83 protein-coding genes and 1 tRNA gene (1 of these 84 cut by a window edge) are annotated in these 109,864 nt (G+C 69.9%); 47 read left to right on the forward strand and 37 right to left on the reverse strand.

What is annotated here, in order from left to right; all coding sequences use genetic code 11:
* Together D7X30_RS16530 and D7X30_RS16535 are read left to right on the forward strand one after the other, a co-directional pair.
* Window positions 1-600, forward strand: partial view of a hypothetical protein gene (locus D7X30_RS16530; protein WP_120563901.1) — the 3' portion only. Its footprint begins 57 nt before the window's first position; the window shows 600 of its 657 coding nt (coding positions 58-657); its start codon lies off the left edge, out of view; the stop codon is at window positions 598-600.
* Window positions 601-661: 61 nt separating this feature from the next.
* A complete protein-coding gene (locus D7X30_RS16535; RefSeq protein WP_233591601.1) occupies window positions 662-1,111 on the forward strand; it encodes a hypothetical protein in 450 nt (149 codons plus the stop codon).
* A gap of 261 nt (window positions 1,112-1,372) precedes the next feature.
* On the opposite strand, the gene D7X30_RS42930 is transcribed toward D7X30_RS16535, so the two are convergent.
* The gene (locus D7X30_RS42930; RefSeq protein ID WP_233591603.1) at window positions 1,373-1,534 is read right to left on the reverse strand and encodes a hypothetical protein; all 162 of its coding nucleotides are present in this window, start codon (window positions 1,532-1,534) and stop codon (window positions 1,373-1,375) included.
* Window positions 1,535-1,978: 444 nt separating this feature from the next.
* Here D7X30_RS42930 and D7X30_RS16540 point away from each other — a divergent pair, with 444 nt between their 5' ends.
* From D7X30_RS16540 to D7X30_RS16565, 5 genes are all read left to right on the forward strand, one after another.
* The gene (locus tag D7X30_RS16540) at window positions 1,979-3,754 is read left to right on the forward strand and encodes a HEAT repeat domain-containing protein (RefSeq protein ID WP_120563902.1); all 1,776 of its coding nucleotides are present in this window, start codon (window positions 1,979-1,981) and stop codon (window positions 3,752-3,754) included.
* Between the two features lie 17 nt (window positions 3,755-3,771).
* Window positions 3,772-4,971: a hypothetical protein gene (locus tag D7X30_RS16545; RefSeq protein WP_120563903.1), complete on the forward strand. Its 1,200-nt coding sequence runs from the start codon at window positions 3,772-3,774 to the stop codon at window positions 4,969-4,971.
* On the forward strand, window positions 4,968-6,512 hold the full coding sequence (locus D7X30_RS16550) for a hypothetical protein (RefSeq protein WP_120563904.1): 1,545 nt from the start codon (window positions 4,968-4,970) through the stop codon (window positions 6,510-6,512). The genes D7X30_RS16545 and D7X30_RS16550 overlap by 4 nt, the downstream gene beginning before the upstream one ends.
* A 104-nt stretch (window positions 6,513-6,616) precedes the next feature.
* Window positions 6,617-9,358 (forward strand): hypothetical protein, encoded by a 2,742-nt coding sequence (locus D7X30_RS16555; RefSeq protein ID WP_158619282.1) that lies wholly within the window; start codon window positions 6,617-6,619, stop codon window positions 9,356-9,358.
* A 554-nt stretch (window positions 9,359-9,912) separates the two neighbouring features.
* Entirely contained in the window at window positions 9,913-14,277 is a 4,365-nt protein-coding gene (locus tag D7X30_RS16565; RefSeq protein ID WP_120563907.1) for a carboxypeptidase regulatory-like domain-containing protein, read from the forward strand.
* Window positions 14,278-14,422: 145 nt separating this feature from the next.
* Here the strand turns inward: D7X30_RS16565 and D7X30_RS16570 are convergent, their stop codons facing one another.
* Entirely contained in the window at window positions 14,423-15,223 is an 801-nt protein-coding gene (locus D7X30_RS16570) for a hypothetical protein (protein ID WP_158619283.1), read from the reverse strand.
* Between the two features lie 149 nt (window positions 15,224-15,372).
* Between D7X30_RS16570 and D7X30_RS16575 the strand changes: the two genes are divergently transcribed.
* Window positions 15,373-15,918: an ester cyclase gene (locus tag D7X30_RS16575; RefSeq protein WP_120563909.1), complete on the forward strand. Its 546-nt coding sequence runs from the start codon at window positions 15,373-15,375 to the stop codon at window positions 15,916-15,918.
* A 73-nt stretch (window positions 15,919-15,991) separates the two neighbouring features.
* On the opposite strand, the gene D7X30_RS16580 is transcribed toward D7X30_RS16575, so the two are convergent.
* The 4 genes from D7X30_RS16580 to D7X30_RS42935 all read right to left on the reverse strand — a co-directional run bounded on the left by D7X30_RS16580 (window position 15,992) and on the right by D7X30_RS42935 (window position 21,445).
* Complete coding sequence (locus D7X30_RS16580) at window positions 15,992-17,392, reverse strand: hypothetical protein (RefSeq protein WP_120563910.1); 1,401 nt, start codon at window positions 17,390-17,392, stop codon at window positions 15,992-15,994.
* A gap of 110 nt (window positions 17,393-17,502) precedes the next feature.
* The gene (locus tag D7X30_RS16585) at window positions 17,503-19,086 is read right to left on the reverse strand and encodes an amidohydrolase family protein (protein WP_120563911.1); all 1,584 of its coding nucleotides are present in this window, start codon (window positions 19,084-19,086) and stop codon (window positions 17,503-17,505) included.
* Between the two features lie 158 nt (window positions 19,087-19,244).
* Window positions 19,245-19,664 (reverse strand): VOC family protein, encoded by a 420-nt coding sequence (locus D7X30_RS16590; RefSeq protein ID WP_120563912.1) that lies wholly within the window; start codon window positions 19,662-19,664, stop codon window positions 19,245-19,247.
* 173 nt (window positions 19,665-19,837) lie between these two features.
* Window positions 19,838-21,445, reverse strand: coding sequence for an MSCRAMM family adhesin SdrC (locus D7X30_RS42935; RefSeq protein WP_233591604.1), 1,608 nt, complete (start codon window positions 21,443-21,445; stop codon window positions 19,838-19,840).
* 297 nt (window positions 21,446-21,742) lie between these two features.
* Here D7X30_RS42935 and D7X30_RS16600 point away from each other — a divergent pair, with 297 nt between their 5' ends.
* The gene (locus D7X30_RS16600) at window positions 21,743-22,171 is read left to right on the forward strand and encodes a tellurite resistance TerB family protein (RefSeq protein ID WP_120563913.1); all 429 of its coding nucleotides are present in this window, start codon (window positions 21,743-21,745) and stop codon (window positions 22,169-22,171) included.
* A 357-nt stretch (window positions 22,172-22,528) separates the two neighbouring features.
* On the opposite strand, the gene D7X30_RS16605 is transcribed toward D7X30_RS16600, so the two are convergent.
* Window positions 22,529-22,798, reverse strand: a complete 270-nt coding sequence (locus D7X30_RS16605; protein WP_120563914.1) for a hypothetical protein — start codon at window positions 22,796-22,798, stop codon at window positions 22,529-22,531.
* 527 nt (window positions 22,799-23,325) lie between these two features.
* On the opposite strand from D7X30_RS16605, the gene D7X30_RS16610 reads away from it, so the two are divergent.
* From D7X30_RS16610 to D7X30_RS16630, 3 genes are all read left to right on the forward strand, one after another.
* The gene (locus tag D7X30_RS16610) at window positions 23,326-24,558 is read left to right on the forward strand and encodes a hypothetical protein (RefSeq protein ID WP_120563915.1); all 1,233 of its coding nucleotides are present in this window, start codon (window positions 23,326-23,328) and stop codon (window positions 24,556-24,558) included.
* 198 nt (window positions 24,559-24,756) lie between these two features.
* Window positions 24,757-26,652 carry a hypothetical protein gene (locus D7X30_RS41970; protein WP_158619284.1) on the forward strand — a complete coding sequence of 632 codons (1,896 nt, stop codon included), beginning with the start codon at window positions 24,757-24,759 and terminating at the stop codon, window positions 26,650-26,652.
* A 197-nt stretch (window positions 26,653-26,849) separates the two neighbouring features.
* Window positions 26,850-27,242, forward strand: a complete 393-nt coding sequence (locus tag D7X30_RS16630) for a RidA family protein (protein WP_120563918.1) — start codon at window positions 26,850-26,852, stop codon at window positions 27,240-27,242.
* A gap of 28 nt (window positions 27,243-27,270) precedes the next feature.
* Here D7X30_RS16630 and D7X30_RS16635 read toward each other — a convergent pair whose 3' ends face one another.
* The 5 genes from D7X30_RS16635 to D7X30_RS16655 all read right to left on the reverse strand — a co-directional run bounded on the left by D7X30_RS16635 (window position 27,271) and on the right by D7X30_RS16655 (window position 37,717).
* The gene (locus D7X30_RS16635; protein ID WP_120563919.1) at window positions 27,271-30,141 is read right to left on the reverse strand and encodes a kelch repeat-containing protein; all 2,871 of its coding nucleotides are present in this window, start codon (window positions 30,139-30,141) and stop codon (window positions 27,271-27,273) included.
* An 87-nt stretch (window positions 30,142-30,228) separates the two neighbouring features.
* Window positions 30,229-31,443, reverse strand: a complete 1,215-nt coding sequence (locus D7X30_RS16640; RefSeq protein ID WP_120563920.1) for a methyltransferase — start codon at window positions 31,441-31,443, stop codon at window positions 30,229-30,231.
* Between the two features lie 152 nt (window positions 31,444-31,595).
* On the reverse strand, window positions 31,596-32,207 hold the full coding sequence (locus tag D7X30_RS16645) for a hypothetical protein (protein WP_120563921.1): 612 nt from the start codon (window positions 32,205-32,207) through the stop codon (window positions 31,596-31,598).
* Window positions 32,208-32,213: 6 nt separating this feature from the next.
* Window positions 32,214-36,293, reverse strand: a complete 4,080-nt coding sequence (locus D7X30_RS16650) for a DUF3857 domain-containing protein (RefSeq protein WP_120563922.1) — start codon at window positions 36,291-36,293, stop codon at window positions 32,214-32,216.
* A 422-nt stretch (window positions 36,294-36,715) separates the two neighbouring features.
* On the reverse strand, window positions 36,716-37,717 hold the full coding sequence (locus D7X30_RS16655; protein ID WP_120563923.1) for a VCBS repeat-containing protein: 1,002 nt from the start codon (window positions 37,715-37,717) through the stop codon (window positions 36,716-36,718).
* A gap of 361 nt (window positions 37,718-38,078) precedes the next feature.
* Here D7X30_RS16655 and D7X30_RS16660 point away from each other — a divergent pair, with 361 nt between their 5' ends.
* The gene (locus D7X30_RS16660) at window positions 38,079-38,309 is read left to right on the forward strand and encodes a nuclear transport factor 2 family protein (protein WP_199724356.1); all 231 of its coding nucleotides are present in this window, start codon (window positions 38,079-38,081) and stop codon (window positions 38,307-38,309) included.
* A gap of 198 nt (window positions 38,310-38,507) precedes the next feature.
* Window positions 38,508-39,680 carry a hypothetical protein gene (locus D7X30_RS16665; RefSeq protein WP_120563924.1) on the forward strand — a complete coding sequence of 391 codons (1,173 nt, stop codon included), beginning with the start codon at window positions 38,508-38,510 and terminating at the stop codon, window positions 39,678-39,680.
* 44 nt (window positions 39,681-39,724) lie between these two features.
* Here D7X30_RS16665 and D7X30_RS16670 read toward each other — a convergent pair whose 3' ends face one another.
* The 8 genes from D7X30_RS16670 to rpsU form a co-directional block, all read right to left on the reverse strand.
* Entirely contained in the window at window positions 39,725-40,711 is a 987-nt protein-coding gene (locus D7X30_RS16670; protein ID WP_147443224.1) for a M12 family metallopeptidase, read from the reverse strand.
* A gap of 54 nt (window positions 40,712-40,765) precedes the next feature.
* On the reverse strand, window positions 40,766-40,969 hold the full coding sequence (locus tag D7X30_RS16675) for a hypothetical protein (RefSeq protein WP_120563926.1): 204 nt from the start codon (window positions 40,967-40,969) through the stop codon (window positions 40,766-40,768).
* A 156-nt stretch (window positions 40,970-41,125) separates the two neighbouring features.
* Window positions 41,126-41,198: transfer RNA gene (locus tag D7X30_RS16680), tRNA-Ile, on the reverse strand.
* Window positions 41,199-41,227: 29 nt separating this feature from the next.
* Entirely contained in the window at window positions 41,228-41,563 is a 336-nt protein-coding gene (locus tag D7X30_RS16685; protein WP_120563927.1) for an MGMT family protein, read from the reverse strand.
* Window positions 41,564-41,658: 95 nt separating this feature from the next.
* On the reverse strand, window positions 41,659-43,779 hold the full coding sequence (rpoD, locus tag D7X30_RS16690) for an RNA polymerase sigma factor RpoD (protein WP_120563928.1): 2,121 nt from the start codon (window positions 43,777-43,779) through the stop codon (window positions 41,659-41,661).
* 90 nt (window positions 43,780-43,869) lie between these two features.
* Entirely contained in the window at window positions 43,870-45,711 is a 1,842-nt protein-coding gene (gene dnaG / locus D7X30_RS16695; protein ID WP_120563929.1) for a DNA primase, read from the reverse strand.
* 338 nt (window positions 45,712-46,049) lie between these two features.
* A complete protein-coding gene (locus tag D7X30_RS16700) occupies window positions 46,050-46,508 on the reverse strand; it encodes a GatB/YqeY domain-containing protein (RefSeq protein ID WP_120563930.1) in 459 nt (152 codons plus the stop codon).
* Window positions 46,509-46,619: 111 nt separating this feature from the next.
* Complete coding sequence (rpsU, locus tag D7X30_RS16705) at window positions 46,620-46,814, reverse strand: 30S ribosomal protein S21 (RefSeq protein WP_014395136.1); 195 nt, start codon at window positions 46,812-46,814, stop codon at window positions 46,620-46,622.
* 135 nt (window positions 46,815-46,949) lie between these two features.
* On the opposite strand from rpsU, the gene D7X30_RS16710 reads away from it, so the two are divergent.
* Window positions 46,950-48,542, forward strand: coding sequence for a HEAT repeat domain-containing protein (locus D7X30_RS16710; RefSeq protein ID WP_199724358.1), 1,593 nt, complete (start codon window positions 46,950-46,952; stop codon window positions 48,540-48,542).
* 104 nt (window positions 48,543-48,646) lie between these two features.
* Here the strand turns inward: D7X30_RS16710 and D7X30_RS16715 are convergent, their stop codons facing one another.
* Together D7X30_RS16715 and D7X30_RS16720 are read right to left on the reverse strand one after the other, a co-directional pair.
* Window positions 48,647-49,558 (reverse strand): GGDEF domain-containing protein, encoded by a 912-nt coding sequence (locus D7X30_RS16715; protein WP_120529987.1) that lies wholly within the window; start codon window positions 49,556-49,558, stop codon window positions 48,647-48,649.
* 71 nt (window positions 49,559-49,629) lie between these two features.
* On the reverse strand, window positions 49,630-50,691 hold the full coding sequence (locus D7X30_RS16720) for an asparaginase (RefSeq protein WP_120563931.1): 1,062 nt from the start codon (window positions 50,689-50,691) through the stop codon (window positions 49,630-49,632).
* 103 nt (window positions 50,692-50,794) lie between these two features.
* Between D7X30_RS16720 and D7X30_RS16725 the strand changes: the two genes are divergently transcribed.
* Genes D7X30_RS16725 through truD form a run of 3 tightly spaced genes read left to right on the forward strand, consistent with a single transcriptional unit; the run spans window position 50,795 to window position 54,100 of the window.
* Window positions 50,795-51,754, forward strand: coding sequence for a thioredoxin domain-containing protein (locus D7X30_RS16725; protein ID WP_233591605.1), 960 nt, complete (start codon window positions 50,795-50,797; stop codon window positions 51,752-51,754).
* A gap of 7 nt (window positions 51,755-51,761) precedes the next feature.
* Window positions 51,762-53,081, forward strand: a complete 1,320-nt coding sequence (locus D7X30_RS16730) for a DUF4388 domain-containing protein (protein ID WP_120563933.1) — start codon at window positions 51,762-51,764, stop codon at window positions 53,079-53,081.
* Window positions 53,078-54,100, forward strand: a complete 1,023-nt coding sequence (truD, locus tag D7X30_RS16735; protein WP_120563934.1) for a tRNA pseudouridine(13) synthase TruD — start codon at window positions 53,078-53,080, stop codon at window positions 54,098-54,100. The genes D7X30_RS16730 and truD overlap by 4 nt, the downstream gene beginning before the upstream one ends.
* A 466-nt stretch (window positions 54,101-54,566) precedes the next feature.
* Here the strand turns inward: truD and D7X30_RS16740 are convergent, their stop codons facing one another.
* A complete protein-coding gene (locus tag D7X30_RS16740) occupies window positions 54,567-55,994 on the reverse strand; it encodes an OmpA family protein (RefSeq protein WP_120563935.1) in 1,428 nt (475 codons plus the stop codon).
* A 17-nt stretch (window positions 55,995-56,011) separates the two neighbouring features.
* The gene (locus tag D7X30_RS16745) at window positions 56,012-56,329 is read right to left on the reverse strand and encodes a DUF4398 domain-containing protein (protein WP_120563936.1); all 318 of its coding nucleotides are present in this window, start codon (window positions 56,327-56,329) and stop codon (window positions 56,012-56,014) included.
* Between the two features lie 159 nt (window positions 56,330-56,488).
* Between D7X30_RS16745 and D7X30_RS16750 the strand changes: the two genes are divergently transcribed.
* Window positions 56,489-57,472, forward strand: coding sequence for a HEAT repeat domain-containing protein (locus D7X30_RS16750; protein ID WP_233591606.1), 984 nt, complete (start codon window positions 56,489-56,491; stop codon window positions 57,470-57,472).
* Entirely contained in the window at window positions 57,469-58,452 is a 984-nt protein-coding gene (locus D7X30_RS16755) for an N-acetylmuramoyl-L-alanine amidase-like domain-containing protein (protein ID WP_120563938.1), read from the forward strand. Before D7X30_RS16750 ends, D7X30_RS16755 begins: the two co-directional genes overlap by 4 nt.
* A 13-nt stretch (window positions 58,453-58,465) precedes the next feature.
* Here the strand turns inward: D7X30_RS16755 and D7X30_RS16760 are convergent, their stop codons facing one another.
* Both D7X30_RS16760 and D7X30_RS16765 read right to left on the reverse strand, forming a co-directional pair.
* Window positions 58,466-58,930: a hypothetical protein gene (locus tag D7X30_RS16760; protein ID WP_120563939.1), complete on the reverse strand. Its 465-nt coding sequence runs from the start codon at window positions 58,928-58,930 to the stop codon at window positions 58,466-58,468.
* A gap of 77 nt (window positions 58,931-59,007) precedes the next feature.
* Window positions 59,008-59,370, reverse strand: coding sequence for a response regulator (locus D7X30_RS16765; protein ID WP_014395148.1), 363 nt, complete (start codon window positions 59,368-59,370; stop codon window positions 59,008-59,010).
* Between the two features lie 159 nt (window positions 59,371-59,529).
* Here D7X30_RS16765 and hpf point away from each other — a divergent pair, with 159 nt between their 5' ends.
* Window positions 59,530-59,892, forward strand: coding sequence for a ribosome hibernation-promoting factor, HPF/YfiA family (hpf, locus tag D7X30_RS16770; RefSeq protein WP_120563940.1), 363 nt, complete (start codon window positions 59,530-59,532; stop codon window positions 59,890-59,892).
* A gap of 156 nt (window positions 59,893-60,048) precedes the next feature.
* Entirely contained in the window at window positions 60,049-62,136 is a 2,088-nt protein-coding gene (locus D7X30_RS16775; RefSeq protein WP_120563941.1) for an MXAN_5187 family protein, read from the forward strand.
* A gap of 84 nt (window positions 62,137-62,220) precedes the next feature.
* Here the strand turns inward: D7X30_RS16775 and D7X30_RS16780 are convergent, their stop codons facing one another.
* The 5 genes from D7X30_RS16780 to D7X30_RS16800 all read right to left on the reverse strand — a co-directional run bounded on the left by D7X30_RS16780 (window position 62,221) and on the right by D7X30_RS16800 (window position 70,704).
* Window positions 62,221-63,870: an ATP-binding protein gene (locus D7X30_RS16780; protein ID WP_120563942.1), complete on the reverse strand. Its 1,650-nt coding sequence runs from the start codon at window positions 63,868-63,870 to the stop codon at window positions 62,221-62,223.
* 196 nt (window positions 63,871-64,066) lie between these two features.
* Window positions 64,067-65,431, reverse strand: coding sequence for an ABC transporter substrate-binding protein (locus D7X30_RS16785; RefSeq protein ID WP_120563943.1), 1,365 nt, complete (start codon window positions 65,429-65,431; stop codon window positions 64,067-64,069).
* Window positions 65,432-65,547: 116 nt separating this feature from the next.
* Entirely contained in the window at window positions 65,548-66,900 is a 1,353-nt protein-coding gene (locus tag D7X30_RS16790) for a VCBS repeat-containing protein (RefSeq protein ID WP_120563944.1), read from the reverse strand.
* Window positions 66,897-69,512, reverse strand: coding sequence for a penicillin-binding protein 1A (locus D7X30_RS16795; protein ID WP_233591607.1), 2,616 nt, complete (start codon window positions 69,510-69,512; stop codon window positions 66,897-66,899). The genes D7X30_RS16790 and D7X30_RS16795 overlap by 4 nt, the downstream gene beginning before the upstream one ends.
* A gap of 127 nt (window positions 69,513-69,639) precedes the next feature.
* Window positions 69,640-70,704 (reverse strand): lipopolysaccharide assembly protein LapB, encoded by a 1,065-nt coding sequence (locus D7X30_RS16800; protein WP_120563945.1) that lies wholly within the window; start codon window positions 70,702-70,704, stop codon window positions 69,640-69,642.
* Between the two features lie 131 nt (window positions 70,705-70,835).
* Here D7X30_RS16800 and xth point away from each other — a divergent pair, with 131 nt between their 5' ends.
* The 4 genes from xth to D7X30_RS16820 are packed head-to-tail and all read left to right on the forward strand — an operon-like array spanning window position 70,836 to window position 74,175.
* Window positions 70,836-71,606: an exodeoxyribonuclease III gene (gene xth / locus D7X30_RS16805; RefSeq protein WP_120563946.1), complete on the forward strand. Its 771-nt coding sequence runs from the start codon at window positions 70,836-70,838 to the stop codon at window positions 71,604-71,606.
* Window positions 71,607-71,620: 14 nt separating this feature from the next.
* Window positions 71,621-72,793: a threonine synthase gene (locus tag D7X30_RS16810; protein ID WP_120563947.1), complete on the forward strand. Its 1,173-nt coding sequence runs from the start codon at window positions 71,621-71,623 to the stop codon at window positions 72,791-72,793.
* Window positions 72,794-72,804: 11 nt separating this feature from the next.
* On the forward strand, window positions 72,805-73,449 hold the full coding sequence (locus D7X30_RS16815; protein WP_120563948.1) for a TIGR02269 family lipoprotein: 645 nt from the start codon (window positions 72,805-72,807) through the stop codon (window positions 73,447-73,449).
* A 30-nt stretch (window positions 73,450-73,479) separates the two neighbouring features.
* A complete protein-coding gene (locus D7X30_RS16820; RefSeq protein WP_233591630.1) occupies window positions 73,480-74,175 on the forward strand; it encodes a double-CXXCG motif protein in 696 nt (231 codons plus the stop codon).
* Between the two features lies 1 nt (window position 74,176).
* Here D7X30_RS16820 and D7X30_RS16825 read toward each other — a convergent pair whose 3' ends face one another.
* Window positions 74,177-76,567 (reverse strand): glycoside hydrolase family 31 protein, encoded by a 2,391-nt coding sequence (locus tag D7X30_RS16825; RefSeq protein WP_120564179.1) that lies wholly within the window; start codon window positions 76,565-76,567, stop codon window positions 74,177-74,179.
* 74 nt (window positions 76,568-76,641) lie between these two features.
* On the opposite strand from D7X30_RS16825, the gene D7X30_RS16830 reads away from it, so the two are divergent.
* The 7 genes from D7X30_RS16830 to D7X30_RS16860 all read left to right on the forward strand — a co-directional run bounded on the left by D7X30_RS16830 (window position 76,642) and on the right by D7X30_RS16860 (window position 84,029).
* Window positions 76,642-76,833: a hypothetical protein gene (locus D7X30_RS16830; RefSeq protein WP_233591609.1), complete on the forward strand. Its 192-nt coding sequence runs from the start codon at window positions 76,642-76,644 to the stop codon at window positions 76,831-76,833.
* Between the two features lie 94 nt (window positions 76,834-76,927).
* The gene (locus tag D7X30_RS16835; RefSeq protein ID WP_120563951.1) at window positions 76,928-77,407 is read left to right on the forward strand and encodes a hypothetical protein; all 480 of its coding nucleotides are present in this window, start codon (window positions 76,928-76,930) and stop codon (window positions 77,405-77,407) included.
* A gap of 135 nt (window positions 77,408-77,542) precedes the next feature.
* Window positions 77,543-79,186 carry a GMC family oxidoreductase gene (locus D7X30_RS16840; protein ID WP_120563952.1) on the forward strand — a complete coding sequence of 548 codons (1,644 nt, stop codon included), beginning with the start codon at window positions 77,543-77,545 and terminating at the stop codon, window positions 79,184-79,186.
* A 348-nt stretch (window positions 79,187-79,534) separates the two neighbouring features.
* Window positions 79,535-80,953 carry a sensor histidine kinase gene (locus tag D7X30_RS16845; RefSeq protein WP_233591610.1) on the forward strand — a complete coding sequence of 473 codons (1,419 nt, stop codon included), beginning with the start codon at window positions 79,535-79,537 and terminating at the stop codon, window positions 80,951-80,953.
* Window positions 80,954-81,054: 101 nt separating this feature from the next.
* Window positions 81,055-81,726, forward strand: coding sequence for a DUF2378 family protein (locus tag D7X30_RS16850; protein ID WP_120563953.1), 672 nt, complete (start codon window positions 81,055-81,057; stop codon window positions 81,724-81,726).
* 132 nt (window positions 81,727-81,858) lie between these two features.
* On the forward strand, window positions 81,859-83,298 hold the full coding sequence (gene dgt, locus D7X30_RS16855) for a dGTP triphosphohydrolase (protein WP_120563954.1): 1,440 nt from the start codon (window positions 81,859-81,861) through the stop codon (window positions 83,296-83,298).
* Window positions 83,299-83,354: 56 nt separating this feature from the next.
* Window positions 83,355-84,029 carry an SOS response-associated peptidase gene (locus D7X30_RS16860; protein ID WP_120563955.1) on the forward strand — a complete coding sequence of 225 codons (675 nt, stop codon included), beginning with the start codon at window positions 83,355-83,357 and terminating at the stop codon, window positions 84,027-84,029.
* A 10-nt stretch (window positions 84,030-84,039) separates the two neighbouring features.
* Here the strand turns inward: D7X30_RS16860 and D7X30_RS16865 are convergent, their stop codons facing one another.
* Complete coding sequence (locus tag D7X30_RS16865; RefSeq protein ID WP_233591612.1) at window positions 84,040-84,438, reverse strand: two-component system response regulator; 399 nt, start codon at window positions 84,436-84,438, stop codon at window positions 84,040-84,042.
* 201 nt (window positions 84,439-84,639) lie between these two features.
* Between D7X30_RS16865 and D7X30_RS16870 the strand changes: the two genes are divergently transcribed.
* Both D7X30_RS16870 and D7X30_RS16875 read left to right on the forward strand, forming a co-directional pair.
* Window positions 84,640-85,119, forward strand: coding sequence for a hypothetical protein (locus tag D7X30_RS16870; protein ID WP_120563956.1), 480 nt, complete (start codon window positions 84,640-84,642; stop codon window positions 85,117-85,119).
* A 117-nt stretch (window positions 85,120-85,236) separates the two neighbouring features.
* Window positions 85,237-87,966: a response regulator gene (locus D7X30_RS16875; RefSeq protein ID WP_120563957.1), complete on the forward strand. Its 2,730-nt coding sequence runs from the start codon at window positions 85,237-85,239 to the stop codon at window positions 87,964-87,966.
* Window positions 87,967-87,972: 6 nt separating this feature from the next.
* Here the strand turns inward: D7X30_RS16875 and D7X30_RS16880 are convergent, their stop codons facing one another.
* From D7X30_RS16880 to D7X30_RS16890, 4 genes are all read right to left on the reverse strand, one after another.
* Window positions 87,973-89,490: an Hsp70 family protein gene (locus D7X30_RS16880; protein ID WP_120563958.1), complete on the reverse strand. Its 1,518-nt coding sequence runs from the start codon at window positions 89,488-89,490 to the stop codon at window positions 87,973-87,975.
* 125 nt (window positions 89,491-89,615) lie between these two features.
* Entirely contained in the window at window positions 89,616-89,999 is a 384-nt protein-coding gene (locus D7X30_RS42315; RefSeq protein ID WP_199724360.1) for a GIY-YIG nuclease family protein, read from the reverse strand.
* Complete coding sequence (locus D7X30_RS42320; RefSeq protein WP_199724362.1) at window positions 89,986-90,558, reverse strand: hypothetical protein; 573 nt, start codon at window positions 90,556-90,558, stop codon at window positions 89,986-89,988. Before D7X30_RS42320 ends, D7X30_RS42315 begins: the two co-directional genes overlap by 14 nt.
* Window positions 90,559-90,741: 183 nt before the next feature.
* Window positions 90,742-92,202, reverse strand: coding sequence for a sigma-54 dependent transcriptional regulator (locus tag D7X30_RS16890; protein WP_120563959.1), 1,461 nt, complete (start codon window positions 92,200-92,202; stop codon window positions 90,742-90,744).
* 177 nt (window positions 92,203-92,379) lie between these two features.
* Between D7X30_RS16890 and D7X30_RS16895 the strand changes: the two genes are divergently transcribed.
* From D7X30_RS16895 to D7X30_RS16945, 12 genes are all read left to right on the forward strand, one after another.
* Window positions 92,380-93,129 (forward strand): OmpA family protein, encoded by a 750-nt coding sequence (locus D7X30_RS16895; RefSeq protein WP_120564182.1) that lies wholly within the window; start codon window positions 92,380-92,382, stop codon window positions 93,127-93,129.
* Window positions 93,130-93,152: 23 nt separating this feature from the next.
* Window positions 93,153-93,587, forward strand: coding sequence for a chemotaxis protein CheW (locus D7X30_RS16900; RefSeq protein WP_014395176.1), 435 nt, complete (start codon window positions 93,153-93,155; stop codon window positions 93,585-93,587).
* 4 nt (window positions 93,588-93,591) lie between these two features.
* On the forward strand, window positions 93,592-93,960 hold the full coding sequence (locus D7X30_RS16905) for a protein CrdC (RefSeq protein WP_120563960.1): 369 nt from the start codon (window positions 93,592-93,594) through the stop codon (window positions 93,958-93,960).
* Window positions 93,957-95,810, forward strand: a complete 1,854-nt coding sequence (locus tag D7X30_RS16910) for a methyl-accepting chemotaxis protein (protein WP_120563961.1) — start codon at window positions 93,957-93,959, stop codon at window positions 95,808-95,810. Before D7X30_RS16905 ends, D7X30_RS16910 begins: the two co-directional genes overlap by 4 nt.
* 1 nt (window position 95,811) lies before the next feature.
* Entirely contained in the window at window positions 95,812-97,623 is a 1,812-nt protein-coding gene (locus D7X30_RS16915; RefSeq protein WP_120563962.1) for a methyl-accepting chemotaxis protein, read from the forward strand.
* Entirely contained in the window at window positions 97,620-100,157 is a 2,538-nt protein-coding gene (locus tag D7X30_RS16920) for a response regulator (RefSeq protein ID WP_120563963.1), read from the forward strand. Before D7X30_RS16915 ends, D7X30_RS16920 begins: the two co-directional genes overlap by 4 nt.
* Before the next feature lie 81 nt (window positions 100,158-100,238).
* Entirely contained in the window at window positions 100,239-101,297 is a 1,059-nt protein-coding gene (gene cheB / locus D7X30_RS16925) for a chemotaxis-specific protein-glutamate methyltransferase CheB (RefSeq protein ID WP_120563964.1), read from the forward strand.
* An 11-nt stretch (window positions 101,298-101,308) separates the two neighbouring features.
* Window positions 101,309-102,565, forward strand: coding sequence for a protein-glutamate O-methyltransferase CheR (locus D7X30_RS16930; protein WP_120563965.1), 1,257 nt, complete (start codon window positions 101,309-101,311; stop codon window positions 102,563-102,565).
* A gap of 76 nt (window positions 102,566-102,641) precedes the next feature.
* The gene (locus D7X30_RS16935) at window positions 102,642-103,511 is read left to right on the forward strand and encodes a tetratricopeptide repeat protein (RefSeq protein ID WP_120563966.1); all 870 of its coding nucleotides are present in this window, start codon (window positions 102,642-102,644) and stop codon (window positions 103,509-103,511) included.
* Window positions 103,511-103,645: a hypothetical protein gene (locus D7X30_RS43425; RefSeq protein ID WP_255424203.1), complete on the forward strand. Its 135-nt coding sequence runs from the start codon at window positions 103,511-103,513 to the stop codon at window positions 103,643-103,645. The genes D7X30_RS16935 and D7X30_RS43425 overlap by 1 nt, the downstream gene beginning before the upstream one ends.
* Before the next feature lie 66 nt (window positions 103,646-103,711).
* Window positions 103,712-104,629: a 5'-nucleotidase gene (locus tag D7X30_RS16940; protein WP_199724364.1), complete on the forward strand. Its 918-nt coding sequence runs from the start codon at window positions 103,712-103,714 to the stop codon at window positions 104,627-104,629.
* 317 nt (window positions 104,630-104,946) lie between these two features.
* A partial coding sequence (locus D7X30_RS16945; protein WP_120563967.1) for a non-ribosomal peptide synthetase occupies window positions 104,947-109,864 on the forward strand: 4,918 nt, incomplete at its 3' end.

Below are 109,864 nucleotides of genomic sequence, written 5' to 3' on the forward strand. Positions count from 1 at the left end.
GCGGCGAGCGCTGGCTGTGCCACCACCAACATCGAGACCGCGCTCCAGCACCTGACGGCACACCTCAAGACGGCCGTGCCGGAAGCGTCGAAGGACGACTCGGTGGACAACTCCGCGATGTACTTCGCCGAAGAGGCCGTCGGGCAGACCTGGACGGTCCGCGACGTGCCCAACGGCTACGTGTCCACGGGGAATGATGCCGGCACGCGCTACGAGGCCGCCCTCTTCAAGAACCCGGAGGGCTACCACCTGGCGATCGTGGGCACCGGGGACTCGGTGATCAACACCGCGGTCTACCGGTGCGACAAGTCGGGCCTGACGCTGGAGAGGGAGGGCCTGGAGGTCCCCCTCGAGAAGGCCATCGAGCTCTATGCCAACGCGGGGCTCATCGCTCCCAAAGGCAAACCCGGACTGACCCGGAAGGACCTCAAGGATTGGGGAGGCTCCATCCTGGCCTACCACCTGCCCCGGAAGGGCCGGGTCATCCGCATCACGTCGTATGTGGATGAGCCCGCCTCCGCCTACGGCAAGGACCTGGGCACCCTCGAGTACGTCCAATCGAAGTTCCAGGTCGTCCCGCTCAAGACGAAGGCACGGTGAGTGGCTCTCCGAAGCCGACTGAACCTGGAAGAAGCGCGCCGTCGAGCACCTGGGGCCGCTCGTGAACTCGCAGAGAGAGGAGCTGTACCCCAGCGTGACGCGCGACGGGACGGTCTACTTCGCGAGCGGCACGTTCGAGACGGACTTCGAGATGTACCGCGTCCGTCGCCAGGGCAATCACTACACCGCGCCGGAGAACCTGGGCCCCGCGGTCAACTCCCCTGACTCGTGGGAATACAACCCGTGGGTGTCCCCGGATGGACGGGTGCTCGTCTTCGCCTCGCTCAACCGCCCCGGCGGCTACGGGCTGGGAGACCTGTACGTGAGATTCAACGTCGCGGGCACCTGGACGCCCGCCGCCAACCTGGGGCCCTCCGTGAACACGGAGAAGGACGAGTTCCACCCCACGCTGAGTCGTGACCTGAGCCAGCTCTACTTCGTGCGGCAGACGTGGGACCCGTTCGTGCCCTCGGACTTCTACCACCTGGACACGCGCTGCCTCTGGCGCTGACAGCGCGCGTCCCGCGCGTCGGCGCGTGGGACGTCAGCGCCAGCTGTTCGGCGCTGTCCACCATTCCGTCTGGGGGGTGAATCCGTTTTGCCCTTGTAAGACGTCAAAACAGGGCGCGGAGGATGCCCACGCAGTCGCCCGCGCAATTGCTCACGACCCCGCGAGGCGATCATCGAGAGCTTGATCGGCTGCCACTCAGGAATCGGCGGGAGCGCAGTCGCGGCGTTGCTCGCGATGAGCGCATGGTCGAACCGTATCTCCCTACATGAGAGGGCCGTTGTCCGGCCGCGAGGCGCGGTGCTCTGGCGCCTCCTCCACGAGGACGCCGCAGGACAGCAGCAGGCCCAGGCAGAGGAGGGGCCATGGCCTCCGCAGCCGCGTGGGGCCTCGCGACGCCATCCGGTGGCCGCTTTGCTCGTGCATGCCGGAGGGGATCGCACGCGGGATGCTGCCTTCCGGAGCCCCTGTCTCGCCCGCCCGCCTCTGGACGGTACTTCGCGCATGCGTGTTCCCATGGGCTGCGGGCTTCGTCCGGAGGTGACGCGCAGGGGCCCGCTTGCTGGGCAACTGCGAGGTAATGGACGGGAGCGCCAGTCGTCGCCACCTCCGTCTCCCAGTCCCACCTGCCGGGGTTGCTCCAGTACCAGGAATGCTCCAGCTTGAAAAACGGAGCCTCCACCCACGAGGGAATCCTGGGGGCAGGTAGCGGCCTCTCCGAGCCGTGCCCATCCGCCTGTCCCGCGGAGGCGCTCGTCGCGACTCCACCGGGTGAGCGGTACAGGGCGTCGGGCCCTCGATGAGGCACGACAAAGGATGTCGCGCGGCGCGAACCCCCGGGATGGGGACCATGGCGTCCGTGGAGGGGACATGGAGTCTCATCGCGAGGCAGCAAATCGGGTCGTCAAGACACTGGAGTTGGGCAGGGGCTTCGAGAAGTTCAAAGCCATCCATGCCGTGGAAGCGGCTCCTCCCGAAATGCGGGAGGAGCTTCGCCGGGACCTGCAATTACACCTCCGGAGCGAATTCAAGCCAGAGCCCCATGAGTCGCAGGAGAGGAGCGAGGCCCGGGGCTGGTTGCTCGCTGGGCTGGGCCGTGTAGTGGATCAGGACGATGAGTCAGCGGACGAGGTTCGCAGGCATCTGGATCCTTCCTTCGAATGCAACGAATGGGTCCGCTACTGGGCCCTTGAAGGGGTCTGGGTCTATAGCGTCAATGGGGGCAAGCCTGAGTTGGCGGAGTCAATGGCGAAGCAGGTTCGGAGTAATTCGCTGCCCGAGCAGGGGAACAGGCAGCACCCGCCCCTGGCCTACAGTCTTGCCACGGTCATGATGGAAGAACTGTCTCAGCGGAAGGTGCAACAGGCGCCAATGGCGGGTCCAACGGAGGACTCGCCGTACCTTGAGGAAATCAGTCAGCGTCTGGACGTGCGGTCGGGGGATGCGTCAGTGCAGCGGGTCGAGGCGATGGTTGGCGCGCTGCGCGTCATCCCGGTGAATGAGGACGTCGTCATCAAGAAACTGTGTCACCTCGTTCGCAACGACAACAAAGCGCCCGCTGCTACCTATGACGCCATCTGCGCCCTGGGCCAGGTGAACCCGGAAGGGTTTTGCGCCAAGGAAGCCATCGGAACCCTCCAGGATGCGGTCGAGCGGTACCGCCCCTGGGCGAAGCTTGATGCCAGGCGCCGTGAGGCCATCCACAGTCTGGGCAAGCTCGGGGCACTAAGCGCAGTGGAGACACTGCTTCCCGATCTAACGGACAAGGACCCCGCCATTGTTCAGGAGGCGGCCGTCGCGTTAAGGAACATCCTGGGCGTGCAGACCACCGTGTCGCGCATCCTGGAGGAGATGCTGAAGGCGAAGGCGCGCAACGCACTCCTTGAACCCCTGGCGCACCAGTATGCGAACGCGCTCCGGGCCATGGGGGAGCCCGAGGAGAACATCGAACAACAGGTGGTGCAGCGGCTCGAATCAGCCATGGCTGCGGACGTGGAGACCCAGGAGGTCTCACGGCTGTTGTTGATGGAGCTGGGGGGCTCCGAGGCCTATCAGACGCTCCGGGCGCTCGTGGGCGCCATGCAGGATTATCAGAATGTGCTTAGCAAGTCGGAGCAGGCGGTAAGCGCGCAGTTCGAGAAGTCGCTCAAGGAGGCGCGCATCGGCTTCTGGGCGACGCTGGGCATGGATCTCATTGTGTTCTTGTTCGGCGTCGTCCTCCTGGGGGGGACCGCGCTCCTGGCGATGCTCGGTGGACTCGATAAGGTGGGCGCCTGGGCAGGTGTTGCTTCGGGAGGCGTCGGGCTCCTCGGCATCCTCTACGGACTTTTCGTGACGAAGCCTCGAGAGCTGGTCAATCAGTCCGTGGACCACATGCTGCGGCTCAAGCTCATCTTCCTCGGCTACATGCACCAGCTCAGTCAGATCGTACAGCTCTTCACGCGGCGCGTGCTTCAGGACGAAACGATGAGCTCCCAGGACTTACAGCGCTTCTCGGAACTCGTGCGAGAGGCGAGGGCAGACGCCATCCAGAGCATCCGCGACCCCGCTGCGTGGGGCGAACAGCCAGCGGATGAACGGTCGGCACGTCACCCGGACCACTCGCATGCATTGCCAGATGGCCACCCTCAGCGGGGGAAAGGCTGATTGTTTGGGGAAATGCCATGACGATGAACGCGAAGACCGCCAAGGGGCATGCTCAACGCTCCGGCGCGAAGCATCTCAAACCGGAGTTCGCTCCTCGCCCTGAAGCCCAGGCCTACTCCTGGGGCGAATTGCTGGAGCCCATGAAGAAGGCAACGTGGGAACTCATCCGCTGGTTGGACTCTGCCTGTCATGCCACCGCAAGCACTGAGCAAGAGGGGCGGATCTCCACGAGCGTACTGCTTTCTGGAGACCGGGGCGCTGGGAAGACAACCGTCCTGTTGAGCGCTGCGGCCGCATGTCAGGGGCAGGGAGATTTCCTCAAGAGGGCCTCCTCTCGGGATGAAGCGCCGATCGCGGGCCGCGATGAAATCAAGCTCAAACTCGATGAAATCAGGCGGAAGACCTTGTGGCTGGAGACCCTGGATCTGGAGCCGCTCCCCAGGGAAACAAACCTGCTCGCCACGGTGTTGGTGCGCATCCGCTCCGCCGTGGAAGAGCGCTTGGGGCCCCGTGACCAGGGGCACGAGAGGCCTTTGTTGTCGTTGCTCGACGAGGACGGGCAGAATCCCTGGAACGAACTGGATCAGCTCATTCAGGACGCAGCCTTCATCTGGGAGGACCTGGCGAAACCGGATCGCCGCATGCAGGGACAGCAACAAATCAAGTCGGCCGAGATCTACACCACCTTCCGTACCCGCTTTACCCGGGTGATGGATGCCATCATCAAGGCGGTCTCCCAACGGGAGTTCGGCCGCTCCGACCACTCAGATGTATTCCTGGTGCTGCCCGTCGACAACGTGGACCGGAGCGTGGACCACGTCTCCTGGATGCTGATCGTGACCCAACTCGTCTCCAGCCGGTGGCTGTGGTTCGTGCTGGCGGCGAGCCGGTCGGACCTGCAGGCTCTGCTGGAGAGGGGCTATCAGAAGGAACTGGCCGGAGGGAACCGGGGCGAGGAGCAAGCCTCGCAGGGGCTGTACGATGCCCAGACCATTGCCCGACGGCAGGCAGCGTCGACGCTGCGGCGGGAGCTACCACCGCTGCAGCGCATCACATCGAGCCTGTCCTCCCCATGCACGCATGGGATTTCTCACCGCACACGGCCGTGGCCGGTTCGAAAAATGAGTCGCTGGGAAAGCTTCTGGAACGAATCCCGCTCCCAATTGAAAGGGAGGCGCCGAAAGACGCCGGATCGTCGAAAGACGACGGAGGCATGACCTGCCTCGCGGACCTCTTCAACCTCAAGCCGCGCATGTCCGCCCCGGTCCGGGCCGCATTGGCAGCCAAGGCGAAGCCGGACGGGGCAGCCCATCAAGCGAAACAGACGCCCACCGGCCCGGTGTTCACCCAGGCCGCAGAGCAGGCGCTCACCTTGCCCGCCCGCTCCCTCCTGGACCTCTGGCAATCCGCGCGGTGGGCCGCCAGTCAGGAATCAGACGGCCACGTCGGCGAGTCCGCCATTCACCTTGTCCGCGATGTGCTCCGCAATGTCACCAACGAGAGCGACCTGCCGTTCTGGGCCAGTGAAGTCATCCAATACAGTCTCATCCGCAAGAACATGCAGGACGAAACCATCCTCCGTCTGGATGATTGCCGTATCGAATTCGTCAGCATGGGAGGCACGGGGCTGCGTCTGGATTTGCCTCCCGCGCGTGCGGACGGGGCGGAAACATTCCGGAAGACTTCTATCCAGGTCCGGGCGTTCTACGAACTGCACCTTCGGCTCGTTCCGCAGTCCGGGAACGCCGCCGTTCCAGTGACCCTTCCCCCCACGGTCGCGGGCTGGTTCATGGTGCTGTACGACCTGCTGATGCTCAGCCCCGAGCCCCGCCTGGTCCTCAGCAGCGCGGATAAGCCGCTGACGACCAACTGTAGCTTGGTGCTGACATCACACCAGTCCGTGGAGGCGACGGCTCCACCATTGGAGGACGGGAAGACAGATACCCCTGTCAGCGAACTGCTCATGCCCGTCACATTCCAGTTAAAGTGGAGCATTCCTGAATGGGATTCCATATGCGACGTCGCCATCTTCGCGGCGCAGTGGGAGGCCCTCCGGTTCCGGCTGGAGAGAGCGTTCCTTCGCCAGCATCCGCGGCCGGCAGAAAGCAGTCAGGACTTCATGGCCGCCTGCGCGGAGGTGCTCCGGCTTGCCTGGGTCGACAATGTCTGCTCGGTGACGAGTACTTCGTATGGCCGGTGGGACTGTTCCAGCTACGCCCTGGACTACCTTGAGAGGATGGACGGGAAGGAGGATCCCAACGCGGTCCAGAATTTCTGCAGCAAGGCTCTCAAAAAACTCATTGAAAACATGGGGGACCTGTTCCGCTCCTTCGAGGAGCCAAGCTGGGCCAAGCAGAACAGTCCCCCGCTATCGGAGTTGTCGGACGATAAGCGCAGGTTGTGTCTCAGCAGATTCGATGCAACGCGACACTGGATGGAAGAGTTCCTCCCGCTCTTCCTCGGGCCTGACTTCGTGCCTCCGGGGCCCTTCTCCTCCCCTCTCAGTGACGAGAAACCTCCGACCACTCTGAGCGCGCTGCGGGAACTCTGGCGCGGCTCGGAGCCGTTGACCAACGCGCGTCGTCGGGAGTGCCTTCTGGACGCCTTGAAGGCCTCAAAGGCCTGGTCCGAGGTTGCGGCCATGAATGACAAGAAGGATTCGGACTGCTTCGCGTGGGCCGCCCGTTTCATCGGAGCGTGGACCCAGAATCTGCCCTGGCAACCGTGGCAACAGGGGCTCCGGGGCCCGGAATCATGACAGGGCTCCACGGTCGCTCCACCGGCTCACTTGCCCCGAAGCGCGTTCCCGAAGCCTTCATCCGGGCGGAGGTTGCCTGCTTTCCACTGACGGGGCGGTGTGCCTTGCAACACGCCCTCCTGGAACTGGATCCCCGCGTCGGCCATGGGGGAGGGGGGGCGACGCAAGCCCTGTGGCGTGAGTGCGAGCGGCTCCTGGTGCAAGAGGCGCAGGGCTGGTCCCTGGATCGCATCATCGCGGTACGGGACTTCTTCTGGTTTGGAAACAATCCGGGGACGGATCCGTCCGCCCGGGGGCCGCGTCCGCTCAAGATGCGGGAATACCTGCGGCACCTGGCGCACTCGCACCTGGAGGCCCGGTCCGGCAGCACCGAGGTCGTCCGAGCCAACGACTCCTCCGCCGTTGACGCCATCACCCACTACCGGTGGCTCACCTTCGCCATCCCCGAGGATCTGCTGCTCGCGGCCGTCGACGTGGACCCACCTCCAACACGGGTCGACATCGAGCCCCCACTCCTGGTGCAGCGCTTGATGGACGTGGGGGTGGCGGAGATCCACCAGCATGTGAGCGGGGGCATGGATTTCCCCATCATGTGGGCCTCGGTGCTGGCGGCCCTGGCCGACCCCTGCCTCCCCGCCCATGCGCTGGACAGTCCCTCACTCCCATTCCGGAGTGGGGTGCGGGAGCTGCGCTGGATGCTGGCGTGCGCCATCGCGCGCTGCGTGCTGTGCGAGTTCCTCGCGCTGGGGCACCGTCCGGGAGGCGAAGTCGCGCCGCTGCATCGCTTCCTGCACCGCTATGACGGAGCGCCCGCGTGGACTCCGTCCCGACGGCGGGTGCTCGCTCGGGCCCTCACCGCGCTCGGGTGGGCGCGTGAAGCAGACTTGCCGTCCTACAAGGATCTGCGCGAACTGTACGGTGACCTCCACCCGGAAGGCCTCCGCATCGCCAGCAGCCCCCCGGACTCCATGGCCGAGGTGTGGCGCACGTGCGACCCGATTGCCTGCCGACTGTCCCTGTCCGGTCCCAATGCAGGGGAGCGTTGGCTGGTCCATCAGGGGCTAAGCTACCTGGAGCTGCTCGAACGGAGCGCGGCCGGGGACGACCTCTTCCGGCGGCTGTTCTGGCAGGTCCTCCGGGTCCGCTGTATCTACTACCGCACCATCGTGCAGCGGCCGATGACCGCCGGACTCCAGTGGTTCATCCGGTTCTTCGGCCGGCTCGGGCTTCTGCGCAATCCGCTCCGCCGTGTCCGCCCGGAGGTGTCCTACCGGGTCGCGGGCGGCAACCAGGCGATTGCCGCGTTGGAGGTCCGGACCAGCTCCGGCGACACCCCCGTCGAGGTGGCCGAGGAACTCCAGTCGCTCATTCGCTCCTGGCGGCATGTCCTGGATGAGGCGGGCCGGCACGTCACCGGGTTGGGCGAGCCCGAGTTCGGTGTGGTCGTCCATCTCATCAAGAATCGTGATCCTGAGCGGTACTGGTCCCACGGCAGCCCTCCGGCGTTCGGTTGGAGGACCTACGCCCAGCCCCGGGGAGCCGAGCCGCCCCCGGGCCGGTACCTGCACTACTTCGCCGGGCAGGCCGCCAGTGCCCGTGCGCTCGCGCAGTTGCTACGGGCAGTGCCGCGCTCCCTGTGGCTGGTGCGCGGGCTGGACGTGGCCAACGACGAGCTGAGCGTCCCCACCTGGGCGCTGGTGCCGCTGTACCGCTTCGTGCAGCGGGAGGCCGCGCTGGCGGCGCAGACGCCGGCCTCCGGGGGCGCACCTCCCCTGCGGCTGACGGCGCATGTCGGTGAGGACTTCCGGCACCTCCAGGAGGGGCTGCGGCGCATCTTCGAGTGCATCCAGTACCTGCTGGACCGCACGGGCGGACGGCTGGGGCATGCGACGGCGTTGGGAGTGGAGCCTCGCGCCTGGGCGGAGTCCGTGGGCTCGGTGCTGATGCCAGCCGAGGAGCGGCTCTGGGACCTCGTGTTCGAGTGGCGCCTCTACACCGGCTTTCGCATTCCACCCGAGCTGCGAGCGGTGGCGCCCGCAGGCAGACCGGAGCGCGTGGAGAACGAGCTGCGCGCGTTGGTGGAAGAGATCTTCCGCCCGAAAGGCTTCACCCAGAGGGACTTCACGCCCCACCACCTGGCCGAGGCACACCACGTACTTCACCAGCTCCTCACACCGCCGCTCTCCTGGAGATCACCCGATGGGAGCTTCGACGCGTTCAACCGGGCGCTCGAGACGCTGGACCTCGGAAAGATCCGTGCCCCGGAGCAGGTGCTGAAGCTGCTGAAGGACCACCGGGAACGAATGGATGTCTTCCAGCGTGGACAGCGGCTGGTGGACATCACCCTGGACGAGTCCGAGGTGGCCGCGCTGTACGCCACGCAGGATGCCCTGCGGCGCGAGGTGGGACAACGCGGCATCGTGGTGGAGGTGAACCCTTCCAGCAACCTGCTCATTGGCGACCTGCTGGATCTGCGCAACCACCCCATCCTGCGCCTCTTTCCCCCGGAGCACCGGGCCGACGGTCCACCGCCCGTCCACATCGCGGTGGGCTCGGACGATCCCATCACCTTCAGCACGCACCTTGTGCGCGAGTACTCGCTGTTGCACGAGGCCGCGCTCACCGCGGGCTACCCGGACCGGGTGGTGCATGAATGGCTGGCCGCCATCCGCCAGACGAGCCTGGACGCTCGCTTCACCGTCGCGTGGCGCCCAGGCGCGTACGACATGGCTTGCGCGCTCGAGGAGGCCTTTGATGACTTCCTCCAGCAGCCCAGGGCCAAACGCCGCCGGACGGGGCACCACGCGACTGTCGGAGCAGGACGCGGTGGTTGGCATTCTCCATGACGTGATCCTTTGAAGACGCGGCCCCGGTGCGGACCGGGAGGCAGCCTCTTCTCGCCCGGGAAAATCCCCCTGGAGGAGCGCTCCGAGTACCGGCTCGCGCCCTCCACGCATGGACCGCGTCCGGCGCCAGGGCCATCACTCCACGGCCCCGGAGCACCCGCGCCCCGCGCTGGACACTCCTGCCTCTGGCGCTGACCGCGCGCTGGACCCGGGAGCGAAGGCTGCGGCAGGCATTGCCATGCGTGGAGCCGGATTCGTAGCGCATTCTGGGAAATCTGGAATGTCCTGAATGCCGATGAATCTCGGACGTCAGGGTGGGCCGGGCGTGCGGAGGCCGTCGCCGTCGTTGGTCAGGATTGCAACGGGGGCTTCGTTCGCAAGGGTTCCGCATTCCCCGGCAACACCCCGGGGAGTGCGGAATTGTTCGTCAGGCATCCCCGCCGCCGTGCCAATGCGCGATGTCGTGCGGCGTTTGCTCATGCGAATCACGACGTCGCCGTCAATCCAATAACTCCGGATGGCCCTGACTGTGGGGCTCCGAAGGAGGAGTTCGCATGAAAGTCTTCATTCGACACCCCAAGGGCTGGGGTGTGCTCGCGCTGGCCCTGGCCGTGCTCGCCTCGGTGCCGCTGCTCGCCGCGGCCCCTTCATCCTCCACGCCGCCAGCCGGGGCGTCAGCCCATGAGCCTCCTTCGGGCCAACGCAACGCTGTCTGGCTGGTGCTCCGGAGCAAGGCGGACCTGAGCGCGGCTTACGGCATCAAGGACTGGGCCGCCCGTGGACGCTTCGTCACCCAACAATTGCAGACCGTGGCCCAGAGCAGCCAGACGAACCTGCGCAACGAGCTGACCCGCCGCGGGTTGAAGTATCAGTCCGCCTGGATCATCAATGCCATCCGGGTGGACGCGGACGCCACCACCACCAAGGAGCTGTCCAATCATCCCGACGTCGAGCGGGTGGTGCGGGACGTGCGGTTCCAGATTCCCAAGCCCATCACCAGCCCCACGGTCCACCCCACCGTGATCGAGTGGAACATCGCCCGGGTCCGGGCTCCGGAGGTCTGGGCGTCCCTGGGGACCCGCGGCGAGGGCATCACCGTGGGCAGCATCGATACCGGCACCCAGTTCGACCACCCCGCGCTGGCCCGCCAGTACCGGGGACTTCAGCCGGACGGCAGCGTGGACCACAACTACAACTGGTTCGACCCGTCCCTGGTGTGCGGCAACCCGTCGCTGGTGCCTTGTGACAACGTGGGGCACGGCACGCACACCATGGGCACCATGGTGGGTGACGACGGCAACCCGGGGGAGAACCAGATTGGCGTGGCGCCGGGCGTCCGGTGGATGACCGCGAAGGGGTGTGAGGATCTGAGCTGCTCGTGGGGCGCCTTGCTGGCCGCCGGTCAGTGGATGCTGGCCCCCACGGACCTGGCGGGCAACAACCCGCGCCCGGAGCTGCGGCCCCAGGTCATCAACAACTCCTGGGGCGATGGGCCCACGGACCCGGTCTTCCAGCCCATCGTGCAGGCCTGGATCGCCGCCGGCATCTTCCCTGTCTTCGCCAATGGCAATGACGGCGAGTTGGGTTGCGGCACCTCCGGCATCCCGGGCGCCTATCCAGAGTCCTACAGCGTGGGCGCGTTCGACATCAATGACGCCATCGCGCCGTTCTCCGGCCGTGGGCCCTCGGCGTTTGGTGTCACCAAGCCAGACGTCGCGGCGCCGGGCGTGAACGTGCGCAGCAGCGTGCCAGGGGGAGGGTATGAGTCCTGGAGCGGCACCTCCATGGCCGCGCCCCACGCCGCGGCCACGGTCGCCCTGATGTGGTCGGCGGCTCCCTCGCTGATGGGGGACGTGGCCGCCACGCGCTCGCTGCTCGACGCGGCGGCGGTGGACCGGGAAGACCTCAGCTGCGGGGGGACGCCCGGCGACAACAACGTCTGGGGCGAAGGAATCCTGGATGCCTTCCGCGCCGTCGAGCTCTCTCCGCGTGGACCGACGGGGCTGCTCACGGGCGTCGTCACGGACGCGGCCACGGGCGCCGCGCTCCCTGGGGTCCGCATCGCCGTGACGGGGCCGAGCGAGAGGGCGACGATCACGGACGACGTGGGCAGCTACTCCTTCGTGCTCCCCGTGGGCACCTACACGGTGTCCGCCAACCTGTTCGGCTACGGGATGGTCACCGTGACCGGGGTCGTGGTGAGTGAGGGCGGCACCGTCACCCAGGACTTCTCCCTGGCCCAGGTGCCCTCGCACGTCGTCTCGGGCCGCGTCACGGACCCGGCGGGGACCCCGGTGCCTGGCGCCACGGTCACCGTGCTGGCAACGCCGCTGCTGCCCGTCACCACCGGCACGGACGGCCGCTACCGGTTCGACCAGGTGCCGGAGGGCACGTATGACATCCGCGTGGAGGCGGGAGGGTGCTTCGAGCCGCTGACGCGCACGCTGACCGTGGACGGCGATGAGACCCTGGACTTCATGCTGAGCGGCCGGTCGGACGCGTTCGGCTACTTCTGCCGTATCCAGGGCCCCAGCTACGTCGATGCCACCACGGTCGTCCCGCTGTCGGGGGACGACGCCTCCATCGAACTGCCGCTTCCGTTCCCGTTCATCTTCTATGGAGAGACGTACGAGCGCGTCTTCGTCTCGACCAATGGCGTGCTGAACTTCCTCGGGCACAACGCGTTCTACGTCAACACCCCGCTGCCGGACGTCGCGCTTCCCAACGCGGCCATCTACCCGTTCTGGGATGACCTCTACGTGGACTCGGAGGCCAGTGTCCGGACCCTCACGCGGGGGGTGGCGCCCGCCCGGCAGTTCGTCATCGAGTGGCGCAACGTCGCCTTCCTCTTGGACCAGACCTCGCGCGTGAGCTTCGAGGTCGTGCTCTCCGAGAACGGGGAGGTGCTCATGCAGTACCGGGACATTGGCGACAGCTCGCTGGAGCGGGGCGATTCGGCCACGGTGGGCATCGAGAATGCGTCCGGCACCGTCGCGCTCATGACGTCGTTCGACACGCCCGCCGTGAGCGCGGAGCGGGCCATCCTCTTCGACCTGCCGCCCAGCGGCATCGTCCAGGGCGTGGTGACGAATGCGAATGACGGGCTGCCCGTCGCTGACGCCACCGTGCGCGCCCTGGTGGGGGGCAGCGTCTTCCGGAGCACCACGACGAACGCGCAGGGCCGCTACCGCATGCAGCTGCCGCTCGGGACGTATGGGCTCGCGGTGTCCGCGCTCAATTACGAGACGGAGTCGGGCGGCGTCCGGCTGTCGGTGGATGACGAGGTCGTGAACCGCGACTGGACGTTGCGCACCGCCCGCGCCGTCGTCTCGCCCCCGGTGCTGGAGCTCATCGTGCCCCAGGGGCAGCGGCGGGTCCGCACGCTGACGCTGAGCAACACCGGCTCGGCTCCGCTGCGGTGGGAGCTGGCCGAGGCGGGGGGCCAGCAGATGCAGCCCACGCCACTGCACGCGAGGGTCCGCGATGCGAAGGCTGAACCGAACGGCTTCACCGCTCGGCGGATGATGGGCCTTTCGGCCACGCCCGGCTGGGCCGCGAGCCTGACCGGGGATGTGCTGGAGAGCTGGCCCGCAACGGGGCTCGATGTGCCCTGGGGTGTGGGCTACACGCAGAACGTCTGGATTTCGGATCCGCCCCAGCGCTTCAACCACGAGTTCACCGTGGAGGGCGCGGCCACGGGGCTGATCTGGGCGGCGCCCTGGTCGGGCGAGTGGCCCGCGGACATGGCCTATGACGCCGCCCGGGGGCTGATGTGCCAGCTGGCCGTGGGCGGGGACAATGGCATCCACTGCTGGAACCCGCTCACGGGTGAGGAAGTGGATTCCATCACGGGCCCGTTCGCGTGGACGGGCATCTCCCAGCGGGGTCTGGCCTACCGCCCGGATGATGACACCTTCTACGTGGGCGGCTGGAACGAGGGCATCATCTACCACGTCCAGGGCCTCTCCCATCCGGACCGGGGCGCGGTCATCGGTCAGTGCAGCCCCCCGGACAGCGCCATCTCCGGTCTTGCGTGGAACGGCTCGTTCGGCGTGCTCTGGGCAGCGACCAACAGCCCCACGGACACGATCTACGAGCTCAACCCCGCCACCTGCACCGTGCTGAACACGCTGGCGCACCCGAGCCCGGGCTTCAACGGCGGCGGTCTGGAGATGGACGCGCAGGGCAACCTGTGGATGGTGGCCCAGGGCACCCAGCAGGTGTACCTGATTGAGAGCGGCGTGCCGGCGTTCACGGACGTCCCCTGGCTTTCGGAGCGGCCCCGTCGGGGCACCCTGGCCCCCGGGCAGACCCAGGAGATCGCGGTCACGGTCGACACGACCGGGCTGGCGCCGGGCGTCTACCAGGCCACGGTGTACGTCCGGACCAACAGCGGGCGGCAGCCGCTGCTGCAGACCCGCATCAGCCTCATCGTCCCGGCCTACCAGCAGGCGGTGAACTCGGGCGGCGCCACGTTTGTCGACCACCTCGCGGACAGGTGGGCCGCGGACCAGCGCTACCGCCAGGGCGGTTGGGGGTTCCTGGAGCCTTCGGAGCGGGTCGCGACCACCCGCCCCATCGCCGGAACGGTGGACGACCCTCTCTACCAGCGGGGACGGCGGGGCTTCGTCGAGTATCGCTTCGACAACCTGCCCCCGGGCGTCTACCAACTGGAGCTGCGCTTCGCGGAGATCCAGGACCAGCAGCGCCTGCAGCGTGTCTACGACGTGGTGGCGGAGACCCAGCTGGTGCTACCCGCGCATGACATCGCCAACGAGGTGGGGCAGCTGACGGCGGATGATCACAGCTTCTTCCTCACCGTCACCGACGGCCAGCTCAACCTGCGGCTGGTCCCGCGTGAGGGCTTCGGAGTGCCGCTCATCAATGCCATCCGGGTGACGCAGCGCCCGGATCGCTAAGCACCTGATGGCTGGACCCGGGAGCCCGCCACCGACGGCGGACTCCCGGGCGCGCGGTCTGTGACCGGAATTGACACGCATGGAGCCGGATTCGTAGCGAATCCGGCTACACGTGAAGGTCCTGAGTCCTATCGCAGCTCAGACATCAGGGCGTGCGTGCCACCTTCTGGAGGGTGAAGCTTTGCAGCCCCACTCCCTGGAGGGACACTTCCCGGAGCGTGTGTGAGTTGGACTGGACGCCTTCGGGCCGGAAGGTGACCAGGTCCACCGCGACCGACAACGTGTGGTCGGGGAAGCGGACGGGCCGGGGGAACGGAAAGTCCAGGCCGGGCGTGCAGCCCTCACCGTTGGGGCCGGCGATGACGCCGTGGCCGCTGCCCCACTTCCCGGGGAAGGCCACCAGCCGGGAGAACTTCGCGTCATCCCCCGGGCCCGCCGGCCCACCGAAGCTCTCCGGGACGGGGGCCACGCCGAAGCGCTCGAAGGCCAGCTTCCCGTCGACGTAGCCGCGCACGGTGTAGGTGGAGGCCCCGTGGACAGACGGGTCCACGTAGATGGCGCCCTGGTCCTCCGCCTTCGAGCGGGCCACCACCACCCGCTCCAGCAGCTCCGACGTGCCGTCCGGCTGCGCCCCGATGTAGGTCAGCAACATCCGGCTGCTCCCATCCGGCTCCAGCGGGCTCAGCCAGGCATCCCAGCCGGTGGCGCCCTCCAGGTGGAGGCTCACTCCCGATGGCTTGCCGTCCGTGCTCTCCACGAGCAGCCCCTCGTTCGTGGCGGACAGCTTCGAGGCGTCCATCGGACAGCTCTCCACGCCGTCGAACCACGTGCAGCCCTTGCCCGTCGCATCCCTGGCGATGCCCGGCGTCGCGGCGAACAGCAGCCCGACGCCCAATCCGAGTCCGAGTGCGTTACGAATGAGTGAGCCGCGATTCTTCCAGCGCATGTCCATGGCGTTGCTCCGTGGGGAGGGGTTGGGGGGCCTGCGCCGGAAAGTGATTGCAGGGGCCGTGCCCGGCGACTTCATGACTTCCCGTGTCGTGGCGCGGCGGGCATTCTCCCCGCTCCGCAGCTCCCCCCACGAAAGAGACAGGCATGCTCACGGAGCAGGTCCGCAAGGCACGGCAGAAGCTGGTGTTGGCCCACTTCCACGACGAGGTGAAGCAGGACTGGGACGCCGTCCTGTCGACCTTCCCCCATCCGCATTACGAGCTCATCCCCACCCTGACGGTGCACGACGGGAACAGCGCGGTGCGCGACTACTACCGCGACACCCGCGTGGCCTTCCCGGACCAGCACCACGAAATCATCTCGCTGCGGCACAGCGATGACGCCGTCATCGTGGAGTTCTGGCTCATGGGCACCCACCTGGGGCCGCTTGGGCAGATTCCCGCCACGGGCAACAAGTTCCGGGTGCGCATGTCGGCGTACTTCATCTTCGACGCGGCGGAGACGCTGGTGTGCGAGCGCGTCTACTTCGACACGCTCAGCATCCTCAAACAGCTCGTTGGTGGGCTGGACATGAAGAACCCGAAGAACTGGCTGCTCGCCGCGCGGTGCCTCAAGGGCCTGCTGGCGATGTCCGGCGACAAGCCCGTGCCCATCCTCACCCAGACGACTCCGCCCGTCTTCAACGACTGACGCGGGCACGGCCGGAGCGCGGAGGTCCGCGCCCCGGTGCCCGTGAGGGAGGCCGGGCTTCTTGCCTGGGGGCCTACAGCCCCGTGCTCTTGAGCAGCACGTACGCGTTCTCGCTGGGGAAGTACCCGGGCGAGAAGATGTTCGCGTCCGTGACGAAGGCCCGGTCGCCCAGGATGGCCAGCTTTGGCCCGGTGGTGGAGCGGATGAACAGCGGCACCGCCAGCTGCGTCTCCGGCCAGCGCACCATGCCGTCCGTGCCGAAGGACGTGTCCAGGTCGCCATTGGGCAGCAGGCGGAAGAGCACGGGCTTCGCGTACACGTCCGCGAAGACGAGGATCTTCCCATCCGCCTGGATGCGCAGGCCGCTGACGTCCACCACGTCGAGCACGCCCGCGGGCGCGGTGAGCTCCCGCACGCCCGCGGGGCCGAAGGTGACGTCCGGCTTGCCGTCCGCCGTGTACGCCACGAGCTTGAGCACGCCGTGCGCTTCACCGCCGACCTTCACGTCCTGCCGTTCGCCCGCGAGCAGCAGACCGCCGTTGGGCCGCGCCACCAGGGCGTGGGACTGGCCGTCCTCGCTCTTCGCGATGCCGGAGGTCCCGAAGGTCATGTCCTGGCTGCCGCTGGAGGTGATGCGCACGGCCGCGAAGTGATCACCCCCGGCCAGGACGACGCTGGAGCCCTGGAGCACCATGCCCTGCACGGCTTCGGCATCCGTGTACGCGCCGCCAATCCAGCTGCCGGACGGGCTGCCCGCGGACTTGAAGGTCGTGTCGAGCGAGCCGTCCGCGTTGTAGCGGATCAGCGCGAAGTCCTCGTCCAGCCCGTCCGACTTGGTCAGGAAGCCGCCCACGTAGAAGCGGCCGTCCGCCAGGGGCAGGATGCTGCGGACAGTGCCCACGAAGTTGACCGAGTTCTCCTCGCCGAAGTGCAGGCGCGAGCGACCGTTCTTGTTGAAGCCCGTGTCCAGCTGGCCGTTGGGCTGGAGCTTCACCACCGCGAAGTCGCGCGAAGCCGTCTTGGTGCCGCCTCGGGCGAAGCCCGCGACCAGGATGCTGCCATCCGCGAGCACCGCCACCGTGTCCGCGCGGTCGTCCTGCTCCCGCTGGCCGGAGATGGGGCCCTTGGCGGGACCGTCGAAGTCGAGCACCACGGAGCCCTGCGTGCCGAACGACGTGTCCACCTCACCCGACGCGGTGTAGCGCCGCACGAGCAGGTCCACGCCCGTGGTGGCCAGGTTCGCCTCTGTGGAGCCCACCACGATGAGGCCGCCGTTGGACACCGCCAGCGCCCGGCCCTCCTCCGCGGGCAGCTTCGTTCCGGCATCCGGTGGCGTCCCCGCGTCCGGCTGCGTCCCTCCGTCCGGGGACGGGTTGTCGTCAGGGGCGCCGTCGTCGCCTCCGCAGGCCCCACCCAGGAGCAGGGCGCTCGCGGCCAGTGCCGCCCACGCGGCCTTCCGCACGCTGTGATTCATTCGAGATGTCCCTTCCGGTCTGTCCAGTGCCGCCGTTGCACCGGGGTTACGCCGTCAGGGACATTTATTCTCGGTGCCGGGGTGGGAGCCGACTCCACCCCGGATGTATTTCATGCGTAGTCCGACCTCAGCTGTTGTTTCAGCGTGTCATCCAGATTGAGCTGCGCGGACAGGAGTTCCCAGTAGTCCGGTCCGCCCACGGTGGGCGCGTCGAGCGTGATGCGTCCTGCCACCCGGTCCAGGTCGGTGACGAACCCGGAGGCCTGGGGGCCGGTGGCGAAGACGTCCTGCGGCTCATTGTCGAGCACGAGCTCGAAGGGCCTGGGGGCGCCGGGGCGCAGCTGTACGCGCTCCTCGCGATCCATCCGGTGGCGGAAGTCCGGCAGGTCCGCCATGGCCTCTTCGAGGAGGGTGCGCGCCGCTTCGAAGCCCACGTCGTTGAGGGGCGAGTCCTCCGTCCACAGGGAGAAGGCCTTCTCGACGCCGTCGACGGTCCAGGGCTCGGAGGGATGGCCCGGGTCGAAGGCGAGCGAGTCCATCAGCGCGCGGTCTCCGTAGCGGGCCACGCCATCCACGATGACGAGGCGCACCTGCTTCTCCGTGGCGGAGATCAACGCATCGTAGGGGTCGCCATCGGTGCCCGCGATGACCAGCAGGTCGGCGAGCGCGTCGGCTCGGAGCGTGCCCAACTGGGTCTGCCAGCCCGTGACCCGGGCTGCGTCCGCCGTCACCGAGCGCACCAGGGTCTTGGAGGACAGGGACACGCCCTGGCGCGCTGCTTCGTGGCGGGCGACCTTCAGCTCCTGGAGGAGGTTCTTGCTGCCGGTAGGGGACCAATCACAGCCCAGTGAGAACGTCACGCCCGCGCCGAGCAGGTCGGCGATGTGCAATGTCTGCCCATACAGCAGCAGGTTGCTGAAGGGGGACCACACGACCTTGGCGCCCATGGCGGCCATCCTGTCCAGGTCCGGGCGCTGCAATCCCAGACTGTGGATGCCAATCAGGGAAGGCTGGACGAGGTCATGGTCGGCCAGGTCGACGTAGCGGCGGTGGGCGTAGTCATCCACGCCTTCGCCCAGGTGGTAGAAGTACGCGGCGCGGGACTTCAGGGCTTCGCGGAAGGCTTCGATGTCCTCCGCGTCGTCATGCAGGTCCATCACGCGGGTGCTTCCCGCGGGCAGGTGGTCGTCGCGAGGTTCCTCGACGTTGCGCATGGCGCCCCGGAAGAGGGCCTCTCCGCCGGACACGCGGGTCCGGATGCCCTGGCCGGTGGTCGTGCCCGCAAGCAGCGCCTTGGCTTCGATGTAGCGGACGACGGCGCGGGCCGAAGGGGCGTGGCCGGCGAGCACGCGGATGGGCAGGGAGATGCGCGAGGCGTATTCCGCGTGGCGCGGCCACTGGGTGCGATTGAGGTAGCGCTTCGGCACCCGCCACAGCGTCAGCACGTCGTAGACGAAGTGGTTGTGCAGGTCGATGAGCCCTGGATAGAGCGTTCCCTGCGTGTCGATAACGGGCGCGCCCCGGAAGGCCTCGGGGAGGGGGCCGCCCGACGGCTCGACCGCGACGATGTGGTTGCCTCGGATGAGGACGCGCCCCCGTTCAATCACTTCATCCCGGGAGTTGAGCGTCACCACCCGGCCTTCCAGGATGTAGTGAGGGACGGCGTCGGTGGGCTCGGATGCTCCGGTGTTCATGGCTCGCCTCCCGTGGCGACAGGCTTGCCTTTGAAGATAGGGACGGGGCGGGGCAGGTGGGGGAGGGAGGGGCCAAGGGTGTCGCCCCGCGCCCGCTCCGGTGTGGCTCTTCCTCGGGTCGGAGTCCCCGCTGAGCCCTCGCGGGGAGGGGGCTGGAATCAGGTGCCTTCGTGGCCGCCGAGCGACGTGTCCCAGAAGTGCGCCTCGATTTTGTGGCCGTCCGGATCCCTCACGAAGCAGCCGTAGTAGGGCGGGCCATACAGGGGACGCGGGCCAGGGGCGCCGTCATCGATGGCTCCCGCCTTGAGGGCCGCCTGATGGAAGGCATCCACTGCCTGCTTCGACGTGGCGATGAAGCAGAAGTGCGTGCCATTGCCCACGGTCGCGGGCTTCCCGTCGATAGGGGCCTGGACCCAGAACTCCGGGAACTGGCGGCCGTAGGCTACCGCGTTCGGGAAGTCCAACACCCGCCGGCAGCCCAGCGGAGTGAGGACCGCGTCGTAGAAGGCCACGGCGCGCGCGAAGTCGTTCGTGCCAATGGAGACGTGGGACAGGATGCTCGGGTTCTCGTCACTCATGGCGGCAGGGATAGCACGCGCCACTGGAGCCGAACGTGACGCTCGCGCTCCAATCGCTGGAGCGCCGCGCGGTGTGCGTGGCCACGCGGCGCCTCCTGCGTCTCAAGGGCTGACCGGGGCTCCCCCGGCCTTCCAGAATCAGAGGGCCGGGGGAACGGGTGTCGGGACCGCGCTCAGTCGTCCTGGAGGCTGTTCATCGAGGGGCAGTAGGTCGCGTACCCGTGGCCCGAGACGGTGGCGCCGTTCTCGTAGGTGGCGTTCACGTCGAAAGCCACGAAGTGCTTCGCGGGAGGAGGCGTCCCGGCCTTGATGCAGCTGGGGCAGAGCGAGGCCGCCACGGGCGTGAAGGTGCGGCTCGTTTCGCTAGCGGCCCACTCCTGCATGAGCGCGCCATCGAAGTCGAACAAGTACGATATCGGTCCACCCGCCGTGGAGCCCGTCTGCGGGGTTGTGTCCACCGGTGCCGTCACCCATTCGAGAGTGGCGATCTGCGGCGGGAGTGGCGCTGTCAGAGACGGGCACTCATCCGTCTCGCCGTTGCTGAGCTCGAACACCAGCCGCCACGGGTCCGCGGCGGTCGTCGGCTCCACGTAGCCGAAGTAGGCGTGGTTCAGGGCCACCTGGTTCTCGTCCATCTGGGCCGTGACGGTGGTGTCCTGGCACGTGCCCTCGCAGGTGCCGAAGGGGTCGGTGCCTGCATCCGTGCTGGTGCCCGCGTCGGGCTCGGTGCCCGCGTCGGGAGTGGTGCCCGCGTCGGGAGTGGTGCCTGCGTCCGGTTCGGTGCCTGCGTCCGGTTCGTCGTTCTGGAGGCGGTCGAGCGAGGGGCAGTAGGTGGCGTACCCGTGGCCGGAGATGGCGCCGTTCTCGTAGGTGCCGTCCACATCGAAGGCCACGAAGTGCTTCGCGGGAGGCGTCCCGGCCTTGATGCAGCTGGGGCAGAGCGAGGCCGCCACGGGCGTGAAGATGAGGTTCGTGCTTTGAGCGGAAGGAGGCCAGGAGAGGAGCGCGCCATCGAAGTCGAGCAGCGTCGCGGTCGGTCCACCCTCCCCCGAGGAGCCCGTCTGCGGAGTCGTGTCCACCGGCACCTTCACCGAGTAGACGTTGACGAGCTGCGGAGGGGTGGGCGCAGTATCGGACGGGCACTCATCCGTCGATCTGTTGTTGATCTCGATCCACAGCGTCCACGGGTCCCCGGCATTCGTCGGCTCCGTGTAGCCGAAGTAGGCGCGGGGCAGGACGCGCTGGTTCCCGTCGATCTGAACCGTGACGGCGGTGTCCTGGCACGTGCCCTCGCAGGTGATGAAGGGGTCGGTGCCTGCATCCGTGGTGGTGCCCGCGTCGGAAGTGGTGCCTGCGTCCGGCTCAGTGCCTGCGTCAGGGGTGGTGCCCGCGTCCGGCTCAGTGCCCGCGTCGGGCTCCGTGCCTGCGTCCGGCTCGGTGCCTGCGTCGGGCTCCGTGCCTGCGTCCGGCTCGGTGCCTGCGTCGGGAGTGGTGCCCGCGTCCACTTCAGAGCCCGCATCGGCCTCGGTGCCCGCATCCACTTCGGTGCCCGCGTCCACTTCAGTGCCCGCATCCACTTCGGTGCCAGCGTCAGACTCGGTGCCCGCGTCCACTTCGGCGCCCGCGTCGAACTCGGTACCTGAGTCGGGCGGAGGGCCTGCGTCGGGTCTGGTGCCCGCATCCGACGGGGTATCGCCGTCATCAGAGCCACAAGCAGAAAGGGTAGGTACGACCGCGAGGGAGAAAATCAACAGGGAGAGAATCGGATGTCGCAGGGTCATGCCGCGGATTGTCACGGGTTCCGTGACGAGAAGCGAGCCGGCTTGTCCCTCCGCGTCATCGCCTCTTGGCGACAAGCCCGGATTGACCCCAACCCGCGATCATCGGTCTGGTGTGGGGGCCTGGGAGGAGCGGGAGGCCCTGCCGTGCGAGGACCCGAGTGCGCGCGGACGCAGGCATCCGGCTGAAACCGTTTTCGCTCCTCATGGGCCCCCACTATCCTGTGTGGCCGAGAAGCCCGGCATCGTGGCTGTCCGTGAGTTCCCGGCCAGTCGCGCGCTGTCTACCCAGGAGATGATATGTCGAGCGAGTACCCCCAGGAGCAGTTGCTGGCCTTCGTCCAGGCCATGGCCAACGTGGCGGCGAGCGACGGCCGTATCACCGAGGAGGAGCGCCAGCAGCTCGATGAGGTGGTGCTGAACATCGGCCTGTCGCCCCGCGACCCGCAGGTCGCCGCGCTCATCGAGGCGGAGTTCCAGAAGCCTGGCCGGCTCTCCGACATCGTCGGCAAGATTGAAATCCGCGAACTGCGCGCCTCCCTGCTGCGCATGCTCGTCGAAGTGGCCTGTGCCGACGGAGAGCTCGCCACCGAGGAGCGCGCGTCGGTGAAGGAGGCCGCCACAACCTTCGGTTACGACGCCGCGGTCGCCGACGAGCTCATCACCTGGACGCTCGACTCCATCAAGCTCGATCAGCGCGAGCGCGACATCATGTCGAAGCTGCTCTGACGAGCCGCCCGCATTTCCTGTTCCTGGCTCCGCCGGGAACAGGGAAGGCGGGGTGGGCAGAGGGGCCGCGGCGTCACTCCAGGAGCGCGGCTGGAGGTGATTCGTCGCGCCAACCCGAGTCGGAATATGCGCTCACGGAGTGGCTGCCGAAGAACCAGAGGCGCTCGGAGGTCGCGGCCATCCACGAGGTCCTCGACATGCCCGGGACGCTCAACGGCTCCAGCGATGGGGGGCTCCCGTAGACATCTCGAACACCGCACCCGACTCGGCGGACACGAAGCACCGCCCCCGCCACATCTCAACGCAACTGAAGGTCTCATCCGTGTACGGGGGCGACACCGCGCTCCACTCCCCGCGCTAGCCTTCTACGACGAAGCGCGCGTCGCCGGGTGAGCGGAGCGCCAAGAGGGGCAGCTCGCTGCTCGCCTGCCGGACTCCCTCATCCACGCGCTCCCAGGTTGAGCTGCCGAGGGTGCGGCCAAAGACCATCCGGCGCATGCCCGCGACAAAGAGTCGAGCGCCCACGACCCGGAGGCTGGAGACAGTGCGCAGCACACTCGGGCTGTAGTCTTCCGGATGAATCCGCTCCTCGCTCGAGCCCGCGACGTCGTTGCGAACCTTCAGCATGCCGTCGTAGGTGAACGAGGTGGGAGGGGTGCGAGCGATTCTGGAGCACCTGGGCCGGCGTGTACCCCATGGGGCTCGAGCGGCTTCTCCACACGCTTGGCTCACTGATGGCCTTTCCTTGGGTGTATTGGGTTTGAAGTCTGTCCGAGACCGCGTGAATAGGCTGCTGCTCATTGGGGCGTTAAACACCTGAAGGTTTCGAGAGGCCTTCGCCTCATGCGCCAGTTGGCTTTGGTGTCTGCCCATTCCCCTGAAGCAAGCCATCCGCGGCTCCGGAGAGGCTGAAACGGGGGATTCTCAAGTGACCTCGGATGGGGTGAGAGGGACCCTTGACGCGAGCGGGCGCAGACTTTGTCTGCATCGATTTTGCTCATCACTGACTCTCCTATTACAGATGTCTCAGGGAGCGCCTTCCATTGCGCCCCACGACGAGTCCCTGGGATTCGTCAAATCCCATCTGGAGGTCATTGATGCCGCAAATACCGAGGAGGGTCTCCCTCCGTCCGCTGAATCTGTTTGTCGCTGCATTGGCGCTCGCCCTGACCGTGGCCTGCGGAGGGGAGACGGGCGTGGGCGAGGCGAGCCTCGGAGTGTCTGCCCAGGCTTTGACGGAGAATGACATCAGCCGTGTCACCGTGACGGTGAGTGGCGCCGGTATCGCGCCGGACATCTCTCGCAACCTGTTCAAGACCTCCGGGCAGTGGAGCGGAACCCTGGGAGGGATTCCCGTGGGCTCCGGCCGCACCTTCCTGGCCCGGGCCTATGACGGCTCCAACACCCTGCTGTACGAGGGGCAGGTCACCGGGGTCACCATCTCCCAGGACTCGACGGCGGCGGTCTTCATCCTGCTGCAGCAGAAGACGGCCCCCACGCCCTTCCGCAACAGCGCCCCGCGCATCAGCTCGCTGGTGGCGTCCTCCACCCAGCTGGAGCCGGGCCAGTCCGCCGCGCTCTCGGTGACGGCGACGGACGCTGACGGTGACACGCTGAGCTACGCCTGGACGGCCACGGCGGGCACCCTGGCCAACGCCACGAAGGCAGGTGCCACCTGGACCGCGCCCACCACCGAGGGGCCCTACACCCTCAACGTCAGCGTGACGGACGGCAAGGGCGGCCAGGCCGGCTTCTCCCTGGTCATCAACGTGTTGGCCGCCAAGGGCAAGGCCACGGTGACGACGTCCTTCAACACCTGGCCCGTGGTGAGCCAGGTGTCCGGCACCAAGGGCCAGGTGCTGCCCGGTGAGAGCACGACGCTCGAAGTGACGGCGGCAGACCCGGATGGCGACATCCTGACGTTCACCTGGAGTGACGACTGCGGTGGCAGCTTCAACAACGCCACCGTCAAGAAACCCACCTGGAAGGCTCCGGCCACCCAGCCGGCCAGTGGTACCTGCACCGTGTCCGTGGCGCCCAATGACGGCCGCGGCGGAAGCACCCAGGGCTCGCTCCGCATCACCATCGGCCTGCCCGACGTCCCCAACGCCGCCCCCGTCATCAGCCAGACCTTCCAGTCGGCCGACACCGTGGCGGCGGGCGGGACGTTGGACGTGCTCGTGGTGGCGCACGACCCGGAGGGCACCGCCCTGTCCTTCACCTGGAGCGCCAGCGGCGGCACGTTGGGCACCCCGACCACCTCCGCTTCCCAGAGCGAAGTGCTCTGGACCGCGCCCGACAGCGGTGGCCCTTTCACCCTCACCGCGGTGGTCCAGGACGCGGGCGGGGCACAGGCGACGCAGACCTTCACCGTCAGCCTGCCCTAGCCCGAGCGCAGCGCCGCCCTCCTCATTTCCCGTGAACCTCTTGCTCCTTTTGGGAACCCCTTGAATCGACCACACCCATTCCAACCTCTGGCGCTCCTCCCGTTGCTCCTCATGACGCTTGCGGCCTGCGGGCCTGCTGCTCTCCAGGAGGGCTCGGCCGACATCGCCGTCTCAGCCCAGGCCCTCTCGACTTCAGACGTGGCCAGGGTCACCCTCACGGTGAGCGCCGCTGACCTCTCCGCTGACGTTGTCGCCAACCTGCAGAATACCGGTGGCCAGTGGAGGGCCGTCCTGGGGGCGATTCCGGTCGGCGCCAACCGCACCTTCCGCGCCCAGGCCTTCGATTCCTCCGACACCCAGGTCTACGAGGGGCAGGCCACCGGCGTCACCATCACCTCGGGCACCACGGCCGCCGTGATCATCGTGCTGCAGCAGACGACGGCTCCAACGCCCTTCGTCAACAGCGCTCCCAAGATCACCGGGCTCACGGCCTCCAGCAGCCGCGTGGACGTGAACGAGTCCGTCACGCTCGCCGTCACCGACACGGATGCCGATGACGATGCACGCAGCTACGCCTGGACGGCGACCGGTGGCACCTTCGTCGACGAGACCACCGCCAGCCCGACGTGGACCGCACCGGCCACGGAGGGAACCTATACGCTGAATGTGAGCGTGACGGATGGGAAGGGCGGCCAGGCGGGCATCTCCCTGAAGATCGCCGTGGTGCGTGCCAGGGGCGCGGCGACTGTCGCCGTCGCGTTCAACACCTGGCCCGTGGCGACCCAGGTGACGGGTACTCCGTCCAGCCAGGTGGCTCCCGGTGGCATCGTGAGCCTGGATGTGGCGGCGGTGGATGCCGACAACGATGCGCTGACCTATCGCTGGGCCGATGATTGCGGCGGCAGCTTCAGCGCAACCACGGAGCAGCGTCCGACCTGGACGGCGCCGGCCTCGGCCCCCCCGAGCGCGGTGTGCAAGGTGACGGTGAGCTTGAACGATGGACGCGGCGGGAGCACGACGGGCCAGTTGGGCATCAACGTGGGGCTGCCCCAGATTCCCACCCGGCCTCCCGTCATTGATCAGCTCTTCCAGTCAACCGACACCGTTGCCGTGAACGGGACGGTGACGCTGGTCGTGAGCGCCTACGACCCCGAGGGGGCGGCGCTGACCTTCACGTGGAGCGCCACCTCCGGGAAGCTGGGAACCCCCGTCACCAGCGCCTCCCAGAGCGAGGTCCTCTGGACGGCTCCGGCGCTGGGAGCTTCGTCGCTCATCACCCTGGTGATTCAGGATGCGAGCGGACAGAAGACGACCCAGACCTTCGCAATCAGCCTGACCGGCGGAGTCATGCAGACCTGCGTGAAGGCTGTCACCTCGTACCTGAGCAAGGTGAGTCCGTATGGCTCGCCCCTCACCGTGAACTACAGCATGGTGGGCGGCGGTGGCGGTGGCAGCGGTTACGACTGGGCAGGCACCAACGGCACCAGGGTCAATGGGAGCTTCACGCTGGCGGCTGGCGCGAGCCTGGAGGTCTTCGTCGGCGGTGGCGGCGGCTGGGGCTACTATTACGCTGGGGGCTATGGCGCCGGCGGCGCGGGCTATTACGGCGGCGGAGGCAGTGGGGCCCCTCCCAGTGGGGTTGGCGGCGGCGGAGGGGGTGGCAGCAGCGCGATCCTCCACGCGGGCCAGCTCGTCGCGGCCGCGGCCGGTGGTAATGGTTCAACTTGGGGCGGCGGCGGCGGGAGCACCGTGGGCGGTGCCGCGGGGGGGGACAGTGCCCGCCTCGCCAGGCCCACGGCCGGGACACTCGGCGCTGGTGGCAACACCTCCCAATCGAGTGGTGGGAGTGGCCTCTACGGCGGCGCTGGATACACCACGATCTCAGGCGGTGGGGGTGGCTATGGAGGCGGTGGGGGCGTCAGTGGTGGAGCGGGCGGTAGCGCGGGCGGCAGCGCGGTCAACGGCGGCGGTCTCGGTGCCAACACCTGGTCGGCTGCCACGACTCTTCCGGCCGTGGCGGGTGCTGGCTCCTCGGGATCGGGCAACGCCGGTCTGGTCATCCTGACCTACAGCGCTCTCACCTGCATGGAGTGAGCTCCCTGGCGTCTGGGTTTCCACCGTGCGCTACCACGAGCGCACGGTGGTCCCGGGCGTGCCCCGGTTCCGTAGCTCAGGTTGAACGAGCCGCTGAAGAAGCTGCTCACTCTGGGGAACACCTCTTAAGCTTGTCCCAGGCACGGCGAAATGCCGTGCACGAAGCAGGGGCGCCAGGCCCATCCAAGGAGAAGCCCATGACGTCAGCGAAGCATCAGCCCATCGTCGCGCCAGGACTGCCCAAGCCCGCGGGCCCGTACTCTCCCGGCATGCAGCTGGACCGGCTGCTCTTCATCTCCGGACAGGCGGCCAGGGACCCCGCGACCGGCGTGCAGGCCGAGGGAATCGAAGCACAGACAGAGCAGGTGCTGCGCAACCTGGAGCGCATCCTCGTGGCCGGTGGCTCCAGCCTCCAGCACGTCCTGCGCTGCGGCGTCTTCCTGGTGGACATGCAGGAGTTCGCGCGAATGAACGCCGTCTACGAGCGCGTCTTCGCCGGTCACCGGCCCGCGCGGACCACCGTGCAGGTGTCCGCGCTTCCGGACACCGGCCTGCGCGTGGAGATTGATTGCATCGCCTACGTGCCTTGATTCACCAGACACGAGGCGACCCGCGCCTTCACGGTCCGCGCGCGTAGCGCAGGCCCTGTCCGTAATAGGCGATGTGGGCCCTTCCGGAGGCATCCAGCGTCAGCGCGGAGTTCGAGCCACCGACCCCACTCGCGTCCACGGTGGTGAACTCCCAGGCGGTGCCGCTCCAGCGCGCGTACTTCAGGTTCTTGCGGGTGAGGTCCTCGTAGCTGATGTGCGGGCGGCCCTGCGCATCGAGTGCCAGCGCCGGGGTGCCGCCCACGTCATCGGCGGTGTCCACCTGTTCGAGGCTCCACGCGCTGCCCGTCCACAGCGCGTACTTGAGGTCCTTGTTCGTCGCATCGCGGTAGGCGATGTGCGGGTATCCCTGCGCGTCGAGCGCCAGGGAAGCGTCGCGACCCACGTCCGCGCTCGCGTCCACCGTCTCCAGCGTCCAGCCCGTGGCGCCCTTCACCGCGTGGATGAGGGCCTTCTTGTTCATGTCGTAGTAGGCGAGGTGCGGCAGGCCGTCGCGGTCCACCGCCACCGAAGGCGCGCCGCCGTAGGAGCCCGGCGCGTCCACGCGGTCCCGCCTCCACTCCCCGGCGCCGTCGCGCGCGTAGCAGAGCAGCTCCGCGGTGTGGAAGTAGTTGACCAGGTCGATGGTGCACACCAGCGGCTCGTCCGTGGGGCCCAGGCCCATCGCCAGCTGGCTCGCGTTCACCTCCGGGTAGGTGGGCGCGGTCACCTCGTCCCGCCAGCGCCCCGCGTCCCAGGACAGGAGGATGGGCACCTCGTCGCTGGAGGAATAGATATACACACGCATCGTGGCGGCGGCGCGCAGCTGCCCCGTGCTCGTGCGCGCCAGGGCCACGTTGCTGGAGAGGACGCCACCCTGGATGGGCGCGGCGCTCCATCCCTGGGAGTGCCGTCGCGCGAGGAAGACTTCGTAGGTGGAGCCACTGCCCCCACCCACGTCGTACCAGATATAGGCCACCGCCGGCTCGCCGTTCGCCTCGATGACGATGCCCGGCCGCCCGCCGCCCGCCGTGCCCAGCGTCTCCACCTGCCAGCCCGCGCCGCCCGGGGAGCCGCAGCGGTACGGGATGCCCGCTCCGCCGCAGGAGGTGGACTGGGAGCACTGACCGCACGACACCTGCCGCGTCGTGCCACAGGCGTCCTGCACGCTGAGGGTGCCGCAGCCGGCCTCCTGCTTCGCGCAGAGGGCATCGTCGGACTCGGGCACGCAGCCGTGGGCCGGGCAGAAGCCGGCGGGCTGGACCACCTCGGTGGAGGCGAGGGCGGCGCCGGTGGGGCTCACGCCGCTCGTCACGAGGACGCGCCCGTCCGCCAGCTGGGTGGCCACGTGAGAACTGCGCGCGGTGGACAGCGGCGCGGTGAGCGTCCACGTCTCCGTCTCCACGTCATACAGCTCCACCCAGGGGATGACCTTGCCGTCCGCGCCCACGCCGCCCGCCACCAGCACGCGGCCATCCGCGAGCACGGTCGCGGTGTGTCCGCTGCGCGCGACGTTGAGGAAGCCCGTGTCGCGCCAGAGGCCCGTGGCCGGGTCGTACAGCTCCACGCTGGTGGTGCGCACCGCCGTGCCCGTGAAGAAGCCGCGCACGGAGGTGCCACCGATGAGGAGGACGCGGCCGTCCCGCAGCCGCGCGAGTGCCGCCGCCGCGTGGGGACGGCGCGGCGCTCCGGTGTAGCTCCAGGTGTTGGTGACCGGGTCGTACAGCTCCGCGCTGCGAGCGGCCTGTCCATGGACGTCATCGGCGATGCCCGAAGTCACCATCACCCGCCCGTCCGCGAGCTGGACCCCCGCGGCCCGGTAGCGGCCCTCGCGCGAGGTGCTGTAGTTCCACTTCGCGGCGACGTCGTCGTAGGTGTAGCTCAGCAGGACGTGGTTGCCGCCCTCGGTGATGCCACTGGCCACCAGGGCCTGCCCGTTGGCCAGCGGGAGGACGAGCGGCTGCAGGCGCGTCGTGATGCCGCTGCCGGGCGTCCAGGTGGCCGTGGCGGGGTCGAAGCGCGCGTAGGCATTGCCCGCGTAGCCGGTGACGAGCACCTTCCCCGTGCCGAGCTGCGCCGCGCCCGGGAAGGAGTAGAAGCTGTTGCTCGCGCCCCCGGGCGTCGTCCCGCCGTCGGGGATGGAGCCCTGGGACGTCCAGGTGTCCGTGCCCGGGTCGAAGGACTCCGCCGTGCGCGTGCTCCCACTGCCCGTCAGCCCACCCACGAGGAAGAGGCGCCCATCCGAGAGCAGGGCTGACGCCGGATGCGCGCGGGCGACCTGGAGCGAAGCGCCCGCGCTCCAGCTGCCGCAGCCCAGCTCGGGGCCGCAGACGCCCACCAGTCCACCGCCGCCGCAGCTCTGGGGGTCGTCGCACGTTCCGCACGAGCCGCCGCAACCATCGTCGCCGCACTCCCGGCCGTCGCACTGGGGAGGGCAGGGCTGGCAGGCGCCGCTGGCGCAGCCGTACTGGCACGGCTCATAGAAGGCGGAGTACAGGCAGCCGCCGTCGCTACCGCAATAGCCGGGCAGGAACCAGGTCACGAGGGTCTTCGCGTCGTAGCAACTGGGGGGCGGCGGGGACTCGCAGCGGACGCACCCCGCGTCACTCCCCCCATCCCTGCCTCCGTCGGTGCCCGCGTCCTGCGCGCCGCCATCGCTGCCCGCGTCCTGTGAGCCGCCATCGCTGCCCGCATCCTGTGAGCCGGCGTCAACGCCCGCGTCCGGGATGCCTCCATCGGCGCCGGCATCCGGCAGGCCGCCGTCGGTGCCCGCGTCGTTGCCTCCATCCGGCGGGGGAACGGACGTCCCCGAGTCCGAGCCGGGAGGAACGTCCTCAGGGAGGTCGCTTCCGGAGCATGCGGCAAGGACAAGACAGACAGACAACAACCACCAGCGGAACATGAGCCGGAAACCTTTCGACAAGGCACTGCGGACGGGGCCTCGTTTGTAGCCGAGACCCCGTCCTCTCATCAAACTCCCCGGCCGCGCTCAAGCGCTCCGCGACGCGATGAGCGCGAGGTTGCGCGGGGACAGTCGCGGATCGAAGAGCTGGAGGAGCTCGACCTGGAAGCCCAGCTCCTCCAGGAGGATGGCGCGATCGCGCAGGAGCACGACCTCCAACGCCCGCGCGAAGCGGTCCCTCAGCAGATGGCAGAGCAGGAGCTCCCGCGTCTCGGCGCGAACGGACACCTCGAAGGCCTCCAGCTCGGCGTCCGTCATGCCGGGCTCCAGGCCCAGGCGCTCCAGGCGGTCGCGCGCGTAGACGGCGAAGGGACCGTCATAGAGCGCCCGGGGCGCGTCTCCTGCCCGCACGAAGCCGCGCTCGGGAAAGCGCTGTCTCGACAGAAGGTCGAACGCGAAGCGCCACGCGTACACCTGCTTCATCCGCGCGAACTCCACCTCGGTCTTGTGATGCCGTCCCCGCGTCGTCAGCGCCAGGGCATGCGGGGTGAAGGGCAGGGGATGCGCGCCTCCGAAGCGGGAGACGGGGAAGTCTCGCGGGGCCTCCAGCTTGTCGTAGCAGCAGCCGATGTTCAGGACGAAGCCAGCCCCCTGGCTCTTGCGAATCTGCGTGAGGGCGAGCGGCCCGCAGGTGTGCAGACCGATAGAGGCCCGGTCCCGGCCGGAGAAGAGCGGATCGATTCGCGGTTGGTCCCCGTTCTCGACGGAGGCCTGGATGAAACTCAGGGTGTCCCCGCTTGGGGATGGGGTCCTCGCCAGCCACCGCCGGCCCTTGTCCTGCAACGCGGCGTCCCGGTCGATGCTGTGGAAGGTCCACCCGAACGTCCGCGCACAGAGGCGGGCGAGGTGTCCCATGCCGCCGCCGATATCGACCGCCTGGTGGATGAAGCGCGTTCTGGGCGCGAGCAGGGCGAGCACCCGCTCGAGCTCATGGGTCTTCTTGGCGCTGAGTCCCTGCGTCTGCGCGACCGTCAGTGGGTGAATGCCCTCGTGCCAGGGCAGCGCCGTCAGTTCCTGGAGCGAGCCCAGGAGCGCGGACAGGGACGCGGGCGGTGCGCCCACGAGCACCCCCTGGTCCAGCTGGCGCTCGCCTGTTTCATCGAGCGACCGGGCATAGGTCAGCCAGTCCTCGGGAAAGGCTGCGCCGGACCCGGGCCAGCCCTGGAGGATGGAGCGGGACCAGAGAGGCGCCCAGGGGCGGAGCTGGTGCGTGAGCGCCTCGAGTCGCGCCTGGAAGTCCATGGCGGCGCATCCTATGCGCCGCCGCTCCGCTGGTTGGTGATTCAGTGCTCATCCAAGCTGAGGTGGGTGACTCGGCCATCACGGCACGGCCTCCGTCAGGTCCGCCGAGCCATCAGCGCCACCAGCGCGATGTGCGGACGCGGCTCCATCCCTCAACCGCCACGGAGGAGTGGACGCAGCTTCTGGAGGACGGTGTCCAGAACGTCCTCTGAGTCCACCAGGAACAGCTGCGCCTCCGCTGGATCCTCGGGCTCGAACCTGAACCTGCAGCCCTCGACTGCTGGCATCCCAATCGAGTGATAGAAGCGCATCACGGACCGCACGCTTGGGGCTGTAAATACAAGCAGGCGGTTGCGCTTGCAGTATTCAAATATGTGCAAGACCAGCAATGGGAACGCGTCGCTGCCCCTGATTTCGGGTCGCAGGGCGGCCCGGCTCGCTTCGAACAGATTGGGAATGTCAAGGAAGCCCAGGTCCCGATCCGGTTGGTAGCCATGGACCTCGAATCGACCCTGAAACCTTCCGCAGATGCGGCCTCCCCCCACCAATACGTCCTGCCTGAAGACTCCGAAGCAGGTGGCGAAGTCATCCCGGTCATCCAGCAACTTGCGGTCGGAGATCCGGATTCCGGAGGGATTGGCTGGATTGAAGTTCCAACCGGCTTCTTCGATGTAGACCTCGAAAAGCAGCCTCCGGTAGGCGTCGAACTCTTCTCCGCGGGTAAGGGTGCGTACTTCAAAGGAGTCTTTCCTGTCTGCCTGCACGGCGGACTACTCCTGGACGGCCGCGGACGCGGGCCCCCGCAGCGATACGCGTTGCTCCAGGGCCCCCAGCGCGGCCTGCATGGCGTCCTTGTACGCCGGGTACCTGGAGGCTTCGTAGCGTCCCTTCGCCCGTTGGATGCGGAAGTCTCGCGTGAGCACGCCATCGGCCAGTCGGGACGCCAGCTTCCACTCCGCGTAGTCCGTGGTGCCGGAGCGCTCCGACAGGTCCTGCTCCGGGATGTCCTGACCCGAGGGCACCTCGAAATGGGTCACACTCTCGATGACGAGGGGCGTCCTCGTTTCCAGCGGAGAGTCGCGTCGCTCCGTCTCCCGGAGGCTGAGGAAGTTGTGCTCCCAGGGCGAGGGCAGCTGCCCCACGATGCCGCCGCCCGCGGACGCGAACCGGCCGCGCACGACGTATTCGATTTTCAAGGTCAGCGGGCGCTCGGGCTCCTCCAGGTCGGGGGCCTCCAGGGTGGTGACACTCACGCCTGCCCGGGAGCCTCCCATCATGGTGGCCATCAGCTCCGCGCGCTCGGAGGGCTCTTCGCTGGAGAGGTAGTAGCGCAGGGCGGAGGCATGGCTTCCCGTCAGCGTCACCTGCTCCTTCACGTTCAGCGTCGTGCCCTGGAGGCGGACGTGCCGTTCGGCGCGCACGTGGCTCTGGGAGGACTCGGGGATGCGCACCAGCCGGGATTTCGTGGCATCCAACACCAACGCCTCCCGGCCGCCCAATGCCACCTCCCCGCTGCTCATGGGCGCGGCGGATTTGTTCGTCACATCCACGAAGGTGCCCCCGCCCACCGTCGGCAGGTAGACGACCATGTGGTCGAACTGATCCATCGAGGGCGTGTCCGAGACGATGGGACCCTGTGTCCGCACGAGCGCCAGTTGCGAGGGAATCCCTGCGGCACCCAGCAGCTGGTGCAGCAGGAGGGAGTGGTCCTTGCAGTCGCCGGTGCGGTTCTTGAGGATTTCGTCCACCGCATGCGGAATGCGGGCCCGTGCGCCAAAGAGGATGCCTCGGTAGGTCAGGCTCTTCTGGACCCACCGGGCCAGCGCGGCGGCACGCGTCGCCTGCTCCTTGGCCGTGCCCGCCTCCTTGGCGGCCAGTGACTTCACGGTGGGCGCGGGCGCGAGCTGCGCGGCAATGGACTTCAGGTAGTCGCTTCCCTCGGCCTCCCACGTCGTGCCGACGGGAGCCAGCCACGCCATGGGCAGGTACTCCTGGTAGTCGGGCTGCATGCCCTCCTCGCGGTAGATGGCGGGCTGATCGACGATGAAGGTCAAGGCATCGGGCGCTTGGAGGGGCTTGATGCCAGGGGAGGCTCGCCACTGCATCGCGTCCACGTCGCCGCGGACGTAGAGCACGGAGCGTGTCGCGGGGATGCTCGCGAAGAAGTCATGTTCGAAGAAGCGCATGGACTTCGGCGGCGTGATGTCGCGCCGGGTGACCACCACCTCCACGGTGTGCCCGGGCTTCAGCCCTGGCACGGGCACCACCAGGGTGCGGCGCTGCGTGCCCTGCTGCGCGGAGGCCCGGTCGGAGACGTAGCAGTCCTCCACCTTGCCCCTGGCCACCACGCGGCCCTGCTCATCCCGGACCTCCACCCGGTTGACGAAGATCTCCTCGGACAGCGGGTTGAGCTCGAACTCGAAGGTGTTGTAGCGCTCCACGCCCGCCGCGTTGTGCACCGTGACCCGGCGCAGGTCGGTGGTGCGCAATTCCTTTCCCTTCACGAAGGAGATGGCGGTGGCCAGCAGGGGGTACTGGCCATTGTGGCCCTTCGCCTCCGCGGGCTTGTCCTTCCGGGCAAGCAGGTCAGGCGGCAGCGCGACCTCCTCGATGGGCGTCTTGAGCACCGAGTTCGTCCCCTGGCCCAGCATGCCGGACACATGCTCGAGGAACTGGCGCGTGTCCGCGGAGGCGGGCTCCAGTTCGAGCGCCTTCTCCAGGGAGGACTTGGCGTCCGCATAGCGCTTGAGCGCGTACTCCACTCGGGCCCGGGCCTGGTAGCCCGAGGGGGACTGCGCTGATTTGCTCACCATCTCCTCGGCGACTTCGAGGGCGAGCTTCGGCTTCTTGGCCTCCAGCCACGTGTTCGCCAGCGCTTCGGACAACTCCAGGGCGTAGCCCTCGCGCTTCTGCCGCTGACGCAGGAGGGCGGCGGCCTGTTCGGGGGCGCCCTTGCGCCGCAGGAGGCCCGCATGCATGAGCGTGGCGTCCGTCGAGTCGGCGCGCTTCCGGTACCGCTGGATGACCTGGAGCGCCTGCGCGACGCGGCCCTTCTCCTCGAGCAGCGTGAGGTACCGGTTCAGGTGGCTCTCGTTGGTGAGGCGGGAGGGGAAGATGGATGCGTAGGCCTGGAATCCTTCGGCCTCACGGCCGCTGCGCACGAGCAGGTAGGCCCGCCAGGACTCCAGCCTTGGCTCCCCCCGGAACCGCTTCGCGTGGGCATTGATGAGCGCGAGCCCCTCCGCATACTGCTCGGCGCTGGCGTACCCGGCCGCGGCGTTGATGAGCAGCATGGGCACGCCGGGCTCCAGTTCGAAGGCGCGCTTGAACCAGGCAGCGGCCGCGGCGAAATCCTCCCGGTCGCTGTAGTACCGCGCGATCTGGTCGAAGACCCTCGCGTGGGTGGTCGCGGCGGCCTTGCCCACCGCCGCGGAGCGGGGCGCCGTCGAGGGGGCGCTGAGCTTGACGGCATCCAGCGCCGAGCGGACCCGGGTGCCGAGCGTGGGCTGGTTCTTGGTCCACCATCCGGCGAGCAGGTACGCCATGTCCCCGTCGCGGAACACGCGCAGCTCGTACTCGTCGACCCCTCCCTCTTCACTCTTGGATTCGTAGGAGAAGGCCTGTCCAGAGAGCTTGCCCGTGGTGACCTCGCGGGCATTGCGGACCGCGCCTTCGCGCGAGTCGATCTCAAGGACGCTCAACAGGCCGTGGGCCAGGGCGTCCGGAGAGGGCTCTTCTCCGAAGAGCCAGAGGGGCACGACCACCATGCTGGCGTTGTCACCGGTCGCGCCGAAGTCCGCTTCGGGGAACTCCGTCGCGAGGTTGGTGGGCCGTGTCCACAGTCGCCCGTCCAGTTCGACGGAGTATCCATACTCCGTGGACTGTGCCGTCAGGGGACGCGCGGCCGCGGTGGAGGGGGCGGCCCTGCTCTGGGGATTGACCAGGGAGAAGCGCGAGAACAGGCGGTCCGCCTCCGCGAAGAGCGCCTCCTCCCCCTTGGGGCTTCCCCACGCCACGAGCTGATAGGCGTGCTCTCCGTGCGCGTAGACCCAGTGCACGTAGGTCAGCGGCATGTTCGCGTGCTGGGCGCGGGAGCGCAGTCGGATGCCCTTCATCCCACCGACGGCAAGGGGCTCGCGTGACAGCTTTTCGACCGTGCCCGCGGCGCTCTCCAGATTGGCGCTCACGATGTCCGCGAGCAGCTCGGTGCCTTCCTCTTCGTCGGCGAGCTCTCCGTCCGCGAACTTCTCCGGGACGATCATGAAGTACATCTGGGCGTCGCCCCCCCGCGCCATGGCGAACTTCGCGAGCTTGTTGACCCGAGGGGCGTTCAGCGTCGTCCACGGCTTGCCTGGATGCTGGAAGGCGAAGTTCATCTCCTCGTCGCGGATGCCCTCCTCGGGCTTCTCCACCCGGAGATTCGCCGGGATTTCATTCCGGCGTGACATGACCCTGGCGAAGCCAATGCCCATGCCGGTCAGCATGAGGGCCGAGATCGCGATGGCCCACCACGCGTGCGAGCGGCCCTTCAGGAGCCGTTCCTTGTCGGAGCGCAGCTCGATGAGGCCGGTGACGGCGAGGAACAGTCCCAGCAGCATGAGGACGAACGTGAACAGCCCCACCAGGATGGCCGCCGGGGGCGAGTCGAGCACCTTGAACTGCTGGACGAGGAGGATCACCAGCGCGGCGACATCCACCAGCATCAGCGAATAGACCGCCTTGCGGTTCGTGGCGGCATCCTGGAGTGCCTGCCAGCCTTTGAAGAGGCCGAAGAAAAGGAGAGCGATCCAGATGAGCGAGCCGGTGGACAGGTCAGAGGCCGTCGCCGCGGCGAAGAGCAGGGTGGTCATGTGAGGATGGACCGCAGCCTAGCAGGTGCGGCGTTCGACATCCCATCCCCCCTGGGGCTCACAGAGGGTGACGCGCGGATGTCAAAGCGCGTAATTCATTGTCTTTCGGAAAGACTCAACGCCGGGAAGAGGTCTGGCATTACCCATCCAGCCTGCCGACGCTGGCCGGTGACTCCTTCTTCGTCGCGTCGATCCTCAGGGTGAAGGAGCTGGACTTCGACCCATCGCTCAGACGGCGCCCACGGTGGACATGGCCTCGATGGCACGCTCACGTATGCGCAGTTCGGCACCAGGCTCTTCTACGTGTCCCAGTCGCATTCAGGGACGGTGCTGTTCTACGAACAGGCGCCTCCGAGTAGGCGCAGGGAAGTGCGAGGCCTGCCCCGTTCCGCGTGCAGGCCTCGCGCCCCATTAGAGTTCCATCAATACCAGGTGGTGGAGGCCAGGAACGTCGAGCCGTCGGAGCTGCGAACCCGGCCCCACTGGGTCACCACGGTAGGGCAAGACGGAGGACAGACACCGCTCACGGCGTAATAGCGGTAGACGATGTCGGACTTGCCATCCCCCGTCACATCCGCGACCCAGGTCGACAGATTCCCGCCCAGGGATGAGGCCCAATACCCGCTCCCGAGAAACGCCGTGCCGCTCGACGCCCGGACCTGCACGCCATCCGTGTTCTCGACGATGACGTCGGCCTTTCCATCCCCCGTGACGTCCCTGAACCAGACGCCCTTGGTGCCGTTGAAGCCGACGGAGAGCCACGTCGAAGCCGTCCCGAAGGAGCTTCCCGTCGACGGACGGACGATGATGCTGTTCGTGTTATGGGCGATGGCGTCCGCGATGCCATCCCCTGTCACATCCTCGTAGTACATGTTCCGCTCTGCGACGAAGGAGGTGCTCGTCCAGGCCGTACGGGTATTGAAGCCCGTGCCGCTGGAGGTCGCGACAGAGATTCCACTGCCGCCATCGATGTTGGGGTTCAGGATGAAGTCTGCCTTTCCATCACCCGACACGTCCTTGAAGTCGAAGCGCGTCCAGCCACTCCAGCCGACCTCCGAGTACCACTCCTCCTCAGGGAGGAAGGAGGAGCCATTCGAGCGCCTGATAATGACGCGAATGGCTCCACCATCCAGGTACTCTCGAACGGAAATCGCGTCAGCGCGGCCATCCCCCGTCACATCCGCAAACCAGATTCCGTAGCCCGTAGGGAAGGCCGTGGAGCTCCACGTCGAGGACGACGAGAAGGTGGACCCATTGGAAAGTGCCACCCGGAGGGTGCCGGCCGACTCATACCAGATGAAATCGTCGCGCCCGTCCGCGTTCACGTCCGCCATTGTGTCGTTGCCCGGCCAGATGCCGTCTCGGGCTTCACTGGGGATGAAAGGGGCCAAGAACAGCGCGACAGCCATTGCCTTGTTGAACAAGTTCAATGCTCCTGTGGTGGTTGGGGATTCGCGCCGGCCTTTGAGCAGGCAGGGCCCTGGCCGACGCGTGTCTAGCTACTATTGCGTTCGCAACCACTCAAGACTGGCATTCGCAGGGTTCACAACAACTTCAAATCCTGAAGTGTTGGCTCTTCATTGGATTTTGGCCTTGCGCCGAGCCGGACCTTCGTGGTGGACGTGCTCGTTTTCCGATGTGGGGGGCCTGGCCCTCCTGGCCCCGCTCCTCGTCGGGCTGTGGGCCCCCGTGCGCGCGCAAACCTGACACAGGGTGGTCCAGAGCCGGGGCGATGTTCACGTCCAATCCCGACGGGCCCAACCGTCGGGCACCTGGAGGCCCAACGTGAAACATCCCGTGGAGGTGGTGCAGGCGTACTTCGATGCGTGGAGCGCGAAGGATGAGTCGATGCCGCGGGACACGCTCGCGCCCGACGTGAGCTTCGTCGGCGCGCTCGGCAAGGCGGAGGGCGCGGAGGCCTGCGTGAAGGGGCTCGTGCCCGGCACGCTGGAGCGTGCCTTCGGCGGGGGGAATGGGGCTGGGCGGCGTGATGGCGGGGACTTCCTTGACGTGTGATCCCTGGGGCGCTCAAGCGCTCCGCGGTGCGCCCGGGGCGGTGGAAATGACAGACGCTTCCCCGTGGACAGGGGACGTGACGGGCCTGCCCGCGCGTGGCTAAATGGAAGACGAGAAGCCGGTTCCTGTGCAGGAGGGGTCATGCCCAAGAAGGATTTGCAAAGGAAGTCCTCGTCCAGGCCCAAGAAGCGTCAGCGTATGGGGGTAAAGGACTCCGAAGAGGATGAGAACTCTGAAGAGGATGATGGCTCCGGGGAGGAGGATGATGACGACCGCCAGTTCGTGGGCATCTTCCGTGATCTGCCGGGCTACATCATTCAGGCCATCTATTCCTATCTGACCCTGCGCGATGTGTCCCGGCTGGGTGGAACGAGCCGGCGTCTGTTCCACGAGACGCGGCAGATCATGATCCACCGGCTCTACTGGAGCCGGCCACCCGCGCGAGCGCCCGTAGAGGAAGGGGTCATGGTCTCCAGGGACAGCCACATCCTCTTTGGGGGCTGGCGGTACCTGAAGAACATCGCCCTGCAGCGCTTCATGGACGCGGCGCTCGCGAGCGAGAACGTGAGTGGCCGATACGCGTTCGACTCCCCCCAGCAGGGCGGGACGAACAATCCCTTCACGACGACCAACGTCAACACGACGGTGGGGGTGGTGAAGATCAACGGGGTCTTCCTGGGACGCTTCCTGACGCGCGACTTCCACAACATGGAGGGGATCGAAAAGGAATACATCCACTCCTACAAGCAGACGCCCAAGCCTGCCTCCAAGGGGACAAAGGCAAAAGCCGTCGAGCACAACCACATGGAGGACCACTTCCTGGAGGCCATCCAGCCCCTGCTCGAGCAGGACGTCCTCAGTCCCATCCTCGAGCAGTTGCTCGCACGCTCCACGGATGGACGCACCCTCGTTGTGACCCTCAAGGGAACCAAGACGCCCTGCTCGAAGTGCGCAGCGAACCTGGCTGCGTTCGCCATGGCGTACAAGGACGACAAGGGCCCCTTCCGGATCCTGATGAGGTGCAAGGCCTTCGGGCTCTATGAGGGCGAGAAGTTCCAGGAACAGTTCAATGGGCTCAAGCTCATGGAGGCGGCTGGCGTGCCCATCATCCCCTGGGGCATCAGCGAGCGCATGAAAAAGACGTTCACCCGACAGGGTTTCGTCCATGAACTCGCCAACATGAACCCGGAGCAGAACGACGAGTTCATGGAGCATGTCGGCGCCCAGCAGGATCAGAAGATCCTCAAGTACTTCAACCTGGACAAGAACGACCCTCACGACGCCAAGTACGGGGAGCTGCGCAAGCTGCTGTTCAGCGGCTGGGAGCGCTATCACTCGTACTCCGGCCTCATCCGTCCGCGGGAGGACTGACGCGACCGCCCCAGGCCTGAGCCCGGGGCGGGGCTGCGTGGGCATTACCAGCCGTTGTTGAAGACAGAGCGCCGGAAGCTGTTGTCCGGGGCGCGGTAGACGACGTCGATGCGTCCGGCGCCCCATCTCTTGGCTTCCGGCGCGGAGGTCAGCTCCCCGCCCAGCCACTTCCAGTCGGTCCAGGTGGCGCCGTTCCACGACTTCATCCAGAGGGCGTTGTCCCGGCCCCGGCCGAACACGTCCAGTTGGTACATGCCGCGCGAGGCCACGGCCGGGCTGGCGGTGAAGCCGCCGCCCAGCGACTCCCAGGTCGTCCACGCGGTTCCCACGCGGGCCCAGTGCATCATGCTGCCGTCCGCGCCAAGCACGAACACGTCGACGCGGTCCGGGCCCCAGCTCACCGCCGCCGGGTCGGAGGTGATGATGCCCGCGTGCGGTGTCCAGCCGATCCACCCCGTGCCATCCCACTCCCGGTGGTACAGCTGGTTGTCCAGGCCCCGGCCGAACACGTCCAGCCGGTTCACGCCCCGGGACGCCACTGCGGGGGCGGAGGTGAAGCCGCCGCCCAGCGAATCCCAGGGAACGCCGTAGACAGACTGCACGCCCGACACGTCGTAGCGGCTCAAGACGCCGCCGTTGTTCCACGTCGGATTGCAGCCGTTCATCACCGGGTTCGCGTCCCAAGGCGTGACCAACCAGTCCCCGGAAGCTCCCTGCGCGGACTGGGTACAGGTGGACGGGCGGTCCGGCCGGTTCTGCTCGTGGGCGAAGCCCAGGGCATGGCCGGACTCATGCACCGCGATGGTTTCAATGCAGTACTGGGGGTTGGTGGCGCACCCCGGGCTCCAGTTGGCGAAGGTGAGGTTCAGCACCATGCCCTTCGCCATGCCGTTCAGGTCGGAGCCCAGCGCCTTCACGTGCGGAGGGTCGGCGGTGTCCGCGACGCTGATGCGGATGCCGCTGGAGTTGGGCGAGCACGCGCTCCAGCCCGTGAAGCGCACCCCCGAATCGAATTCCCACGTGTACTTCACCGCATTGCGCACCCACTGCCGCTGGGCGCCCTGGTTCAGGAGGGGATAATCCCATCAGACGGGGATGGTCATGGGGCGCCACAACTTCGCGGAGGACGCGTAGAGGTCCGACTCGCTGTGGTGCAGTTCCACCGGCTGAGCTGACTCGGGGGACGTGGACGATTCCCCGTCGCTGCCACAACCGGCCAGTGAAGCCATTCCAATGCCGAGCGCGGCGACCAGCGTCGCCCCATGGCGGTGCGTGTCTCCGGTGAACAAGGTGTTCCTTCGCGTCCGCCCTCCCGGCGCGGGGCCGCCATGGCCCACGCGTTCCCTGAAGCGCGGCGAGCGATACTTCTGCCAGGAGGGGCTGACACACTCCCGGTAAAACCCTATCGATTGGACGGAGGGGCGCTGCGAGGCATTGAGGAGAGGTGGGCCCTCCTGGATTCGAACCAGGGACCAATCGGTTATGAGCCGACAGCTCTAACCGCTGAGCTAAGGGCCCTCATGTCTCTGCCGCCAGACGCGCGCTGACTATAAGCCCTTGCCGTCCTTCTTCACCACCACACGGAACACCTGCCCCCGTTCGTCCACGGTGACGCCCTCCGCGCGCAGGCGCTTCGCCTGCTCGTGCGCCACCGGGGGCGCCAGCGTCCCGTCCGAACGGATGACCCGCCACCAGGGCACCTGCGTGGCCTGCCCCGGCAGGTGCTTCAGCTCCCGCCCCACGCCCCGCGCCGCCCCCGGCCTGCCCGCGTAGATGGCCACCTGCGCGTAGGAGCGCACCTCGCCGCGGGGGATGGAGCGCACCTGCTTCATCACGCTGTCGGAGAAGGGCAGGGGCTTTGCGGCGGGCTTCTTCGCGGCCATGGCGCACCTCACACAGGGACGGAAACGACGAAGGCCCCCGTCCCACTCGAGGGAACGGAGGCCTTCTGGCCCAGCGGTCAGTCTACTCCGGCGGCTCAGCTCTCCACGAAGGAGCGCAGGCGCTTGGAGCGGCTGGGGTGGCGCAGCTTGCGCAGCGCCTTGGCTTCAATCTGGCGGATGCGCTCGCGCGTCACCTCGAAGTCCTGGCCCACCTCTTCCAGCGTGTGGTCGCTCTTCTCGCCAATGCCGAAGCGCATGCGCAGGACCTTCTCCTCGCGCGGCGTGAGCGTGGCCAGCACCTTCCGGGTCTGCTCGGCCAGGTTCATGTTGATGACCGCGTCCGCGGGCGACACCAGGCTCTTGTCCTCGATGAAGTCGCCCAGGTGGCTGTCCTCTTCCTCGCCAATGGGCGTCTCCAGGGAGATGGGCTCCTTGGCGATCTTCAGGACCTTGCGCACCTTGTCGAGCGGCAGCTCCATCTTCTCCGCGATCTCCTCCGGCGTCGGCTCGCGGCCAATCTCCTGCACGAGGTAGCGGCTCGTGCGGATGAGCTTGTTGATGGTCTCGATCATGTGCACCGGGATGCGGATGGTGCGGGCCTGGTCCGCGATGGCGCGGGTGATGGCCTGACGGATCCACCAGGTGGCGTACGTCGAGAACTTGTAGCCGCGCTTGTACTCGAACTTGTCCACCGCCTTCATCAGGCCGATGTTGCCCTCCTGGATGAGGTCCAGGAACTGCAGGCCGCGGTTCGTGTACTTCTTCGCGATGGAGACCACGAGGCGCAGGTTCGCCTCCACCAGCTCGCTCTTGGCGCGCTCGGCGCGCTTCTCGCCCAGGCGGATGGCGTCGTAGTTGCGGCGGAGCGCGTCCACGGGGAGGTTGGCTTCCTCCTCCACGCGCTTGATCTTCCGCACCGCCGTGCGCACGTCGCGGTCCAGGACCTCCAGCTGCTCAGGCGTGAAGTTGAGCTGCTTCTGGAGCTTCTTGGCGATGTTCGGGTTCTCGCGCGACTCCTTGAGCTGCGGGCGCAGGTCCTTCATCACCACGCCGTAGCGGCGCTCCAGGTCCCCGAGCTCCTCCTCCGCCTTCTCCACGCGCTCGATGAGGCCCTTGAGGTTCACGACGATGCGGTCCACCTGCTTCTTGTTCAGCCGCATCTCCTCCAGGACCTCCATCATCTTGGTCCGAAGGTCCTTCACCTCCTGCTTCAGCTCCTTCTTGCGCACCTCCGTGAGCTTCTTCTTCCCGGAGAGCTCCTCCTCCAGGACCTCGCAGTCCTTGGCGAACTTGCGGAAGCGCTCGATCTGCTTGGAGATCTGCTCGATCTTGTTGAGCTCGCTCTGCGCCAGCTGCGCGGGGGCCTCGCCCTCGGCTGCTTCCTCGGCGGGCTCTTCCGCGTTCTCCGACTGGGCCTCTTCGGGCGCGTCCTTGATGACGTCGCGCACGCGCAGCTTGCCCGTCTTCAGGCGGTTGCTGATGTCCAGGATGTCCGCCACGGCGACGCGGCAGGCGAGCAGCGCGCGCAGGACTTCCTTCTCACCCTCTTCGATGCGCTTGGCGATCTCCACCTCGCCCTCGCGGGTGAGGAGGCTGACGCTGCCCATCTTGCGCAGGTAGAGGCGGACGGGATCGTTGGACTTGCCGCCCGGCTCGTCGTCCTCGTCCTTCTCGTCCTCGTCCTGGTCTTCCTTCTCTTCCTCGACGGCGACGGTGGGCTTGATCTCGTTGGACTGCGCGGCCTTCTGCGCGTCCACGATCTCAATGTCGTTGTCGCCGAACATGCTCATCACGTCGTCGATCTGATCGGACGACACGATGTCGGCGGGGAGGGCGTCGTTCACCTCGTCATAGGTGAGGAAGCCCTTCTCGCGGCCCGCGGCCAGCAGGTCCTTGACTTCCTTGCGCTCGGCGACGGGATCCTCCTCCACGTCGTCTTCCACGGCGTCCGGGTCCACCTGGACGGCGGCGGCGGCTTCCTCCGCGGCCTCCTCGGGGTCCACGTCGTCGGCCATGGCGGCGACGCCCTTCTTCTTCTTGATCTTCTCGGGCGCCTCGGCGGGGGCGTCCTTCGCCAGCAGCTCCTTCTCTTCGGGCTCCGCTGCCTTCGTGACCTTCGCCGCAGGGCTGTCCGGGGCCTTCTTCTTGCGGATCACCGGGTCCACCTTCTTCTTGGTGGGCTTCACGGATGCCTTGGGGGGCTTCTGCGTCGGCATTCGGGTACTTCTCCTTAAGAAAATCAGGTGCTTTGGCCTGGGCGAGCCGGCCGATCTACCGCAAAGTCGAGCTTTCTTACAAACGCGAACTCAAACCGGTTGCATTGGTCCCTTTGTTCCCGTTGCCGAGGAAGCAGGGGTCAGCTCATCCAGGACGCGCTTGCGGAGCGCCAGCAGCTCCTTGCGCTCTGACAGGAGCAACCGCGTCTCCTCTGTCAAATCAAAAGCCCCCTGCGTCTGTTCCGTCGCTCGCTTTATATAAACGAGCCGCTCGTCAATGCGCTTCTTCATGATGTCGCGGCACGCGAGGATGAACTCCGTTTCGAGCTCCATTCCCGCGGGAGAGAGCCGGCGGCCGGCCTCCAGGAGCGTCCGCTTGACGACCTCCGACGCCTCGAAGAGCGCCTCCTCCAGCCCCTGCCCGGACGTCGTCTGGGCCAACACCATCCGCAGTCCCATGTGGGACAGCTCATCACACACGCGGAAGGTGTCCCGGGCGAGCAGCCGGGAATCCCGAAGGATTGCGGCCACATAGAGCGCTTCCGACTCCGGCGGAGGGCGCTCCGCCTGGGGCTTGGGCACCGGGCGGGGCACGGCCTGGACGGGGACGGCGTTGGGGTACGAGGTGGTGGCGGCGGGCTTGGGGGTGGGGGGCGGCTTGTACTGGATGGACGACTCGATCTGCGCCGGCATCCAGCCGAAGTGCCCCGCCAGCGCGCTGATGAGCGCCGAGCGCGTGAGGCCCGGAGGCACCTGGGAGGTGACGGGCCTGAGCCGCTCCAGGGCGGACATCTTCTCCTCGAAGCTCGCCTGCTTGCCCATGGGGAGCAGGGTGGCGAAGAGGTAGGCGGTGAGGGGCTGGGCGCCCTCCAGGAGACGCTCCACGCCGTCGGTGCCCTCGCGGCGGGCGAAGACGTCCGGGTCATCCCCCTGCGGCAGGAGCGCCACCCGGGTGGGAGCGCCAGCGGCGAGCAGGGGACCGGCCAGTCGCTCCACGGCGGCGAGGCCCGCGGAGTCCCCGTCCAGGAGCAGCACCAGGTCGCGGGCCTCCGCGCGCTTGAGCACCTGGAGGTGTCCGGCGGTGAGGTTGGTGGAGCACAGGGCCACCGCGTTGCGCACGCCCACCTGGTGCAGGCCGATGCAGTCGAAGTACCCCTCCACGAGCACGGCCGTCTTGCGCTTGTGGATGTCGTCGCGCGCCTGGTCCATGCCGAAGAGCGTCTCGCTCTTGTTGTAGAGCCGGGACTCGCGCGAGTTGAGGTACTTGGGGCCGTCCTCCGCCGCGACCAGCCGGCCACCGAAGGCGATGGGCCGCCCCTCCGGCGCGCGGATGGGCACCATCAGGCGGCTGCGGAAGAAGTCGATGCAGCCATCTCCGCTGTTTCGCTTGGTGATGAGCCCCGCCTTCAGGCCCCACTCCATCATCCCGTTCTTCTGGAAGCGGTCCGCCAGGAGGCTCCACTGCGCGGGCGCCCACCCCAGGCCGAAGCCCTGGGCCACTTCCTCCGACACGCCACGGCTGGCCAGGTAGGCGCGCGCGGCGCGGCCTTCGTCCTCGTGCCAGAGCTGGGCGCGGAAGTGCTCCGCGGCGAAGTCCGTGGCCTCCTTGACCTGCTGACGCTCCTTGAGGCCGGGGTCCTGCGCGGCCTCCAGGTCGATGCCCACTTCCTGGGCCAGGTCTCGCACGGCGTCCTGGAACGTCTTGCCCAGGTATCGCTGGATGAAGGACACCGCGTCGCCGCTCGCCCGGCAGCCGTGGCAGAAATAGAAGCGCTTCTCCGGTACGACGTAAAACGAAGGTGTCTTCTCCTGGTGGAAGGGGCAGCGGCCCTTGAACTCACGGCCGGCTTTCTTGAGCTCCACGTGACGGGACACCAGCGACACGATGTCCACTCGGTCGAGGACCTCCTGGATCTTGTGCTCCGGAATCACGACGCCCCTCCATCCATCCGCATGAGCGCGGCCTTCCGCCCGCCATCCTGACGGCCCCCTCTGACGCACCCGGGGCCGCGTCCCGCCGGGACTTCCACCCAGGCGGGTAGGGCAGGCCGACGCGGCCAGGGCGCGGAAACGGACGAGGGTTGGGACACGGCGCGCACTCCTGAAGGCTGCCCGCTCGCCTCCCGGGGTGGGGGACGGGCGGAAGAGGCCTTGAGGATCAGCGCTTAATGGCCAGCGGGCGAGGGATCAAAAAATCCGCTTCGAGCCCGGGGTGGGGAGGGCACCTGGGAGACGTTCCCGGCGCCCCTTCCCCTGGAATCACAGGTGCTTCAGGACAGCTTCGCCAGCTGGGCCTTCACTTCTTCGGAGATGGCCTTGCCTTCGGCCTTGCCCTGGAGCTTGGGGTTCACGTTCTTCATGACCGCGCCCATGTCCTTGGGGCCCTTGGCGCCAACCTCGGCGATGGAGGCCTGGACGGCGGCGGTGAGCTCTTCCGGGGTGAGCTGCTTGGGCAGGTAGCGCTGCAGGACGGAGATCTCCTGCTCTTCCTTGTCCGCCAGCTCCGGGCGGCCACCGGCCTTGAACTGCTCGATGGAGTCGCGGCGCTGCTTGATGAGGCCGGCGATGACCTGCAGGATGCCCGCGTCGTCCAGCTCGCTAGCGCCCGGCTCGACCTCCTTGTACTTCACGGCGCTCTTGAGCATGCGCACCACGCTCAGGGTCAGCTCGTCCTTGGCCCGCATCGCGTCCTTCAGGTCCGCGGTCAGGCGCTCTTTCAGGGTGGTCATGTCGGGATTCCTCACGGGCGGGGAAAAAGGGTCGCCGCGCCAGCGGATGGGACGGCGGGAGCCAGGGCACCTGACTGCTTCAAGGAGCCCCGGCTCCTCACTGCGGGCCTGCTAGTACGACTTGCGGGCCTTCTTCACAGCGCGCTTCTTGGCGGCGAGGGCCTTCTTCTTCCGCTTCACGGAAGGCTTCTCGTAGTGCTCGCGCTTGCGGATCTCGGAAAGGATTCCGGCCTTCTCGGTGGCCTTCTTGAAGCGCTTGAGAGCGCTTTCGATGGACTCACCTTCCTTCACTCGAATACCGGGCATGCAGTCACCTCCTTCCGCCTAGCTGGATGCAATCTGTAAATCTTCAGAAAGTCGGGGGGTATGGCGCAGCGGGCCGGAAAAGGCAAGGAGACCCGCACGGAAAGGATGGGCCGCGTGCGCTAGACTGTCCGGCGCGTGTCCCGCCTCCTCCTCCTGGTCCTCCTGCTGGCGGCCAGCCCCTCCCGGGCTGGCACGGCCGCTTCCGAGTGCTGGGCCTCCTGCCGCCGCCACGTCGCGGATCCATCCCTGCGCGCGCGGACCTGTGGCGTCTGCGTCACCGGGGGGCGGGTGGACAGCTGGGTGGCGCCCCTGGGGACGGGAGGGGTGGAGGCGCAGAAGGCGCTGGCCTCGGCGCTCAAGGATTCCAGCTGGCGGGTGCGCTGGGCCGCGGTGCGGGCGGAGGCCCGGAGCCGGGGACTGACGGAGCGGCGGGCCCTGGCGGACTGGATCATGGACACCCCGCCGGACGAGGACCTGGGGGCCTGCCTCACCGCCGCCCGGGCCGCCGCTGATTCCGGCCGGTCCACGGCGGACTTCCTGCGGGAGGCCGGTGCCCGGGGGCCTTCCGCCGCCGCCCGGGTGTGGGCGAAGCGGGACGCCGTCCGGCAGTCGCTGGCGCTGGAGATGTACTCGCAGGAGCCGTCCGTGCGGCTGCCGGCGCTCTTGCACCTGGCCACCTTCCAGGGCCGGTCGGCGACGCGCGTGGTGCTGGACGCGGTGGCGTCCAGGCCCGTCGCCGGTGATGCGGTGATGGCGGAGCTGCTCTCCGCTGTCGCCGAGCGGCAGCACGCGTCCGTGGGCCGGCTGCTCCTCACCGAGGCGAAGCCCCCGGACGAGGCGGTCATCAACCGGCTCTTCGCCGTGTACTCGCGCGAACTGGACGCGCTGCGGCCGGACCTTGCGTCCGCGGAAGCGCAGCGCCGGCGCACGGCGGTGGCCACCCTGCGCCGCTACGGCCCGCTGGCGAAGCGGGAGCTGGAGGGGGCGCTGGGAGACGATGATGGCCGGGTCCGGGAGCTGGCGGCGCGGGGCCTGGCGGAGTCCTCCGGGAAGCCCCTGCGGGACGTGGCGCTCCAGGGAGTGAAGGACGCGGAGTCCGCGGAGGCCGCCCGGCCGTGGCTGGGCGCGATGGCCCGCGAGAAGGGGTGCTTCGCCTTCCTGCGGGACGTGGCGGAGGGGCGCAACGCCCGGACTCCAGAGGTGCAGGGGGAGGCGGTGGCGCTCATGGGGGACTGCACGGAGGGCCCGCCCCCCACGCGGCGGCTGGCGCCCTTCCTCTCGTCGAACGTGACTCCGGTGCGCGCGGGCGCGGTGCGCGCGCTGGGGGCGCTGCCCCGGAATGGCGACGCGATGGCGCTGGCGGCGAAGGCGCTGGAGGACGGCGCGCCGGAGGTGGTGGTGGCCGCGCTGGACGTGCTGTCCGCCTACCGGCAGCCGTCTCGCGGGGACGAGGCGGCGGGCCTGCTGGAGTCGGATCACCCGGTGGTGCGCGCGGCGGCGGCGCGGGCGCTGGAGTTCGTGGGCCGCACCGCGCACGTGCGCGTCCTGGCGGACCGCCTGCGCGGGGATCCGGTGGCGGACGTGCGCATCGCGGCCGCGAGGACGCTGAGCGCTCTGGGCGGGCCGCACGCGGTGGCGGCGCTGAGCGAGGCGGCGGCGCACGACGCGGACACGCACGTGAAGCACGTGTCGGCGGAAGGGCTGCGGCGGCTGGGTTTTGGACGCTGAGCGCTGACGTCGCGAGCGGCCCGGGGCCGCTCAGGCTGCGCGCACCGACGGCTTGGGAATCCGGGAGGCGGAAGGCCCCTGGCTCAGGGCCTTCCTCCTGACACTCACGGGCCGCTGACGGCCTTGGCGTCCACGCGGTTCCGGCCCGCGTGCTTGGCCCGGTAGAGGTACTTGTCCGCGGCGGAGATGAGGTCCTCCGGCTGGGAGAAGTCCGAGTCCAGCAGCGTCGCCACGCCCAGGCTGATGGTCACCTTGATGGGCGTGCCGCTGAAGATGAAGTCCGCGCGGTCCACCGCCACACGGCAGCGCTCCGCGCACGCCAGGGCCGCGTCCTCCGCGGACTCGCGCAGCATCAGCGCGAACTCCTCGCCGCCGTAGCGCGCGAGCAGGTCCTCGGTGCGCACCGTGTCCGCCACCCGCTGCGCGATGCGCGTCAGCACGAAGTCTCCGGCCGGGTGGCCGTACACGTCGTTGATGCGCTTGAAGTGGTCCACGTCGAAGAGCACCAGCGACAGCGGCACGCGGTGGCGCAGGCAGTACGCGAACTCCTTGCGCACCGTCTCCATGAAGTACTTCTTGTTGTAGACGCGGGTGAGGCCGTCGCGCGTGGCGGACTCGTAGATGCTGCGCTGGTACTGCTCCTCCAGCGCGTCCTGGATGCTGAACTTCAGCACCGTGTTGGAGCCGATCTGGATCTTGTCGCCGTCGTACAGCGGCGCCGCGCTCACCTTCAGGCCGTTCAGGTACGTGCCGTTGGTGCTGCCCAGGTCCACGAGCTGGAAGCGGCCGTCGCCAATGGCGACCACCTTCGCGTGCTTGCGGGAGATGCCGTCGTCCTCGACCTGGAACTGGGCCTCCGAGCTGCGGCCCAGCACCACCTCCGAGCGGTCCAGCTTGAACATCCGCCCGATGCCGGCGGCGGACTTGGCGCTGATGACGATCAGATACGCGCTCTGCTGCTGGGCGCTGCCCAGCAGGTCCGAAATCGAATGGACGGAAGTTTTCTCCTCGGACATCGCGCCTCCCATCTTAGGGGCCGCCTTTTCACGGCGGCAAGCACACCCACGCTCCTTTCATGCACCCGGTGTCAGGCGACCCGCCCCACCCGCGCGGGCCGGCGCCTGGGTTTCTCCGGTGGCGGAACTGTCGGCCGCCCGACGGACAGCTCGCCGGCCACGGGCGTCCGGAGGAAGCGGGAGAGGGCCTCGCCCCCCCGGGGATGCTCCGCCAGCCCCTGCATCAGCTTCACCAGCGCCGCGGACGGGGTCATGTCCGCGCCCCCCACCGCCCCTTCCGCCAGTGCCTTGGCCCCGGACTCGTAGAGCGTGAGGTCCACCCCGTTGCGGTACGACTGGCTCACCACCAGCACCGGGACGCCCCGCTCGCGCGCCTGGATGAAGAGCGGCAGGAGCGAGCGGCCCAGCTCCGGCGCGATGGGCACGTTGCCCGCCCCGTACGCCTCCACCACCAGCCCCTTCACGTGCGGAAGGAGTTGCAGGGGCAGGGCCGGGTCCAGCCCCGGGTACACCTTCAGGAGGAAGACGCGCGGATCCAGCTTCTCGTGGAGCCGGAAGGGACCCCGGGACGGGAGGCCCTTCTCGAAGGTGGCGTCCACGCCCAGCGTGCCCAGCACCGGGAAGTTGGGACTCTCAAAGGCGTCGTACTCCGCCACCTTCACCTTGCGCGTGCGGTTGCCCCGGTACAGGTGCGAGTCGAAGCAGATGGTCACCTCGCGCGGACCCTGGAGCGCGGAGAGCACCGCGTCGATGAGGTTCAGCCGCGCGTCCGAGCGGATTTCTCCCAGGGGCCGCTGCGAGCCCGTCAGCACCACCGGGCAGGGCGGGTTTCGCAACATGAACGACAGTGCACTGGCCGTGAAGGCGAGCGTGTCCGTTCCATGGGTCACCACCGCCCCGTCGAAGTCCGGCAGTCGACGGTGGAGGTGGGCGGCCATCCGGCTCCAGAGCTCCGGCTGCATCTCCGAACTGTCCAGGTTGGAGAACAGCTCCAGTTCGATGTCGGCCAGCTGGAACAGCTCCGGGGCTCGCTTGCGGAGCGTCTGGAAGAAGGCCGCGGGACGCAGGGCGGAAGGCCGGCCACCGGCCATTCCGAGCGTGCCTCCCGTGTGCAACATCAGGACTCTGGGCATGGGCGAAGGGCCGTCTGCCAAAGGCCGCCTTGCTTTACAAGCCCGGCGCGCGTGGCTAAACCCCGGGGCCGTGCTCCTCCCTCGATGGAAGCGTGTTGCTCCCGTGCTGGCCGCGGCGACCCTGATGGTCGTCGGCTGCGCCAAGAGCGCGGAAGTTCCGGCCACCCCCAAGGCCCCGGCGGCCGCCGCTCCGGCCCCGGCCCCGGCCGCCGCTCCGGCCCCGAGCCCCGCCGCGGAGGCGCCGCCGGTGGATCCGGCGCAGGCGCTGACGGGCATTCCGGGCATGGACTTCTCCGCGCTGCCGCCCGCGGCCAGGCGCGAGCTGGCCACGGTGTTCAGCGACGAGTTCTGCTACTGCGGCTGCCCCCACTCGTTGGGCGCGTGCCTCAAGCAGCACACGTCCTGCAAGCACGCGAAGCGGATGGCGCGGCTGTCCGCCCGGATGGTGGCGGAGGGCGGGCCCGCGAGCGAGGTCATCGTCACGCTGTCCAAGTACTACGCGTCCTTCCGCGAGCCGCGCGTGCAGCTCAAGGTGGATCCGCGCATGTGCCAGGGCGACGCCAACGCGCCCGTGACGGTGGCGGAGTTCTCCGACTTCGAGTGCCCCTTCTGCGGCAAGGCCCGGCCCATCCTGGAGGGCTTCGCGAAGAAGCACCCCAGCGAGGTGCGCTTCTGCTACCTGCCGTTCCCGCTCTCCATGCACGCCAACGCCGTCCCCGCCGCGCAGGCGGTGCTGTGGGCGCGCGACCAGGGCAAGTTCTGGCAGATGCACGACGCGCTCTTCGGCCAGCAGGACAACCTCAAGCCGGAGGCGCTGCCCGCGCTGGCGAAGTCGGTGGGCCTGGACGGGGACAAGCTGGCGGCCGTGTTGAAGACGGATCAATACAAGGACGAAATCGAAGGCTTCCACGCGCAGGGGCGCAGGGCGGCCATCAACAGCACCCCGTCCGTGTTCTTCAATGGACGTGCCTACGAGCTGGGCTTCCAGGAGGCGCAGCTCGAGCACAGCATGGAGGACGAGGTGGAGTGGCGCGCGAACAACAACGCGTGGGCCGCTGACTGACCCTTCGATGAGCCAACGCTTCCGCATCGATGGCGCCGCGCAGCTGGTCCCCGAGGACCGCACCGGCATCCCCGCACTCGCGGGACGCTCGGGGACGTACGCGCTGATGCCCACCGCGCCCGACCTGCTGGTGTTCTCCCGCACTCCGCCGGAAGGGGGCTCCATCCCCACGCCGCGCGTGGTGCTTTCAGGGGACGCGGGAGGCTTCCCCCTGTCGGACCTCATCGCGTTCCTCAGCCAGTCGCGCTGGAGCGGCGTCATCCGCGTGCACACGCCGGGCGGCGAGCGGTCGCTCACGCTGCGCGAGGGCGAGGTGCGCGGCGCCACCTCCGAGGAGCCCGCGGACCGGTTGGGCGAGGTGCTGGTGCGGCTGGGCTACGCGGACCGCGCGCAGGTGGAGGCGGCGCTGCGCGAGCAGTCGGCGTCCAAGCTGGGCCGGGCGCTGGTGGAGAAGGGCGTGCTCCAGGCGCACGACCTCTTCAAGTGCGTCACGCACCAGGTGAGTGAGATCTTCCACGCCATCGTGCTGTGCCGCGAGGGGTCGTTCTTCCTCATCGACCAGCCGCTGGACGAGAAGACGGGCCACTCGCTCCAGCTGTCCACGCAGAGCCTGCTGATGGACAGCATCCGGAAGATCGACGAGATGGCGCACTTCCGGAAGCGCATCCCCCACGGCCGCATGTACGTGGCGCGCAAGCGTCCGTCCGACGGCAAGCTGGAGGAGGACGAGGACCGCGTGCTGACCATGCTGGACGGGCGGCGCACGGTGCTGGAGTTGGGGCACGCGGCGCGGCTGTCCGAGTTCGACGTCACCAAGGTCGTCTTCCGCCTGCTGGAGGGCGGCTTCGCGGGGCTGACGGACAAGCCGGCGGGGGCTCCCGCCTCGGCCGTGGCGCCGGAGAAGACGGCCGCGCCGCGCGTGCGTCCGCCGGTGCGCGCGGCGGCTCCGGTGGATGCCCGGCCGGTGGCGCGCGTCTTCAACTTCATCTTCCGGGAGATCCGCGACGAGGTGGCCCGCTCCGGCATGGACCGCGAGTTCATCGCGGCGGCCAACGCGGCGCTGTCCAACCAGGCGCTGTCGTCGTCGCCGGTGCTGGAGGGGCTGGCGTTCGCGGCGGACGGGAGCCTGCCGGAGGGCCGGTTGATGGAGGCCTTCGACAAGCACCGCGCCCACCTGGGCAGCGAGCCGCTGGCCTCGTTCCGTCAGGCACTGAGCGACGTGATGTTCTTCCTGCTGTTCCAGGCGGGGGAACTCTTGGAGTCGCGCGCGGACGAGGACCTGGCCCGCCGGGTGAAAGAACTCCTGGCCACGCTCGAGGCGCCGTGACGGACACCGGCTTTCCGCGACTGACGGCGGGCGTGCCCGGGTGCGGCGGCGCGTTCAAGCTCACCCCCGAGGACTTCGAGGTGGAGGAGCTGCCCGCGTACCTGCCGTCCGGCGAGGGCACGCACCTGTACCTCTGGGTGGAGAAGCGCGGCCGGGACACGCGCGAGGTGGTGCGCGCGCTGGCGACCGCGCTGGGCGTGCGCGAGGATGACATCGGCGCTGCCGGCATGAAGGACCGGCAGGCGGTGACTCGGCAGTGGCTGTCCGTGCCCGCGAACGCGGAGGCGCGCGTGCCGGAGTTCGCGCTGGACGGTGTGCGCGTGCTGGAGGCGAAGCGGCACGGCAACAAGCTGCGCACCGGGCACCTGAAGGGAAACCGCTTCCGGCTGCGGCTGCGCGGCGTGCAGGACCTGGGCGCGGCGCGGGAGTCCTTCTCCCGGCTGGCCGCGCAGGGCGTGCCCAACTACTTCGGGGAGCAGCGCTTCGGGAGGGCCGGGGACAACGCGGACCTGGGCCGGATGCTGCTGCTGGGGCAGCGGCTGCCGAAGCGGCCGGACCGCTTCCAGCGCAAGCTGTACCTGTCCGCCTTCCAGTCGCGCCTCTTCAACCAGGCGCTGGCCGCGCGGCTCACCGCGGGCACCTTCGCCACGGCGCTCCTGGGCGACGTGCTGCGCAAGGAGGAGACGGGCGGCCTCTTCGTGTGCGAGGCGCCGGACGTCGACGGCCCGCGCGTCGCCGCGTTCGAGGTGAGCCCGGCGGGCCCGATGTTCGGCCCGAAGATGACCGCCTCGAAGGGCGAGGTGGCGGAGTTCGAGGCGCGGCTGCTCGCGGACGCGGGCATCACGCTGAGCGACTTCCAGCGCGGTGGCGACGAGACGGAAGGCACACGCCGTCCGTACCGCGTGCGCTTGGGCGCGGCGGAGCTCACGGCGGATGGCGAGGACGCGCTGCTCACGTTCGAGCTGCCGCGCGGCGCCTACGCCACCGAAGTGCTGCACGAGCTGCTCAAGGACGGCTGAGGCCCCGGCACGTGCGGGAGCGGCGTTTCGCCACCGCCGTGCCGCACTCGCTCAAGGACGGCTGAGGCCCCGGCACGTGCGGGAGCGGCGTTTCGCCACCGCCGTGCCGCACTCGCTCAAGGACGGCTGAGGCCCCGGCACGTGCGGGAGCGGCGCTTCGCCACCGCCGTGCCGCACTCGCTACCCAAGGCCAGCCGCGGCCCCCAGCATGCGCGAGCGCGGCGCTGGGCGGCTGCCTCGTGCTGACGAGCGCGCTAGCGATGTGTCGGCGCGGAGGGGCGCGAGGGCCGCTCTTGCGCCCTGGCGCTGCTTCGTGAGGCGGCCCGCGGCGGGACGCGGGGCCGCTGTACCTGGCTCGGCTTCGTGCCCGGAAACGACTACGCCTCCCAGGGCGTGAGGCCCGCGGAGGCGCGAAGGGAACCGCTTGTCCCGCTCCGTCCTGGACGGAGCGGGGTGGGGCGTCACGTCACTGCCGGATGACGTTGAACTCCGTGCGGCGGTTGAGCGCGCGGCCCGCCTTCGTGTTGTTGGGCGCCACGGGCTTCGTCTCACCGAAGCCCACGGCCTCCATGCGGCCCGGGTCGATGCCGCGCTTGAGCAGCTGCGCCATCACCGCGTCGGCGCGCTTCTGGGACAGCTTCAGGTTCGCCGTGTCGTTGCCCATCGAGTCGGTGTGGCCCTCGATGCGCATCTTGCGGATCCACGGCGCGTCCTTCAGCGCCTGCGCCACCTCATCCAGGATGGTGGTGCTCTGCTTGCCGATGATCTTCGCGGAGCCGGTGCCGAAGAGGATCTGCTTCTTGATCTCAATCCGGTCCTTCTTGACGATGACCATCTTGTACTGCTTGGCGCACCCGCGCTCCTCCTTCACGCCCGGGTCGTCAGGGCACGCGTCCAGGCGGTCCACCACGCCGTCGCCGTCGCGGTCCGGATCCGGGCAGCCGCTGTTCTCCTGCGGGCCGGACTCGTTCGGGCACTTGTCCTGCGCGTCCGGCACGCCGTCGCTGTCGTTGTCCAGGTCCGGGCAGCCGTCGTCGTCCTGGTAGCCGTCCTTGTCCTCCGGCTCGTCCGGGCACTTGTCCTTGTCGTCGTTGATGCCGTCCCCGTCCTTGTCCACGATGGGGCAGCCCAGGTTCTGCAGCGGACCCGGCTCGTTGGGGCACTTGTCCGTGCCGTCCACGATGCCGTCCAGGTCGTTGTCCAGGTCCGGGCAGCCGTCCTCGTCCTCGAAGCCGTCCTTGTCCTCGGGCTGGTCCGGGCACTTGTCCGCGTTGTCCAGCACGCCGTCGCCGTCGCGGTCCTTGGGGGCCTCCGGCGGGCAGCCGTTGTTCTCCGCCACGCCGGGGATGAGCGGGCACTTGTCCTGCGTGTCCAGCACGCCGTCGTTGTCGTTGTCCGGGTCCGGGCAGCCGTCCTGGTCCTGGAAGCCGTCCACGTCCTCGGCCTGCTCGGGGCAGGGGTCGTCCTTGTCCAGCACGCCGTCGCCGTCGCTGTCCGTCTCCTCGATGCTCACCACCACCTGCTGCTGGGGCTGGGTGGGCTGCTGAGGCTGTTCCGGCTGCGCCTGCGGCGTCTCAGGACGGTCGCGCACCAGCACCTGGCGCGGGCCGCAGTTCTTGGACAGCTCCAGGGCGCGCTTCACCGCGGTGTCGGCGTCGCGCACGTGCTGGGCGGCGCGCGAGCTGTTGCCCTGGCTGAGCTCTCCGCGGGCGAAGTCGAGGTTGGCCTCCGCGGCGGCCAGCTCCGCGGGCGCGCAGCGCAGGGCACCGCCACGGCGGGCGCGCTCCACGTCGGCGGTGAGCACCTCCGTGTCAGCGCGGATCTTGTTGCCGCTGACGCAGGCGAGGGAGGTGAGCAGCAGGGTGAAAAGCGCGGACTGGGACAGACGCTTCATCGGAGAACGCTCGGGCGTCACGGGTTCTGGGGGCGGCCCTGGGAGTCGCCGCTGTTGGCCGCGGACATGGCCTTCTCACGCGCCTCGTTGGCGAAGCGCGAGGCCTTCACGGCGAAGTCCACACCGGCCTGGTAGTCCGAATAGCCGACCTCCTCCCGCGCCTTCTGCAGGTAGAGGTTGGCGGCCGTCCACTCGTAGGGGGCATCCTTCTCCGCCCCGGCGGTGCGCGCGGCCTGGATCTGCACCTCGGCGTCGAGGATGTTGGACGTGGACTTCACGGGGCCACATGCGGTCAGCACGCCCGCGAACGCCAACAGGAGCGACTGCTTCGTCATCACGGGGGCCTCGGTCGACAGAGCGGAGACAGACTGGTCGCCGGTCGTATCAATCGCCTCCGGGGGGGTCAAGAATCGGGCGGTTGGCGTGAAGCAGGGGGCCGGGCGGGAGGGGTGGACTTTGACGGCGGGTGCCGTGCTTGCCATCGTTCCGCCCCTGTGCGTCCACTGTCCGTCCGTGCCCTGCTCGTCGTGCTGCTGTTGCCCCTGACCGGCCTCGCTGGCCCTGGGGCCGCGTCCAAGAAGGCCCAGAGCCGCGCGGAGGCGGACACCGTGCTCGCCCAGGTGGCCAACGGCGCCGCCGTGCCCCCCGCCACGTCGCGCCTGCGCTTCCTGCGCGAGGAGGCCTACGCTGCCGAGGAGATTGGCCCACTGCTGCGCACCACCTACGAGGAGCGCACCCGCCGCAACCTCGTGGCGCTGCTGGCGTCGCTGGGCGCGCGCACGGGTGAGGCCACGCTGGTGAAGCTGGCGTCGGACGGCGACAGCACCGTGCGCATGTACGCGGCGCAGGGGCTGGCCCGGCTGGGCAGCCGCAACACCGCCGCCGTGCTGCCGCTGCTCCAGGACAAGAGCAGCGGCGTGCGCCGCGAGGCCGCGCGGGCCCTGGGGGCGTCCAAGAACCCGAAGATGGGCAAGCCGCTGATGGCCGCCGCGAAGGACGAGCCGGAGCTGGAGGTCCGCGCGGCGCTGCTGGAGGCCGCGGGCGCGACCGGTGACGCGAAGCAGAAGGCCGCGCTCAAGGCGTACCTGGACAGCGACTCGGAGAGCACGCGCTTCGCCGCGGCCCGGGGCCTGTGCCGGCTGGGCGCCCCGGAGGGCTTCGCCTTCGCGCAGAAGCTTTTGGGCAACACGGACAAGTTCGTGCGCCGCCAGGGGCTGGTGCTCTTCGAGGGCGTGCCGGCGAAGAAGGCCAGCCCCGTGCTGTCGCCGCTCCTGAAGGACGCGGACCGCACCCTGGCCGCCACCGCCGCCCGCCTGCTGCACCAGGGCGGCGATGCCGCGTCGCTGGACTGGCTGGTGCTCGCGTCGTGGAACGCCAAGGGCGAGGAGAAGCTTGTCTACGAGAAGGAGCTGGAGACGCTCCAGCTCGCGGACGACCGGCGCAAGGCCATCCTGCGCAAGGCCGGGGTGGCGCCGTGAGCGCGTGGGGTGTCTGCGCGCTCGCGCTCTTGTCCCAGGCTCCCGCGAAGAACCCGGCCCCGCCGGCCGTGCCCCCGGCGCGCGCGGTGCCCGCGTCGCTCACCGCGCCCACGAATCCGGCCGCCCCGGTGGCTCCGCCCGTGCGGGAGAACGGCTGGAGCGCGCTCACGCCCGAGCAGCGCGCGGCCCTCATCGCCGACAAGGCCGGGTCCCCGCTGGCGGAGCGCCTCCTGGGCATGAGCGAGAAGTTCCTCAACACGCCCTATGTCCTGTCGCCGCTGGGCGAAGGGCAGGGCGTGGACCCCGACCCCACCTTCCGCCTGGACGCGGTGGACTGCCTCACCTTCGTGGAGGAGACGCTGGCCCTGGGCCTGGCGAAGGGCGAGCCGGAGGTGCCGGCGCTGCTGGAGCGGATCCGCTACGCGAGCACGCCCACCTACGAGGACCGCAACCACCTGATGGAAGCGCAGTGGCTGCCCAACAACATCAAGAAGGGCCTGCTGGTGGACGTGACGCGCAAGTACGCGAAGGCGGACACCGTCTCCGTCACCAAGACGCTCACCGCGCACACCTGGCAGTCGAAGTCGTCCATGGCGCTGCAATTGCCCCGCGAGCGCCAGCCCGTGGGCACCTTCACCCTGGACATGATTCCGTTGGACAAGGTGCTCGAGCACGCGCGCGGCGTGGACTCCGGCACCATCCTCGTCGTGATGCGCGAGGACCTGCCGCTGAAGGCCACGCGCATCACCCACCTGGGCTTCGTGGTGCAGAAGAAGAAGCGCACGTACCTGCGCCACGCGTCCAGGGGCGGCTACAACCGCGTGGTGGACGAGGACCTGGAGACGTTCCTCGCCCGCAACGCGCGCTACGACAAGTGGCGGGTGACGGGCGTGAGCCTCTTCGAGGCCCGGCGTCCGCCCGCCACGCTCGCGTCCCAGCCCGCGCCCACCCAAGGCAGCGCGGACGTGGGCACGCCCTGAGCGCAGCAGGCCGCTAGTTCGCCGGGGGCGCGCTGTTGTCGGCCGACGCCTGGCGCGCCCGCTCGTCCTCGAGCTCCTCTTCCTCCGCCGCGCGGCCGGCCTCGTCCGCGTAGGTGCGTGCCTCGATCTTCTCCTCTTCCAGGAGCAGGGCGGCGCGGGCCTGCTCGGTGTCCGGCACCAGCAGCTCCCACCAGGGCAGCAGGTTGCCCGTGGTCAGCTCGTCCACCACGCCCGAGCGGCCGGGGCGCACGATGAGCGGGATGCGGTGCTCCTCCAGCACGTCCACGAAGACCTGGGCTGTCACGGGATCGTCCGCGACGCCCGCCCTCACGAAGCGGCGTTGATCCAGCTCATGGGGCAGGGGCAGCCCCCGCTCGTGCATCTCCTCGGCGGACACGAGCGGTGGGTGGTTGGGGCAATCCGTGCAGTCCACGACACTGTCTTGATACTCCGAGCCACACCGTGCGCAGTACCTCATGGGGCCCTCCTGGGCGATGGCTGGAATGTTAGGAACGGCTCGCGCGGATGGCAGGCTGTGCGCCGCGCGAATTTCCGTCAGTGCCGCGCCGCGTCTCCCAGCTCGCCCACCATGCGGCTCAGGCGCTCCACGTCGATGGGCTTGCGCAACACGGCATCGCAGTAGTCCGCGCCCTCCACCTGCGCGTAGCCGGAGACCAGGACGACGCGGGCCCTGGGCTCGCGCTCCTTCACCTGCTGCGCCAGCTCCGTGCCGTTCATTCCGGGCAGGGATTCATCCGTCACGACGACGTCGGGGTGCGTGGCCTCGAACGCCTTCAGGCCCGCCACCCCGTCCGACGCGGTGGTGACCTCGAAGTCGTCCTCCAGGAGCTCCGCCAGGAGCTCGCGGCTGTCCCCGTCGTCCTCTACCAGCAGGACCTTGATTCGCTCGCCATCCATGCGACTAGAGCAACCCGGTGCCGCGCGGGATTCGTCCAACGCGTCCCGGGCGCGGTGACGTCCGGCTGGCTGCTTCGGGGGAGGGCAGGCGGGAAGGCTTGCGACAGCCCCTCACGGGCGGGCGGGGGACTGCCCATGTTTGTGCCCGGAGGTGAATCCATGAAGGTGCAGCTGCGGGGAGTGCATCTGGGGCTGACGGACAACCTGAAGCAGTACGTGGACACGCATCTGGTGGCGCATATCGAACGGTTCGCCGAGGACGAGGCGTCGGAGATCGAAATCGCGCTCGTGGACATCAACGGGCCCAAGGGAGGCGTGGACAAGGAGTGCCGGGTGACGGTGCGCATGCCCGGCCTGGAAGCCGTGCACGTGACGGAGACGTCGGAGACGCTGTTCCAGGCCATCGACGCAACGCGTGACCGGCTGGAGAGGGCCGTCAAGCGCGCGGTGGAGCGCCGTCGCCAGGGCATGGGGAACAGCGGCATGCCGTTCGACCTCAACGCGGACGCGACGAACTACTAGGCGACCGGCCGTAGCGGGCGTGACAGACCGAAGGGCCCGGGAATTCCGGATGCCAGCCAGGCATCCGGCCCCCGGGTTCCTTCGGGCCAGTTCCTTGCTGGGGTCGAACGGTGGACGCTATAAGCGGACCCCTCACCCCTGGGCTAAAGGACGGCGATGGTCCGCCTCAAGTTCCTGCTGTTCGCACTCCTGGTCCTCGGACTGGGCCTGGCTCACCTCCCGACGCTGTCGGCGCCTCAGGGTGCTCGCGCGGTGGAAGGTGCGTCACTCCAGGCCGCGTCGGGCACCGGCGAGGTCGCGCGTCGCGTGGATGCACGCCGCGCGGAAGTGCAATCCCTGGCGCTGAAGCTCGCCGGCAGCCCCCAGGTGGCCGCCGCCGTGCGCGCGCTGACGCCCGCGCCCGCGCCGAAGTCTCCGCGCGACCGCTACGGCGCGAAGGACTCGGAGGAGCCGGCCGGGCTGCTGCCGCTCACCGCGGAGCGCTTCGGCGCGCTGCGCACCGCCGCGGAAGCCGGTCTGCCCCAGGAGCTCCAGGGCGCGGTGGTGGCGGTGGTGGCCGGCGACGCGGTCTTCCACGCGCGCGCGGGCGCCGAGCCTTCCTCGGACACCGCGGCGCTGGATGTCGCGGCGCTCGCCAAGGCGGGCACGTCCGTGGTGGACGCCTTCGGGGCGCCGCACGTGTTCGCGTCCGTGCCGCTCGCGTGGGGCGGTGAGGGGACTCCTGCTCCGGCGGTGACGCTGGTGGTGGGCGCGCCCCTGGCCGCGGATGCCGCGCTGCAGGGCGCGCTGGATGCGTCCGGCGCGGCCGCGGTGGGGCTCGTGCAGGGCGACAAGGTGGTGGGCGGCGTGGGCGCGGAGAAGGCGCGGCTGGAGGGCGCGCTGCCCCGGCTGACGGCGGGTGCGAAGGACACGGTGCTGGAGTCGGGTTCGCTCCAGGCGCTGGGCCCGGTGCAGCTGCCCGTCTTCACCCGTGGCGACGCGATGGGCGGCCAGGCGCCGCTGTTCGTGGGCTCGCGCCAGGCGCTGGCGGGCACGCCGTATGAAGTCCTGGTCCTCGCGGGCACGGCGGCGACGCTGGCTCCGCTGGCCGCGTACCAGCACACCGCGCTGCTCGCGCTCGCGGGCCTGTTCGTGCTGAGCCTGGTGTGGACGGCGCTGATGGGCGGGGGCAAGAAGGCCTCCGAAGAGGAGACCGTGTCGGGCGGTTCGGACACGCTGGGCTGGGGTGCGGCGATGGCCGCGCAGCAGTCCGCGCCCGCCGCGCAGCCCGTGGCCAACACGTCGCCGCCGGCTCCTGCCGCCGTGGCGCCCGTGGCCGGTGATTTGTTCGGGTCGAGCGCTCCCGCGGAGCCCCTGTCCAACCCGTTCGGGTCGGCCGCGCACGCGGAGCCCTTGTCCAACCCGTTCGCCTCGGCCGCTGCTCCCGCGGATCCGTTCTCGGGCGCGGACGCGTTCCCCTTCCCGGGCACCCCGGCTCCGGCCGCGGATCCATTCGCGATGCCTCCTCCCCAGGCCGCCGCGGCGTTGGCGGATCCGTTCGCGATGCCTCCTCCCCATGCAGCCGCGCCGTCGCCGTTCGGGGCGCCGCCTCCGGCCGCCGCGCCGCTGGCGGATCCGTTCGCCGGGGTGGAGTCGTTCCCGTTCCCGTCTCCGCCCGCGGCCTATCCGCCTCCGGCCGCGGAGCCGTTCGCGCCGCCTCCGGCGTACGCACAGGGGGGCGCGATGCCCTTCGAGCACCCGGCCGAGCCCATTGCCCCGGCGGCGCCGCGTCACGCCGCGTTCGCCTTCGAGGATCAGCCCACGGCGGCGTACTCGCTCCAGCAGGCGGCCAATCCGTTCGCGCTGGCGGCGGCGCAGTCCTCCGATCCGGAGTCCCCGGAGACGACGCGCGTGGCGGCGATTCCGCGCGAGCTGCTCCAGGCCAGCACCCGGCCCACGTCGGAGGCCATCCCGATGCCGGCTCCGCGCTCCAACGCGGTGCCGCTGCCCATGCCGGGCAGCAACGGCGCGGCGGCGGCGGCGCTGTCGGAGGAGCAGCACTTCCAGGACGTCTTCCGCGAGTTCGTCACCACGCGTGAGCGCTGCGGTGAGCAGGCGGACGGCCTGACGTACGACAAGTTCGTGCAGAAGCTGCGCAAGAACAAGGAGCAGCTCGTCACGAAGTACGCGTGCAAGACGGTGCGCTTCCAGGTCTACGTGAAGGAGGGCAAGGCCGCCCTCAAGGCGACGCCCGTCAAGGACTGACGGCCGCGCGCCACCGTTTGGTGCCCGAAGGCCCGGGACCTCTTCCACGAGGTGCCGGGCCTTCTTGCTTGGGGCATTCGTCCGTCAGCTCGCGCGGGGGAGCACGACGCTGAAGCGGGCGCCCTGGCCCGGCTCTCCGCCCACCTCCAGGCGGCCGCCGTGCTCTTGGAGGATGCGCGCGGCGATGGCGAGCCCCAGGCCGGTGCCTCCGTCCTTGGTGGTGAAGTAGGGCTCGAAGATGCGGGCGCGGTGCTCCAGGGGGATGCCGGGGCCTTCGTCCTCCACCTCGATGATGGCGTCCGCGTCGGTGCCCTTCACGCGCACGCGCAGCGCGCCGCCCTTGCCCGTCATGGCTTCTTCCGCGTTCTTCACCAGGTTGACGAGCACCTGGGTGAGCTGGTCGCGGTCCGCGCGGGCCACCACGCCCGTCTGGAGCGCGGGCACCAGCTGGATGCCTTCGGGGGGCGCGGCGTACAGCGACAGGACGCCCTGGGCCAGCTCGCCCAGGTCCACCGGGGCGAGCTGGGGCTTGGGCAGGCGCGCGAAGCGGCTGAACTCGTCCACGATGCGCCGCAGCCGCTCCACCTCCTCCAGCACCACGCCCGCGCTCTCCTTGAAGAGGGTGGGGAAGCTGGGGTGGCGCGCCTCGTGCGCGGCCAGCAGCGTCTCCAGCGACATGCGGATGGGGGTGAGGGGGTTCTTGATTTCGTGCGCCAGCCGCCGGGCGACCTCCTGCCACGCGGCGATGCGCTCGGTGGCCATCAGCCGCTCGGTGGTGTTCTTCAGCTCGGACGTCATGTGGTTGAACGTCCGGACCAGCTCGCCCACCTCGCCGGTGGCGCGGGCCGTCACCTGGACGTCCAGCGCGCCTTCCGCCACGCGGCGGGCGCCGGAGGTGAGGGCCTCCACGGGCCGCGTCATCCAGCGCGACACCAGGAGGCCCAGGAGCGCGGCGAAGCCCAGGCCCAGGCCGGCGAGGAGGAGGAACGCGCGCATGACGCCCTCTTCGGCTTCGCGCGCGGCGGCGCGGCTGAAGGTGAGGCGCACGGAGGCCACGTTGCCCAGGGGCAGCACCTGCTCCACGGTGGGCGGGGCGGCGCTGCCCGCGTGCGCGACCTGGGTGCCGCCGGACAGGAGCGTCACGTCGGATTGGGTGAGACGGGCCAGGTGCTGGGCCAGGCCGTCGTCCAGCACCACGCCGCCCACGGCCCACAGGCGCACGTCGCCGTAGTCCACGGGGCGCGCGGTGACGATCGCGGGGACCTGGCGCAGGCCCGCGTCGCCCCGCACGTCCACGCGCACGGGCACGGGCCTGGAGGACTTCTCCTTCGTCACGGCGAAGAGGGCGGGGTCCGGGTCGCCGCGCCGGGCGGGCAGGTGGCCGGAGGACAGCACGGTGCCGTTGCGGTCGAAGAGCGTGAGCACGGTGAGGCCGCGGCTCTTCATCAGGCCCTCGGCGGTGTTGGCCTGGATGACGCGCAGGGGGGCGGTGCGCGCGTCGCGCACGAGGTCCTCCATGGCGGGGCTCTCCACCAGCTCCTCGACGGCGCGGCGCGCGTTGGCGGCGGAGCGCTCCAGGGACTCCTGCGCGGAGGCGGTGGCGGCGGTCATGCGCGCGTCGAGTTCGCGCGACAGCGTGTCGCGCAGGCGCGTCAGCGTCAGGGGAACGACGACCGCCAGCGGCACCAGCGCGAGCAGGGCGAAGGCGAGCGCGAGCCGGGCCCTCAGGCGCATGCGGGCCGGTCCTTCCTGGGGGCTGCCGCGTGGGTGGGGCTCATGGCCGGCCTCCGCCTCCCGAAGTACACGCGACGGCAGGCCCTGGGCACTGCATGCGCAACCACGCAGGCAGGGCTCATGGCCGGCCTCCGCCGCCCGAAGTACACGCGACGGCAGGCCCTGGGCACTGCATGCGCAACCACGCAGGCAGGGCTCATGGCCGGCCTCCGCCGCCCGAAGCCTCGACGGGGGCGAGCCACGTGCCTTCGAGCACGGGCAGGCCCTGGGCATCCAGCACCAGCCCCGTCACCTCCGGCGTCGCGCGCAGGGCGAGTCCCTGGGCGTACAGCGGGATGAGGGGCACGGAGGGCGCGAGCGCCAGGGCCCGTTCGCGGCTTCGCGCATCCCGGGCTCCGGCGTCCATCAGGGCCCCGATGGGCGGCAGCTCCACGCCGAGCAGGTCGCGGCGGCCGCCGGCTTCCAGCACCACCGCCAGCGCGGGACCGGGAACGGGCGGGAGCAGGAACGCGCTGAGCATCAGCTCGAAGTCGCCCTTCGCCTGACGGCTTCGCAGCGCGGCGCGCGACTGGGGCTCCAGCGCGACGGTGTAGCCCTGGTCGTGCAGCTTCACCTGGATGCGCTCGGCCACGGCGCGTTGATCCGCCAGCGCGGCGTCATAGACGAGCGTCACCTTGCGGGTCGCGCTCGCCGGCGGTGCATTGGGCCGGGGCTTGGGCCCCTGGGGCATCAACGCGGGCGGCAGCAGGTTCGCCATGGGCACCGCCGGGCCCCTCACGAACAGCCGCGTGAGGTCCTCGCGGTCGATGGCGCTCTCCACTGCCTGGCGGAAGTCCACGGGCACCTTCCGGGGCGAGTACGCCAGATAGGTCGCGTACAGCGCGGCGCCCGTGAGGGTGTTGTCGTCGGACGGTGTGCCCAGCGCCACCTGCACCTGCCGCGCGGTCCACAGCCGCGCGAGGCCCCGCTCATCCGTGGCGGTGAGCGCCAGCCGATCCAGGTACGGACGGCCTTCGGGCCAGGTGGCCTGGGCCTCCAGCACGCCCCGGCCCGCGGCGCTGAACGGTCCCGACGTGGGCGACGGCGGCGTCGCGAGGGCAGGGTGGCACAGCGAGCGCTCCAGGTCGGGCCAGGGAAACGCCAGCGCCAGGTCCAGCGTGGCGCCCGTGGACGCCACCTGACGGCCATCGCCGCGCAGGGGATACAGGAGCGCGCGGTACGGAGACGGCGACTCCGTGGAGGACAGCCGCGTCCACGCACGGGCCATGGCGGTCGCGCTGGCCGCGGAGGGCATCGCCACGCGCAGGGCCTGCGGCACGGGACGCGACAGCTCGCGTGCCAGCGTCGGGTGCACCTGTCCGCTGGCATCCACGCGGCACACGGACCGCGTCAGCAGGCCCAGCAGCGCGGCCTCCATGGGCGTGTCCGCGAGCGCGGGCTCACCGATTTCAGGGGGCCCCGCGTGCGCCACCCGCAGCTCGCCGCCGTAGCGCGGACGGCTGGCAGCCAGTGCCGGAGTGGAGGTCAAAAGCACGAGGCCCGCGAGGGCGGAGCGGATCATCGCGGTGCCCTCCCGTTGATATCGCGGTGCCGCCGCTGCTTCGCCGTGCCCCTGCCGAGGAGAAGCGGAATGGCTCGTCTGCCTCACCAGGACTTCGTGGCGCTTGTGATCCTTCATCACGGTGCACCCTGGCGCAGGAGGAACAGCTCGCTCGTGCCGTCCGGCTTCCACGAACCCACGACGACTTCGCGGCGCTTGTCGCCATCCAGGTCCGCCGTCACCACGTACAGCGCCCGGCCCGGCGGGAGCGCTCCCTGCCACAGGGGCTCGTGCGCCATCGGCGCGTCGGAGCTCAACGACAGCACCCGGAGCGTGTCCGGCGACGGCTGGAGCTGCGGTGACGTGGTGAGCAACTCCGGCACCCCGTCCCCATCCAGGTCTCCCAGCGCGCTGCCCGCACCCAGCCCGGACACCTTCAGCGGCGCGGACGCGGGACGCGTGTAGAGCGACGCCGTGCTGTCCGCGTGCACGAACAACATGCGCGGCGCCGCGAAGCTCGCCGTGCCGAAGGGCGCGGGCACCGTGAGGCTCCGTCCGTCCGCCAGCCGGACCTCCGGCGCGAACACCGTCTGCCCCGGCACGAACGCCCCGCGCTCCGCCGTCCCCAGCGGCGCGGCGTCCAGTGTCCCCGACGGACGCAGCGTCCCCTTCGCCTTGTCCAGCACCAGCACCTCGCCGCGCGCATACCGCGTGCTCCAGGCCGCCAGTCGCGGCGGCCCCGTCAGCACCGCCAGCGCTCCGAAGGGCTCGCGCGTCGTCGCCGTGGCCGCCGCCCCTTCCAGCTCCCGCCGCGCGAGCACCCGACCGTCCGCGCCGAACACCACCACCTCGTGCTCGGTGAGCGCGGCCACTTCATCGCGGCCATCACCATCCAGGTCCCCCGCCGCCAGCGCGCCCAGCGGCGTCTCCAGCCTGGCGAACACCGCGCCCAGCAGCCGCACCGGCCTCCGCTGCTGTGGACCCGGTCCGGTCACTCCCGACGACGGCGTCCCCACCGCCGCCAGCGCCAGCACCGCGGCATCGGCCTCCACGCCCTCGGCCACGGCGGCGGCGGGCTTGGGCGGACGCGTGGGCGTGCGGCCGGACCAGAAGTTCACCCACGTGCCCAGCACGTCACCCCGCGCCACCAGCTCGCCGCCCTCCACGTCGAGCGTGAGCCGCGCCAGCGAGCGGGCTCCCTGTTCGCGGGCGGCGGCCTCGGCGCGCTCGGGCGGAGCGTCCAGCACCACCGGCCCCAGGTTCATCGCGGAGAGCCGGGCGGCGAGCAGCGTCCCGAACGCCCGGCGCAGCTCGGGAGAGCTTCCGGACAGGGAGAGGGCCACGGGCGCCTCCGCGGGGGCGCCGCGGATGGCGTCGGCCACGGCCAGGGCCAGCCGGGCGGAGGCGGGGGGCGCGCTTTCGTCCGACTCCGCGAAGGCGGGCAGGGCGAACGCGAGCGCGAGGACCAGCGGAAGGAGCGAGCGACTCACAGCCCCCTTTTGCCACCTTCCTCCAGGAAGTAGTTGTCCGGCGTCACCTGTCCGGGCGGCGGGGCCTCGGCGGTGGGCTGGGTGCCCTCCAGGTAGGGCTCCATCCGGCCCGGAACGGCGTTGCCCGCGAGCAGCCCGGTGACAGGGTCGATGCGCACCTGGGTGACACCCGGCGGCACGTCGAAGTCGCGCGCGGGCAGGCCCTCCTCCGCCACCCGCATGAAGTTGAGCCAGATGGGCAGCGCGGCCCGGCCGCCCGTCTCACTGCTGCCCAGGGGCGAGTTGTCATCGAAGCCCACCCACGCGCTGGCCACCCAGTCCATCGTGTAGCCGTTGAACCACGTGTCCTTGGACTCGTTGGTGGTGCCCGTCTTGCCCGCGGCGGGCCGGTTCAGCTCCCGCACCGCGCGCGCCGAGCCGTCCTCCACCACGCTGCGCATCAGCGACGTCGTGAGGTACGCCACCGCCGGAGGCAGCGTCTCCTCGAAGGCCGGCTGGTGCTCCTCCAGCACCGTGCCCTTCGCGTCGCGCACGCGCAGGAGCGTCAGCGGCTCCGCGTAGCGGCCGTTGGCCTGGAGCGTGGCGTACGCGTTGACGGCCTCCAGCATCGTCACCTCACCGGTGCCCAGGGCCAGCGTGAGGTTCTCCGGCAGCGCGGAGCGGACGCCCGCCCGGCGCGCGAAGTCGATGGCGGTCGCGGGGGTGATCGACTCGATGAGCCGCACGGACACCGTGTTCTTCGACTTGCTCAGCGCCGTGCGCAGCGTCATGGGGCCCTCGAAGCGCCCGTCGAAGTTCTTGGGCCGCCACGTCTTGCCCGTGTACGGGTCGCGGATGGACTCCGGCGCGTCATTCACCGTGGAGAGCGGGGTGAAGCGGCCACTGGCCAGCGCCGCGCCGTAGATGAAGGGCTTGAACGACGAACCCGGCTGCCGCTTCGCCTGCGTGGCGCGGTTGAACGACGAGCGCTCCGCGTCATAGCCGCCCACCATGGCCACCACGTTGCGGTTGGCCGGGTTGATGACCACGAGCCCGCCCTGCACCACGGGCACCTGATCCAACGAGGCCTCCACGAAGGCCGGCGCCGGAGGGGCCTTGAGCACGCGCACGAACACCAGCTCCCCGGGCGTGAACACGTCCGAGATGTCCTTGGGCGCCTTCTTGCCCTTCTGCCGCGCCCAGGTGGCGGACACGAAGGACACCTCCGCGGTGCGGCCCACCAGGTCCACGCGCGCCACGTTGCGCTTCGTGTCCACCTCCGTGACGTAGCCGGTGAGGCGCAGCCCCTCCTCCATCGGCTTGAGGAGGACCTGACCCGCGCGTGTACGCTCCGGCGACTGGGCCTCCTCTTCCTCCGAGTCCGGGTCCGCGGCCAGGGCGGCGGGGCGCTGCTCCTCGGCGCCTTCCACCTCCTGCGTGGTGGGCGTCTTCGCCGGAGCCGCGGCGGCGAGCGGCTGGGCGAGCGGCGCCAGGTCCGCGACGTAGCCCTGGTCCTTCTGCCGGCGGCCGGCCTCCTCGATGCGCTGGACGATGAGCTCGCGGTAGCGCTTCCACTGCGCCTCCTCCAGCTTGCCCTGCGCGCCCCGGTAGCCCTGGCGCCGGTCCACGGCCTCCAGGCCGTCACGCACGGCCTGCTCGGCGGTGGCCTGGAGCTTGGGCACCAGCGCGATGTCCACGCGCAGGCCGCCCTCCATCACCGTCTTCTCGCCGTAGCGTTCAATCAGCGTGCGGCGGATCTCCTCCGCGTAGTAGGCGCCCGCGCTGACCGTCTTGCGCGGCGCGAGCACGATGGGCTTCTCCTTCTCCGCGTCCACCACCGCGCGCGGCACGAAGCCCTGTCCGGCCATCTGCTCCAGCACGTAGCGCTGGCGCGCCTTGGCGCGGGTGATGTTCGCCACCGGGTTGATGCGGTGGGGAGACTGCACGGTGCCCGCGAGCACGGCGGCCTCGCCCACGGTCAGGTCCTTGGCGTGCTTGCCGAAGTAGTAGAGCGCCGCCTCCTCCAGCCCGTAGCGGCGCTGCCCGAAGTACACGCCGTTGATGTAGAGGCTGAGGATCTGATCCTTGGTGAGCGCCTGCTCCAGGCGCGGGGTGAGGATCCACTCGCGGATTTTGCGGCCCAGGCTGCGCTCCGGCGTGAGCAGCATGTTCTTCACGACCTGCTGCGTGAGCGTGGACGCGCCGGACTTGCGGCTGCCGGGGATGAGGTTCTTCACGCCCGCGCGCAGGATGCCGAAGGGGTCCAGGCCCTCGTGCTTGTAGAAGTCCGCGTCCTCGGCGGCGAGGAACGCGTTGCGCACGTGCGCGGGCAGGTCCTCCATGCGGACGAGCGTGCGGCGCTCCAGCGCGTACTCCGCGCAGAGCGAGCCGTCCGCGCACGTCACCTTCGTCACCTGCGGCGGCTGGTAGTTGCGCAGCGACTCCACGGACGGCAGGTCGCGGCTGAAGTAGACGTAGGTGCCCACGCACACGCCGATGACGAGCACCAGCCCTACGGCGCCCAGCACCAGGAGCCGCTTCGTCCAGCGCCACAGCGCGGCGCCGAAGCCACCCTTCTGGGGCGGCGGGGCTCCGGTCGGGGCCGGGGGGAGGGGCTCGGGAGAAGGAGGCATCGGTCGGGCCGGAGTCATGACGCTCGTGAAGGCGGGGTGAAGGGCTGAAGGTTAGACCGGGGGGCGGGCGGGGTGAACCCGCCCGGGCCATCCCCCCGGGAACGGCGCTGTTTCCTGGCCGCCCGCCCTACGGCGCGACGGGCGGGAGCGGCTCCGGCAGGGCAGGACCCGCCGGGTCGGCCCGGGCCACGCGGCCCACCCGCTCCGCGTTGACGCGGGCCTGCACGTAGCGGGGCGACAGCCGGGTGGCGGCGGCGTAGGCGGCGCGGGCCTCCTCCAGCCGGCCCAGGCGCTCGCAGGCCACGCCCAGGTTGTTCTGCACGTAGGCCACGTGCGGCAGGAGGCTGGCGGCCTGGGTGAGGACCTCCACGGCGCGCGCGTTGTCGTTGGCGCGCAGGTAGGCGAAGCCCAGGTTGTTGAGCGCGTGGCCGTGCTCGGGGTCCAGGTGCACCGCCTGCTGGAAGCGCAGGATGGCGGAGGTGAGCTCATGGGCGCCCAGGTGCGCGCGGCCGAGCACCTGGTACACCTCCGCGTCCTCCGGGTCGCGCAGGAGCGCCTCCTCGCCCACGCGGACGGCGTCCGGGAAGCGGCCCTCCGACACCAGCAGCCGCGCCTGCTGCACCAGCGCCCCCGCGTCATGGGGCTCCGCCTGCCCCAGCCGGGCGTACGCGTCGACGGCGAGCTGCGTGTCCCCGGCCAGCCGGGCCGTGCGCGCCAGCTGCGCCAGGGCGTCCGTGGCGCCCGGGTCGTCGTGCAGCGCGCGGCGCAGCTCCGTCACGGCGCCGGACACGTCCCCCAGCTCGCGCAGGCCCAGGGCGCGGGCCACGTGGTCCACCCGGCGGGCGTGCGTGTGCGGCAGCGCCAGGGCGTCACCGGGGACGGGGGCGTCGGTGGGTGCCTCCGCCGGGGCGGCCTCGTCCACGAGGCGCGGGGCGGCCATCAGCGAGGGCGCGTGGCCCGGGGCCTCCAGGGGCAGGGTGGGAGCGGCGGTGACAGGGGGCTGTCCCGCGCGGGCCTCCATGGCGTGGGAGAGCCAGGGCTTGAGCAGGCGGGGCAGGGGGACGTCCTCCCAGGCGGCGAGCCCCAGGGCGGCGAGCGCGGCGGGGATGAGGGCCTTGCGAAGCGCGGGCGGCACGGTGAAGCGCCGGGAGGAGGCGGAGCGACGGGACCGGGTGCGCGTCTTCGGGTTCATGGCAATCCCCTATTGCGACCGGTGTGCCAACGGATTTCCCCTCGGGAGGCCGGCGGGTGTGTCCCTGGGGCCACAGGCCCGAGGGGAAAAGCGTGGCAGGGGCGTGGGCCGCGTGCGACGGTCCGCGGCGCATGCGAATCGCGACCTGGAACGTGAACTCGGTAAGGGCTCGGCAGCAGCGGTTGGTCAACTGGCTGAAGAGCGCCCAGCCAGACGTGCTGTGCCTGCAGGAGCTCAAGTGCACCGACGCGGACTTCCCCTTCGACGCGGTGAAGGAGGCGGGCTACTTCGCCGCGGTGCACGGGCAGAAGACGTACAACGGCGTGGCCATCCTGGCGAAGACGGAGCCCACGGATGTCATCCGGGGCCTGTCGGACGGGGTGGATGACACGCACGCGCGCTTCATCTCCGCGACGGTGAATGGCATCCGCGTGGTGAGCGCGTACGCGCCCAACGGGCAGCAGGTGGACTCGCCCGCGTACGTCTACAAGCTGGAGTGGTACCGGCGGCTGCGCAACTACCTGGACACGCGCCACAAGCCGGACGACCTGGTGGTGATGGGCGGGGATTGGAACATCGCGCCGGACCCCATCGACGTGTACGACGTGGCGCAGTGGGAAGGGCAGACGCTCTTCACGTTGCGCGAGCGGGACGCGCTGCAGCAGGTGTGTGCCTTTGGGCTGACGGACGCGTTCCGCAAGCTGTACCCGGACGTGCAGAAGTTCTCCTGGTGGGACTACCGGATGCTGATGTTCCCCAAGAACAAGGGCGTGCGAATCGACCACCTGTTCCTCACGGCGCCGCTGGTGCCCCGGCTCACGGCATGTGACGTGGACCGCGAGGAGCGCAAGGGACAGCAGCCGTCGGACCACGCGCCGGTGTGGCTGGAGTTGAAGGACTGAGTAGAGTCGGAGGCATGTCCGTCCTCCGACTTGAATGCACGAAGTGCGACCAGACGTATGCGCCGGGCAAGGTGTGGAACCTGTGCACGGCGTGTCAGGCGCCGCTGTTCGTCCGCTACGACCTGGAGCGCGCGGCGAAGACGTTGCGCAAGGAAGCGCTGCCTGGACGTGAGCGCTCCATGTGGCGCTACCACGAGGTGCTCCCGGTGGATGACCCGGCGCAGCGCCTGACGCTGGGCGAGGGCTTTACGCCGCTGCTCCCCGCGCCCCGGCTGGGTTCATGGCTGGGATTGCAGCGGGTCTGGGTGAAGGACGAGAGCGGCAACCCGACGGGCTCCTTCAAGGCGCGAGGCCTGTCCGCCGCGGTGTCCATGGCGAAGGTGCTGGGCGCGAAGGCGGTGTGCCTGCCTTCCGCGGGGAACGCGGGCAGCGCGCTGGCGGCGTACGCGGCGCGGGGCGGGCTGGAGGCGCACGTCTTCGTGCCGAAGGACATCGCGTCGCTGTTCCTGATGGAGACGCGGGCGTACGGCGCGCACGTGGAAACAGTGGACGGCCTCATCTCCGACGCGGGCCGGGTGTGCGCGGGGCTGGCGAAGGAGCATGGCTGGTACGAGTGCGCCACGCTGAAGGAGCCCTACCGGGTCGAGGGCAAGAAGACGATGGGCTACGAGCTGGCGGAGCAGCTCGGGTGGACGCTGCCGGACGTCATCCTGTACCCGACGGGCGGGGGCACGGGGCTCATCGGGATGTGGAAGGCCTTCGACGAGATGGAGGCGATGGGGCTGATTGATTCGAAGCGGCCCCGGATGGTGGCGGTGCAGGCGGAAGGCTGCGCGCCCATCGTGAAGGCGCACGCGGAAGGAAAGCCGGACGCGCCCATGTGGCAGGGCGCGACGACGCATGCGCACGGCCTGCGGGTGCCCAAGGCATTGGGGGACTTCCTCATCCTGCGTGCGGTGAAGGACAGCCACGGCACGGCGGTGTCGGTGACGGAGGAGGAGACCGTCCAGGGCACGAAGGACGCAGCCGCGGCGGAAGGGCTGTTCATGGCGCCGGAAGGCGGCGCGTGCGTGGCGGCGCTCAAGAAGCTTCAGTCCGCCGGGGACGTGAAGCCGGAGGAGACAGTGGTCGTGTTCAACACGGGCACGGGCTTCAAGTACGTGGAGAACATGGCGCCGCTGTGGTGAGCGCCCGACGGATGAGGGTCTCCGCGCTCGTCGTCTCCCTGCTGCTGACAGGTTGCGCGTCCGCTCCCTTGCCCGCGCTGGAGGACTGGAGCGCGGCGGAGGACGACGCCTGCGAAGGTCACGACCGGTGCGTGGCACTGGTCTGTGCGGATGAACTCTGCGGGCTCTATCACTGCGAGGACACCGGTGTGTTGCTGGCGCGAGGAGGCATCCGGCCTCCCGTGTCGTCAGCCGCTCCCGGTTCAGGTCCCCGGCGCAATTGGGGCAGCGCTCAGTCGCTCCCGGGTGACCGAGAAGCCATCTTCGTCATCCGTTGGTACAACCATCCCGCGCCTCCTCCGCCACCGGATGGCAGGAGGCCTTCCGGCTCGGGATGGGTCAAGCATCATCTCTTTCCGCAGGCAGAGGACCTCGAGCTGTTCTTCCGACGACAGGGGAAAATCAACGTGCACGACTTCACGATGATCATTCCTCGCGCGGAGCACGTGCGGCTGCACGGCGTTGGAGGACGTGGTGGCCCCTGGAATCAGGCGTGGCGAGATTTCGCTCGCAACAACATCAATGCGACTCCGAAGGAGATCCAGGATCAATTGGCTCGGATGATCGTTGACTTCAACATCATGGGTCCCATTGTTCCCTACGATCAGCTGCGCTAGCCGCCGGGAGGGACCGTGAGGTTCTTTGAAGTGAACGCTGCGGAAGGTCCTCGCTTCACTGGCTTCATCAATGGAGCGCACCGGTGGGGATTGCCGGGAGGACTGTGTCCCGTGTGTCAGTCCAGTCCAGGGGGACTGGGGGAGGCCTACCCCTCCGTGGATCTTTCGGGCTGGGCCCACCGGCAGGAACTCGTGGAAGCAAGGCAGGAACCTCTCGAGGAGTATGAGCGACTGCGAGAGCTGCTCCGGCCCCAGGTGCCCTTCGAGGCGCCATTGCGTCCAGGGGCCGAATTCGGACCCCTTACAGGAAAAGCCTCGGGCAAATGGAGCGCACTCGACCTCCCGAGTCCCTGGACCCTGGTGATGCGGAGCGAGATCGTGGACGTGCTGCGTGATGCAGGCATCGCCCTTCGCGCGAGCAAGATGGACCTGCGCTTTCGGAGCAAGGTCGAGGTGGAGCTGCGGGAGGTCGAGATCCATTGCCGAGGGCGACTGCACGACAGCTGCTTCCCGGGCGGACGGGAACGGCCCTGCGAACGGTGCGGGCGGCAAGGAGGCAGTTATCCAGACGCCCCCATCCTCGACGGGAGCACCCTGACCGGCGACCTGGACCTGTTCCGGCTGACCGACTACACGACCATCATCATCGCCACGGAGCGCTTCGTGGACGCCGTGAACCGCTTCGGATTCGAAGGCGTCGTGTTCAAGGAACTCCCCGTCCTCTGACCTACGGTGCCACGTCCAGTCGCGTCCAATCCGCGGCGACCTGGAGCTCCAGCACGCCGTCCTCGAAACGGTGTGCCTGGGCTCCCGTCACCTTCCGCACGGACGTCAACCCATACACCCGAATCGTCTCCTCCGTCCGTGCCCTCGCGAGCGCCCCCGTCTGGCTCCGCTCCAACCGCAACACCCCCGCTGTCACTCCGCCGCGCAGCTCCGTGAGCCGTGACTCGCCGTATCCGTCTCCCGCGTCCTCGTAGAGCCGGCCGTATATCTCCGGCGCCGCGTGCACGTGCCACTCCAGGTGCTTCCAGTTCGCGTCCGTGGTGTGCATCGCGGGCCGTGTCAGCGTCACCGCGCCTCCCGCGCGCAGCCACACCGGCACCGTGTCCAGCGGCCCATCCGCGATGACGTGCCGTCCTCCCTCGCGCACCTCCCCCGTGCGCTCCAGCCCCGGCCACTCCAACCACGCACCCGCTGGCAGGTACGCCAGCCGCTTCGTCTGTCCGGGCCGCACCACCGGCGCCACCAGCAGGTCCCTTCCGAACAAGAACTGATCAAACGCGCCCGCCGCCTCCGCGTCCCCGGGCGCCTCCATCAACAGCGGCCTCAGCGGCGCAATCCCTGTCTCCGACGCTTCGTGCATCAGCGTGTACAGCGTGGGCAGCAGCCGGTACCGCCGCTCCAGCGCCGCTCGCGCCAGCGTCAGGTAGGGCTCTCCGAACCGCCACGGTTCCTGCGGCGACGTTCCCTTGCCCGCGTGGTTGCGCATCAGCGGGTAGAACGTGCCCGTCTGCATCCAGCGCACCAGCAGCTCGCCGTTCGCCCGGCCGATGAAGCCCGGGATGTCCACCCCCGTGTGCGCCACCGCCGCCAGGCCCAATCCCATCAACATGGGCAGCGATGTCTCCAACTGCGTCCAGTGGCTGGAGTTGTCCCCCGTCCACACCGCCGAGTACCGCTGGATGCCCGCGAACCCCGCCCGCGTCAGCAGGAACGGCCGGGCCTCCGGACGCAGCTCGCGCAAGCCTTCGAACGCGCCCTTCGCCATGCCCAGCGCGTAGACGTTGTGCACCTCCAGGTGCCGCTTCTCCCCGTGACGCGCGTCGTACGGCAGCGTCTTGCCCTCCACCTGGCCAATGCCTTCCGCGCGCTCGCTCGTCAGCGTGAGGATGCCCACGTCCGGCTGCACCCCGAAACACGACGGCTCGTTCATGTCGTTCCAGAACCCCGCCATGCCCAGCGTCACGAAGTCGCGATGCAGGCCTCCCCACCAGCGCTGCACCTCCGGCCGCGTCAGGTCCGGGAACACCGCAGGCTTGGGCCACACCTCGCCCACCAGCACACCGCCCCGGCCGTAGCGCACCAGGTAGTCGCGCGCCTTCGCGTCCTCGTACACGCCCCAGCCCGGCTCCAGCTTCAAGGCCGGGTCGATGATGGGCACCAGCCGCACGCCCTGCGCCGCCGCCTCGCGCACCAGTCCGGCAGGGTCCGGGTAGCGTGCGCTGTCCCAGGTCCAGACCTTGTACCCATCCATGTAATCGATATCGAGATACACGCAGTCCAGCGGCAGGTTCCGCTGCCGGTAGCCCTGGATGACGCCCCGGATGTCTTGCGCGTTCTCATAGCCCCAGCGGCTCTGCTGCGCGCCCAGGCTCCACAGCGGGGGCAGGGGAGGCCGCCCCGTCAACGCCGCGTACCTGCGCACCACGTCCGCCGGCCCCGGCCCCGCGAAGAGGTAGCAGTCCAGCTCCGGCCCCCATGACTCCCACGCCACCCGTGACGCATCCGCGAGCGCCACGTCCACCTCCGAGCGCCAGGACTCGTCCAGGAAGAACCCCCACGCCACGCCGTCGCGCAGGCCCACGAAGAACGGGATGGACTGGTAGAGCGGATCCGTGTCCGGGTGGTGCGGCACCACGTCCGTGTTCCAGAACGTGAAGTGCATGCCGCGCTTGTCCAGCGGCCCCACCTTCTCTCCGAACCCCAGATAGCGCTCCCCCTCTGGCGCCCGCAGCTTCAGCCGCGCGCGGTGCCGGCTCATCGGATACGCGGCCTGCACCTCACCGGACACGTCCACGCAGCGCGCCAGCTCCCGCCCCTGCGCGTCCTGGAAGCGCCACGTCCCCGACTCCGTGTCCACCTCCAGGGACATGCCCTCCGCCGTCACCCGCGCGCGCTCGCCGTCGCGCTCGACCTTCAAGGGGTGGCCTCCCTCGGTGATGACGGACCAGGACCGCTTGCCGGGCAGCTCGGGATGGAGGAAGCCGATCTCCGACGACACCGGCGCGTGCCTCAGCCGCAGCACCCCGGGCAGCGGACACGACACCTCCAGGACGGCGTGCCGGCCGGACAGGCGCAGCCGGTGGGGTTCGACGTGGGCGTCAGTGACGTGCATGCCTCGCAATCTAGGGAGCGCGCGAGGCCCGCACCCGCCTTTCCTTCCGGGCCCGTGCGATGCTGTCCACTGTCATGACGCCGCCCCCTGATCCGCTGCCCTTCCCGGACAGCCTCTGCCACCGCTGCGCCGCGCCGCCTCGCTACGTCCAGACGCGGACCACCACCTTCATCATGTGTCCGCTCCTGCCCCAGAAGTACGCGCCCCAGCCCGTGCGCGCGTGCTCGCTGTTCCGTCCCCGCGAGCCCGGCGCCACACCCGCGTAAGCCCCCTTCGGCTCCGAAGCCGAGCAGGCAGCGGGGCGGCAGAGGCTATTCCCCACGAGGCATCCGTACCTTTGTCACAAGCAAAGGAGCCTTGATGGCCAGCCGTCGCAAGACCCACGCCGCCCCCCGGCGCAAGCACGCCGCGCGCAAGAGCCACGCGTCCGCCAGCGCCAGCAGCCGCTATACGAACCCCGCGCTGCGCGAGCGCCTCAAGAAGCGCATCATGAAGAGCGACAAGGGCGGTCGCGCGGGCCAATGGAGCGCGCGCAAGGCCCAGCTCCTCGCCGCTGAATACAAGAAGGCCGGCGGCGGCTACCGGGGGGCTCGCGGCACCTCGCAGCGCCACCTGTCCTCCTGGACGAAGGAGAAGTGGGGCACCCAGGACGGCGGCACCCGCGCCCGCCATGGCCGCACCACCGCGCGCTACCTGCCCAAGGAGGCCTGGGCCCACCTGAGCCCGGCGCAGAAGAAGGCCACCGAGCGACGCAAGCGCACAGGCTCCCGGGCGGGCCGCCAGTTCGTCGCCAACACGCCCGCCGCACGCCGGGCGAGGAAGCAGGCCACGAAGCGCTAGCCCGCGGCCCCGGGTCCTTCGTTCATTCCGGAGGCGTGCGACAGGTCCCGCCAGGAAGGCTCGCGCTCGTGGCATAGAGTGCGGACCTCCTGGAGGCGGGAAGCTCACACGCCCGGAGGAGACGGGGAGGACTTCATGGACTGCGACTGGCTCATCATCGGCTCGGGGTTTGGCGGCAGCGTCAGCGCGTTGCGGCTCGTCGAGAAGGGCTATCGCGTGGTGATGCTGGAGAAGGGCCGGCGCCTCCAGGGCCAGGACTTCCCCAAGTCCAACTGGAACCTGAAGCGCTGGCTGTGGATGCCGCGGCTCGGGTGGCGCGGCCTCTTCAAGATGACCTTCTTCCGCCACGTCACCGTGCTGTCCGGCGTCGGCGTGGGCGGCGGCTCGCTCGTCTACGCCAACACGCTGCCCATCCCACGGGACGACTTCTTCGACGCCGCCTCCTGGGGCCACCTGGCGCCGTGGAAGGAGGAGCTCGCGCCGCACTACGCGACCGCGCGCCGCATGCTGGGCGCCACCGTCAACCCGCTCAACACGTTCCCCGATCAGGTCCTGCGGGAAGTGGGAGAGGACCTGGGCCGCCCCGACTTCCAGTCCACCACCGTGGCCGTCTACTTCGGCGAGCCCGGCGTCACCGTGAAGGACCCCTACTTCGGCGGCGAGGGCCCGGACCGCACCGGCTGCAACGCGTGCGGCGGCTGCATGCTGGGCTGCCGCAACAACGCCAAGAACACGCTCGACAAGAACTACCTCTACTTCGCGGAGAAGAAGGGCCTCACCCTCCACGCGGACACGGAGGTGACGTGGGTGCGCCCCCTCCCCGGCGGTGACGGCTACGAGGTGACGGCGAAGCAGGGCACCGGCTTCTTCAAGAAGACGCGCCGCTTCACCGCGAAGCACGTCATCTTCGCGGGCGGCGTGCTGGGCACCATGGACCTGTTGCTCAAGCTCAAGGACGCGCCGGACGGCCTGCCGAACCTCTCCGAGCGCGTGGGCGATGGCGTGCGCACCAACTCCGAGGCGCTCATCGGCGTCATCAGCGGCAAGAAGCAGAAGGACCGCGACCTGTCCCGGGGCATCGCCATCGGGTCCATCCTCCACACCGACGAGCACTCGCACCTGGAGCCCGTGCGCTACCCGGCCGGTTCCGGCTTCTTCCGCCTGCTCATGGCCCCCCACGTCCCCGGCGCCACCGCGTGGACGCGCGTGGCCCGGCTGGTGGGGCTGCTCGCGCGCCGGCCCCTGCGCTTCCTCCAGGCCTTTTTCGTCCCGGACTTCGCGCGCCGCACGATGATCCTCCTGTACATGCGCACTATGGAGGGCCACCTGCGCATGCGCCGCGGCCGCGCGCTCACCACAGGCTTCCGCTCCGGCCTCACCACCGGCCTGCAGGCGGGCCCCGCGCCCACCGCGAACATGCCGGAGGCCTTCGACCTGGCGAAGCGCGTGTCCGACAAGCTGGATGGCTACCCCATGACCATGGTCAGCGAAACGCTCATGGGCATCCCGACCACCGCGCACATCCTGGGCGGCGCGTGCATGGGGGACTCGCCAGCGACAGGCGCCATCGACGCACGCCACCGCTTGTATGGCTATGACGGGCTGTACGTGGTGGATGGCGCGGCCATCTCCGCCAACCCGGGCGTCAATCCCTCGCTCACCATCGCCGCGCTCGCCGAGCGCGCCATGACCTTCATCCCCGCCGCCCGGGAGCTGCCCCGGGGCGACACGGACGCCACGCTCGAAACACCTGCCCGCACCCACGCCGCGGTCTCCTGACACACGCCCGCAGGGCGTGTACGCGGATGCCCCCTGTGCCCCCTTGGGACCTGGGGGCGGGCACCATTGGTCAGACGTGAGCGCCGGACTCGTACTCCGGTCCTGCGCTCCGCGTGTTCGGTGGACGCGGGAATGGCCTGCTTGTCATTGTTGGCTGTGAATGCACGGGATGGCGCCACCCCGGCGCTGTCCCCGCACCGCCGGCATGGGTGCCGGCAGTGTTCAGGCACGGGCACTCCGGTTGCCCCCAGGCAGCATGGTTGGTCTGAAGAGTTCCGTGTAGTTCCTATTTTGCAGGATTAGTCGCTTTCGCCACCAGTCCGGTCGGGTGAAGAGATGACTTCGTTCATGTCAGCCTTTTCCATTCATGCTCCGGTGCATGTCTCTTCTGGCCTGGAGGGCCGGGCGGCGGCGCTTCTGGCGCTGCAGTTGCGTGAGTCGCGCAAGCGGGTGGATGGCCTGTTCACCTGGTTGATGTTGGGGCAGTGGGCGGCGGCGGTGCTGGTGGCGGTGTTCGTGTCTCCCTATGGGTGGGAGGGCAAGGTGCGCGCGCTGCACCTGCACGTGCAGACGGCGGTGCTGCTGGGCGCGGCGCTGAGCGTGTTCCCGGTGATGCTCACGCGGCTGCACGCGGGGGAGACGGCGACGCGCCACGTGGTGGCGATAAGCCAGATGCTCTGGTCCGCGCTGCTCATCCACCTGACGGGGGGCCGCATCGAAACGCACTTCCACATCTTCGGCTCGCTGGCGGTGCTGTCGTTCTACCGCGACCCGAAGGTGCTGCTCACCGCCAGCCTGGCCATCGTCGTGGACCACTGCATGCGGGGCGCGCTGTGGCCGGAGTCCGTCTATGGCCAGCTGCACCCGGAGTGGTGGCGCTTCCTGGAGCATGCCTTCTGGGTGGCCGCCATCGACGTGGTGCTGGTCGTCGCCTGCCGGGACGCGCTGCGCGAGCTGGGAGAGCGGGCCGGGCGCCAGGCCCTGGCGGAGGCCACCATCGAGGAGGAGCTGGCGCTGCGAGCGGGGCAGCTGGATGCCGCCGTGCGCGAGATGCACGCCGTCCGCGGCCACGTGGAGCAGATGGAGCGGTTGGCGTCGCTGGGGCAGCTGACCGCCAGCGTCAGCCACGAGCTGCGCAACCCGCTGGCGGCCGCGCGCACCGCGCATGCGTTCGTCCAGCGCCGGATGCGCAAGGCGGAGGCACTCCCCGCGGATCCACGCATCACCCGCTTCCTGGACATCATCGACCGGGAGTTGCAGGCGTGCTCGGTCATCATCTCCGACCTGCTGGACTACGCGAAGGGCCGGCCCCCGCGCCGCACGCCCTGTCCGCTCAAGCCGCTGGTGGAGGAAGCCATCAGCGTGGTGCCGTGCCGCGAGGGCGTGCGCGTGAACAACCAGGTGCCGGACGGGCTGCCGGTGCCGCACCTGGACCGCGAGCAGTTCCGCCAGGTGCTGGTCAACCTCATCCAGAACGCGGTGGAGGCCATTCCGGCGGAGCGCTCCGGGACGGTCTGCGTGCACGCCGATGCGTTGGGGGATGGCGGCTGGAGCCTGCGCGTGACGGACGACGGGCCGGGCATCCCCGCGTCGCTCCTGGAGCGCATCTTCGAGCCCATGTTCACCACCAAGCTGCGCGGCACCGGGCTGGGGCTCGCCATCGTGAAGCGGCTGGTGCAGGGACATGGCGCGCGCATCCAGGCGGAGAGCGACTTCGGCCACGGTTCTCGCTTCACCGTCCTCTTCCCTGAGGCGTCTCTTCCCTGAGGCGTGCGCGCCGGCTGCCGCGGCGCATCCCTGAAGAGAGAGCAGCGGCACGTTGGCGATTCGCACGTGGGGCGTGGGCTCACGCGATAACGGAGGCAGGCATGCAGGCACAGGCGAAGCCGTACCCGGAGGCGGGTGCGGTGGATGCGGACTGGGCAGTGCGGCGCATGGCGGCGACGGAGCTGGACACCGCCCGGGGGATGTTCTTCCTGGGGGTGCTGGAGACGGTGCGCACCGGCGCGGGGGAGGAGGCGGTGGCCGCCTGCCGGGCGGTCACCGACGAGCGCCGGTTCGTGGGCTTCTTCAACTACCCGGTGGCCACCTTCCTCAAGCTGGCGCAGGTGGCGGCGCGGCAGCTGTCACCCCGGTGTGGCGGGTTCGACGAAGCGCTGCGGCAGATGGGGATGCAGGCCACGCGCAGCTTCCTGGAGTCCGCGGTGGGGCGCACGTTCCTGCTCCTCGCCGCGGGCGACCCGCGCAAGCTCGTGACGAACCTGCCGTCCGGCTACCAGATGGCGGTGAGCTACGGGGAGCGCACCGTCGACTGGAAGGGAGAGGGGGACGCGCTGTTCATCATGCGGCGCGACTTCATGCCGCCGGCGTATCACGAGGGGGTGCTGCGCGAGGTGCTCACCATGGTGGGGGCTCGGAACCTTCGGGTCCAGGGGCGCAAGCTGGGCCTGCTGGACACCGAGTACCACATCACCTGGGAGGTGCCTGTCGTGCTGCCCGCGGAACCCCCCAAGCCGTCCCGCTGGCGGGTGTTCCAGTAGGGCGCGGAGGGGGACCGGGAGTTGGGGCCCGGTCCCCCGGGGCGTCGCGCTCTGGATGGCGCGGGAACTTGCGCCTCCGGTGCGGGGGGGCACGATGGCGGGGCTCTCCTCGTATCGGGAGGTCTTCTCCGCGTGAGCCGCAATGACAGTCAGGAACGGACGGAGCGCTGGCGGCGGCTCCTGTCGGACACCCGCATCGGGTCGGGGCCGCGCTCCGCGCAGGCGGAGGACTCGCACCGGCAGCTCGACGAGCGCAATGACTACTCGCGGGACTACGACCGCATCGTCTTCTCCAGCGAGTTCCGCTGCCTGCACGACAAGACGCAGGTGTTCCCGCTGTCGACGAGCGACTACACGCGCACGCGCCTCACGCACAGCATCGAGGCGTCCTGCGTGGGCCGCTCGCTGGGCCACCAGGCCGGGCTGGAGTTGAAGGCGCAGGGCGTGGAGTTGGATCCCTCGCACCTGGGCACCATCGTGGCGGCGGCGTGCCTGGCGCACGACATCGGTAACCCGCCGTTCGGCCACTCCGGAGAGGCCGCCATCCAGCACTGGGTGGGGCAGCGGCTTTCGCCGCCGGGGGAGGGGAAGAAGAGCCCGTTCGCGACGGAGGCCGAGTGGTGCGACCTGCGCGACTTCGAGGGCAACGCGCAGGGCTTCCGCATCCTCAACCGGCTCCAGTCGCGCGAGCGCCGGGGCGGGCTGCGCTACACCGCCGCGACGCTGGGGGCCATGAGCAAGTACCCGCGTCCGTCGGTGCTGCCGGGCTCGCGGCAGAAGACGAAGGGCGTCGTGTCGGAGAAGAAGTTCGGTTACTTCCAGGAAGACGTCGACCTGGCGCTGGAGGCGTACCGCGCCACGGGCCTGCGCGAGCGCGAGCCTGGCGTGTTCAGCCGCCACCCGCTGGCCTTCCTCGTCGAGGCGGCGGACGACATCTGCTACGCGGTCATCGACCTGGAGGACTCCGCGAAGCTGGGGCTCGTGCCCATGGAGCGCGCGTGTCAGTTGCTGGAGTCGGTGCTGCCGGAGCCCACGGCCCGCAAGCCGCCCCGGCACCTGGAGACGCGGATGGCGCAGGCGCGGGCGAGGGCCATCGGGAAGCTCATCCCGGAGTGCGTGGAGGCCTTCGTGGAGCACGCGCACGACCTGGAGGCGGGGCGGATGGAGACGTCGCTCACCGCGCTCAAGCCCGACGTGCGCGCGCGGCTGGAGGAGATCACCGACTTCACCCGCGAGCACGGTTACTGGAGTGAGCGCGTGCTCCAGATTGAGAGCGCCGGCTTCAAGACGCTTGGCGGCCTGCTGGACATGTTCGCCCTGTCGGTGCTGGCGGAGGCCCCCAACGCGGAGGAGAAGAAGCTGCGGCAGCTGTTGCCCATGGAGTGCTTCCAGCGTCCGGAGTTCGCGGCGGCGGATGAAGCGGCGCAGCGGCCACTGCGGAGGGACGAGGCCATCCAGCGGCTCACGCCGTACCAGCGGCTGCTGTGCGTGACGGACTACATCACCGGCCTGTCGGACAGCCGCGCGGTGGAGCTGTACCAGCGCCTGTCTGGCATCCAGCTGCCCACGTAGGCCCTCGGGCGCCGGGAACGTGCGGCGCCGGCCGCCGGGCGCTACGCTTCAACCCCATGTGTGGCCGAGTCACCGTCCGGACCTCTCCCGCGCAGCTCGTCGCCGAGCTGGAGCTCGCGGGCGCGCGCGCGACGCTGGAGCGCGAGCGTTTCAACCTCTGTCCCACGCAGCTGTTGCCCGTGGTGCCCAACGACGGCGCGCGGCTGTTGGACGTGTTCCGCTGGGGGCTCATCCCGTCCTGGGCGAAGGAAGCGTCCATTGGCAACAAGCTGATCAACGCGCGCGGTGAGACGGTGGCGGAGAAGCCCAGCTTCCGCTCGGCGTTGAAGCGCAGGCGGTGCCTGGTGGTGGTGGACGGCTGGTACGAGTGGAAGCAGACCACGAAGCCCAAGACGCCGTACTTCTTCCACCACCGCGACGGGAAGCCGCTGGCCCTGGCGGGGCTCTGGGAGGAGTGGACGGCGCCGGACACGGGCGAGGTGCTGCGCACCTGCACCATCATCACCACGGGCCCCAACGCGCTGATGGCGCCCATCCACGACCGGATGCCCGTCATCCTGTCGCCGGAAGGCCAGGCCGTGTGGCTTCGCCCGGAGCCCCAGGAGGCGTCCGTCCTGCTGCCGCTGCTCGTCCCCGCGACGGAGGCGCCGCTGGACGTCTACGAGGTGGCGCGCGGGGTGAACTCGCCCGCCAACGACGGCCCGGAGTGCGTGGCCCGCGTCGCGGCCTGAGCCTCGCCCTCTATCCCGCCGAGGTGCCCTCCTTCTTCTCCGGAGGCGGGTAGTAGGGCGCCACGGCCTCCTTGAAGAGCTCCATGTGCAGGGGCTTCTGGAGGGTCCCGACGACGCCGGCCATCCGCTCCGTCTGGAAGCTGGCGGTGAGCACGAAGACGGGCAGCCCGCACAGCGTCGCGTCGTCGTGCAACCGCCGCAGGAAGCCGTGGCCGTCCATCACCGGCATCATCAAATCCAGCAGGACGATGCAGGGCTTGCGGCAGGAGGCCAGCGCCAGCAGTCCCTCCTCGCCATTGGACGCCGTCAGCACGGAATAGCCTTCGAATTCGAGGTACCGGGCCATCACTTCCAGCTCCGGCTCGTCATCGATGAGGAGGATCAAGGGCGGGGTCGTCGCGTCGGGCACGGCTCTCTCTTCCGTGATGTCAGAGTAAAGCTAGGTCGCCCGAACGCCGCACTGCCCAGGGCCTACCGTTCATTCCGGGCTGGCGGTTCCAGCCACGGCCAGCGGGGCAGGGGGCTGGCTGGCCGTCTGCCCCGAAACAGTGGCGCGGCGGCCCAGGTCACTTCCTGGGTGCTCCGGAAAAAGCCCCCTAGGATTCGCGCCATGACGTCCTCCGACAGGGTGATGCCGGGCAGGCGCCGGCGCATCACCGTGGCTTCCCTGACGGGGCTCGCCGCGCCCCCGGACGTGGCCCGGAAGGGCCGCGGCTGCGCGACGGAGGCGAACCGGTGCATCGCCCTGACGGAGACCGCCTTCCACGCGCGGCTCTTGGAGCCCTTCGCGGCCCCCTCCCAGGGAGAGGCCTCCGCCGCGCTCGACCGCGACCTGGGGCACGCCGGCTGCCCCACGCTCGCCGCGCGTGAGGTGCGCACGCGGGGCGTGACATTGGAGGACCCTGCATCTGGCATGTCCTCCCTGGCCTCGTCCGTGGCATGGATCCCCTGGGCCCCCGGCCGCCAGGCACGCTCACGCATCGCCCGGGGCGTCCTCGCCAGCACCCTGGGAGACCTCACGCCGCTGCATGGAAACAGAACGAAACATCCCGCCCCCCTGCATGGCCAGGCAGGCACTCCAACCCCCTGAATCGCCGTCCCGGGAGCGCCGGGAAAAGGCCTGCGCCTGCCCACCTCCACGGTTTTCCGTGGATGACATGGAACTGGCGCCTCGACTGACCTACAGTTCTTGAACGGAGGGGGAAGTTTGCCCGAACTGCCACCCAGCACGTATCCGGCCTTGTTCGAGCACACGCGAGACGGCGTGCTCGTCCTGGACCCGACCCTGCGGGTCGTGGCCGTGAACCGTGCTGCGGAGGCACTGCTGGGCCCTCGCGACCTGTGGGTGGGGCAGTCCGTGGAGGGCGTGCTGCCGGGTTGGACGCCCCCCCAGGTCTCTTCCCCGGACGACGCACCCCTGGAGACGGAGCTCTCCGTGGGCCCGGTGCGCTCCGTGCGGGTGCAGGCGCTGCCCCAGGACGGCGGCTGGCTGCTGCTGCTCCGGGGCCTGGATGCGGCTCAGGCGGCCGAGTCCATCCTCCGGCAGCAGAAGGAGTTCTTCGAGGCGGTGGTGCGCCACAGCCCGGTGGCCATCGTCACCATCAGCCGCGCCTTCGAGGTGCTGTCCTGGAACCCCGCCGCGGAGCGGCTCTTCGGGTACTCGCCGCAGGAGGCGATGGGGCGCAACATCCTCAAGCTCGTGGCCAACCTGGAAGACATCCGTCCGGAGGCCGAGGAGACGTCGCGCGAGGTGCTGCGCAAGGACCGTGTGCACGTCGTCACCAAGCGCGCGCGCAAGGACGGCACGGTGGTGGACGTGGAGCTGCGCGCCATGCCGGTGACGGTGGCGGGCCAGTCCATGGGCTTCATCGCCATCTACCACGACGTCACCGACCTCCAGCGGGCGCGCCAGTCCGCCGAGGACGCCAACCAGGCCAAGAGCCTGTTCCTGGCCACCGTGAGCCATGAAATCCGCACGCCGATGAACGCCATCATCGGCATGGCGGGGCTGCTCATGGACACGGCGCTCACGCCCGAGCAGCGCGACTTCGCGTCCACCATCCGCCAGAGCGGGGACGCGCTGTTGGGGCTGCTCAACGACATGCTGGACTTCTCCAAGATCGAAGCCGGCCGGGTCGAACTGGAGCAGCAGCCCTTCAACCTGCGCCAGTGCGTGGAGTCCGCGCTGGATCTGCTCGCCATGCGCGCGAGCGAGAAGTCCCTGGACCTGGGCTACCACGTCACGGACGAGACGCCCGTCAGCGTGGTGGGCGACGGCGCGCGCCTACGGCAGGTGCTGCTCAACCTGGTGGGCAACGCGGTGAAGTTCACCGAGCGCGGCGGGGTGTCCATCTCCGTGGACACGCCGCGCCAGCCGCTCGCGCCGGGCGGCCTCTTCGAACTGCACTTCTCGGTGCAGGACACCGGCCTGGGCATCACCGAGGCCGCGCGCGCGGGCCTCTTCCAGCCCTTCAACCAGCTGGATGAATCCGTGTCGCGCCGCTACGGCGGCACGGGGCTGGGGCTGGCCATCAGCAAGCGGCTGGTGGAGGCGATGGGCGGCCGGCTGTGGATGGAGAGCGAGGGTGTCCCGGGCAAGGGCGCCACGTTCCACTTCACCTTCCAGGCGCGCGAGGCCGCGCGCGGCGCGGAGGCCCTGCGTCCGGACGCGCTGAAGCTGCACGGCCGGCGCGTGCTGGTGGTGGACGACAACGCCATCAACCGCAAGCTGCTGGGCCGCCAGCTGGCCGCGTGGGGCATGGCCATCGTGGAGGTGGGCTCCGGCGCGGAGGCGCTGTCCAAGCTGGAGTCCGGGGCCCGCTTCGACCTGGCCATCCTGGACCACCGCATGCCGCTGATGGACGGCCCCACGCTGGCGGCGCACATCCGCCAGCAGCGCGACGCGCGCGAGCTGCCCCTCTTGCTGCTCACCTCGTTTGATCAGCGCGACGCGCAGCCGCCCGGCCTCTTCACGGCGGTGCTGCCCCGGCCGGTGAAGGCGTCGCAGCTGCATGACGCGCTGATGACGTGCCTGGCACAGGACCTCATCTCCGCCCGGCCCATCCCCGTCACGCCCGCGCCCGCCACGCGCGAGCGCTCCGTGTTCAACACGCGCCCCGGCGAGCAGATGCCGCTGCGCATCCTGCTGGTGGAGGACAACCCCACCAACCAGAAGCTGGCGCTGCTGGTGCTGGACCGGCTGGGCTACCCGGCGGACACCGCGAACAACGGCCGCGAGGGGCTGAACCTCCTGTCGCGCAAGCGCTACGACGTCGTGCTGATGGACGTGCAGATGCCGGAGCTGGACGGCCTGGCGACGACGCGCCAGCTGCGCCAGGACATGCCCGTCAGCGAGCAGCCGTGGATCATCGCCATGACGGCCAACGCGATGACGGCGGACCGCCGCGAGTGCCTGGACGCGGGCATGGACGACTTCCTCAGCAAGCCCATCCGCGTGGAGGAGCTCATCTCCGCGCTGCGCCGTGCCTGGGAGCGCCTGCAGCGCGAGCCCGGAGCCGCCCTCGCCGCCCGCGCTCCGGAGGGCCCGCGCATGGGCGTCCCGCGCATCCGGGGCCTGGAGTCGGGCGCGTTGGATCGCCTGTGGCAGTCCCTGGACGGCCAGGTGGAGCGGATGCTCCCGGAGCTCGTGGACACCGCGCTGGAGAGCATGCCCCGGCTGATGGAGGACGCACGGGGGGCGCTCGCGCGCGGCGAACTGGAGAACCTGGCGCGCGCCGCGCACACGCTCAAGTCCAACGCGGCCTACTTCGGCGCGGCCATGCTGGAGTCGCTGTGCTGGGACATCGAGCAGCGCGCGGACGCCCGGGTGATGGACGGGATGGAGCCGCTCGTCGCCCACTGCCAGGAGGCGCTGGAGGAGAGCCGCCAGCTCCTGGAGCAGCTCAAGGGCACCGTGGTGTCCCGGGCCGCGGGCTGAAGAGCTTCAGGCCCGCTGGGGCGCGTTCGGGTCGCTGATGGTGAGCGGCTGACGCTGTCCGTCCTTCGCGACGAGGCTCGCGGTGAGGGCGAAGTCCGGCCCCATGCGCAATTCCAGCGTGGTGGGGCCCGGGTGGGCCACGCGCCAGTCCGGCTCGATGCGCACGGTGCCCAGGAGCTCGCGCTCCACGGTGGTGCGGTCCAGGGCCTCGAAGAGGGCCACCGGCACGGGGCCGGGCCAGGGCGGCAGCTCCAGGTCCACGGAGCGCGTGCCGGGCACGGGCGTGTTGGCGGGGAGCACCTCGTGCTGGCCGCCGCCGGGCACCATGGCGCCAATGGGCATGGGCACCACGTCCGACAGGCCGCTGATGCCGCGCGCCAGGTTGCGCCCCAGGATGGCCGCGCCCACGGCCACGCCCAGCTCCGGGTGCACTTCCTTGTCCGACGACAGCTTCTTGAAGTGGGCCAGGCGCTTGCGGATGGCGGGCATGCGCGTCTGGCCGCCCACCATCACCAGCTCGTCGATGGCGTCCGGCTTCATGCCCGCCTTCTCCAGCACGTCGTCGCACGCGGCGGCGGTGCGCTCGATGAGCTGGAACACCATGGCCTCCATCCGCTCGCGGGTGAGCGTGACGTTGAAGTCCACGAAGGCGCCGTCCTTCTGCGTGATGCAGGGGATGCGGATGGGGACGGACGCGCCGCTGGAGAGCGCCATCTTCGCGGACTCGGCGGCGAAGACGAGCCGCTGCATCACGACCTTGTTCCCGCGCAGGTCGATGCCGTGCTCCTTCTGGAAGTCGTCCACCAGCGCTTCCACGATGGCTTCGTCGAAGTTGGCGCCGCCCAGGAACGCGTCGCCGCCGGTGGCCAGCACCTTCACCACGCGGTTCTGCACGGACATGAGCGTGACGTCGAAGGTGCCGCCGCCCAGGTCGAACACCATCACCGTCTGCTCGGGGTTGCGCAGGTTGGCGTAGTAGAGCGCCGCGGCGGTGGGCTCGTTGACGATGGCGCGCACGCGCAGGCCCGCCTTCTCCGCGGCGTGGCGGATGGCCTCGCGCTGGCGGATGGTGGCGTGCGCGGGCACGGTGAGCACGCACTCCTTGAACGGGGCTCCGGCCGCGTGCGTGGCCAGCGTGTTGAGGTGCTTGAGGATGAAGTGCGCCACGTCGATGAGCGGCGTCACCTTCCCGTACACCTCCACGGCGGTGTAGCCGTCCGGGCCCTCCACCAGCTCGAAGGCGAAGCGGTTGCGGTGGCGCGCCACGTATTCGGACTGGAAGCGGCGGCCCAGGAAGCGCTTGGCGCCGAAGATGGTGTGGCGCGGGTCGTCGATGATCTGCCGCCGCGCCGCGGGGCCGACGATGGCCTTGTCGCCCGCGTGGAACCACGCGATGGAGGGCAGGGTGAGGCTCTTGTCCGCGATGGGCACCACGCGCAGCTTGTTCGCCTTGTCGAAGAAGGCCGCCGCGGTGTTGGTGGTCCCGAAGTCAATGCCGAGGATGGGGGCGGCGCTCGTGCTCATGTGGGGCCGCCATCCTCGCACGTCCCGCCGCGCCGGGGCACCCGGCACGGCGGACAGGATGTGCTCAGGGGTGCTCCCGGCCGCCACCATTCGCCTGGGCGCGGAGGTCGGTTGAACCCACCGTGTCAGGACCTGGGCGGCGTGTTGTAGCCGGCGTCGCCGTAGGGCTTCAGGCGCTCCAGCCACATCTCCTCCAGCACCTTCAGCTCCTCGATGGGCAGAGGGCCGCCGGGCTCCTCGCGGGGTGGCAGCTTGTCCAGCACCTCGAAGGAGAAGGCCGCTTCGCCATGGCGCTCCCAGTCCGCCTGGAGCTCGGGGACGCGGTGCATGCGCTGGGCGAACTCGAACCGGATGCGGTTGACCATCGCGGTCAGGTTGAGGGCGTGGCCCACGAACAGCTTGCCGTTGGCGTGGCAGCGGATGGCGTAGATGCCCATGGGCACCTCCGCTTCCTTGTAAGCGCGCTTGCGTTCCGCGCGAGCCGCGCGCGAGTCATCACCGGACGTCATGGTGACCTCCGAAGCCCCGCGAGACGAGCTTCGCCTCCAGCCGCTCCTTCGCGGCCGGGTCGCGCGGGCGCACCCAGTCGCGGCCCATCCGTTCCCAGTCCGCGTCGCGCGAGTCGATGCCCAGCGCCTGGAGGAAGTCGGCCTCGCAGATGAAGCACTGCTCGCGGAAGGGGAAGAGGAAGCCGCCCTGCGACTCCAATGAGCGAGCGGCCTCCTCGTAGGTGGAGAACCACCGGTTGAGGAACGTGCTCTGGCCCTTCTGGAAGAAGGCGCGAGTGTCCAGCGTGTGCGGCCGGGCCTCCAGGGCCTGCTTCAGCTCCGTCCAGGTGGTGTGCCCGGCTTCCCGCGCGACGACGGCGAGCCCGTGCTTGTGCTGTACGGCGTCCCGGCGGGTGAGCACCTCGCCCAGGGACAGGGCCGCGAAGAAGGGCAGGGCGCGCATCCGTTCCGCGGCGCGCGTGGCGCGGGCGGTGTCGGACGAGTCCAGGTCCTTGAGGAGCAGGGACGCGCGGACCTTGTATTCATGAAGCGTGACGGGGAGGGTGCTGCCGGTTCCCATGACGAATCCTCCGGTGCTGGCCCTCACCCGTTGGGGGACCGTGGAAGGACTTCATCGGGAGTCTGGCGACAGCGGGTGAAGCGAGGGTGACGTCGTCTTTCCGGGCGGCGGGCACCCCTCGGCACCCGTGGGACGAATAGACCAGACGCGTCCCACGGTCGTCAAACGCGGCCCGGACGCTCGCTAGGACTCGGACTGTCCGCGGCGCAGGCCCAGGGCCTTCATCTTCTTGTAGAAGTGACCCCGCTCCAGGTCGAGGATCCGCGCCGCCTCCGTCACGTTGTCATGCGTGTGGGCGAGCACCCGCTGGATGATCTCCCGCTCCGCGTCCTCCACCTGCTCGCGGAAGGTCTGATCCACGCGAGGCTTCCAACCTCCCGGGTTCGAGGGAGCGGGCTCGGCGGGAGCCGTCACCACCGTAGCGGGCTGCGCGGCGGGCACGTCACCGCCCACGGTGGGCTCGGGCATGGGGGGCAGGGGACGGCCCCGGGGCAAGAGCTCCAGCGCGTCCGTGCGCGAGACGACCGGCCCCTCGCAGAGGATGGCCAGGCGCTCCACCAGGTTGCGCAGCTCGCGCACGTTGCCCGGGTAGTCATACGCGCTCATCACCGCGAGCGCGTCCGGCGACAGCGCCAGGGGCCGCCGCCCGTTCTTCGCGCACGCCTCGCGCAGGAACGTGTCGATGAGGTCCGGCAGGTCCTCGCGGCGCTCACGGAGCGGCGGCGAGTGAATCTGCACGACGTTGATCCGGTAGTAGAGGTCCTCGCGGAAGCGCCCCGCGGCGATCTCCTTCTCTAGATTTTTGTTCGTCGCGGCGATGACGCGCACGTCCACCTTGAGCGTCTCCGTGCCGCCCACGCGCTCCAATTCTCCCTCCTGGAGCACGCGCAGCAGCTTCGACTGCATGGCGGCCGGCATGTCGCCAATCTCGTCCAGGAAGAGGGTGCCCTCATGCGCCAGCTCGAACTTGCCGCGCCGCACGCTCACCGCGCCGGTGAAGGCGCCCTTCTCATGGCCGAACAGCTCGCTCTCGATGAGGTCGTGCGGCACCGCGGCGCAGTTGAGCTTCACGAACGGCCCGGCCTTGCGCCTGGAGTTCTGGTGCAGCGCCCGCGCGATGAGCTCCTTGCCGGTGCCGTTCTCCCCGGTGATCAGCACACGCCCCTCGCTGGGCGCCGCGCGCTGGATGAGGGAGAAGATGCGCTGCATGGCGGGCCCGCCGCCCACCATGTCGAAGCGGCCCAGCTGCGCGCGCAGCTCCTGCAACTCCTCCATCGCCGCCTGGTGCTTGAGCGCGTTGCGCAGCGCCACCAGCAGCCTGTCCCGCGCCAGCGGCTTCTCCAGGAAGTCGCGCGCCCCCAGCTGCGTCGCCTTCACCGCCGTGTCGATGGTGCCGTGGCCGGACATCATGATGACGGGCAGGTCCGGCTTGAGCTCCGTGAGCCGGGCCAGCACCGTGAGGCCGTCCATGTCCGGCATCTTCACGTCCATCAACACCGCGTCCACAGGCCGCGCGCTCACCACGTCCAGCGCCACCTGCCCGCTGCTGGCCAGCTCCGTGCGGTAGCCGGCCAGCTGCAACGACTGGCTCAGGGTGAGGAGGATGTTCTTTTCGTCGTCAACGATGAGGACAGCAGCGGGCATGGGCAAACCGTTCACACTCTCACGGAAATAATCGGGGCATCAAGGGTCTCGTGCTGCCCGGAGGGGCAGGGAAAAGACAAATCTTTTGACTCTCCCCGGTGGGTCCGACTACACGCGACAGCCTTGGCTCACCCCCTGTGGGCCTCTCTTTTTCCCGTCGTTGCTGTCGGAGGAATGATGCGTCGGATTTCGCTTTGGGCCGGGTTGGCCCTCGCCGTGGCCGTGCTGACCGGGTGCCCGCCCACCTACCCCAAGTGCAACAACGACGAGCAGTGCCAGGAGAAGGGCGAGGTCTGCGTCCAGGGCCAGTGCCAGGAGTGCGCGACGGACGCCAACTGCCGCGAAGGCTTCACCTGCCAGGCCAACAAGTGCGCGCCCAAGCCTCCTGAGTGCACCACGGACGTGGCCTGTGGCACCGGCCGCATCTGCGAGGCCGGCAAGTGCGCCGAGGCCCAGTGCAAGGACGACTCCGCGTGCAACGGTGGCAAGTGCCAGGCCGGCCGCTGCCAGGCGCCCCGCGACACCTGCTCCGCCAACACCGACTGCGGTGAGGGCCAGGAGTGCCAGTCCGGCAAGTGCGTGGCGGCGGACACCTCCTCGCGCTGCGACTACTCGCCGGTGCCCTTCGGCTTCAACGAGTCCACCCTGGACTCCAGCGCGCAGTCGCGCCTGGGCGAGCTGGCGGCCTGCATCAAGGCCAGCCAGGGCAAGATCACCCTGGGCGGCCACGCGGACGAGCGCGGCACGGAGGAGTACAACCTCCAGCTGTCCAACCGCCGCGCCGCGGCCGTGAAGCGCTACCTGGTCGACCTGGGCGTGCCGTCCAACCGGCTGTCCACGGTGGGCTATGGTGAGACCCGCCCGGTGTCCAGCGCGGCCACCGAGGAAGGCTGGTCGGAGAACCGCCGCGTGGAGTTCCAGCGCTAGTTCTGGGGTAGGCTCTGGCGCGCATGGCCGCCCTAGAGTCGGAAACGCGTCAGTCCTACCTTGTCTTCGCGTGTGGAAGCAGTTGGTACGCGGTGCCCGCGGAAGCCGCGGCGGAGGTCGTTACCTTCCCCGAGCTGACGCGGGTACCGGGTTCCCCGCCCCACCTGCTGGGTGTGTTCGCGCACCGGGGTGAAGTCATCCCCGTCGTGGACATGAGCCTGCTGGTGGGCGGGGTTTCCGCCGGGTCCCGCCGCGCCGTCCTGGTGCGGCTGGCCCGAGGCACCCTCGCCCTCACCGCCAGCAGCGTCGCCGGTGTGTCCGCGCTGATGGGACCGCTGGAGCCCCTGGGCCCCTCGGGTGTGCACGTCCACCTGCGCGGCCCCGTGAAGAGCGGCTCGCGCGACGTGGCCGTCATCGACCCGGAAGGCCTCTTCGACCACCTCAGCCAGGGCGGCTAGCCCCATGCTTCCCGCGGGCCGGGTCGAGGGGACGCTCCTGTGCCACGTGGGGCCGCACCGCATCGCCTTCGAGGCGGGCGAGGTGGCCTCCATCGCCGCGCCGGACGCGGGCACCGTGTCCGCCCACCGGGCCTTCCTGGGGGCCGGGGGCGCCCAGCGCGTGCTGGTGACGGCCACCGGAGGCACGGTGGGCGTGGACGGACTGGAGATCGACTCGGAGGTGCTGTCCGTGCTGCCGCCCTCGCCGGTGGTGGCGGGGTCCTCCGGCGGCAGCCTGCGCGGTTTCGTGATTACCCGCGGGGTGCTCTGGCCGCTGCTCAGCCTGGACGCCTTCCAACGCTACCTGCGCGGGCTGGACGGGGAGGGCGCATGATGGCGCCGCTGGAGCTTCGCTCCCTGGGCCGCTGGACGACGCGGCCCCGCATCCCCGGCAGCTGCCTGGGCGTGGGCATCGCGTTCCTCCACATCCACCTGTCGCACACGCTGCCGGAGGCGGGGCGCACGCCGCTGACGTGGCTGATGTTGTGCGCGCTCGTGCTGTTCATCAGCGTGGGGTACGCGCGCGACACGCGGGCCCTGCGCACGCTCTTCGCGCTGGGCGAGGGCCGGCTGCCCGCCACGTCGGAGCACCTGCTGGTGGCGGTCCAGGAGGTGGCGGCCATCCCCGGCCGCAGCTTCTGGTTCGTGATGCAGGGCTGGCTGGGCGGCACGCTGACGGTGGCCCTGGCCTTCCCCACCCTGGCGGACGTGCCGTGGACGGAGGGCGTGCGGGTGATGGTGCTGGGGCTGTCCATCGGTCCCCTGAGCGCCATGCTCACCTACCTGATGGTGGTGCGCCGCGCGCGGGCCACGTTGGACCGGCTGGTGTCGCTGGGGCCGGCGCCGCTGGAGGTGCTGGCCGCGCTGCCGCCCCGGCGCATGCACATCCGCCGCCGGCTGGTGGTCTTCACCGCCATCGCCGTCTTGAGCCCGTCGCTCTTCATCCTGGACGTGGCCTTCACGCGCACGGTGACGGTGGTGGACGCGTGGACGCAGGCCACCACGCCGGACGCGCGCATGGAGGTGATGGCGCGGGCGCGCGAGGGAGGCGGGCCGCCCCTGGGGCTCATCGCGGGGCTCGTCACGCTGCTCATCCTGGGCACCGCGGCGCTCGCGGGCACGGCGCTGTCGGAGCCCCTGCGCGCCATCACCGAGGACGCGACGCGCATCGCGCGCGGCGAGGTGCGGCCCCCGCGTGTCATCCACGCCGAGGACGAGGTGTGGGCCACCTCCGCGGCCTTCACCCAGATGCAGGTGCAGCTGGTGCAGGCCCTGTCGCAGCTCAAGCGGGCGGGCATTCAAATCTCCTCCACCACCGAGCAGCTGGTGGCCACCAGCACGGAGCAGGAGGTGGGCGCGGACGAGCAGGCCGGGGCGCTCAACGCCACCAGCGCCACCACGGAGGAGCTGGCCCGGTCCGCGCAGCAGATCGCCGACAACGCGGAGTCCGTGTCCACCATCGCGGAGACGACCTTCGGCGCGGCGCAGTCCGGCCAGCGCGGCGCCACCGCCTTCCTGGGCGCCATGCAGCGCATGAAGGAGGACAACGAGGCCATCGCGGAGGCGGTGGTGCGCCTCAACAAGCGCGTGCAGCAGATTGGCAAGGTGGTGGAGTTCATCAACGAGATCGCCGACAAGTCGGACCTGCTGGCGCTCAACGCGGAGCTGGAGGGCACCAAGGCGGGCGAGGTGGGGCGGGGCTTCTCGCTGGTGGCGGCGGAGATGCGCCGGCTGGCGGAGAACGTCATCCGCTCCACGAAGGAGATTGAGGGCCTCATCGGGGAGATCCGCGACGCGACGAACGGCGCGGTGATGGCCACGGAGGCGGGCCTGAAGACGACGGAGCTGGGCACGCTGCTGGCGGCGCAGGTGGACGACAGCCTGAGCCTCATCCTGGAGCTGGCGCGGCAGACGTCGCACGCGGTGCGCAGCATCTCGCTGGCGACGCTGCAGCAGCAGACGGGCACGGATCAGCTCGCGGCGGCCATGGGGGACATCCTGCGCGTCACCGAGCAGAACGCCGCGGCCACCAAGCAGATGGTGGCGGCCAACGCGGACCTGTCCGCCCTGGCGGCGGACCTGCAACACGTGGTGCAGCGCTTCCATGTCGAGCCTCCCGGCGGCGAGTCCACCAGCGCCTCCGGCGGGGCTCCCGGCACGCCCGGCGCGACGGGAGGCGGGTGACATGGACCGCTCCTCGCGCTCGGACTCCCGGCGGGCCGCCTTCAGCCAGCAGCTGATGTTCCCCGTGCCGCTGGCGAACCTGGTGGGCTCCACGCTGGGGCTGCACTTCGCGTCGCTCGTGGTGGGGGGCAAGCTGTCCCAGGAGCTGGGGGGACTCGTCGTCCTGGTGGTGGGCGTGAGCGCGCTGCACATGCTCCTGGGCGTGGGTGTGTCCCTGCGCCGCTTCCCTCTCCTGCGGGCCCTGGAGCGCGGAGCGCTGCCGCCCACGCTGGAGCACCTGGCGAAGGCGGTGGGCGAGGTGGCGCGCGCGCCGGGCGAGGCGTTCTTCCGCTCGCTGGGGTTGTGGGCGCTGACCACGGGCGTGGTGGCGACGGCGCTCTGGTCGGCCATGGGGCTGCCGTGGAACGACACCCTGCGGGTCGCGGGGCTGGGGGCGCTGTTCGGCCCGCTCTCGTCGCTGCTCGTGTACGGGCTCGTCACGTTGAGGGCGCGGCGCGGCGTGCTGTGGGTGGCGGAGCAGGGGCTGACGCACGCGCAGGTCATCGCCGCGCTGCCCCGGCGCTCGCGGATTCGCGCGCGGCTGGTGGCCTTCACCGCCATCTGCGTGGTGACGCCCGCGGTGATGTGCGCGCAGGTCGTCACGGCGCTGACGGACCGGCTCTTCGACCGGCTGGCGGACGGGGGCAGCCCGGTCGCGCAGGGCCTGCTGGTGGACGAGTTCACGTCCAGCGCGCTCCTGTGCGCGGTGGTGTTCGGCCTGGCGCTGGCCACGGCGTACCTGGGTGGAACGCTGCTGGGGCGGCCCATGCGGGAGCTGTCCGGCGAGGCGCGCCGCATCGCCGCGGGTGACCTGGCCAGCCCCCGGCTGGTGCCCGCGGAGGACGAGGTGTGGGCGGTGTCCGCGGCCTTCACCACGATGCGCACGCACCTGGCGGACGTGCTCGCGGAGCTTCAGCGCGCGGGCTCGCAGATTTCGGCCACCACGGAGGAGATCCTCAGCACCTCCGGGCGCTATGAGGCCGGCGCCGCGGAGCAGGCCAGCAGCCTGGACGAGACGAGCGCCACCACGGAGGAGCTGGCGCGCTCGGCGAAGCAGATCGCCGAGAACGCGAGCTCGGTGGCGGAGATCGCCCAGCGCACGCTGGCGGCGGCCCAGGGCGGGCAGCGCAGCGCGGAGTCCTTCCTGGGGGCCATGTCGCGCATGCGCCAGGACAACCAGGCCATCGGCTCGGCGGTGGGGCGGCTGGACAAGCGCGTGCAGCAGATTGGCAAGATCGTCGAGTTCATCAACGGCGTCGCTGACAAGTCGGACCTGCTGGCGCTCAACGCGGAGCTGGAGGGCACCAAGGCGGGCGAGGTGGGGCGGGGCTTCTCGCTGGTGGCGGCGGAGATGCGCCGGCTGGCGGAGAACGTGCTGGAGTCCACGAAGGAGATTGAAGGGCTCATCGAGGAGGTGCGCGAGGCCTCCGCCGCCGCGGTGACGGTGACGGGCGGCGGCGTGCGCGCGGTGGAGACGGGGACGGCCCTGGCGGAGCAGGTGTCCGAGTCGCTTCGGCAGATTGTCGACCTGGCGGGGCGGACGTCGGACTCGGTGCGGATCATCTCCCGGTCCACGCAGCAGCAGCAGGCGGGCACGGATCAGCTCGCGGAAACGATGGCGGACATCCTGCGCATCACCCAGCAGAGCCTCAACGCGACGAAGCAGGTGGGCGCGGCGAACGGGGACCTGTTGGGGCTGGCGCAGGACCTGCGCGGCGTGGTGGAGCGCTTCCAGATCCACCAGGCGACCCTGCGCAAGGGGGGCGGCGGGTGAACCCCAGCGAGCGGCTCCTCAAGCAGTTCCGCGACCTGGTCACGGTCCGTCTGGAGCGCATCAACCGCTCCCTGATGGAGCTGGAGTCCGGGGGCAACCTGGAGGCCGGGCAGCGGGTGCTGCGCGAGCTGCACGGGCTCAAGGGCGAGGCCCGGATGATGGGCTTCAGCGAAATCAACACGCTCGCGCACGAGATGGAGGAACTGGTCCGGTGCGCGGAGCCGCAGCGCTACCGGCTGTCGTCGGAGTCCACCGACGCGCTGCTCGCCACGGCGGACACGGTGCTCGCGCTGTCGGGTGCGCTCCAGGCGGGAGAGCCGCTGCTGGCGGTGGAGACGCTGGTGGCGACGCTGCAGCAGCGGGTCATCGTGGAGTCCGCGCGTCCGGTGGGAGTCGCCCGTCTGGAGGAGGGCGGCCGGGCTTCGAAGGGGGAGGGCACGTCGCGCCTCATCGTGGCGGAGCGCCGGGAGCCGTCCGGGGCCGTGGTGGTCCCCGCGCACTGGGGAACGCCCGCGTCACGCCCGGACGCGCCGGCGGGAGGCGCGGCCCCGGGAGCCGCCGCATCGCAGTTCCTCGCCACGGCCCTCCGGACGGAGACGGCCGGGAGTCCGGCGGGAACGCACGGGGAGACGGCTGCCTCGGGGCATTCGCACCTCGTGGCTCCGGTGACGGCTGGCCCGGGGAGCCCTCACCTTGTCGGCCCCGCGCCGGGCACGTCCTCGAACACGCACCCCGCGAATCCGGCCGTGTCGCCCAGCACGCGGATGGTCGACACCGCCCGCTCGCGCCCGCCCGCCGCGCCGAAGCACGGAACCGCCACGGTGCGCACCGGCGACGTCCGCATGGACACGGCCGTGCGCATCGGCGTGGCCAGCCTGGACATGCTCACCAGCGCGGTCACCAACCTGGGCCAGGTGGCCCGCCGCCGGGAGCTGGCCACCGCGCGCCGCCTGGAGCTCGTGCGTGAATTGAGCGAGCTGGCCCGCACCGCGGAGGACCTGGGCCCCGCGGGCATCGCGCTCGCGGAGCGCCTGGGCCGCGCCAAGGAGCTGGCCGCCACCCTGCACCGCGAGGCCAAGCTGCTCGCCAACGCGGAGCTGCGCGACCTGGATCAGGTGTCGGAGGAGATCCAGGGCCTGCGCATGCTGCCCCTCTCCGTCCTCGTCGAACCCTATCCCCGCATGGTCCGCGACCTGGCGCGGGAGCTGGGCAAGGAGGTGGAGCTCGTCGTGGACGGCGAGGACACCCGCGCGGACCGCTCCGTCGTGGAGGCCCTGCGCGAACCGCTCATGCACCTGGTCCGCAACGCGCTGGACCACGGCCTGGAGACGCGCGTGGACCGCGTCGCCTCCGCCAAGCACCCCCGGGGCTGCCTCACCCTGCGCGCCGCCCGCGAGGGCAGCCGCATCATCCTGCGCGTGGAGGACGACGGCGCGGGCATGGACCCAGCGCTCCTCCGCCGGGTGGCCGTGCGCCGGGGCGTGCTGGACGAGCCCGCCGCCAACGCCCTCTCCGACGCCGCCGCGCGCGACCTCGTCTTCCTGCCCGGCTTCACCTCGCGAGACGTGGTCACCGACCTGTCGGGTCGGGGCGTGGGGCTGGATGCCGTGCGTACGTCCCTTCAGGCCCTGGGCGGCGACGTGGGCGTGGAGTCCGCGCCCGGCTGGGGCACCATCTTCACCCTGCGCGTCCCGGTGTCCCTCACCGTGGCGCCCCTGCTCTTCGTCCAGGTCTTCGACGAGACGCTCGCCCTGAGCGCCGTCCACGTCTCCCGCGCCCTCAAGGTGGACGCCTCGGAGGTGGGAGAGGTCGCCGGCCGTCCCACCCTCCGGATGGAGGGCCGCGTGCTGCCCTTCGCCTCGCTGGCGTCGCTCCTGGGGCTCGCCACCGAGCGCCCCGCCCGGGAGGGCGAGCTGGTCCTGGTGGTGAAGGGCCAGGGCATGGAGGCCGCACTGGCGGTGGACCGGGTGCTGGAGGAGCGCGTCCAGGCCATCCTCCCCTTGAAGGGCATCCTCGCTCGCTACACGCACCTCACAGGGGCCACGTCGCTCGCGGACGGGCGGCTGGCCATGGTGCTGTCCGCGGCCGCGCTGGCGGCGGGCGTGCATGGCATCGCGCCCCTGAAGCTCGCCCGGCCCCCGGTGCGCGCGCCCGCGCCCCGCCGCCGCCGCATCCTGGTGGTGGACGACTCGCCCCTCACCCGGGAGCTGGTGGCCAACCTGCTGGAGGCGGTGGGGTACGACACCCTCCGGGCGGCGGACGGCCCCTCGGCGCTGGAGCAGCTGGTGCAGGATGGGCCCCCGGTGGAGCTGGTCGTCACCGACCTGGAGATGCCGGAGATGGACGGCGTGGAGCTCACCCGGCGCCTGAAGTCGGACCCGGCCCGGCGCGGGCTGCCCGTCGTCATCCTCACCACCCGGGGGGGGGAGGCAGACCGGGCGCGTGGGTTGGCGGCCGGGGCGGACGGCTACATCACCAAGGGCGACCTCGTCCGCCAGGACCTGGTCGACGTCGTGGGGCGGCTCCTGGCCTGAAGTCCCCGAAGACCTGGGAGAGACGCCCGGGACCCTTCGCATTGCTATACTCCCGCGGCGCGTACGGGGTATTGAACGGACATGGGCAAGAAAGTGACGGTGCTGGTGGTGGATGACTCGGTCATCTGCCGTCAGCTCATCAGCGCGGCGTTGAGCGACGACCCGGACATCCAGGTCGTCGGCACCGCCGCGAACGGCCAGGAGGCCGTTGCCCTCACGAAGGAGCTGCGCCCCCACGTCATCACCATGGACGTGGACATGCCCGTCATGGATGGGCTCGCGGCCGTGGAGCACATCATGGCCGAGTGCCCCACGCCCATCCTGGTGCTGACGGGCGATCCGCGCTCGCAGGCCCCCGCGCTGACGTACCGCGCGCTGGAATTGGGCGCGCTGGCGCTTCAAATCAAGCCCTCCATCGACGCGGGGCCGGAGGCGTGGAACCTCACCAAGGAGGTGAAGCTCATCTCCTCCGTGCGCGTCATCCGCCACGTGCGCGGCCAGAAGCGCGGCGCGCCGGGCATGCCGCACACGCCCGTCCCGGCGCTGCCCGCGGCCTCCATGGGCATCGTCGCGGTGGCCGCCAGCACGGGCGGCCCGCAGGTGCTCTACCGGATGCTGTCGGAGCTGCCGGCGGACTTCCCGGCGCCCATCGTCATCGTCCAGCACATCAACGCCGCCTTCTCGGAGTCGCTGGCCAGCTGGCTCGCCAACGCGAGCAAGCTCAAGGTCCGGCTGGCGGTGGACGGGGACACGCTTCAGCCGGGGCTGGTGCTGGTGGCGCCGCCGGATCAGCACATGGTGGTGCCCGTGCGAGGCCGCGTGGCGCTCAAGCCCGGTGTGGAGCGCGACGGGCACATGCCCAGCGGCACCGTGCTGCTGGAGAGCGTGGCCAAGGTCTACGCCCGGCGCGCGGTGGGCGTGGTGCTCACCGGCATGGGCGCGGACGGGGCGGACGGGCTCTTGGCCATCAAGCAGGGCGGTGGGCTGGCGCTGGCGCAGAACGAGGAGTCCTGCGTGGTGTTCGGCATGCCGGGCGCGGCGGTGGAGCGCAAGGCGGTGGACCACCTCATCCACGGCGATGACGTCGCCGCCACCCTGGCGCGTCTGGCGCGCGGAGAGTCGCTGGCAGCAAGCCGCTGACCTCGCGCGCCATGACGTCCTCTTCCGAGCGCTGGACTCCCGTCCACGCCTGGCTTCAGGCCCACACGGGCATGGCGCTGAGCGGGGCCCAGCAGCGGCGGCTGGACGCGCGGCTGGACGCGCTGGGGCACGGGCAGAACGCGGCGCGGCTGGTGGCGCACCTGCGCACGCCGGCGGGCGCGGCGGACCTGGCGCGGCTGGTGGACGCGGTGGCGGTGCACACGTCGGAGGTGTTCCGGGACGAGGTGCAGCTGTCCGCCTTCCGCGAGCACGTGCTGTCGCCCCGCGTGCAGCGCTCCAGGACACCGCTGCGCGTGTGGAGCGCGGGCTGCGCGGCGGGCGAGGAGGTCGCCACGCTGCTCCTCCTGATGGCGCAGGAGGGCGCGGATCCCGCAAGCCGCGTGCTGGGCACGGACATCTCCGAACAGGTGCTCGCCCGGGCGCGCGAATTGAGCTTCCTGGCGGATGCGCTCCGGCGCGTGCCGGAAGCCGCGCGCTCGCGCTACTTCGAGTCGAAGGGCCGGCGCCACTCGCTGGTGGCGTCGCTGCGCGCGCAGGCGGAGTTCCGGCGCCACAACCTGATGGAGGCCCCGTATCCGGAGGCTCCCGGGGGCGGCGGGTTCGACATCATCTTCTGCCGCAACGTCCTCATCTACTTCACCCCGGAAGCCTTCCAGCGCACGGTGCGGAGCCTGGGCGAGCGGCTCGCGCCCGGCGGAGTGTTGGTGCTGTCCGCCGCGGAGCCCCTGCTCCAGGTGCCCCCGGAGCTGCGGCTGTTGCCCAGTGAGCACGCGTTCTTCTACGTGCGCGAGGACGCGGCGCCCGTGGAGCCTGCCCGGCCGAAGCGGGACTCCGGCCGGTTCCCGAGCGTCACCGGAGCCACCGGGCCCGCCGCGCCGAAGCCGGACGCGCCGGCGCCGAAGCCGGACGCGCCCGCGCCCCCGGACGAGGCCTCGATGGCGCAGGCGGACTGGCTCTTCTCGTGCGTGCTGGACGGGGCCTCCACGGGCGTCCCGGACGAGAAGTCCGAGCGCGACCTGCGCCGGTGCCTGGACCTGGATCCGGACCACGTCGCCGCCCGCTACCTGCTGGGGCTCCTGCTGGAGCAGTGCGCCCAGCCCGGCGCGGCCCTGGAGGCCTACCGCCGGGCCCTGCGAGCCGTGGAGTCCGGGCGGGCGCGGCCGGTGCCCTTCTTCCTCAACCTGCCCCGGCTCCGGGTGGCCTGCGCCCGGGCGGTGGAGCGGCTGGAGGCGGAAGGGGCGCGCTGAAGGGCAGGGGGGCAGCCGGGCGCAGGAGGAAACAGAAGCGGCGCGCGGGGCACTTTGGACCTAGGATGCTCGGCCCATGCGCAGGCTCGTGCTCTTCGCCCTGTTGACCGCCGCCGTTCCCGGTTGTTTCTACCCCGCCGACCGCGGCCGTGCCCTGGAAGCCAAGGTGGACCGGCTGGGCGCGGACAACGCCAAACTGGCCGCGGAGCTGAAGGAGGCGCGCGACCAGCTCGCCGTCACCCAGCCGAAGCTCGACGAGAAGATCGCCCAGGTGACGCAGGCCCTGCAGAGCCTGGACACCGCCGCGCGCCGCAAGGACGCGGACATCGGCGTGCAGTTCCAGAAGACGGTGGAGGACCTGGCGCAGCTGCGCGGCCAGGTGGAGACGTACCTCTACAAGATTGGTGAGCTGGAGGCCGCGCTCGGCAAGAGCACGGAGGAGACCAACCAGCGGCTGCTGGCGCTCCAGGGCACGGAGGCGGTGAAGGAGGCCGAGGCCAAGAAGAAGGCCGAGGAGCTCCAGCGCCCCGCGGACAAGAAGGACTTCCTCGCGCTCGCGCAGGACAAGGCGAAGGCCGGCGACGCGCTGATCGCGCGCCAGCTCTACAACGAGTTCGTGAAGAAGTGGCCCAAGGACGCGCTCGTGGGCGAGGCCCACTTCGGCCTGGGCGAGACGTACTTCACCGAGTCCAAGTGCCGCGAGGCCCTCTTCGAGTACGGCAAGGTGGTGCAGGACTTCGCGAAGACGCCGTCCGCGCCGGACGCGTACCTGCGCTCCTCCGACTGCTTCCTGAAGCTGAAGATGAAGGAGGAGTCGAAGCTGGCGCTGGAGGAGCTGGTGAAGGGCTACCCCAAGTCGGACGCGGCCAAGACGGCGAAGACGAAGCTGGCGGACCTGGAGAAGAAGCCCGCGCCCGCTCCCGCGCCGAAGAAGGCGAAGAAGTGATGAGCCCCCGCGCCCCCCGGCTCGCCGCCCTGGCGCTCCTGTTGCTCCTGCCGCTGATGGCGGGGGCCGCGCCGAAGAAGCTCGTGCTGCTCTTCACCGGGGACAATGGGGGCGAAGTCGCCCCCTGTGGTTGACGCCACAACCCGTCTGGCGGTCTGGCCAGACGAAAGACGGTCCTGGCCGGGGAGCGCGCGAAGGGCGTGCCGGTGCTCGCACTGGACGCGGGCAACGCGCTCTTCAAGACCCTGGCGGATGGCCCGGAGGCGAAGCCTCGCGCGGAGCTGCTGCTGGAGCAGCTGGACGCGCTGGGCTACGCGGCCATGGCCGTGGGCCAGCGCGACCTCGTGCTGGGCGTGGACTTCCTGAAGAAGAAGACGAAGGGCGCGAAGCTGAAGCTCGTGTCCGCGAACCTCGTGGACGCGAAGGGACAGCCGCTCTTCCCCGTGTCGGTGGTGACGACGGTGGGCGGGCTGAAGGTGGGCATCATCGGCGTGTCCCCGGAGTCGGCGGACGGCACGGCCTTGCTGCCCGCGGGCGTGCGGGGCCTGCCGGTGGGGCCGGCGGTGACCTCCGAGGTGAAGCGCCTGCGCCAGAAGGAGCAGGTGTCGCTGGTGGTGGTGCTCGCGGCGGTGCCCTACGTGGAGGCCGTGAAGCTGGCCCAGGGCGCCGAGGGCGTGGACTTCGTGGTGCAGTCGCACGACGGCCGGGGCGTGGGCATGGCGCAGCGCCAGGGCGTGTCCACGCTGGTGCCGCCCGGAGAGCGGGGCCGCCAGGTCGCGAAGCTGGAGCTGTCCGTGGAGGGCGCCGGTCCCTTCGCGGACCTGTCCGAGGCGAACCGCGCCCGGGAGAGCCAGCGCATGGTGGAGGCGAACATCGCGCGGGTGCAGGAGCGCCTGAAGACGGAGAAGAACGAGGACACGCGCAGCTCGCTCCAGGAGACGCTGACCTCCTTCGAAGCGCGGCGCGACGCCCTGGCCCGCACGGCGGCGGCGCAGGGCCCGGCGACGGGGCGCACGTACCAGCTGACGTACCTGCAGCTGGGCGCGGAAGTGGCGTCGGATGCCGCCGTCCAGAAGCAGGTGGAGCGCGTGGAGCCGCCCGGCTCCGCGGGTCACTGAGCTTCCGCGTGTGGAGCCAACCCCGTCCATCCTGGGACGGGGCTGAAACACCTGTTTCATTCCCTGTCGCGGGATGTGCCACGCCCGTTCCAGCCCTGCTGGAGAGCAGGCAGGCCCGGCGGCATGGAACGCATGGCAGGTCGCTCTTCAACCGAATAATGTGATCAACAGGTTTCCTGGCCTCCCCCACGCTGCTCACGCGACGAGCGGCAGGCCGCGCGTGATCGACATTTGCCGGCACTGACCCGAGGGCGATGCGTCCAGATTTCCGGGCGTCCCTCAGGGCCGTGTCGCGTCCAGAGTGCGGAGTCAATTCGATGAGCAGCAGCGGTGATTTGTCGAAGCGGATCGCGAATCTGTCTCCGGAGAAGCGGGCGGAGCTGCTGAAGAAGATGGCCGCGCAGAAGCAGGCGGCGGGGACTCCGGCGCGGGCGGCCTTCCCGCTGAGGGACCGGTCGAAGCCGGCGGAGCTGTCCTTCGCGCAGCAGCGGCTGTGGTTCATGGACCAGCTGGCGCCGGGCAGCCCGCTCTACAACGTGCCCGTGGCGGTGCGGCTGGAGGGCGCGGTGGACGTGGCGGTGCTGGAGCGCTCGCTGCGCGAGGTGGTGCGGCGCCACGAGTCGCTGCGCACGACCTTCCAGGGCGGCGAGAGCGGGCCGGTGCAGCACTTCGCGGACGCGCCCGTGTTGGAGCTGGAGCGCACGGACGTGAGCGCGCTCGCGGTGGAAGCGCGCGAGGCCGAAGCCTGGCGCCGGGTGCGGGAAGGGGCGCTGCGTCCCTTCGACCTCGCCACGGGCCCGCTGATGCGCGCGCTGCTGGTGCGGCTGGGGGACGCGGACCACCTGATGCTGGTGGTGATGCACCACATCGTCTCGGACGGGTGGTCGCTGGGCGTGCTCGTGCGCGAGGTGGCGGTGCTCTACGCCATGTTCCTGCAGGGGCAGCCGTCGCCGCTGCCGGAGCTGGCCGTGCAGTACGCGGACTACGCGGCCTGGCAGCGGGAGACGTTGCAGGGCGCGGCGCTGGAGCGGCAGCTGGCGTACTGGCGTGAGCAGCTGTCGGGCGCGCCGCCCGCGCTGGAGCTGACGACGGACAAGCCCCGGCCCGCGACGCGTGGCTTCCGGGGCGCGCGCACGCCCATCCAGTGGCCTCGCGAGCTGACGGACTCGCTCCGGGCGCTGGCGCAGCGGGAGGGCGCGACGCTGTTCATGGTGCTGCTGGCCGGGTGGCAGTCGCTGCTGTCGCGCTACTCCGGGCAGGACGACGTGAGCGTGGGCTCTCCCATGGCGGGCCGGACCCGCTCGGAGCTCGAAGGCCTCATCGGCATGTTCGTCAACACGCTGGTGCTGCGCGCGCGCTTCACGCCGGAGCTGTCGTTCCAGGGACTGGTGCGCCAGCTGCGCGAGACGATGGTGGGCGCGACGGACCACCAGGACGTGCCGTTCGAGAAGCTGGTGGAGGCGCTCCATCCGGAGCGCGACTCGGGGCGCACGCCGTTCTTCCAGGCGATGTTCGCGCTGCAGAACGCGCCGCGCGGCCCGGTCGCCGTGCAGGGCCTGAAGCTGAACGCGATGGAGGTGGACACCCAGAGCGCCAAGTTCGACCTGCTCCTCCAGCTCACGGAGGCGGATGGGAACCTGAGCGGCTACGTGGAGTACGACACCGACCTCTTCCACGCCGCCACCGTCGCGCGGATGGTGGAGCACCTGCGCGGCCTGCTGGAGTCCGCCGTGGCCCACCCGGCGATGCCCGTGGCCCGGCTGTCCATGGTGAAGGCCGCCGAGCGCCACTTGCTGGCCGTGGACTGGAACCGGACGCAGGCGGCGTATCCGCGGGAGCGGCCGGTGCACGCGCTCTTCGCGGAGCAGGCGCGCAAGGCGCCGGACCGGGTGGCGGTGGTGCAGGGCGTGGATGGCCGGACGCTCACGTACGGCGAGCTGGACACGAAGGCGAACCAGCTGGCGCATCACCTGCGCGGGCTGGGAGTGAAGCGTGGCACGCGGGTGGGCGTGTACGTGGATCGCTCCTGGGAGATGGTGGTGGGGCTGCTCGGCATCCTGAAGGCCGGGGGCGCGTACGTGCCGGTGGACCGCAACTACCCGGCGGAGCGCATCGCGCTGCTGCTGGAGGACGCGGGCGTCGAAGTGACGCTGACGCAGCAGTCGCTGGTGGAGAAGCTGCCGGCCGGAGCGGGCAAGCCGCTCTGCGTGGACACGGCGTGGGAGTCCATCCGCCGTGAACCGGAGACGGCACCGGACGTGGAGGTGGGCGGCGAAGACCTGGCGTACATCATCTTCACGTCGGGCAGCACGGGGCGACCGAAGGGCGTGTGTGTTCCCCACCGGGGCATCACCCGGTTGGTGCTGGGCAACGACTTCATGCGCTTCGAGCCGGACGCGGTCTGGTCGCAGACGGGGCCGGTGGCCTTCGACGCCTCGACGCTGGAGCTGTGGGGCTCACTGCTGCACGGCGCGAAGCTGGTGCTGGCGCCGCCGCACGCGCTGACGTTGGAGGAACTGGGCGCGCTGGTGAAGCAGGAGCGCGTCAGCACGTTGTGGCTGACGACGGCGCTCTACGAGCAGATGGTGCTGCACCAGGGGGAGGTCCTGGCGGGCGTGTCGCAGGTGATGACGGGCGGTGACGTGATGCCGCCCCAGCGCGTGCGGGAGCACCTGGCGCGGTTGCCGGAAGGCCCGGTGCTGGTGCACGCGTACGGCCCGACGGAGAACACCACGTTCTCCACCACCCACAGGATGACGGGGCGGACGGAGTTCGAAGGGTCGGTGTCCATCGGCAAGCCCATCGGGAACTCGACGGCGTACGTGCTGGACGCGCACGGCGACGTGGCGGGTGTGGGCGTGCCGGGTGAGCTGTTCGTGGGAGGCGAGGGCCTCGCATGGGGCTACCTCCACCGTGCGGACCTCACGGCGGAGCGCTTCGTGCCCCACGCCTTCAGCACGGAGCCCGGCGCGCGGCTGTACCGCACGGGAGACAAGGCGCGCTGGAAGGAAGACGGGACGCTGGAGTTCCTCGGCCGCACCGACTTCCAGGTGAAGGTGCGTGGCTTCCGCATCGAGCTGGGCGAAATCGAAGCCGCGCTCGGCCTGCATCCGGATGTGGCGGAGGCCACGGTGGTGGTGCGGGGGCAGGGCGTGGACAAGCAGTTGGTGGGGTATGCCGTCGCGAAGCCGGAGCGGACGCTCGACGCGGCGGAGCTCAAGGCACACCTGCGGCAGCGGCTGCCGGAGTACATGGTGCCCACCGTCCTGATGTCGCTGGACGCGCTGCCGCTCAGCGCCAACGGCAAGGTGGATCGCAAGGCGCTGCCGGAGCCGGAGGCCCCGCGCTCGGAGAAGGTCCACGAGGCGCCCCGCACGGAGACCGAAGCGAAGCTGGCGGCCATCTGGGCGCAGGTGCTGCGTGTGCCCCAGGTGGGCGTGAAGGACAACTTCTTCGAGTTGGGCGGGCACTCGCTGCTGGCGACGCAGGTGGCCTCGCGGATCCGCGCGGGGTTCGGCGTGGAGCTGCCGCTGCGGGAGCTGTTCGAGTCCGCCACGCTGGAGGCCCTGGCGCTCCGCCTGGAGCGCGCCACCCGCTCCGTCGTCCCGCCGCTGGTGCCGGTGTCGCGCGAGCAGCCCCTGCCGTTGTCGTTCGCGCAGCAGCGCCTGTGGTTCATCGACCAGTTGGAGCCGGGCAGCCCGCTCTACAACGTCCCGCTCGCGGTCCGTCTGGAGGGCGCGCTGGACGTCGCGATGCTCCAGCGGGCGCTCGATGAGCTGGTGCGCCGCCATGAAGCACTCCGCACGACGTTCACGGCGCACGAGGGCACGCCGGTGCAGGTGGTGCATCCGCCCTCGGCGATGCCGCTGGAGGTGGAGGACCTGCGCGCCGTCGAAGCGGGCAAGCGGGAGGAAGAGGCCCGCCGCCGGGTGATGGCGCAGGGGCTGCGGTCCTTCGACCTGTCGCGCGGACCGCTGGTCCGCGCGCAGTTGGTGCGGCTGGAGGAGCACGACCACCTGCTCGCGCTCACGATGCACCATGCCATCTCGGATGGCTGGTCGTTGGGCGTGCTCGTGCGGGAGATGGGCGCGCTGTACGCGGCGTTCGTGCAGGGCCAGCCCTCCGCGCTACCGGAGCTGCCGCTCCAGTACGCGGACTACGCGGCCTGGCAGCGCGGCTGGCTTCAGGGAGACGCGCTGGAACGCGAGGTGGCCTTCTGGAAGGGCCGGCTCGCGGGGGCGCCCGCCTCCCTGGAGTTGCCCACGGACCATCCGCGTCCGGCGGTGCGGGGCAACGCGGGAGCGATGCACTTCTTCCAGTGGTCCCCCGCGATGACGCAGCGCCTGCGTGCGTTGGCGCAGCGCGAGGGCGCCTCGCTGTACATGGTGCTGCTGGCCGGGTGGCAGTCGCTGCTGTCGCGCTACTCCGGGCAGACGGACATCAGCGTGGGTTCGCCCATCGCGGGCCGGACGCGGGCGGAGCTGGAAGGGCTCATCGGCTTCTTCGTCAACACGCTGGTGCTGCGTGCCCAGGTGGACGGGGAGACGTCCTTCCGTGAGTTGCTGACGCAGGTGCGAGGCACGGTGCTGGAGGCGTACGAGCACCAGGACGTGCCGTTCGAGAAGCTGGTGGAAGCGCTCCAGCCGGACCGCAGCCTGAGCCACACGCCGCTGTTCCAGACGTTGCTGGCGCTCCAGAACGTGCCGCAGGGCGACCTGGGGCTGCCGGGCATGGCGCTCAAGCCGGTGATGATGGAGAGCCGCACGTCGAAGTTCGACCTGAGCGTCTTCTTCGTGGAGGAGGGCGAAGGGCTGAGGGGCTCGGTCGAATACAGCACCGAACTGTACGACGCCGCGACGGTGCGCCGGATGGTGGAGCACCTGCGGGTCCTGCTGGATGCGGCGCTGTCGCGTCCGGAGGCCGCTGTGTCCCGGCTGCCGATGGTGGATGCGGAGGAGCGGCGGCGGATCCTCGACGGCGGCAACCGCATGGCGGCGGAGGCCGCGGGCACCACGCCGGTGCACGCGCTGTTCTCCGAGCAGGCCCGGAAGACGCCGGACGCGGTGGCGATCCAGGTGCATGACGGACGGACGTTGACGTACGGCGAGCTGGACGCGAAGGCGAACCAGTTGGCGCATCACCTGCGGAGCCAGGGCGTGAAGCGCGGCACGCGAGTGGGCGTGTACGTGGAGCGCTCGCTGGAGATGGTGGCGGGGCTGCTGGCCATCCTGAAGG

This window comes from Corallococcus sp. AB011P (assembly GCF_003611605.1).
Classification (GTDB): domain Bacteria; phylum Myxococcota; class Myxococcia; order Myxococcales; family Myxococcaceae; genus Corallococcus; species Corallococcus coralloides.

What these genes read in the sequence shown, in the direction of transcription:
- D7X30_RS42320 (WP_199724362.1), bottom strand. Translation starts at nt 90,558, where the DNA reads ATGGGAACCGGCAGCACCCTCCCCGTCACGCTTCATGAATACAAGGTC.
- D7X30_RS16635 (WP_120563919.1), bottom strand. Translation starts at nt 30,141, where the DNA reads ATGTTCCGCTGGTGGTTGTTGTCTGTCTGTCTTGTCCTTGCCGCATGC.
- D7X30_RS16840 (WP_120563952.1), top strand. Translation starts at nt 77,543, where the DNA reads ATGGACTGCGACTGGCTCATCATCGGCTCGGGGTTTGGCGGCAGCGTC.
- cheB (WP_120563964.1), top strand. Translation starts at nt 100,239, where the DNA reads ATGGGCAAGAAAGTGACGGTGCTGGTGGTGGATGACTCGGTCATCTGC.
- D7X30_RS16910 (WP_120563961.1), top strand. Translation starts at nt 93,957, where the DNA reads ATGATGGCGCCGCTGGAGCTTCGCTCCCTGGGCCGCTGGACGACGCGG.
- D7X30_RS42935 (WP_233591604.1), bottom strand. Translation starts at nt 21,445, where the DNA reads ATGACCCTGCGACATCCGATTCTCTCCCTGTTGATTTTCTCCCTCGCG.
- D7X30_RS16590 (WP_120563912.1), bottom strand. Translation starts at nt 19,664, where the DNA reads ATGAGTGACGAGAACCCGAGCATCCTGTCCCACGTCTCCATTGGCACG.
- D7X30_RS16930 (WP_120563965.1), top strand. Translation starts at nt 101,309, where the DNA reads ATGACGTCCTCTTCCGAGCGCTGGACTCCCGTCCACGCCTGGCTTCAG.
- D7X30_RS16730 (WP_120563933.1), top strand. Translation starts at nt 51,762, where the DNA reads ATGAGCCAACGCTTCCGCATCGATGGCGCCGCGCAGCTGGTCCCCGAG.
- D7X30_RS16870 (WP_120563956.1), top strand. Translation starts at nt 84,640, where the DNA reads ATGACGTCCTCCGACAGGGTGATGCCGGGCAGGCGCCGGCGCATCACC.
- D7X30_RS16570 (WP_158619283.1), bottom strand. Translation starts at nt 15,223, where the DNA reads ATGCGCTGGAAGAATCGCGGCTCACTCATTCGTAACGCACTCGGACTC.
- D7X30_RS16765 (WP_014395148.1), bottom strand. Translation starts at nt 59,370, where the DNA reads ATGGATGGCGAGCGAATCAAGGTCCTGCTGGTAGAGGACGACGGGGAC.
- D7X30_RS16850 (WP_120563953.1), top strand. Translation starts at nt 81,055, where the DNA reads ATGCAGGCACAGGCGAAGCCGTACCCGGAGGCGGGTGCGGTGGATGCG.
- D7X30_RS16795 (WP_233591607.1), bottom strand. Translation starts at nt 69,512, where the DNA reads ATGCCTCCTTCTCCCGAGCCCCTCCCCCCGGCCCCGACCGGAGCCCCG.
- D7X30_RS16575 (WP_120563909.1), top strand. Translation starts at nt 15,373, where the DNA reads ATGCTCACGGAGCAGGTCCGCAAGGCACGGCAGAAGCTGGTGTTGGCC.
- D7X30_RS42315 (WP_199724360.1), bottom strand. Translation starts at nt 89,999, where the DNA reads ATGACGTCCGGTGATGACTCGCGCGCGGCTCGCGCGGAACGCAAGCGC.
- D7X30_RS16880 (WP_120563958.1), bottom strand. Translation starts at nt 89,490, where the DNA reads ATGAGCACGAGCGCCGCCCCCATCCTCGGCATTGACTTCGGGACCACC.
- hpf (WP_120563940.1), top strand. Translation starts at nt 59,530, where the DNA reads ATGAAGGTGCAGCTGCGGGGAGTGCATCTGGGGCTGACGGACAACCTG.
- D7X30_RS16830 (WP_233591609.1), top strand. Translation starts at nt 76,642, where the DNA reads ATGACGCCGCCCCCTGATCCGCTGCCCTTCCCGGACAGCCTCTGCCAC.
- D7X30_RS16715 (WP_120529987.1), bottom strand. Translation starts at nt 49,558, where the DNA reads ATGTCCGAGGAGAAAACTTCCGTCCATTCGATTTCGGACCTGCTGGGC.
- D7X30_RS16895 (WP_120564182.1), top strand. Translation starts at nt 92,380, where the DNA reads ATGCGTCGGATTTCGCTTTGGGCCGGGTTGGCCCTCGCCGTGGCCGTG.
- rpsU (WP_014395136.1), bottom strand. Translation starts at nt 46,814, where the DNA reads ATGCCCGGTATTCGAGTGAAGGAAGGTGAGTCCATCGAAAGCGCTCTC.
- D7X30_RS16845 (WP_233591610.1), top strand. Translation starts at nt 79,535, where the DNA reads ATGTCAGCCTTTTCCATTCATGCTCCGGTGCATGTCTCTTCTGGCCTG.
- D7X30_RS16825 (WP_120564179.1), bottom strand. Translation starts at nt 76,567, where the DNA reads ATGCACGTCACTGACGCCCACGTCGAACCCCACCGGCTGCGCCTGTCC.
- D7X30_RS16550 (WP_120563904.1), top strand. Translation starts at nt 4,968, where the DNA reads ATGACCTGCCTCGCGGACCTCTTCAACCTCAAGCCGCGCATGTCCGCC.
- D7X30_RS16890 (WP_120563959.1), bottom strand. Translation starts at nt 92,202, where the DNA reads ATGCCCGCTGCTGTCCTCATCGTTGACGACGAAAAGAACATCCTCCTC.
- D7X30_RS16745 (WP_120563936.1), bottom strand. Translation starts at nt 56,329, where the DNA reads ATGACGAAGCAGTCGCTCCTGTTGGCGTTCGCGGGCGTGCTGACCGCA.
- D7X30_RS16780 (WP_120563942.1), bottom strand. Translation starts at nt 63,870, where the DNA reads ATGCGCCTGAGGGCCCGGCTCGCGCTCGCCTTCGCCCTGCTCGCGCTG.
- D7X30_RS16810 (WP_120563947.1), top strand. Translation starts at nt 71,621, where the DNA reads ATGTCCGTCCTCCGACTTGAATGCACGAAGTGCGACCAGACGTATGCG.
- D7X30_RS16540 (WP_120563902.1), top strand. Translation starts at nt 1,979, where the DNA reads ATGGAGTCTCATCGCGAGGCAGCAAATCGGGTCGTCAAGACACTGGAG.
- D7X30_RS16775 (WP_120563941.1), top strand. Translation starts at nt 60,049, where the DNA reads ATGGTCCGCCTCAAGTTCCTGCTGTTCGCACTCCTGGTCCTCGGACTG.
- D7X30_RS16640 (WP_120563920.1), bottom strand. Translation starts at nt 31,443, where the DNA reads ATGGACTTCCAGGCGCGACTCGAGGCGCTCACGCACCAGCTCCGCCCC.
- D7X30_RS16860 (WP_120563955.1), top strand. Translation starts at nt 83,355, where the DNA reads ATGTGTGGCCGAGTCACCGTCCGGACCTCTCCCGCGCAGCTCGTCGCC.
- D7X30_RS16585 (WP_120563911.1), bottom strand. Translation starts at nt 19,086, where the DNA reads ATGAACACCGGAGCATCCGAGCCCACCGACGCCGTCCCTCACTACATC.
- D7X30_RS16580 (WP_120563910.1), bottom strand. Translation starts at nt 17,392, where the DNA reads ATGAATCACAGCGTGCGGAAGGCCGCGTGGGCGGCACTGGCCGCGAGC.
- D7X30_RS16740 (WP_120563935.1), bottom strand. Translation starts at nt 55,994, where the DNA reads ATGAAGCGTCTGTCCCAGTCCGCGCTTTTCACCCTGCTGCTCACCTCC.
- D7X30_RS16905 (WP_120563960.1), top strand. Translation starts at nt 93,592, where the DNA reads ATGCTTCCCGCGGGCCGGGTCGAGGGGACGCTCCTGTGCCACGTGGGG.
- D7X30_RS16605 (WP_120563914.1), bottom strand. Translation starts at nt 22,798, where the DNA reads ATGCTGAAGGTTCGCAACGACGTCGCGGGCTCGAGCGAGGAGCGGATT.
- xth (WP_120563946.1), top strand. Translation starts at nt 70,836, where the DNA reads ATGCGAATCGCGACCTGGAACGTGAACTCGGTAAGGGCTCGGCAGCAG.
- D7X30_RS16600 (WP_120563913.1), top strand. Translation starts at nt 21,743, where the DNA reads ATGTCGAGCGAGTACCCCCAGGAGCAGTTGCTGGCCTTCGTCCAGGCC.
- D7X30_RS16650 (WP_120563922.1), bottom strand. Translation starts at nt 36,293, where the DNA reads ATGACCACCCTGCTCTTCGCCGCGGCGACGGCCTCTGACCTGTCCACC.
- D7X30_RS16700 (WP_120563930.1), bottom strand. Translation starts at nt 46,508, where the DNA reads ATGACCACCCTGAAAGAGCGCCTGACCGCGGACCTGAAGGACGCGATG.
- D7X30_RS16900 (WP_014395176.1), top strand. Translation starts at nt 93,153, where the DNA reads ATGGCCGCCCTAGAGTCGGAAACGCGTCAGTCCTACCTTGTCTTCGCG.
- D7X30_RS16800 (WP_120563945.1), bottom strand. Translation starts at nt 70,704, where the DNA reads ATGAACCCGAAGACGCGCACCCGGTCCCGTCGCTCCGCCTCCTCCCGG.
- D7X30_RS16630 (WP_120563918.1), top strand. Translation starts at nt 26,850, where the DNA reads ATGACGTCAGCGAAGCATCAGCCCATCGTCGCGCCAGGACTGCCCAAG.
- D7X30_RS16760 (WP_120563939.1), bottom strand. Translation starts at nt 58,930, where the DNA reads ATGAGGTACTGCGCACGGTGTGGCTCGGAGTATCAAGACAGTGTCGTG.
- D7X30_RS16815 (WP_120563948.1), top strand. Translation starts at nt 72,805, where the DNA reads ATGAGGGTCTCCGCGCTCGTCGTCTCCCTGCTGCTGACAGGTTGCGCG.
- D7X30_RS16835 (WP_120563951.1), top strand. Translation starts at nt 76,928, where the DNA reads ATGGCCAGCCGTCGCAAGACCCACGCCGCCCCCCGGCGCAAGCACGCC.
- D7X30_RS16685 (WP_120563927.1), bottom strand. Translation starts at nt 41,563, where the DNA reads ATGGCCGCGAAGAAGCCCGCCGCAAAGCCCCTGCCCTTCTCCGACAGC.
- D7X30_RS42930 (WP_233591603.1), bottom strand. Translation starts at nt 1,534, where the DNA reads ATGCACGAGCAAAGCGGCCACCGGATGGCGTCGCGAGGCCCCACGCGG.
- D7X30_RS16935 (WP_120563966.1), top strand. Translation starts at nt 102,642, where the DNA reads ATGCGCAGGCTCGTGCTCTTCGCCCTGTTGACCGCCGCCGTTCCCGGT.
- rpoD (WP_120563928.1), bottom strand. Translation starts at nt 43,779, where the DNA reads ATGCCGACGCAGAAGCCCCCCAAGGCATCCGTGAAGCCCACCAAGAAG.
- D7X30_RS16785 (WP_120563943.1), bottom strand. Translation starts at nt 65,431, where the DNA reads ATGATCCGCTCCGCCCTCGCGGGCCTCGTGCTTTTGACCTCCACTCCG.
- D7X30_RS16665 (WP_120563924.1), top strand. Translation starts at nt 38,508, where the DNA reads ATGGGGGTAAAGGACTCCGAAGAGGATGAGAACTCTGAAGAGGATGAT.
- D7X30_RS16545 (WP_120563903.1), top strand. Translation starts at nt 3,772, where the DNA reads ATGACGATGAACGCGAAGACCGCCAAGGGGCATGCTCAACGCTCCGGC.
- D7X30_RS43425 (WP_255424203.1), top strand. Translation starts at nt 103,511, where the DNA reads ATGAGCCCCCGCGCCCCCCGGCTCGCCGCCCTGGCGCTCCTGTTGCTC.
- D7X30_RS16565 (WP_120563907.1), top strand. Translation starts at nt 9,913, where the DNA reads ATGAAAGTCTTCATTCGACACCCCAAGGGCTGGGGTGTGCTCGCGCTG.
- D7X30_RS16720 (WP_120563931.1), bottom strand. Translation starts at nt 50,691, where the DNA reads ATGCCCAGAGTCCTGATGTTGCACACGGGAGGCACGCTCGGAATGGCC.
- D7X30_RS16915 (WP_120563962.1), top strand. Translation starts at nt 95,812, where the DNA reads ATGGACCGCTCCTCGCGCTCGGACTCCCGGCGGGCCGCCTTCAGCCAG.